Consider the following 115,343-nt stretch of genomic DNA (forward strand, 5'->3'; position numbering starts at 1 on the left):
TGGAATATGAGTTTTGAGCGTCCACGTAAAGTCTACAGTTTAACCAGTGACGGTCAAAGCATGCTAAACTTTACTGAGGAGTCGTTGAATTTGATTTGTAGAAAAATCAGCATCGCCACTCCCGAACCAGAAATCGGCATCATAACCCCCAAGAGCAAAACCCCATACATAGAATCCCATTAAATGGCAAGCTTTTTTGCACTTGCCAACCATTTCACTCAACATCCAAAAGCCAATTAGCGACGTAATAGAATTCTTTTTAAATATTCCTATGCGCCATTGCTATATCCAACAGGGTGCATAGCCATCAAACCTGCAAAAAACAGCCAAAACAGCGACTTTTCAAGCGAAGTTTCCGAGTTTTGCAGGCACATCGCTGGGCAACAAAAAATCGTGGCAACCGCACAGGTAGACTCCTACAACTTTAAACCCTCCAATGACCGTTCTATCTCTGAAATAATGGTCGTCATCCACAATTTTCAACCCCGCATCATGAGCTACCTAAAGCCCATCAAAAACAAAACAGTCTTTTTCTTCGCAGTAGACCAGTGGATTTTTGAACGCGACGTCGACAGGGGCATGTTGGGCGAAGCTCTAGCGAGTAAACTAATCTTCCCCTACATAGCTTTTAACGGCGAGTCGTACCTTCGTCAGATGGAAGTTGAGTTAAAGCAGCGCTTGATTTCAGAGTCTCTCGAGAACTTGGTCATCAACTTCCCAGAACTTGTCTCACGTATCCGAATATTGCCCCAATACTTCCTCTATGAAGTAATTTCTAGTCGTCTTAGAATTTTCCCGCTATTGGCTTATGACTTGTCTGACTTGACAAGCTGCCTGTTTCAAAACGAAGAACACGCACTTGAAAGCTACAAAGAGGCGCTAAATCACCTAAAAACACAGGGCTACCTAACAGAGCAAGACGGATACTACTACATAACCCAAAAGTTCATCGCTAAATCCCAAAACCCCAAACTACGCATAATCAACCTATCCAAAAACGCACCCCGAACACTATTCACCTCCCTCTTTGGCGTGTTACCGCAACTGATGAGCATCGTCACGCAGAATGCAGAAGCCTTTTTGCGGACCCAAAAAATAAATTGGCTCCGTCAACCTAACCAAACCTGTCGATTCATAGACCCACAACGATACCTGTTTTTCCCCACCGCCGAAGGATACGTATCCCTTTCCGAAAAAATCGACATCAAAGGGTTCACTCAGCGTCTACTGTTAAAAGACCAAACCATCAACGTAGAAGTGGAACATGTCGGCGGCATGCTAAACGACGTATACCTCATCAACGCTGGAGATCGAAAGGTGCTGGCTAAGCGGTTCAAGGATTGGTCAGGCTTCAAATGGTTCCCCTTAAGTCTTTGGTCGTTTGGCGCCCGGTCATTTGCGGTTTCTGGGCAAGCCCGCCTTGCCAAGGAATGCGCCATCAGCGAGCTTTTGTCAAATGCAGGTTTCAATGTTCCCAAAATTTTGCTCGTCAGCAACACTGAACGCCTAGTTTTTATGGAGTTCATAGAAGGCGCAAGCCTAAGCCAAGCTATCAAACAGTACGCATCTGATGAAGCAGGAGACGAGGTTTTAGCAACAGTAGCCAAAGTCGGAGAAACTCTTGCGAAAGTGCATGCAAAAGGCGTCTCGTTAGGAGACACTAAACCTGATAACGTTCTCGTAAAAGCAGATGGCACATTGTACCTGATTGATTTTGAGCAGGCTCAGCAGGGAGGCGACAAAGCTTGGGATATCGCGGTTTTCCTCTACTACTGCGGGCACTATCTGCAGCCCTTCGACGGCAACATCAAGGCATCTTCGCTGGCTGTTGCCTTCATCGAAGGATACCTCAAAGCAGGAGGAAACGTTTCTGACATCCACAAAGCCGCTCGTCCGAAATATACGCGGGTTTTCAGCATCTTCACCATGCCGTCTATTATGCTTGCGATTAGTAATGTATGCAAACAAGCTCAAAATCAAACAAGCTAATCGTTTGGGAAAACATATTTACTCATAGAGTCATAGATAATGGGTGTGGATTTTATGAGTGAACTCTACTTCTACAAAGGGTTACACAAAGTCAAAGTCATAACTAAAAGTGAAGGATACTGGATTGTTGAAGCGCTCGAAGACTTTGAGGACTACTCTGACGGATGTAAAGTCACCGTTAAAACTGGGGCCCAGCGAATAGTACCGCCTAAAACTTTGCATACAAAAAAGGTGCTTTCGCCACCGATACCCGAACACGTGTACGAACGGGAATTAGAAAAGAAAGTTAAACGTTTAGTTAAAAACTATGAGAAAACAAAAGAACGTACTGAAAAATAGTTGTTGTTTATTCTTTTTCTTCTTCTTTAATGGTGCATTGAAGTTTCTTTATGATTTCGTCAGCTCTCAACGTCTCGACTTTAAGCGTGTAAAGCTGGCGGGGAGTACGAAGCTTCAATTTTACGCCGTCTTTTAGCCTCTTAACTTGGCATTCCTTTGCTTTGGCGCTCATTGACACAAATTTTTCTACATCAGTGATTTCAGATGGCATTTTCAAAGTCCTCTATTGATTCGTTGTGATGGATAGCATGCCGAGTTTTTATCTGTTTTGGTTTCAACACACCTTATATGCAATCACACCCATCATATTACCAAGGCAAGGTTGCACAGGCATGTGCTAACCTGAAATGGAGAACCAAGCCGAAAATGAAGCGGACGCATATACTTTCAGTGGTTCTGGTTGTCATCATTTTTGCGGCGTCAGGTTCACTGCTGATCTCTTACACCCAAAGCAGCAACCAAACTGCATTATCCGTTTATGCAGGCGTGGCTTTCGGCGGCACAACCGTTGAACAGGCAAAGTTGCTAATTGACCGCACAAAAACATACACTAACCTATTCATCTTAGACTGCGGCATAAACCCCATAAGCGCGAACGAATCAGCAGTGAAAGAAATCTGCGACTACGCCACAAACGCCGGGTTACACATAATCGTTAACCTCGGAACCCGAACCCCCAACAACTGGGAGTGGCAGCTACGTTTTCTAAACGATTCTAAAGTGGTTTACGGCGATAAATACTTGGGTGCATACTATGACGATGAACCAATAGGGATACCTTTCGATTGGAACTGGACCGAGTATTGGCAAAATGACTTTTCAAAAACTAACTCAACCTACACGCGGTCAAGTTTGCTGCCTATTTACAATAAACTTCAAGAAGCCACCCAGACCGGGATACAGCCTCAAAGCTACGCAGAAGAAGCCCAATGGTACAATGCACTCGTATCAAGAAATCGCGGATTATTAAGCCTCAAACAAAACAACATAACCACTTACACTTCTGATTACCTACTATACTGGTACAACTACCAAGCAGGCTACAACACAATGTTCACCCAAGTAGGCTGGAACTTGAGCCTAACACAACAAATCGCCGAAATACGCGGCGCCGCAACCCTCCAAGACAAAGAGTGGGGCGCAATAATCACCTGGAAATACAATGAACCCCCATACCTCGACAGCGGAACCAACATCTACAACCAAATGGTAACCGCCTACAACGGGGGCGCAAAATACATAACCATATTCAACTATCCCTACAACAACACCGAAAACCCATACGGAACCCTAACCGATGAACATTTCAGAGCGCTGGAACGATTCTGGAAACAAATCGCAACCAAAGACCCGCCAACTCAAGCCGAAGCGGAAGCGGTTTTAGTTTTGCCCAAAGATTACGGGTTTGGAATGCGTAGAGTTGACGATAAGATATGGGGGTTTTGGGGACCAGATGATAAATCTGCACTTATCTGGAACAATACACAGACTTTGCTTGCCCGGTACGGATTGGGTTTGGATATAGTTTACGATCACCCACAATATCCACTAACAAAAGGTAACTACAGCAAAGTTTACTTCTGGAACCAAACAATCAACTAAAAATGCTGCTTGTGCTCAGGCTTTTTTGGATCGGATACCCAACTTAAGGTTCACTTCGACAGTGTACTCTTTATCAGCTTTCCCAACCGAGAAATTCCAGTTCTTAACTTCAACTTCCATATCCTTAAACTGCTTCATAATCGCCTCCTTATACTCCTGAGCGGTTTCCCCGATTTGCTGCAACCTTTCATTGATATTAATCGATGATTCTGGCAAAATTCCACCTCCTACCAGGGCAGTTATGCATGAATCATCTGACTAAGAACCGCTATTAACCCTATGTGACTGTACAAACACAACAGCAACCCCCCAATGACCACAGTTAAATTCAGAATGTTTGCTTCTTCCAACTGGAGAATTAGCCAAAAACAACCCCTACTAACCGCATTCTTGTGGCACTATTTGAAAGGGAGGGGAGGAGGCGACAGAGCAACAGCGTCTGCGGTTAAGGTTTCGTATGCGCCAAGCCCGTGTGGCCGAGACCAAAATACGGCAGTACCAAGACTACGCTTTGTAGTTCTTTGGATCTAGTACCGCAAAATTGTTGCCGCCTGCATGGTACAGGTGATGAGTACGTTTTAGGTCATAACCTGTTTCAGTGAAAGCTCCAGCATCAGCGTAAGCCTCAAGAATTTTGCCCACAAAAATCGTGTGATCACCCGTCTGCATTTGACCGTCCACTTCGCACTCCAAATGGGCCACACATTCACGAATAGCCGGTGCCTTAACTCTTCTACCCGGCAACGGAGTTAGAGCGCATTTTTTGAATTTATCAAAACTTCTTCCCGAAAGACTTCCACAAGTGTAAACCGCCTGCAAAATCTCCAACGTGGGAACGTTAACTATGAATTCTCCTGATTCTTCGATTAACGTGTGGCTGTAACGTCCAGGTGCCACGCTGACAGCAAGCAGAGGCGGATTAATGGATGTAGGCATCGCCCAAGCGAGAGTTGTGATGTTAGGTTTTGCACTGTTACCCACACAGGATAACAGAACCGTATGCATGGGGTGAAGGAGGCGGTATGCTTGGTTGATGTTTATCTGGGGTTTAACTGACATTTTAACACCCTGCTATGAAAGTGTATTGATAGTTATTTCTTTTTTGCCAGCCTTCTCTTTTTGCAGTTGGTTTGATGTTGCAGTATGGAATTTTATATTGATTTTTCTAGAATAAGGGTTAAATAAGACAATGAAGCCGCTAAGAGTGAGCGCACAATGCAGACCACAAGTGACTCCCCAAAAAACCCATCAGAACAATCAAGCCAAAGTAGAGTCCAAGCCCAAAAACAACTAGTAGAACAACTAAAAACCCAGTGGAAACTCTTGTGGGAAGAACGCTTCGACGACAAACTCAAAGCAGAAGGCATCTCAACAAACGACTACACCCCGCTGTTCATAGAGCAAGGCACCGTTATCCACGCAACCAAGGACTTCAAACCCTTGAGCTTTAAAGAAATTCTTGAGCAGCACATGGTGGAGAATCCAGAACGCTACATCCCGCCTCCCGTGGAAGAAGGCGGTTGGCACAAGTTCATAAAAACAGAAGTTACGGGTAAAAAGACCAAAAAAGCCAATCCCCGCCCCAAAATTGAGAAACCTAAAGGTCAGAACAAAAAGAAAGGCGGACGCGGCTGGCTACACTCAGTTTAGCAGCTAATGCTTTTTTAAACAACGGCATCTCTCTTCTGTCGAACCGCTTTTTTCTAGAACCTCACATTTAGTTAGACAGAATTAGATCGAACTTTTTCTAGATATATTCCGTCTTAAGAAATATCGTTTATAACCATTTTTTGATGATTTGTTGCTAGAGAACCAAATAGGAATCGGTAGCATGTCTGATTACACGCTGCCTCTTTCCTGTTTGCTCTCTGCTATCAGGAGACAATTGAATGTTCGCAAAAAACAGCGGTTGGAGACCAAACAGGCAAGCATCTGCATCTATAATCTTGCTTGAGAATAAAGAGTGTTTTGGCAAAACCCTTAAAAGAACATTCAATGAGAATGCTTGCAATAGGAGGGCTAGTTTAGTTAACGTTTAGTTAGGTGTACGCTTCTTATCCGCTTCCGTCAGGGAGGGATTTGGTAGTGATAGCTCCGATAGCACGTAGAAAACAAAATTGAAAGGTGAAACCATTGGGAAAAAACCGAAATCGACTAAGCATAATCGCCGCAGTCTTGGAAGCCTCACGTGCGGGCTCAAGCAAAACACACATAATGTTCAAGGCAAACCTAAGCTTCAAACTCTTAGAAAAATACCTAACTCTAGTAACCGAAGCAGGATTTGTTAATCGTACCGACGCAAATTACAAATTAACCACCAGCGGCGAAGAATTCCTCGGCCGCTACAAAACACTCCAAAATGAATTCACAAAACTAAAACAATCCCTTGAAGCCCTAGTCAATGAACAAAGCATCCTCGAAAGTCAATGTCTAAAAAGTACACTCTGCTCAACCCAGTCAGTGTCGGAGGGTGCCTGCTTATGATAGAATACTCGCAATTAAAAATAAATTATAAAGACTTAAAAGATGCCCCATCATCTGGATTATCGACTTCACAGCGGTTGTCAATTCGGAGAGGAAACAATTTTAGACCAACTATACAAGTCATAATAGCCGCATTAAATGAAGAAGACGGTATAGCCTTAACTATAAACGAATTAATGGAAACTCTCAATAACCCAAACATTTTAGTCGTCGACGGTAACAGTACCGACCGAACAGTTGAAGTCGCCAAAGACTTAGGCGCACAAGTCGTATTCCAAGATGGTCAAGGAAAAGGAGACGCATTAGCCAAAGGAATAAAGAACTTACAATCCGTTGATTATGTAGTAATCACAGATGCAGATTACACCTACCCCGCAGAATACATACATGAAATGATACAAATCCTAGACGAAAACCCTAAAGTCGGCATGGTCTGCGGCAACAGATTCACTGACAAAACTGACCCCAAAGCGATGCACAACATCTTCTACATCGGAAACCGCCTCATCGCATTCATGCATAACGCATTGAACGGTGTCGAATTAATCGATCCACTAACAGGTCTACGTGTAGTTCGAGCTGATATCCTAAAAGATTGGAAAGTACAATCCAAGGGATTCGACATCGAAGTTGAATTAAACCACTACATCGAACGCAAAGGCTACGGAATAGTAGAAATCCCCATATTATACCGCCAAAGAGTCGGAGAGAAAAAACTCAAAGTAAGACACGGCGTTGCCATCCTAAAACGCATCGTGCAAGAGACAACTTTCTAGGAGACAAACACTTTTGGTTTATGCCTGCAAAACAATTCTCGCAGTAGGATCACACCCAGACGACATCGAACTAGGCTGCGGCGGAACACTCTATCAAGCTGCAAAACAAGGTACAAAAATCATAGCCGTCTTCATGACAAAAGGCGAATTAAGCGCATCACCACAGATAAGAATGCAAGAAAGCAAAAACGCTCTATCAATCCTCGGCGTCTCGGAAGTACACTTCGGCGATTTCACCGATTCTGAAGTACCTCACTCAAGAAAAGCCGTTGATTTCCTCGAATCGTTTGCTATTAAACATAAACCTGGAATAGTACTCACACACTCCGTAAACGATGTCCATCAAGACCACAGACAAACAGGTTGGCTATCCATATCCGCATTCCGAAACATCCCGCGAATTTTGGCATACGAAACACCCCGAGTCACATCCACTTATGCCCCAAACTATTTCGTTGACATCTCAAAATCTACAGCGGCAAAATGGAAAGCGCTTCAATGCCACATCTCCCAGAAAACTAAACATTACATAGCATACGAATCAATGGTCAATTTAGCCTCATATAGAGGAAGCCAAGTAGGGCTTCATGCAGCCGAAGCGTACGAAGTAGTAAAATACGTAGAAACCATCGCTGGAACGGAGTTAGTGTAACCAAAGCATGATCTTGGCTGGTCATCAACCCAACTATCTGCCTTGGTTAGGCTTTTTTGACAAAATACAACAAAGCGACGTTTTCGTCATCGCAGACAACGTTCAATTCGAAAATCAAGGCTTCACCAACAGAAACAGAATTAAAATAGCGAATGCGGCTAAGTGGCTAACAGTACCCATAGAGCACACACGCGAACCACAATTAATTAACCAAGTAAAAATCTCCAAAGTGAATGACTGGACCAGAAAACACTGGCTTAGCATAAAACAGAATTACTCCAAAGCACCTTACTGGGATAAATACAGTGCGCTCCTTGAGCAAACTTACCTCAAGGATTGGCCTCTATTGATTGACCTTAACATGCACATAATAAGAGGTGTCATGGATTCTCTTGAAATAAGTACTCCTCTGATAATGGCTTCTTCATTAAGGGCTAAGGGCAAAAACAGCGACTTACTCTTGGCTTACTGCAAAGAACTAGGCGCCGATACCTATCTAGCTGGAAGGGGATCAAAAACTTATCTTGATGTTAAAAAATTCCATCAGAAAGGTGTAAAAGTAGTATTTCAAGACTTTGAATACCCCGTTTATCAGCAATGCAATGGTGGCGATTTTATCCCAAATCTCTCTATTGTAGACTACCTTTTCTGTACAGGAGGCGCACCATGGCAAACCAAAGAAGGTTCTTGTCTTCAAAATCAGACGCAAAATTTGCTCGCAATTAAAAGCTGATATAATTCCTTAGCGAAAATAAAGTTCTGGGAAAATTGTTGTCCATAAAACGAGTGACGACTGTATATGGACTCCGTTAATGTTTTAATCACTTGCTCAGGTGGTGTAATAAGTCCAAGCCACATCCATAGTTTACGCTTTAATCCAGACAACAGAGCACTAAAAATAATAGGCACAGACATAAACGCTCCCTGCATTGGGCAGTGCATAGCAGATAAATTCTATCAGGTACCGCCAGGCGATTCTCCTATTTATGTAGAAAAAATGATGGAGATATGCTCAAAAGAGTCAGTTGATGTACTTTTTCCCGCTTCACATGAAGAAGCATTAGTGCTGTCTAAAAACAGTGATTCCTTTAAGAAAAATGGTACCATAGTTGCCATATCCAAATATGATGTTCTGGAAAAAGCATTCAATAAAGGTCGAGCTTACCAAACTTTAAAGCAGCATAATTTACCCTGTCCCGAATTTCGGATCGTGAAAAGCTTAAAGGAATTTGAAGATGCTTCACATAGACTTGGAATCGGCGAAAAAAAAATCGTGATGAAACCAGTCTTATCACGGGGTGGCAGAGGCGCAAGAATATTAACTACAGAAAATCTTACACATCACCTCTTGAATGATAAACCCGGTTATCTCGATACTAGCTATGATGAGGCCCTAAAAGCGCTCAGTGTTATTGATGAAAAAATTTTTCCCGAACTTGTTTTAATGGAGTATCTTCCGGGGACAATTTATAGCGTGGATTTTTTGGCTATAAACGGTGAAGCTTTGATGATTGTTCCTAAAGTACGTGTCTATGGTAACGCAAGCCAAACAATCGTGGGCAAAGTGAAAAGAGACCCGTTAATTGAGGCTACAATTAGAAATATAAGCCATGCTTTCGGCTTTGATTACACAATAAACATTGAATTAGGCTGTAACTCTGCTGGTGAGCCTTTGCCTTTCGATTTTAACCCGCGCGTTGCGGCGTCAGTTGCATTTTGCAGTGCCGCCGGAGCTAATATTTTGTACTATGCACTAAAAATGGCGTTAAATGAAGAATTGCCAAAAGTAACTGTCAAAGACAACATTCTGATGCTTCGTTACTTCAAGGAGCAATACCTGAACTTGGGATAGCACATGTCGCTTATCGATACTGTGATATTTGATCTAGACGGAGTGCTATACGACGAACGACAGTATTTTTATGCTGCTTTTGCTGAAATTGCTGATTTTCTTTCCAAAAAATCGAAATTTTCACAGCATCAAATCCGCGATAAACTCTGGGCTGATTTTCAAAAGAAATCAAGCATTTACCCTCATCTTTTCAATGACTTATTAACTGACTACGACATTGATAAGAATTTGCTCACGAATATCTTAACTTTGTTTTCCACGGTGAAACCCAATCTAAAACTATATCATAGTGCAGAATTGCTGCTTAAAACATTGAGAAACGAAAATTTCAAGTTGGGTTTACTTACCAATGGAAACGTTGAAACCCAGCGTAATAAAGTAAGATTGCTGAAAATTGAAGATTACTTTAATGCAATTGTTTACGCACGTCAGTTAGGCGCTGCTTTTGAAAAGCCTAACACACAAGCTTTCGAAGCAGTGCTTTCCGCTTTATCTTCAAAACCTGAGAAAGCCATCTATCTCGGAGACAATCCATATACTGATTTTGTAGGTGCTAAACAACTCGGAATTAAAACAATTAGGCTATTGTCTGGAGAATTTAGAGGTGTTCATCTAGGTCTCGCTTATGAGGCAGACTTTGTTGCTGATAATCTCGATCATGCAAGCCGAATTATTCTAAAAATTCAAAAATCTGGGAAAGAAAGAGAACGTATCGTATAGGCGCTACATACCCAACTTTTTGTAAAGAAAGCAATAGAGGCTATACTATCTGAAATAAAGGCTACATTGAATAGTCACGTGCACACAAACGGATACATAGAAACAATAGGGGCTTTTAATTCAAACTAGAAAATCTTGATTGATACAAATTGCCGGAAGACACGATATATATGAGCAAAAAGCAAAACAAAAATTCTGAACTAGAAAAAAATCGAATACTTGTAACCGGCGGCGCTGGTTTTATAGGCTCGCATCTTGTGGATGAACTTCTTGCGCGAGGGCACTCTGTCACTGTGCTTGATAATCTATCGAGCGGTGTATTAGAAAATCTTAGAAGCCATAGTTCGTTAAAATTTATTAAAGGTGATATCTCCGACATAGACCTAGTTGACAGTATAGTCAAGCATTCTGATGTAGTTTTTCATTTAGCAGAGTATATCCCTATCACTAAAAATTTTGGTAGCGGCCATGTGGTCAAATTTTCAATCGATGCCCCTTTGCAGGATTTTGATACAAGCGCAAGAGGAACTCTAATTGTTCTCAATTCAGCTAAAAAATATAGTAAAAAATTCATCTTTACTTCAACTGCTGCAGTTTATGGCGAATCCGATCATCTTCTTAAAGAAAGCGATCAACCCTTGCCAATATCACCCTATGGCGCTTCAAAACTATGCGCCGAGGAATACGTTAGACTTTATTATCGAATTTATAAAATGCCTGTTTCCATAGTTCGATTTTTTAATGTCTATGGACCCCGGCAGTTGAAATATATAATGTACGATTTACTTTTGAAAGTAAAAGAAAACCCTAATCGTATTGAAATGCTTGGTACTGGAGAAGAAATGAGAGATTTCGTATATGTTGCAGATGCAATCAAAGCCTTGCTTTTGGTGTCGCAAGACGAATTTTCAGTAGGCGAAGTATACAACGTAGCTTCTGGCAGACAAACCACAATACGCGAAGTCGCCGCTGCCTTACTGAAAATCTATGGTGTTGACACACATATCGATTTTATAGGTTCAAGTTGGAAGGGCGATGTAAAGCATCTGGTAGCGGATACATCAAAGATTTCTACAATAGGCTATAAGCCTTCATACTGCTTAGAGGCTGGCCTGGAAAACTTTGTCAACTGGTTCAAATCGAGCTCATAGCTATATGAGCATAACCCACAGAAAAATTTCATTTTTGGTGAGAAATTGAAGATAGGTCTAATAGCTCCGGAGTTTTTGCCAAATTGGGGTGGAGTAGGTACATACTGTGTTGAACTAGTCAAAAATTTGTGCAAAGATCCTAATCTCGAAATCCATGTAATTACCCTGCTTAGGAATATTAAACGAATAGACGGCTCTGATAGTTCATACACAGAAACAGACATTCTTAACTATTTCAATAATAAAATCCATCTGCATATAATTTCAGGCGCTAGCGAGACTTTCCTTTATAACAGCCAATTTCAGTATCAACTATTTAGACAGTTGCCCGAAATCGTTAAAGAAAATGAAATCGAATTGCTTCATTCTCAGCATGCTCATATGTCTGACATTTTATCCAAGTTAAGGCTAAAAACTCCGACAGTAACGACAATCCATAGTACAGTAAAAAATCAAGTTGACGGAATCAAGATTACTAACCAGAAATGGTCTGAGATGGATTCATCTGAGCATTTTGAGCTTGCCTTGTATCCTATGTTGCGACTGGCCGAAAGGTTTTACCTGAGAAAGAGCGCTCGTCAGATGAATATTTTTGTCTCAAAATGGACTAAAACACATATTAAACAAAATTATCAGTATGCCTATGTTGATGGGCCTGTTATTCATAACGGTGTCGATGCCCAGCAGTTTTCGCCATCAAAACACTCCGATTCTAACATACTTAGTGATATCTCTGATCCAGTAATACTTTATGCGTCAAGGCTAACGGTTGCACGCGGAGCACATATTTTAGCCCAGGCTATACCTGAAATTTTGAAGGTTAACAAAAATGTTCATTTCGTTTTTGCGGGGTCTGGATACGTTAAATCTCTTCGCGATATTCTTGAGCAAAAAGGTGTTCCTAAAGATAAGGTAACCTTGTTGGGGTATGTGGATTACAAAGACTTGCCATCGCTTTATGCAAAATCTTATGCTTATGCCATGCCTACCTCTTGGGAAAATCTTCCCTTTAAGCTTCTGGAGGCAATGAGTTCTGGCAGACCAGTTATAACCACCGCCGTTGGTGGAATACCGGAAGTAGTCAAAAATGGTTATAACGGTCTGTTTACTTTCAGAACGCCGCATGCTATCGCTGAAACCGTTATTCAGCTTTTAGATGATCCCAAACTAGCAAATAGGTTAGGCGAGAACGCACGTAAAACCGTTGTGGATAATTTCACATGGACAGAAACAGCGAGAAAAACCAAGCAGGTGTATGAAAAAATCTTAATTGCTTAAATAGAAAACATATCAAATCGGTGAAAAAATGAAGATTTTGCTTGTCAACCCCCCCAGATTCAAGGGTATTCCTGTTATCCGAGAAGAAAGATGTGAAGTTACCGACAGATACTCGGTTCTTCCCCCTTATAGTCTTCTACAAATAGCCTCCTTACTAAAATCTAACTCTCATGAAGTATCCTTGATAGATGCAAACGGTTTGAACCTTTCTTGGGATCAAATCAAAAAAGGGATTGTGTGTTCAAATTATGACGCTTTGATTTTTAGGTTTACCCCAACCACTTTTGGTGAAGATATTAAAGTAGCCGCTATCTCAAAGACAAGTCATCGAAACGCATGGACTATTGGAATTTGTTGGACCCTTCAAACTCTTCCCGAAAGCGTGTTGCAAACCGCTAGCGAACTTGATATTTATATACGGCATGAATATGAAACAGTAACACCAAGCCTCGTATCAGCTTTAAGTCAAGGTAATGATCTATCTTCTGTTCGGGGCATAGCATACCGTGATGGGAGCAAAATTAACGTTAATGACCCTGCTGAGCCCTTATCAAATTGGGCAAATATGCCTTTACCCGATTATGATTTGCTTCCGTCACTCAAAAATTATTACATAAATACTCATCATGGTTCGCCATTTACGATTATGTATGCCGGTAAAGGTTGTCCTTTTTCCTGCATTTATTGCACAGAAAGACATACAAAATTAAAGAATCGATCTGCAGCGAGCATTATCGAGGAATTGCGTTTTCTTAAACAGAAATACAATGTAAAAACACTTTCTTTCTTTGATGAGACTTTCACAATCGACAAAGAAAGAACAATAACAATTGCAAATGCTATTAAAAAAGAAAAAATGAATATCGTCTGGTACTGCAATACACGTGTTAATCTTGTTGATGAATCTTTGTTGAAAATCATGTATGCTGGAGGTTGTAGAGGAATATCTTTTGGGATAGAATCAGGTAGTCAAAAGATTCTTGATAATGCCGAGAAAGGTATTACTGTTCAGCAAGCTGAATATGCTATAAGACTTGTGAAAAAGGTTGGAATAAAGGTCTACTGTAGTTTCATTTTTGGTTTGCCTGGTGAAAACTGGGACACAGTTAAGGAAACTATAAAATTCGTAAAACGGACATTGCCAACAGGTGCCCAATTTAATGTTGCTGTTCCATATCCTGGAACTGAACTTCAAAGAATCGCTACAGAAAAAGGTTGGATCGGCAAAGACATCAGTTGGCATGAATTATACCAGCATGAATCTGTAATGAGAACAGACGAATTGACCAGTTTTGATTTGGATAAAGCTAGAAAAATGGCTTATCAAGCACTATACTTTAACAACCGATGGTGGATGAATAATATTTGGTATACTTTTAGACATATAGAGGACTTACCTCTTGCCGCTAGATATGCGATCAAAATAGTAAACAACTATATTTTCCATAAAATGGAGCATGCACACTGAATTCTTGTTCTTTATGAAATTGTAGTAATCATTTTTAATTAGCGGATACCAAATGGAAACTCTGAAATTTTTGTTAACATCAACATTTTTCCCTCCTTATCATATTGGAGGCGATGCAATCCACGTTGGATGTTTAGCCCAAGAATTAACTAGACTCGGCCATAAAGTTAATGTTCTGCATAGTATAGATGCATATGAGCTCAAACGAAAAAGTATACCTAAAGAAAGCGGAGATACTGGAATTTATGTTTACTCAATTAAATCACCTTTACATTACACTTCTTATTTAGCCTATTTGTTTGGTGGATCCCCTTTAGTGGAGCGGAAATTCAAGTTTTTGGTAAATGAAATCAAACCTGACATAGTCCATCATCATAATATCTCTCTGCTAAGTTACAGACTTTTAGGCAAACGTAGTAACTATTTTAATTTGTATACTGCTCATGATTTTTGGTTGGTCTGCCAGCAAAATAACCTATTGAAAAATGGCGAATTTTCCTGTGATGATTATTCATGTTTATCATGCTCAATAAGGCGTAGAAGATTTCCTCAAGTTTGGCGCTCGTTTAAAGGATTTAAGGAAGTAGTGGATGAGATTGATTGCATGATCGCACCAAGCGATTATTTGCGCAATAAGATTAGCGCACAGATACCTGTAAGAATTGAAACCATCCCTAATTTTGTTCCGAGACCTCCACTAAATATTGGTAAATCTGGTTTTTCCAATTTCTTCCTTTATGCTGGCGTTTTAGAAAAACATAAAGGAATATTAAATTTGATTAACCTATTTGCAGATCCTCATATTGAGTCAAATCTCTTGATTGCTGGACAAGGTAGCCTGATGCCGAGTATAAAAGCTTCTATAAACAAACTCGGTCTAGAAAAAAAGATAATTTTACTTGGTTGGACGAATCACGATTTATTGTATCGTTTGTTAAATGACGCAAATGCACTCATAGTGCCCTCGATATGTCCTGAAAATAATCCTTTGATTATTTTGGAAGCTTTTTCTATGGGGTGTCCCGTTATAGCTTCTAGAATTGGTGGAATACCAGAAATAGTTCAAAAATTAAACAAGAATCTAGTTTATGAAGATTTGAATACCCTTAGACAGCTAGTAATGAGTTTTTCTAAAAAAGAGTTTTCACCAGAACACATAAAATCGATTTATAGCCAAAACTATTCTCCAGAAGCGTATGTAAAAAAATATTTTGAAAAATTAAATCGCTGTGGGTCTTAAAAGGATTGATATCCTTTTCACCAAATAAAAAAGAGTAGAAATCAAAATCGTTAACTACCTGTCAAATAGTAATCAATTCAAATGAGGCATTTTTTTGCGTATACTTTTTGTATCTTTCGAAAAATCATCGATGTCGAACGCCTATAACCACCGCATATTTAACCTTGAGCGTCATTGCAGGCAGGCAGGCGCCGAAACAAGTAAACTTTTCCTTGGGGATCTTTTCTTCGGTTCTCCCGTACTAATTCAGCCTTTGAATATTCCTTTTATCTTAAAATACTTACGTAAATTTGATGTTATCCATGCTGGAGGATCTGGTGCGGCTTTTTTCTTTGCTTTAGTATCGCCCTTACTTGGTAATAACACTAAAGTCGTGTATGATGTGCATAGCGATGTATTGACTGAGGTCCATTTGACTCATAAGGGCCTATTTGACTTTGCAGGTTACTTCGCAGAATTCGAGATGATATTCACTGAGTATGTCGCAATTCGCTTTGTCAACTATTATGTTGCGTCGTCGTCGGAATTAAAACGAAGATTACTTAAACGAAAAAGTCGAATTAAACCTGAAAACATTGAGATCATTGTAAACGGTGTTGATTTGCAACAATTCAGGCCTCAAGAAGAAACTGTCTCTTCAAGTAGTGATAGGCATTTTACTGTCACTTACGCTGGTTCATTTTACAAGGTTGAATCAGTTGATATTTTGGTGCGCGCTGCTGAAATTTTACGTGACGAGTGTATAACTTTCAAGTTTATTGGTTTTCGAACTGAAGATTCAAGTTATAAGTTGGAAATCCAAAAAAGGATAGGCGATAAAGCGGTATTGGTGGACTGGTTGTCAAGAAATGAACTTGTGGTTGAACTTCAAAAGTCTGATGTCTTGGTAATTCCAGGCGACTCTACTTGCAGCAAACAATCCAAAAATAGGTCCGCTGTTTTTGTTACAAAATTTGCTGAATTTTTAGCAGTTGGAAAACCAGTTATAATAACTACGCTGGATTTGCCTTCTAAAATTGTTAAAACGTTTGATTGCGGCTTTGTCTCTGAACCTAACGCTGAATCATTGGCACTTTCTATATTGGAAGCAAAGCAAGCTCCCCGCGAGGTTCTATTAAAAAAAGGCCAAAATGGGCGGCGCTATGCTGAAAGTGAGCTTGATGTCAATATATTATGTAAACGATATTTGAGATTTTTGAACAAATTGTTTGAAAACTAAAAAATTTTATTAATCTCGAAAATATTTGCAGAGTTGATTTGTTTTTGAAAATTTTAATGCTAGTAAATTGGCCTGTCCATAGAGTTCAGAAATTTAATAGTGCTATTTTAAATCCTGATCAAGTAGTTTCTGGTGAGAGCTATTGGTTTTTTAAATACTGGCCTAGTAGCGTAACTGTAGATGTCATGGGGATTCAAAAAAGCGGTTTTCTTTATACTTTGGAAAAGCCTTCAAAAGTACATCTGCAATTTTTAAAAACCTTTAATAGGATTAAAAATTACGATTTAATTTTGTCTTTCGACTCTCCAAGTGCTTTTCTTTTTTCTTTGCTCAGATCAAAGATTGGTTTTCAAAAAGCAATTCCGCATATTTTGATTGATGTGGGTATGCCTATAGCGGTTGAGCGTTTTCTTAAAGATATTCCTCCAAATTTAGTGTGCAGGCTTTTAAAGCAAGCTTTTAATCCGAATAGTGTTTCACATATTATTTTTCACTCATCTTGTCAAAGACCTTTTTATAGAGATGTTCTTGGTTTTTCCGATGATGCTCTTTCATTCGTTCCTTTTGGTGTCGAGACAGATTACTTTCGCCCTAAAAGAGTTAAAAATGAAGGTTACATATACACCGCTGGAGAATTTCGTGATTTTAATACTCTCATTGATGTTTATGAAAGATGGCATAAGGAGCTCCCAGAATTAAGGCTTCGAACTGCATTGCCTCCACCAAATTATTTACCGCCAAAAGTCCATTGGTTGCCTAGGGCTTCAATAGCGACCTTTGTAGAAGAAGCTTTAAAATCCAAATTCGTAGTTGTTCCGCTGCATAATACCATTAGGTCTGTGGGTCTTATGACTTGTCTTCAATCCATGGCTTTGGGGAAGGCTGTTCTTACGTCAAATGTCCCCCCAATAACTGATTATGTAATTAATGGGAAGACAGCTCTTTATTATGACCCTTATGACGTTGAAGACTTGTATAAGAAGATCATTACGCTTTTAAAAGATGCCGAGTTACTCCAAACTTTAGCTAGGACTGCAAGGGAAGAGGTAGTGGCTAATTTTACCATCGAGAAAATGGGGATTAATCTATGGGAATGTATTTCAGGTCTTTTAAAGAGGTTATAACTTTTCTCGGTCACTTGTTGAACAGTATTTGTGTCGAACATGTTGCTATGAATGTTTAATTAATACGCTATATCCAGAATATAATAATAGGCGCAAGTGCTAATATATAATGAGCCGTAATGTGGGGATGAGATCAAAATGAAAGAAACAATCTGTTATCTAATTGCTTCATTACTGGTTGTTTTCATTTTGGTTTCTACAATTTCCTCGTGTTCTATTATTTCCAATGTAATTATTTCAACGTCGGGATCAATTTACTGCGGGCCTTTGCATGGAAATCCTGCCTATGATTATACTATGGTTGCGAATTCAACTGCTTACTATATTGTAGCCAAAAACGGCTCTTTTATCTATAGCAACAATAGTCCAACAACTACGCTTTTACAGATAGCTACTAAAGCGAACAATGGCGGTTCCGTTTACATTAATTGTTCATTTACAATAACAAAAAACCAACCTTTAAGTGGTCTAAATAATGTCACTTTCGTTTTTGACCCAAATAGTACATTAACAATGGGTGATAATGTTGGCAACACGGTGGCTTATACAGCCGTTTTAGATTTCTGGAATAGCAATAACATCAAAGTTATTAATGCCACAATTAACGGAAATTCTGCCAATCAAGGCGGCAAGGGGTCTCATACTCAAGGGATTTCTTTCCATGATTGCAATAACTCGGTTGTTATTGGGGCTAAAATTACTGATGTGAGAATGTTCGGGTTTAATATCCACGACAGTTTAGCGCGTCATAATTCTAACAATGGAATTATTAACAGTACAATACTTCGAAGCGGCTGGAATGATATAAACTTGGGAGAAGATAATAATACAATAGGGGCTTACGCGATAAATAATACGGTTGGGTATTGTAGTGATGTTGGGATTGCAACGTATGGTTGGAATTGTGAAATCTCTAACAATATCGTTTTAGGTGTTAATAATACTATAGGTGGCGGTGGTTCCGCTCACTATGGAATAGCTGTTGAAGATGGTGGGAATAACCTAATCCAAAATAATACAGTAACTGGTTGTTCAGTTGGCATAATTCTCGGCACAGGCTCACCTACGCGATCAAACTTCGTGGTCTCCAATAATATTGCCAATTGTATTACCGGCATACACTCTTATCTTTCTTCTGGTGATGTTATTACTAAAAACAACATTGTAAACTGGGGAGCTGGCTACACTGGTTTAGCAATATACATATTAAACGAAGACAACGACATCATCTCCTTTAATACGATGGTTTTTAACAATGCAAATGCGGGTGGAGCATGCTCACTTTCAAACGTAGCTAACGTTGCCTTTTGCAATAATACAATTATTATGCCAGTTTCTGCGCCTGACAGTTTAGGTGTTGCATTGGATAACGCTTACTCATGTCTAATTCAAGGAAATTCTGTTCAGGCGTTGGCTGGAATTCTGGTTTCAAGCTCATGCAATAACAATAAAATTAACAATAATAGCGTTAATAGTACATATCCCTTGATCAATAATGGTGTTGCTACAATCATAAACCCCTTAACTTCTTCTACGTACAGGCTTATTTTTAATAATATCTACGATAGCAGCTCACGAGGAACTTATACATACTCTAAATCAATACAAATTACAATTAGTTCAACAACATTAGATGGTTCGCTGAATGTTAATGGTGTAAATGTAACATTAACAAGTGGCTCTTATACACTTTTGATGAATGCGGACTATTTTGTATATGCTTTATCCGGCACTGTAACAATTACACCTTAGGCAGTTGTTAATTTGTTCGGGTGTACTTATTAGTCCATGGGATTCATCTAACCTGGCTAAATTAATTATGGATTGGATTCAATGAGAAAAAAAAATCTGTTTATTATACCTGTCTTCTTGACATTTATATTTTTATTAGTTCTTTTCCTGAACGTTCCTTTATTGCGGGATATTCTTGTATTTTTCTATTTATCATTTGTACCTGGCTTTGTCATTGTAAAAACTTTTATCAAAAAGGAAATCGGTCTTATATATTTCTTTTTATTTTCTGTAGGGTTAAGTATATTTGCTTCCATGTTGCTCGGGCTTTTAGTCAATGCGATTTATGTTTTTGCCGGTATTTCTAAACCTTTATCCGTTCTTCCTTTATCTGTAGTCATTTCAGTTTTTACTTTAATCTTTTCCGTGATCGGTTATTACCGTGATTTTTCATCAGATATTGCTTTTTCAATTGATTTTAACGTAAAAAGGCACCTGCCTCTGGCTTTTGTCTTAACACTCATTCCTATACTTGGTATTGTTGGCGCATTATACATTAATGTTCTAATTATGATAACTTTATGCATAATAATTTTCTTTTTATGTATTCTCTGTTTTACTTCTAACAAACTTGTTCCTATCAAACTTTATCCGTTTATAATTTTTTCTATATCGATTTCAATTCTATTACTAAATTTACTCATGTCAAAATACGTTATAGGCGATGATGCGAATCTTGAGTTTTTTGTTTTCAGAATCAACCAGATTAGGGGTTATTGGGGTCCTATTGATACTGGAGTAAATTCTTGGACTGCCATTAGCTATAACTCTATGTTATCTGTAACTTTGTTGCCAACTTTTTATTCCGTTTTGATGACAATAAAAACTGAGGTTCTCTTTAAGATTTTATATTCTTTCATCTTTTCTTTAGTGCCAATAGCCCTTTACCAGCTTTTTAAAAGAGAGAGTAGTACCTCCATAGGATTATTGTCGGCACTATTTTTTGTTTTTACTTATAGTGCGTTTTTCGGAGAATTAATAAGTGTTAACAGACAGATTGTCTCTGAATTTTTTTTAGTTCTCTCTATTTTAATCTGGATTGATAAGGCATTGCCTATTAATGAAAAGAGACTTTTGCTCATCGTTTTTGGTGCTTGTATTGCAGTTTCGCACTATTCACTTGCTATTATTTATTTAGTTTTTATCACGCTTGTTGTAATCATTTCAAGTATTAAATCAAAATTCGATGACACATTCAACGCTCCTACTGTTCTGTCTATTTTCGGCATTACATTTCTATGGTACATGTTTAGTGCCGGTTCAACTACGTATTCTACCTTAAATTTGATTGTAGACACGATTCGGCGGGCTTTTGCTCAATTGACCAACTTCCAACTGGCATCTATGACTGCTGGTAATGTTAGCTCTATTTATGGTCTTCCAGAAGTTTTCACAACGGCAAGTTGGATTAATTTAGTTGTGACTGGTTTAGTTACACTTTCATTAGCAGTCGGCGTTATTATCGTTATATTGCTATCGAGAAAGCTCGGTATTTCTGATAAGTACAATTTAGTGTGTGTTTTTTTTGCAGTCATGTTTATTGTTTCCTATTTTTTTCCTTCAATTGCTGCGACCTTAAATTTCACAAGATTTTACGCTATTACTTTCTTATTCTTGTCTATATGCATCCCTATTGGCGCTCTAAGCTTAATAAAATTCGGTCAAACGATATTAACGGGAAGAGGTAAGAACCTTAAAAATAATCTCTCATCTCTTAGCAATCATGGCCGAATTTCCATGTTTCTTGTCGCTATACTCTTGGGTGCTTACTTCCTCTCTCAGACAGGATTTGTAAATTATGTTACAAATGGCGCAATTCATTCATCAACTTTTGATTATTATAAAATTAAAACATCGTCCCAGTCTTCGTATCAGATACAGTTCTACGAATCTTATACTCAAGACCAAGATGTTTCCAGTGCGATTTGGCTATCAAAATTTCTAAATTCTTCCTCTTCTCGCGTTTACTCTGATTCAATAGCAGGGCGACATGTATTAGTCAGCCAGGGCTTAATAAATTGGAATCGAATTTTATATTTGACCAATACCACGGAGCCAGATCAAGGTAGCTTGGTGTATTTGAGTGGTTTAAATATTGTTAATGGTCTTGTCCCTTCAGATGATGCTGTATATAATTACTCTGAAGTATCTTCCGCTTTCAAAGAAAGCCATTTAATCTATTCAAATGGTAACAGCGAAATATGGTGTCCTCCAAAAAAGAATTAAAACTATAGAACCATCTGATTTGTTAATTGAGTGTGATTCGATTTGGAGAAAAAAGTTACATTGGGTTTATGTGTTAAGAATGGGTCTAGAGTTGTAAAAACAGCTTTTGAGAGCATTTCAATTCAAGATTACCCTCACAACTTAATGAAGTTGGTAATTGTCGATAACGGTAGTACCGACGACACTTTATCGCTAATCTCTGATTTTGCGCAAAAGACCGATATACCAATATTAATCACTTCTAGCAAAGGAAAAGGACTTGCAGCTACAAGACAAATTGCGCTTGACTATGCCGAAGGTGATTATATTTTATGGGTTGATGATGATCTTGTGCTCAATAAAGATTATGTTAGAAATCAAATTTGTTTTATGGAAAAAAATGACAAAGTAGGCGCAGCCCGAGGGTTTTATAATAATTTTTCAAATGAATCTGTATTAGACATTCTTGATTTCTTGTTTTTATTACAGCCAAAAAAAATAAATTATATTGGCACCGGTGGCTCAATTTTCCGTTTAAAGGCTTTAAAAAAAGTCGGTGGTTTTGATACAAAGATTAGGGGTGCGGGCGAAGATATTGATATTTCTCTACGAATTATGAAATCAGGCTGGATATTGGCTACTAATACCTCTGCTAGATTGCATAATAGACAATTAAAAACATTGAAAGTATTATGGAAAAAAAATCTTGGATATGGCTACGCAAATCATTTTCTTTACCAGAAACACAAAGACTTGCAAATAATACTTAGATTCTTTCCGCCATTTACTCTTTTAAGTGGAACAAAAATGGCTGGCAAAGTGTATAAACTTGTGGGTATGCGCAAGGTCTTTGTTATCCCAGTTATTAACTTTTTTATTATTTCCGCACAAGGCTTAGGTTTTATACGTGCTCAAATGGATGGCTATGGACCTTCGTTTACCTGATGTCTAACTTTCGGCAGTGGTTTTTACCTTTTTTACGCTCTTATAATATAATGTTTAATTCGATTATTAACCGTAAATTTCTTTTAGAAAACGTTGATTCTTAAATTCATTTCGAAAAGAAAATATTGATGCTTTAATAACGGGTGAGTACTTTGATTAAATCAAAAGCTGATTACGACTTTTTTTTGGAAGCGGATAGAATCGCTCTTAGCAAGGATTCCTGTAAACGACCTGCAATTTTTGGCGATGAAATTTGGAAATTTCAACGTTTGCTAAGAAAAACAGAATATTATCAAAATTGTAAAAAAGATTTCTTATCACGAATTTATCTTGCTTATTTGATATTTAAACTTCACCGATTAAGTCTTACTCTGGGCTTTGACATTCCTAGAAATGTCTTCGGACCTGGTTTGTCTATTGCTCATCGTGGAACAATAATTGTCAGTGGCGCAGCTAAAGTAGGTGAAAACTGTCGAATAAGTGTCGGCGTTACTATTGGAACGAGTCCAACAAACGATGAACCTCTAGTTCCTAAAATTGGAAATAATGTATTCATTGGTCCAAATGCTGTGTTGGTAGGTGCAATTGAAATTGCAGATGGTATTGCAATTGGTGCAAATTCGTATGTTGATAAGTCTTTCACCGAAAAAGACATTACAATTGCTGGATGTCCCGCTAAAAAAATATCTAATAAAGGCCAAAAGGCAGCGTTTGGGCGCGCTACAGAGATTTTGCGGGAAAGAATGTGCAAGTCTAGAAAACCTTAAGAAGGAAACATTGAATGCAAACCGAATATCCAAAGGTTGCAATTGTAATACTTAATTGGAATGGTTTAGCTGATACTTTGGCATGTCTAGATTCTCTTCAAAAAATTGATTATCCCAATTATTCCGTTGTAGTCATTGACAATGGTTCAAGAAATAATGAAGCAAAGGTCATAAAAAACAAGTACAGTATATTTATTAAGTTGATAGAGGAAGAGACGAATCTTGGTTTCACTGGTGGATGCAATGAAGGGATTCGTTGGGCCCTTACCATTGGAGCTAAATACGTTCTCCTATTAAATAACGATACAATCGTAGATTCAGGCTTTTTAACAGAATTGGTTAAGGTTGCAGATAGTGATGAACGTGTAGGGATAGCGGGTCCTAAGATTTTGATTTATGAGAAACCTCATCTTATTTTTTCGACAGGTGGTCAAATAAATTTTAAAACAGGACTTACTCGCCTGAATGGAAAATATCAGATTGACGATGGCAAATTTGATGTGCTTAAAGAGGTTGATTTTGTCGCAGGGACTGCTCTTCTTATAAAGGTAGATCTTATTAGAAAAATTGGTCTCCTCAGCGACCTATATTTTGCTTATTACGAAGAAACTGAATGGTGCGTAAAAACAAAGAGAATAGGATTTAAAATTGTTTATGTACCGACAGCTAGAATTTGGCATAAACTTGATCCACACAAACGGGCAGAAAGTGAACTAGAGATGTATTACATGACTCGAAATCGAATTATTTTTGTGAGGCGTAATTCCAGCAGTTTTCAATTTCTTGTTTTTTCCCTTTTCTTTTTTGCTACTGACTTGATTATTCAAATGAAAAATAAACTTTTTTTAAAACCTTTTTTGTTTATTGCCTATCTTAAAGGTATTCGAAATGCTTTATTTTTACTTCCTTATGTAAAAGATGTTTAGGTTTGTTACTTTACCGATATGTAAAAGAGCCAGCTTTAGACTATTTAAATGAGAATAAATGAGTGGTTTGCTTTCAATTGTCTTTTCAAAAAATTGTTGTTCCTAAGATATTCGGTATATGGAGAGTCAAAAATGCGGATTGAATGGTACAGGCAAACGATATTACTATTAACTCTATGTTTCATTATAGTTCCTTCACTTGTCTCAGCATCAGTAATGGACGATGCAATATCAGCAATCTCAGTGGCCAAAATCCAACTTGTTAATGCCTACGAATTGACTCTGCAATTGGAACAAACTGGGGGAAACATTACTGAATTAACTTTAACTCTAAATGAGGCTGGTTTATTACTTTCTAACGCAGAGCACGCCTACTCAATCGGCGATTTAGATGCTGCAAAAAACTTGGCAATTCAAAGCCAAAATTTACTCGAAGGTTTTGCCGATAAAGCAGGTGCTCTTAAAGAAGAGGCTTCTCAACAAGCAGCTAACGATTTTTGGTTTAAAATTATCTATCCAATTTTTGGTTCTTTTGCAGTAATCGCTGTAGGGTTCGCTGTTTGGTATCTCTTAAAAAGGAAGTACGATGCTTCTGGAGTGATTGAAAATGAACCTTAAGAATTATAGAATTGTTTTTATCGTCGTTATTCTGTTAGCGGCGTTGTTTGTTGCTTCACCAGCGATACAAAAGGTCTTGGTTTACCCGCCTGCACAGTCTGCTTCTTTTAGTGAACTTTGGCTTTTGGGTCCAGAGAAAAAAGCAGAAAATTATACTTCTTCTATTTCTCGTAATGAAAATTATACGGTTTATTTAGGGGTCGCCAACCAATTGGGATCCTGCGCTTATTATCGTGTTGACGTAAAGTTATGTAACGCCACTCAGCAGCCCCCGAGCAGTTTTAATCGTACCGCAAGCACTCAGCCGTCTCTTTACAGCATGAACCTTATTGTTCCAGACAAAGGAATCTTAGAGATGCCTCTTTCTTTTTCATTTAACTATACTTTCGATGAGATGTTATATCAGATAAATTTTGTTGATTTGACTCTAAATGGTTTGCCTCTGAATCTCGAGGGGTATACCGTTGCTTGGACTCCACAAAGCGCTTTCTCAGTTGATCTTATCTTTGAACTCTGGATATACAATAGTGCAACCAACGTTTTCGATTATCACGAACGATATGTAGGTTTACACCTAAATATTGGCGAGTAGTAACAATACTTGTTTCAGAAGGAGAGGGCTTCGAAAATGAACAAAGATAGCTTTAGCTTTAAAGCTTTGCGCATAAAGTCCATCAGCCTAACGATAATACTCTTTACAGCTTTGTGTGCCGTCACAGCAATAGCTACTCCAACTATAACAAACAACAGCATCGCCCCTTTGGCTGATGTTTTGCCCCGATTCAACGTTTCCTTGTTCGAAGATACTTCCACACCGCTTATTGCAGGTGTATCTTTTAACCTAACCGTCAAAGCCATAGATGAATCCGGAGAAATAGACCCAAATTATAATGGTACCGTTAAATTTTCTTCAGATGACACCCTTGCCACCTTGCCTGAACCTACTAATCTCACAGACGGAGTTGGATTTTTTAATGTTACTTTGAGATCTATGGGTTACCGAACACTTAATGTTGTAGACATAGATGACGAATCTGTGTTTGGTTCTTTGATTGTGGAAGTTACTCCTTCTGAAGTTGTCAGTATTACAATAAGCCCGCAGAATGCTACTATTTTTGTCGGTGATTCTCAAGTTTTCACTGCTGTTGCACGTGATGAATTTGCGAACTATTGGGATGCAATCCCCGCTATATGGAGTATTGAAGATGGCGCTGGGGGATCTTGGAGCGGCGAACAGCTAAATAACTATACTTCAGCGTCTGTTGGTGAGTGGATAGTAAATTGTACCTATATGGATGTTTTTGGTCATGGGATTTCTAATACTACTACGTTGAATGTCGCTTTGAGGCCTCTTCACCATTTTGTTTTTGATTTTATTGGTTCTCAAAATGTAGGTCAACCTTTTAGTGTTACTATTACAGCCAAACACTCAAACAATGAAACGTTTTCAGCATATAACGGGGTAAACAATCTTAACGTTTCATCAGGAAACATAACTCCAATCCAAACTGGTCAATTCGAAAATGGAGTTTGGGTAGGTTCCGTAATACTTGACACACCAGGTTCAGATATAACAATAACAACATTTGACATCGATAACACAGCTATAGGTACAAGTAACCCATTCACAGTTCAAGAAGCTCTTCCTACTCCAACGCCTGAACCTTCAGTGACTCCTACACCCACGCCAACTCCCACTGTTACTCCAAGTCCCACTCCGACTGTAACTCCTACCTCGTCACCGACTCCGACACCTACACTGTCACCAACCCCTACACCAACTCCTACACAAAGCCCAACCCCCTCGCCAACAGCAACCCCCACGCCTTCACCGACCCCAACCCCATCACCAACGCCTACATCGACTCTTGTTCCAACTGTAACTCCAACACCTACACCCACTTCTACCCCTGTACCCACATCCGCTCCAACGGTAACTCCTACACCAAATCCAACAATCGCTCCCACGGAAACTCCCACATCCACACCTATTCCCACTTCCACCCCTGCTCCAACACAAACACCAACCACAACCGCCACACCATTGCCTACTCCTTCCCCATCACCTAAGCCGTCTGTATTGCCTTCAATAGGCCCCACCTCAACAACGATACCCGTAACCACATACACTGGGCAAATTGTGGACGTACTAGTCAGTGGAAACATTACTGCCTCTCAAATATCCCGCATCACAATAACTACAGAATCTGACTCCAAAACTGTTGTCTCCTTCACTCTTACAGGGGAAAGTGGAACTACAGGGTTTGCCAATTTTGTAATCCCAAAAACAGCTATACCATACGGGGCAAAACCTACCGTTTATATTGGTGGTCAACCTGCTCAGAATCAGGGTTACACCCAAGATGCACAGAATTTCTATGTATGGTTCACAACTCACTTTAGCACGAATCAAGTTGAAATATCTTTTTCTGATGAAGAAAATGTTTTTATGGTGTACTCTTTGTGGTATGTGTTAGTGTTTGTGTTGATTTTGTCGGTTATCTCTGTGAGTTTGTTTGTGATTTTTAGGTCGAAGGGGCAAGACAAAATCTAAAAAGGCAAGCAAGTTAAACATGTATTTTGTCAGGGTAAAATTATGCGGAAACGTGTTCTGGTTACGGGCGGAGCTGGCTTCATAGGTTCCCATTTGGTTCCTGAACTTCTAAAAAGGGGCTACGCCGTTGTTGCGCTGGATAATCTCTGTTCGGGCAATATGGAGAATCTTGGAGGTGTCTTGGATAGCCCTGATTTCACGTTTATTTTAGGAGATATTCGTGATTCTGAGGTACTCAAAAAAGCCTTTAGGGGCGTTAGCGGTGTTGTTCATTTAGCTGCACTGATAGATGTAGTTGCTTCGGTAACTGACCCAACCTCAACAAACGACGTTAACGTTGCTGGAACTTTAAATGTGTTGCAAGAGGCAGCTAACTGTAAGGTTGATCGGTTTGTTTTTGCTTCTTCTACAGCGGTTTATGGCGACGCTAAAGCTTTGCCAATTACTGAAGAGACAATGCTTGATCCGCTTTCACCTTATGCTGCGTCAAAAGCTGCTGGAGAAGCGTATTGCCGAGCTTTTATGCACAGCTATGGGTTGAGCACTGTGATTCTTCGCTTTTTTAATGTTTATGGTCCAAGGAACGAGAAAAGCCCCTACAGCGGAGTAATCACGAAGTTTTTGCGTCAAGCGATCAAGGGTGCGACGTTAAATATATTTGGCGATGGAGAACAAACACGGGATTTTATCCATGTCAGCGATATTGTAGAAGCCCTAATTTTAGCGCTTGAAACCCAAAAAGCAAGCGGGGAAACCTTCAATGTGTGCACCGGTATCCAGACAAGTATTAATGACCTTGCTGAAGCTATCTGCAATGTTACAGGGCGCACTTTAAAACTAATTCACGTGCCTGCGCGAGCTGGAGAAATCCGGTTTAGTCTCGGTGACCTTTCAAAAGCTGAGGAACAATTGCATTTTAAGCCTAAAGTGACTCTTCAAAAAGGGTTGGAATTGTTACTTAAAGCAGAAAAGAGCGAATAAAGATGCGGTTAGCTGTCACGGCTATCTCTGACCCTAAACAGCTTGATGCTTTAAGGGACAGTTTGGATGATTTTATGGAGAAGTGCTGTGAAAACCCGTTTTATTTGTCCTGTTTTCTCCAGCGGCAAATGAATCACCCTGCATTTGCCAATAATTCTACTCCGATGGTTTTGATTTCAAAGGTTGACGAGGTAATTGTTGGTGTTTTGCCACTGTTGCTTACTAAAAAAGCCGGTGTGCAATCTGCCGAGTTTCTTTTTAAATTCTATTTTTCTCCAGATTTCGTTTTCAACTCTAAACATCGCTCTGCTTCTTTGTCAGCTTTTCTTGATTACATATTCAATAAGTTGGGCTGCCGCCTTGTAACTTTTGACCTTCCCGCGGATTCACAGAACTTGGAAATTTTAACCCGAATATGTGACTTTTATTCGGTTCCTGTAAGTATAAAGAATGATACTTGCTTTGAGCATGCAGTACTTGAAGTTAGTTCCTCGTGGGATGAATTTCAAAAATCTAAAAGTTCCAATTTTAGACATAGGTTCAAAAGCATAGAAAAAAAGCTCTCCAAAGCCGGTCAGTGGAGTGTTTCTTGTTTTGAGGATGATGCTGATGAGTCAGCTGTGCTTTGCAGAATAATGAAAGTTGAGGAAGCCTGCTGGAAGCAAAATTGGCGACAAAACAATAATATGCACTTAGATGCGGATTTGTTGAACGTTTGGGGCGGTTCTAATACTGCAATCAAAACCTGTTCTGGTTTTAAGCGTTATGTCTGGTTTCTTGAATTAAATGGGCAACCTATAGCCTATAGTTTGGTTATTCAGTACAAGGGAACCGCCTACATCGCCAAGACTTCTTTCAATAATTCGTATAGACATTTGTACCCTGGGATTTATGTGGTCAATTCGGCGATCCGTGGCATATTCAATTCTGGTTCCGCGCAAACGATTGATTTTATGACTAATTTGCCTTTCTTAGAGATTTGGACTCATACCCGTTTGGTGCGAGTTAGACTTTTTTTATCAAAAGGGTTTGTGTTGAACTTGTTTAGGTCTGTTACACAGAATACCGCTCTAAGGAAGTCGATGGCTCGTTTGGTGCCTTCGCGTCTGCTCTTTTTGATTGTTTTATAAAATTAAGTTTATAGTTGGATGTTTTTCCAACTATGACTATTTTTTGCCGTTTTAGTTTTTCATAGCTTCCAGTGGGTTTCTTCTAACATTGCCTGACGTCATGGGGCGGAAGTGCACTGTTTTTGCGATTCGCCGCTTGTTTAGCCATCCCATGCGTGAGAGTTGATTTAGGTAGTTACTCTCTATGGCTCGGCATCTCCCCGTCTGGTTGGATACCGCTACGGCGTCGCATTCTCCTCTGGAGGCGACTACTACGTAGGTTTTTCTCAGGTGGTCTGGGAGGTTTATGAGTTCAGATTCTGCCACCTGTATTGGCTGTGGGGTCCAGTTGGCAAAGTTGTTCTCGATGTCATCGAGTCTTTTTCTCATGTACATCATTTCTTTGAATATCTGTTCAAGCACTGATCTTCTAACTATTTTTGTTCCTCTCCTTTCTCAGTTAAGCAAACAACGCCTAAATTGTCAGGATTTCTTTTAATGGTTTTTGAGAATTGGGTTTTAGTGTTTTGTTAAGTGTGCTTTGCACTATGCGAAGTGGAATTTGCCATTTTGCGAATGTAATTCTTTTGAGCGCTTGCTTGTCTGCTGGTTTTTTGGTTTTGGCTTTAGAGGTTTTTGTTGGCGGTTTGTGGGTCGTTTTCTGTTAGCAGTTAGGTTTGGTTGGGGTGTCTGTGCTTTTTTCTCTATAATCATTATTTTAGGGCTGTATACGCACTTTTGTATCTGCAATCGCGGGGGGCACACTGTTTGGGTATGTAGGTTGCTGCTGGTAGGTGCTGGCGAGTGTTGCATGTTGAACAAAATTTTAGCTCTAAAAGAATCTGAAAAAATTGGGTTTTTTTAGCCTGTTGCAACCAGAATTATCTGGAAGCCAAACGAGGTTATCCCCTGTATGTTTGAGACCGCCATCAGGACCAGTGTGGCCTGTGTGGATTGGCCTGGCATAAGCACAGCTGACTGTTTATCCCATGTCAGTACCAGTGATGCGGCTGCTTCGGTTGGGTTCCAGTTGGCTGTCGTCATCCCTAACGTGAGGGGTGCGTTTCCGGTGTTTTTGATGTATATGACTTGGTTTGCTGTTCCTCCTGGAGGAATGGCGCCCCAACTGATGGCTGACAACGGTGTGGTGCATGCGCTGTCGGAGTAGACTTTTAGGCCTAAATCTGCTGAGGTTTGTGCGTTTGTGTTGGATGATTTTACGATGGTTACGATTGTTCCTGAGGTGTTTAGGGCTAGGTTTTGTTGGGTTGCACCGTAGGTTGTGACGGCTAGTGTTAGGGAAACTAGGCATAGTGCGGTTACTAATGCGAATAGGCGTGTTTTTCGTTCTGCGCGTATTTTGCCTATTTTTGTTGTTTGCGTGATGGTGAATGTGATTGCGGTGATGATTAGTCTGCGGGTTTTTTCTAGAAGTGCTTTAGGTGTTTTTAGATCCATATTGATCGAATCAAAGATGACGGCTACAGACTAAGAGTTTTCATGTGTTTGTGGTTATCAAAAATACACTTGGCGCCCGTTTTGGGGCGTTGGGGTTTGCTTGGTGAAAGATGGTGGGGTTAGCGGCGTTTGCGTGATTTGTAGCCTAAGTAAATGACGGCGGAGATTAGGAAGGTGGCGTCGAGCATGTTTGGGAAGGAGGGGAAATAGACCCATTGGTTGAAGAATGTGATGAATTTTGCTGCGATGCCTATGGTGCCGCAGACAAAGATGACTAGGATGCAGTCGTGGGCGAGTTGGCTCCAGTTTTCGTGTATCTGTTTCATGTTGCTTCGGTGATTAGGTTGGGTTTTTGGGGATAATAGAATTATGAAGGGTAACTCTGGATTAGCAATTCAGTTTAGGATATTCTTGTGGCTGTTTCTATGATGAATCCTCTTCTGCCCAACGTATAGGTTAACCTGCGTGTGGGGATAATCGTTCCTGCCATCTTGCGGATAATCAACTGCCTACTCGTCGAGTCTGAGTTCCAGTTTAAGGCGAAGTTTATGGCGCCTTCGGCGAAGTGGTTGATGGTGGTTTCTTCCTGTGGGGTTTGCATGCCTTCGGTTAGGAGCAGGAGTTGGAAGGTTTGGCTTTTGCGGTTTTGATGGGTCATAGAGGTCAATAGGTTGACGATGTCTTGTATGTTGTGGCTGAGTAGCAGTTCTGAGACTGAGTCTATGGCTACTGCTCTTGATTGCCGCATTTCGGTTAAGATGGCTTCTGATAGGTCGCTTGTTTTGGTGTCTTTGAGGCTCTCGAAGCGCCATGCGCCGCTTTCTTCTGTGGGTGTGAGGTTCCAGCCGTATGCTGCCATGTCTTCTCGGACGCTTTCGGCTGTGGCGTTGACTGTGAAGTAGGTGACTGGGCAGGTTTTTACGCGGTAGAACAGGACTTGTCGTGCGAAGACTTCGTTGCCTGAGCCTGGCGCGCCTGAGAGGAGTATGATTTTGGGTGGTAGGCCTCCAAGTAGGAATTCGTCGAAGCCCGCGATGCCAGTCTTCACAGGTATCATAATAGTCAAACCATAAGATAACGGGTGGTATGTAATAACTTTTCTAAGTTTTCAATCCAGATTAGGCGTTCAGGAATCGAATATAAAACTTTTTAGCGTTAACCTGTTGCTGAAATATTATGGTTCCAGATAGAATATTAATCCATCATACTTATTAAGCGAGTTTTCGGTACATGAACAACAAATAACCAACCAGAAAGGGAGAAAAAACAAAAAATGAACTTCATGAAAAATGTAAGAAAGTTCCGTAAAAACGCGCGTGCAATCTCACCAGTAATCGCCACACTTTTAATGATCGCCATAGCAGTCGTAGCCTCACTCGTAACCTACGCATGGGTCATGGGATACATGAGCTTCCAGACCGAGAAAACAGGCAAAGCAATACTAATCCAAAGCGTAACCTATGATGGAAAGGCGACTGGCGGTGTTAATGATGTCTTTACTGTTTACCTCCAGAATGTAGGCGACTCAGATGTTCAAATGATAAGCCCCGCAGGAGTTAAGAGCACAATATACATCGAAGGGAAACCAGCAACCGTTGGCGAAATCAAAGTTGGTACAACTTCAAACCCAGCAGCATTAGCCACTGAAGCGACAGCCTCAATAAAACTCACAACAGATGGAGCATTACCCGCTGGTGTTCAATCAATCACAATCAAGGTTACAACTATTGACGGAACTCAAACCGAAATAACAAAACAATTCACAATTAATCCAACTCCAACTCCAACTTGAGAGTGAATTGTTTCTGTTCTATTTTCCTTTTTTTAAATTTTTATTAATGATTACTAAGACATAATATTGATAAGAGAGGGGAACCGTTCAGTTGAAAGCAGACAAAGAGGGCTTCAAGAAAGTGTTTTCGCGCAAAAAACCAGCCGAAACTCTACAACAACCAGTAACCATACCACCCATCGTTGTGGAAGAAAAAAAGAGTAAACCCCGCCTTTCTCTGCGTAAAAAACCCAAAACCGAAGCCCCCGCACCCGTAGCTGCCGCTGAAGAAGCGGAGCCCCAATCGGCTGAACCCTCTAACATCAAAGTCCTCGAATCTTACCCGCTCATTGAGCCGTTTGCTTATGCCAAATTGGTTAAAGACCTTGACCGAGGAACCATCCAGTACATAGTCGAGGAACCCACCCTGACCAGCAGCGACAAAGTTCACCTCAAGCGGCTCAAAGATATCCTTAACCAAGTCATAACCATGAAGCCCGCGGACTTAAAATCTAAAGAAACCGCGACAAGGTACTTGGTTGCCAAGAGTAAAGAAATCTTTGAAGATTACGACTTTAAAATCGACAAAGCTACCCAAGATAAACTCCTCTACTGCATTGTGCGGGACAATTTGGGTTTTGGCAAAATCGACGCTTTAATGCATGATCAACTCATCGAAGACCTCTCATGCGACGGCGTCAACGTCCCCTTGTTTGTTTGGCACCGCAAATCTGAATCCATCCCCACAAACGTCAAATTCGAAACTGCAGAAGAACTTGACTCTTTTGCGCTCCGATTGGCTTACATGTGCGGCGCCCACGTTTCCATCGCGCAGCCGTTGCTTGATGCGAGTTTACCTGACGGAAGCAGAATTAACCTGACTTTTGGCAGCGAAGTCACCCGCAAAGGCTCCACTTTCACCATACGCAAATTCAAAATTGACCCCTTCACAGTCACCGACTTGGTTACTTTTAACACGATTTCGGCGGAGATGGCAGCGTTCTTCTGGTACGCAGTCGAAAACCGAGTTTCGATTCTCGTGGCTGGAGGCATCGCAGCGGGCAAAACCACCTTGCTAAACTGCCTCAGCATGTTCATCAAACCCGACCTAAAAGTCGTCTCCATCGAAGACACCCCTGAAATCAATTTGCCCCATGAGAACTGGATTCCTGCAACCACCAGAAGCCACTTTGGCGTCGCCACAGATTCAGCCGACGTAACCCTCTTTGATTTGCTAAAGGCTTCGTTGCGGCAGAGACCTGACTACATCATCGTGGGCGAAATCAGGGGCGCAGAAGCCTACACGCTGTTCCAAGCGGTCAGCACAGGCCACCTCGGCATGTCCACCGTGCACGCAGAATCAGTCGAATCCGCAGTTTACCGCCTAGAATCCGCACCCATGAACATCCCAAGAACACTCATCGCGGGAATAGACCTCATTTTGGTGCAGAAACGCATCGAAATTAAGGGCAAACCCGCCAGAAAAACCGTTGCCGCCTCAGAAATCGTCGGCTTAGATCCCCGTTCAGGCGAAATCTTAACCAACGAGGTTTACCGCTGGAATTCTGGCAGCGAAACCTTCGATTACACTGGCAGAAGCTACATCCTCGAAAAAATCGCAGAGAAAACAGGCTTAAGCATCGAGCAAGCTGAGCAGGAACTGAAGAACCGCACCAAAATCATAAAATGGATGACTAAAAAAGGCATACGAAACTACAAAGACGTCTCAAACATCATCCGCTCCTACCTAGAGAACCCTGCCCGCGTACTCTCGGAGGCTTCAAAAGACGAATAAGACCCTGCTTTCCCTCTTTCTTAGAGTCTCAACGTACGTTCCCAAATCCTTAACTAACGAACTCAAAAGCCTACAGGACAACCTTGAGAAGGCTGGCGTGAAAATCACTTTTGACGCCTACATGGGCTTAACCGCGTTTGCCACGTTACTCGCCACGGTTTTGGGGTTTGTGATTTCACTGGCAGTATTAGCGGCAAGAGGCCCCATAGTTCCCGCATTAATCTTCTCCATAATCGCAGCCATGATGGCGGCACTCATCTCTTTCGGCGCCTGCTATGCTTACCCGATTCTGCAGATATCCTCCAAAGTCAGAAAAATCGAGGCCAACCTCCCCATGACCGCCAACTTTATGTCCGTCTTAGCCAGCTCAGGCATGCCCCCAGAACGCATATTCCGCTCCTTAGCCAACGTCGGAGACGAATTCGGCGTGGGCGACGAAGTACGCCGCGCAGTAGCCGACACCGAAATCATGGGCTTAGACTTAAACGATGCCTTGAGGCGGGCCTCGGTGCGGTCTGCTTCCCGCAAGTTCGGCGCGATGCTGGACGGTATCGTGGCGACTTCGCACATGGGCGGCGACTTGGCTTCGTATCTGCGTGACGAGGCGGATAAATTCAAGAAAGCCCGCACAACCGCCATGAAAAGTTTCCTTGATAGTTTAGCGGGTATGGCAGAGATGTATGTTAGCTTCATGATTGCACTGCCACTGGTGCTCGTAGTTATGCTCTCAGTTATGTCGTTTTTGGGGGGTAGCATCTCATTGTTCGGCGGCTTAGACCCCTCTGCCGTTATGATACTGATGACCTTCGTTGTTACCCCCGCGGGCGTAATGATTATGCTCCTGCTGGTCGATTCACTGACTCCACCGAGGTAGACTCCATGGGAAAAGTAACCGTACAAACAAAGCAACGCGTGCTCGCAGCATCATTGATCGCCGTCATGATACTGGTGGTTTCAGTCGCAGCCATATCCATGCGGGCCCTGGCAACCTACATAAACGAAATCTTCTTTGTCAGCTGCCTCATCGTCTTGGTGCCCTCTGCCATTCTGGACTTTAAACATCAAAGATGGATATCAGCCATCGAAGACCAAATGCCCCTGCTCGTTAGGGGTGTGGCTGAGTCGCAGGAGACAGGCATGACCTTGGTGCGTGCGTTTGAGAAAGTGGTGGATAACAACATGGTCAGCGGACCACTGGCTAAGGAGGTTAAGCAGATGGTTGTGCAGATGTCTTGGGGCACCTCCTTTGAAGACGCCTTAACAAACTTCAAGAATAACATAAACTCGCCGATAGTCAACCGATTCTGCGTCCTCGTCTTGGAGGCGAGCCACTCAGGCGGCACCATCAAAAAAGTTTTCACCGCCACCTCCGGTTTCATGGAGGAAATGAAGGAAATCGACCGCGACACCAGCGCCCAGATGAAGCCCTACATCATCGTCATCTACGCAGCGTTCGCCGTGTTCTTGGTTACTGCGATTTTGCTGGTCAGCAGCTTCTTTGCCCCCTTGGAGGGCTCAAAAGATGTGCTTAGCAGTTTAACCAGCGGCGGCGGCACGAGCAACTTCAAAGAATTCTTCTACCAGAACATGATGGTTTCGGCGTTGACTGGCGGTTTGATGGCTGGCAAAATCGGGGAACGCCGAGTGGCAGGCGGCTTGAAACACAGCATCTTGTTGCTGGTTGCGGGGTACGCGATTTTCTTGGCTGCTATACCGCCAAGTTGGATGTGAAACATGAAATGAAGCGACTACTAAAATCCAAAAGTGGGGTTTCACCCGTCATCGCAACGGTACTGATGATTCTGGTTACGATGGTTGGGATGACGCTGCTGTTCGGTTTTGTCACGTACTACGCAGATACCTACCAATCGGGCATAGGCAGCCAAGTCAGAGAATTGCTAGTCGTAGAAGACATATGGATAAACCCCCCAGGTTCAGATTTAAACCATGTCCCTGTCAAGATATCCATCTATAACGCTGGCAAAATAGATTCAATTATCACATCGGTTTATGTGAATGGCTTGTCTTTGACAGAAAAATCTCCAGATGATGATTCCTATAACAACTTTAATTTAAACATAAAAGTACCCCAAGGAGGTCACATAAGCGTTACACTCTACAGAAATGTAGGGGTTTGGTCTCCAGGTGAATACACTTTCACAGTTGGAACTAAAACGGGTTCAACCTTCGACACAAACTATAGAATACCATAGTGAGGAAAAATGATGTTCAAAAGACTGTTGAACGACAAAAAAGGCGCGGCGGAAGTAGTTGGCACAGTGATGTTCATAGTCATCTTGATGTTCTTCTTCACAAACGTGTACCTCTGGCATGATGCGGCAGTCAAAGAAATGAACGACCTATACGCAGAAAAACTAAATTCACAAATATCAATAGAAGACAAAAACACCGACGGATTCGTACATGGCTACAACCCCACCACTCATGTTCTATTGGTGAAAAACAATGGTGGGGTGGATGCAATAATAGAATGTTACTGGATAAACCACGATATGACTGAAATCCCTGACGATGCACCCGATAGCGTTAAGTTGGTTCGTGCAGGCACTGGCGCGATGGAACTCCGTTTGGAAAACGTTCCTGCCAATATTGAGGTTATCAAAGTTATTACCACTACAGGCAACATCGCTAAGTGGGTACCCTAAGAATCAACTGACTGAAGACTCAAAAAGAAGGAAGAAAATTTTTTGTTTTAGTTTGTCCAGTCTAGCGTTGGTTGACTATACGCGGTGAGCGCTTCGCCCGTGTAGCTAAACGTCAAATTCACCGTCTGCGTTTGGCCTGCCGCGATGTCTGGCAGCAACTTGCTGGTGTCGATGGCGGTGGCGTTGCCGCTTTGCAAGGCATAAACGTGCAGAGTCACGCTTTTGGCGGTGCCGTTGCCGACGTTTTCGATTGTGCCTTTTACTTGGAGGTAGGGGTTGTGGCTGTTGGTGCGGTTGTCCACCACTTGCAGGTTGGCTTCGAGTTTGGGCACGAAGGTGTCTTGGGGTGGAGGGGTTTGGCTGCCGGGGAACATTACAATCGCTACGTAAGTAACTGCTGCGATGACTAAAACGGCGACTACGCCTAGGACTATTAGTTTTCTTTTCTTGGCTGTTTGAGCCATAAATATTCGCCTGTTATGCTCTACGGTTGTTTTGGGATAAGTATCTTTCGCCTGTTTGGTTGTTGAGGAGGCGGTTTATGGGAGGGGTTTTTGGAGGAGGCGTTCTATGGCTTTTTTGCGTGCCCGTGTGATTGTTTCCATCATGTTCACCTTTCTGGTTTTGTGTTGGATAACTGCATAGTTTAATATAAAGATTATTATGAAATGTTCACATAAAGCGGAAAACACTAAATAGATGTAAGCCCAAAACTAATAATCCCTGAACAAACAAACCTTCACCGACCACAAAACACCAAAAAAGCCAACAACAATTCCCCCTCAAACAAAGACCAACCAAAAACTAGCTGGCATTTCTACTGCTACGCAACATTCACTTTCAAGGCGCGCGACAAGTTAACTCCACTAAGCACCCACTCCCCCGCCGACAACCCCGCCGCCGCCTCCGGAAGCACCTCCAAATCCACATTCTGACTGGTTTTGCCTGCGAGTTGCGTGGCGACTTGGCTGAGGATTTCGCTGCCCAACGCGGACGGTGACGATGTGATCATGCAGAGCGCTAAGCCGACTTTGCGTCCTTTCGAGAGTGCCTCGGCGAGCTCAAACCCAACGAGGTTCTCCGCCTCCTCCACCACGACAAGCGTGGGGCCAATTTTGTCTTCTAAGCGCAACTTCAAAAGCCTCACTAAAGCTTCCGAATAGGCTGCCTGCTTCTCAGTAAGCGACAACTTTACCGCAGAAACCCCGACCACACGCGGCTTACCCAACTCTTTCTGCAACCCCTCCACAGCCCCAACATCCAGATTCACCTGCACCACATCCCCATACTCGCCGTATGGGTCGAAGATGACGATGCGTGTGGCTGCGGCGGCTTGGGTGGCGCGGATGAGTTTTTTGGCTGTGACGGTTTTGCCTGCGCCTGCATCCGCGGAGATGAGGCTGTGTTGGCCGGTGAAGTCCTCGGCGTCTATGAATGCTTTGACGGGTCCGCTGCTGGCTTCCTCTAAGGCTGCGCCTTCGTAGGTGCCGATTTCGATGGGCGCTTTGAAGGGTTGCCCTTTCTGGTTACGGTTCAAAATATCCTGCAAGAAGCCCTTAAGCGGGATGTAGACGCGGCTGCCCGGCGTCGGCGGCACCAACACCCTCCGCAAAGGCTTGGCTTCAGCGGATAGGTCGATGCAGCCCAAAACGTGCGCGATGGCCAGCATCTTGCCTTTGCGTTCGTTTATGGTGGAGCCCGCGATCTCTTCGTAGCTGGAGATGTCTTTGATGACTGCCAAAATCTGGGTTTGGTCGCCCAGCAAGGGGTGGTCGACGATTACGTAGTCGCCCTTCTGCACGCCCACGCGGCTCTTAGGGGGACTGACTAGAAACGTGAATTGTTCGATGTGGCTGTCGTTTGAGATGAGTCCAAAATGTTCTCTGACGCGGACGGAAGTGTGGTCCAAATCTGTTGCCTCTTGGTTGCTTGTCTATTGGGGGGTTGGGCTTTTGAATTTATCGTATTTTGGATTCATGTAGCGGCTGGTTTGGGCAATATTTTAAATAATAAATGTACCCCCACCATTTACGCGGAGTAATCTCACAGAGGATTGGGTATGGTCAAAAACGTAGAACCCCCACTTAGACCCGAATTCGTAAAAGCAGTGAAGCGCGCCGCTAAATGTGGCAGGTTTGTTGTGGTGGAAGATTTCGCGGCTGAGTATGGTTTGAAATAGGGGGTTCGGTTTCCGAATAAAAAGCGCCAAAGCGGGGTTTTAGCAGCCATTTTTCCTGTATTTTATGGGCGTAAATAGAGGATTATTACATGACTTTTTATATACGCCCAACCGAGTAACTACCGCTAACTAAAAACTAGTTATAATACGTGAGAAGGGAAAAAACAATTGAAAAGAGCAATTAACGTAAGAAACATCACCAAACTCAAACGAAACGTAAAAGCAATCTCACCCGTAATCGCAACCCTACTGATGATAGCCATAGCCGTCGTAGCCTCACTAGTAGTCTACGCATGGATAAACGGCTACATGAACTTCCAAACAGAAAAAGCAGGACAAGCCATAGCCATACCAAGCTTCGCCGTAGCTGACGATAAAAGAATGGTCATCTACGTCCAAAACGTTGGACAAGGAACCGTCGAAGTCGGCTCAGTCTACATAGACGGCGAACTGAAAAATTTTGAAACTGATAACAGTGTAATTCCTGAAGGCGGCACAATCGCACTAATCGTAAGCGGAGAATACAATTCAAACACACGCTACGACATCAAAGTAACCACCACCGGCGGCACATCCATGACCGCCACAGGCAAACCAGGCACAGGCACCAGCGGACCCGTAACTCCAGGTAACAATGCACCCACTGCACAGTTCACTTACACAGCAAACTACCTCACCGTCCAATTCACCGATACCTCAACCGACAGCGACGGTACAATAGCCTCCCGCACATGGGACTTCGGCGACACCCAAACAAGCACAGACACCAACCCGTCCCACACTTACGCTTCAGAGGGAACTTATACCGTAACTTTAACCGTCACCGACAACGGCGGCAAAACAGACACTTACTCACAAGATATTCAAGTCTCCGACTCGCTATCCGTAAGCATCAGCCCAGTGGGTCCATTAACTATGACTGCTGGCAATAAACAGACCTTCACTGCCTCCGTTACTGGCGGTGTCGGCGCAAAGTCCTATCAATGGTACTTGGATGGCACCATAGTTTCTGGTCAGACCAGCTCCACCTACGAATATACTGCTTCAGTTACCGGTTCACCCCATACCGTTTACGTAAAAGTAACCGACAGTGCAACCCCACCAGTTTCACTTGACTCAAACTCAGTAACTATAACTGTGAATGCTGCGACAGTTGCCATACAATTTAGACAAAACGGAGCAGGCAGCGATGCAACCCAAGCCATAGTTACCATCGACTCAGTAACATACACTTACGCACAACTACAAACATTATCCTTCAACTGGGTACCCGGAACCACCCACTCAATCAGCGCATCCACAACAGTAGCGGCAGGAACAGGAAAACAATATGCATGGACAAGCTGGAGCATCGGCGGCTCAGCCTCCCAAACATACACAACCCCCAACTCAGCAGCAACCGTGACAGCCAACTACAAGACCCAATATCAATGTTCTTTCGGTGCAGGTAACATAGGCACAGGTTATACAGGCACAGTGCTCACAGTAGGCTCAACAACTTACACAAGCCTTCCACAAAACAACCTCTGGGTTGACAGCGGCACCACATATTCCTACACAGGCACAGTTCCAGCAGGCACTGGCAAACAATACGTCTTAACAGGCACAACAGGTTTAGCTACCCCAATAATAACCTCAGGTACAGCCACACCAACATACAAAACACAATACTATGTTACTTTCGAAGTTAGTCCATCTGGTTCAGGTACCACTACCGCATCTGGTTGGTTTGACGGTGGTGTATCAGGCCAAGCAATATCTGCAAGCCCAAATAGCGGATATACTTTCTCAGCGTGGTCTAACCCATCTGGTTCAGTAACATTCGCTAGCTCAGGTTCAGCATCAACAACTATGACCGTCAATTCTGCAAGCACCGTTAGAGCAACTTTCACAGTTCAAGACCATTATATTGATACATCCACTCAAGGCCTTCATAATACAGCGCAACGCGGAACGATAACTAATTTCAACAACATGCAAGATGGCGATAGTGACTTTGGTACAATTACCGAAAGTAGCAGTACCGATGGTAGACGTGCTGACATCCAAATGCAATTTACCAGCGTAAGTAACTATGCATCATATACTGCTTTAGAAATAAAAACTGGCACCGGTTCATATGGTTCTCCAGGTGAAAACTTAAACGTTTACTACTGGAGCGGCTCGCAATGGGTCTCATTGGGTACAATGTCTCAATCTAGCTATACATACACTTTTACAGTTGCTCTAAGCAGTTCATCGTTCGACATTAGATTCGTTGACTCAAATACTGGCTCTGATAGCAATACCAGCAGTTGGAATATCGAATTCGTTAGACTATCTGCATAAGAAAAATATTTTCTTCTTTTTTCTTTTGTTATTTTTTCGATTTAGAAAAACTTCAATGTTAGTTTGAGCTTTCAAATTGTTAGACCTTGGTGATTCTTTGCTCTAAGTACAGGTAGGGCGGCGGTTGAGAGATGGCGTGGTTCTCAACATAGAAAAACAGTTATTTTAGAATTTTATTTGTTCTATTTTCTGTTTGTTTTTTTTTACTTTTCGGATTGGGTGGCGTGGCTTCGGGTTGTTATTGTGTTGTTTTGGTGTTTGGGGTTGTGTTGGTCTCTTTTTTGTTCTTTTGTTGTTTGGTAGGGTTTGCCTGTTTTGTCTTTGGGTGGGTGTGTGGGTTGGTGGTGGCGGTGTGCTTCGGCTACTTCGAGCGCCTCTGGACAGCCTTGAAATAACTGGGGTTTAGCTGCTTTAAATAAGGGAGGGGGCCTCTGCTTTGAGACGTCGCGTGGTTCCCTACATGGCAACAAGGGTTTAGAACTTTTTATTGATTGTTTTATTTTGAAGCACATTAATTTTATATACGTAAGTAGTATTACATTTTTGTATGACAGAAATCGTTACCGTCAGAGTCAAAAAAACCCTCAAAGAAAAAACACGAAAATACAAAATAGACATAAGCAAAACCGTCAGGGCAGCTCTTGAAGCAGAAATCAAAAAACACGAACAAGAAGAACTATCACAAGCCCTCAGCGACATAAAAATTATCTTGCAAAAAATTCCTGACGAAGAAATCGCGAAAGCCATAAGGGAATCAAGAGACCAAAGATGAAGCGCTACCTCCTAGATGCCAGCTCCTTTATGCTTTTAATGAAAACAGCAGACCCACAAACAACACTGACTTATCTAGAAGCATCCTGCATACTTGACTTAACATTTTACGAAGTTGGAAACGCAATCTTCAAAGAAACCTACATAACCAACTTTTTAACAAAACAAGAATCAGAAACCCTAAAAAACAGAATGCAAAAAATATTCTCAGCAACCCAAAAACTATCCCCAACACCAGACCAATTCCAACAGATACTCGACATTTCAGAAAGCGAAAAACTCACCTTCTACGATGCAAGCTACCTTTTTGCAGCAAAAGAAAACGGACTAATTTTAGTCACAGAAGACAAACAATTAAAAAATAAAGCCCAAAAACACATCCAAACAACAAATGCGGTAACCCTAAACGCTACAAAACCAAAAGAAGAATAACAACCCCCAAAAATAATTGAAGCGTGTTAGGTAGGGTGGGGAAGGGTCCACTGAGGTAGGTCCTAAATGCACACTTTACTGCGCGTGTTGAAGGGTGGGCTGGAACCTATGCGGTATTGTCGGCATAGGGCACGTTATATGTCTATGACGCTCTTTCGCTAAAGCCTATTATTACCCGAAAATTAATTAAGTAAGAATTTTAATACTGTAATACCTGGAATTAAAGTTGGAAATTGAATTCGAAGTAGCAGAAAAAGAGGTTGTAGTGACAAAGAAGGGTCAAACAACCATTCCCGTGAGCCTGCGCAAGAAGTACAAAATCCAAGAGGGAACAAAACTTGCGGTGCTCGATACAGAGGACGGCATTTTGCTTAAGCCTAAAAAGTCAATTTGGGACAGCGTAGGCGCATACTCGCAGTATGGGTCTCCCGAGGAAATGAAGAAACTACTCGATAAACTCAGGGAAGAAGATGAATAAAGCAGTTTATGATACCCGTTTTTTTATGGAGTTATACTATTCAAGCGATAGTGAAGTAATAAAAAAGATTAAGCAGGAGCAAAATCGGAAAGAGCGATTCATTTCAGCAGCTGTTATTTATGAAGTTTACAAGTTGGCGATAGTTAGGGAAGGACGGGAAATAGCGAAAATAAAAGTCACTGAAATACGAAACAGTTTTCAAATAATCCCCGTTAGTGACCAAATTGCAGAGTTTGCCGCCCAACTAAGCCATAAATACCAACTCTCAATGGGTGACAGTATAATTGCGGCGACAGCAGCCCTGTTAGATGCTGTTTGTTTCTCCGACGATGTGCACTTTGGGAAAATCAGAGAAATCAAAACCGCATGGATATAAAGCAATCATCTTCTTTTTTAATCAAAGACGTGACAGCACTTGCTTACTCTTTAGGCGCATTTTTGTATGGTTGCTTGTACTTCTTGGGATATGTCTTTGGATAGGGGTTGTATGGCGTTTGTGGATGCTTTCCAGATTTCTATGCCTACAAAGTTTTGGTCTTTATCTATATCGGCGTAGACATCTTCGCTTAGCATGCGGGTGTCGTTGATTTTGGCGTCTTTGAGTTTGATGTATAGTATGTCGGCTTTGCGGTCGTATTCTATCTTCATTTGATTTTCTCCCATACGTTGGCTTTCAGCTTGGTATCGATTATGTCTTGGGCGGATGATGAAATAAAAGTTGTTATAACCTTTACCTATCGCCTTCGGATGCGTAAACAACCAGGCGCTGTTGCCCCGTCGAGTTTTTTGAAGGCAACGTAGGCTGCAGATGAGAGATCATAGAAGACGCTGGTGGGTTCGAGGATTGCTTGCATGATGGCTTTTTCGGTTATGCCTCGTTCTTTGGCACGGTATTTTCCATGAGAGGTAAACTTCATGTTAGCTGGTGTCTGTGGAGTGCGATTATTAATTTTTCCATCTGAGAATAACAGGGACCTTAAAATGCGAACCCCATCCTACTACATCCGTACCCACACATGCGGGCATCATTGTGTCAAAGGAATAATCAATGCATACATTTTGATAAAAGGGGCAGTTCAGTTGCTCGCACAAGTAGCTTGCCGATGACTTGGGCTCAGTCTTTAGCCTTTAAATAAGGGAGGGGAGGTCACGCAAGAGAGATGGCGTGATTTTAAAAGGAGCCTGTTTTGATGCGCTTCTTCTGTTCGTAAGCTTCTTTTTGCTTGATGTAGTCTTGATGCTTTGAGATTAAGTTGCGGATTTGGTGATTGATGAAGTCATCTACGCTTAGGAACTCGGTGTCTAGGTCTTGGAGGGCTTGCTGGGTTTTTTCGTATTCGTCTTTGGTGATTTCTATGCATACGTATTGGTCTTTTTGGGCGCGGAGTTGTTTTCGGATGGCGTCGCGGATGAATTCTTCGCGGCTGGTGTAGCCGAGGTTGCGGTTGGTTTCGATGAAGGTTTGGGTTTCGTTTAGGAGTTCGGGGGGGAGTGAGATGCTGGTGGAGAGGAGGTTTTCGATGGCGTCGGTGTAGGTTTGCATTTTCATGGTTTGGGCGGTGATTTCGCCTAGCATGGCGGTTAGTTTTTGGTGGGCGTCGTCGGATATGCGGAGGGTTTTCATGTACTTTGCCTGTTAATATTTGGTATAGGAAAGCTAATAAAGCTTTTCAGTATACACAGTATACACAGTGTAAGGAGACTACAAAGTTGAGGCACAACATAAGCATAACCATGGACCAAAAACTCTTCCGACAACTCGAAACCATACGCGGAAGAGAAAAAAGAAGCACATTCATCGAACACCTAATAGTTCTAGGCTTACAAGATTATGCTAACAAAAAAGAAAAGAAAAACGGGGACAACCTCTTCCCCGCATACATAGCAGATTTTAAACCTAAATCCGCTTAACCCTACTCAATCTTCCATTTCTTAGCAACTTTCACCACAATAAACGCAATGAAAGCCACGATAATGAAAGTAATCAACGCAGATATGAAGGCACCATAGGCGAATATTTGGTTGTTGACTTCGAAAGTTGCATCAGCTAGATTGCCAAGGCCCGGCAAAGCTAAGCCGATTAGAGGCATAATGAAGCCTGTGACAAGCGACTGAACCAACGTGCCCAAGTACAAACCTAACACGAAAGCAATGGCTAAGCCAAGAATTTTATATTTTGATAGGAAGTCTTTGAATTCATTCCAAAGCCCCTTTGGTGGAGCGGGTGCGGGTGCTTTTTCTACTGCTTCACGGATTTTCTTTAATTCTGCTAACATTTCATCCTCTTTAGTCAAGTTATTCAGCCTCTGAATACTATTCGGAGTGTTAGCTTTAAATAACTATTGCCCGTCTGCTCAAACACAAACACACCCCACCATGCTCACCCGACCAAAACCCATATAGCCCCGCTTAAAGCTCAAACCATCAACCTAAGTCATCATTCTAAAGGGCACCCCATGAACCGACAAGAAGTATACCGAATGTTCAAAACCGCATTCACCGCTTGGCTACACCACAACTCCACCCTCCACGCGGCCGCACTCACTTTCTTCATAATCCTGCCCCTGCCGACACTGCTACTGATCGTGACAGCGATTTTTGAGCAGTTCTTAGGCCAAACCCAAGCCATCCAACTCCTAGTCCAACAAATAACCGCCGTCGTTGGCCCTGCCGTGGCGGAACTGTTCAGTCAACTAATCGTGAGCACTGGTTCACCCTTTACTTCGGTTTGGACCACTGTGGTGGTTGTTGGTTTCTCAGTCGGTGGCGCCATCGGCGCGTTTTCTGTGTTGCGGGATACGATGGATATCATTTGGGAGGTTAAGGTGCCAAAGGGTCAGCCGCTTTGGAAGCGGATTCGGCAAAAGATTGTGCCGTTTGCGTTGGTTTCGGCGTTGGGTTTGATTGTGATTGCTTGGACGGGTATAGCGGGCAGGTTGTTTAGTGTCATTGTTTTTCTTTCAGTTGATGAAGGGTTAACTTTGGTTGCTCTTCAAGCGGCGCAGGTTCTGCTTTCGTTTGCGGTGGCAACGTTGCTGTTGGCGATTGTGTACAAGATGATTCCCCAAACCAAAGTACACTGGCAAGACGTAGCGTTAGCCTCAACCGTGACAGGCATAGTTTTCACGGCAACCAACTACCTATTCGGAGCCTACATCCAAACCTTCCCAGTCACCACCGTTGCAGGCGCAGCGGGAGCTTTGCTTATTATTTTGCTGTGGATTTTTGTGCTCAACCAAATCGTGCTCTTCGGCGCGGAACTCTCAAAAACCTACGCCACAACCGTGGGCACCCATGCCAAGCAGCATCTGCCCCCGTCGATTCAAAAGTTCATTGAACCCCTGCAGAAGGTTGGCGAAAAGATTGAGGATGCACTAAAAGAAAACTCCGCTCAACCGCCTAAAGAAGCAGAGGCCCCTGCACAGAAAGAGCCGTGAAAACATAGAGTTATTGGGATGGTGGGCCGAGGCGGATTTGAACTGCCGACCTTTCGATTATCAGTCGAACGCTCCAGCCGTGCTGAGCTACCGGCCCCCAATTGACGTGTCAGAAGTAAATACTAGCGTGGGTTTATAAGAATAACGGATAAGGGCGCCATCACAAGCCATAACATCTCACGATAGCACTTTTGTTAGATTGGATGTTGCAGAAAAACGCCTAAACAAAACAACAAGCTGTGGGCGTGGCTTTGGCGTCTGATTTGGTTTCCGCTGGAGTTGGCGGCTGTAGGTTGGTTGTGGCTTTTTTCACAAGCAGTTCCGCTTAGAGAGACGGCTTGAGCGGAGGTCAACTGCCCTTTTTTATAGGCCTCTTATTTAGGGGCGCATACGAAACCGTATCCAAAAAGGTTGGAACCACGCGACGTCTCAAAGCAGAGGCCCCCTCCCTTATATAAAGGCGCAACAGCAAGGCTTTGCTGACAAGTTGCTGCTTCAAGCAACTCCCGTACCTTCTCTATGTGTGCCCCGCAAGGTGGGTTTAAAAGGGTTTGCCATAAATCTTTATGTGCATCTCCTTTATTGTTTTGTGAGAAGCGTGGGCTCGTAGCCTAGCACGGATTAAGGTGTCGGCCTTCGGAGCCGGAGATCGTGGGTTCAAATCCCACCGGGCCCGCTTCCTTTACAATTCAGAACCCTAAAAAATGGTTGGGATGTGGCAGAAGTTTTTTAGGTTCGGTTTTGTCCTTCGCTTTTTGCGAAGTCTTCTTTGAATTTCTTGATTCCAATATCAGTCAGGGGGTGATTCCACATCTTTGCTAAAACATCAGCCGGTATGGTTGCTATGTGCGCCCCTGCTTTTGCTGCCTCCAAAACGTGAATAGGATGGCGGATGCTGGCAACGATAATCTTTGTTTTAAACCCGTAGTTTTTGTAAATCTGGATAATATCCCTAATCAAGTTCATGCCGTCTTCGGAAATATCATCTAGTCTTCCAATAAACGGCGACACATAGCTTGCCCCCGCCTTCGCCGCAATCAACGCTTGACCTGCACTAAAGACTAAGGTGATGTTTGTTTTAATTCCTCTGCTTTCAAGAATCTTGGCGGCTTTGATTCCTTCCTGAGTAAACGCAATCTTAACAACTATGTTTTTTGCCCATTTTGAATATGCTTCGCCCTCGCGAACAATCTCATCGCAGGTATCTGCGTTGCCTTCAACGGATATTGGTCCGTTTACTACTTTTGCAATCTCGGCAATTATCGCTTGTTGGCTTTTGCCGCCTTCTTTTGCGATAAGTGTGGGGTTAGTTGTTACTCCGTCGACCACTCCGAGAGCAACTGCTTTTTTTATCTGTTCAACATTTGCGGTATCTAGGAAGAATTCCATATTTTTCATCTCAGATTATTAGACATTATAATGGGAGTCAATTAAAACTTGCCCCATTACTCGGTTGTAGCTCGGTAGTTTTCTCGAACGAATTCTGCAATGCCCTCGCAGTCAAGTTTATATTTCTTCAAAAGTTCAAGAGGCTCTCCCGATTCACAGAACATGTTCTTGATGCCGTGCCGCCTTAACACACAAGGGGTCGACTTTCCTGATTCACTTAAAACCTCTGCGATTGCGCCGCCGAGTCCCCCTGTTATTTGGTGATCTTCAACACTGACGATGAAGCCTGTTCTTTTCGCCCAAAACCTGATTGCTTCGGTGTCTATTGGTTTAATTGTGTGGCAGTCGATTACGGCACACGAGATTCCTTCGGATTCAAGTTTCTCTGCTGCAAGTATTGATTCATACACTTGTGGTCCACACGCAAAGATCGCTACATCTTTTCCATCGCGGTAAGTGTTTGCCTTTCCAATTACGAAGGGTGTTAGATGTGTGGTGAATACGGGCATTTTTTCTCGGCAGGATCTGATGTAGACAGGATTTTTTGTTTTACTTGCTTCGATGGTTGCTTTTCTTGCTTCTTCAACATCTGCTGGAACGATAACGGTCATGTTGGGGAGAACTCGGGTGATTGCGATGTCTTCTAGGGCTTGGTGGGATGCGCCGTCGGGTCCAACTGTAACTCCAGTGTGGGAACCGTGCAATTTTACTGGTAGATTATTGTAACAGATTGAAACACGGACCTGATCCCAGTTGCGTCCAGGTGAAAAAACTCCGTACGCTGAGATGAAGACTGTTTTTCCACAAGAAGCAATACCTGCGGCTACACCTGCCAGGTTCTGTTCAGATACTCCAACTTGGACAAATCTGTCAGGATATTTTTCTGCGAACCAGTGTGTTCGGGTGCTTTCAGAGACGTCAGCAGTCATTACCCAAAGGTTGGGGTTTTCGGCTCCGATTTCAACTAATGCTTTTCCAAATCCGTCTCGACTTGGTTTTTTGCTTTGCGGCGTGTCAATGTTATCTATTAGGCCCATTTGTTTGTTGATTTTTGATGAATTCGTCATGTTAACACCACAGTCATTTCAGGTAAACCTGGACTACTCCTTTTGTTGATTGCGATAGAATTTTCGCTCCTGTTCAAGATCTTCTAAGGCTGTTGTTGCTTCTTTGTCACCTGGAGATTTGCCGTGCCACTCGGTGATAAATTCCATAAATGAGATATCTTTTCCAGGTATAGTGTGTGCGATTATCATCGTTGGTTTATCGATTATGGTTTTGGCTTCGTTGCAAGCGGAAATTATTTGTTGAATGTTGTGGCCGTCGATGTTGATTACGTGCCATCCGAAGGCTTTGTATTTTTCTTCGAGTGATTCGAGTGGAAGGACATCTTCAGTAAACCCGTCGATTTGGATGTTGTTGCGGTCCATTATTGCAACTAAATTGCCCAGTTTAAATTTGTTCGCTAAGAGGACTGCTTCCCATATTTGTCCCTCATTATGTTCCCCGTCTGAGCAAACACAGTAAACGCTCCAGCTCTTTTTTTCTCGTTTTGCAACAAGTGCCATTCCAACTGCAATCGAGAGTCCCTGACCGAGAGGACCTGAACTGTTCTCTATTCCAGGTAATGTTTCTCTGTGAGGATGCCCCTGTAATCTTGAACCCAGTTTTCTTAGGGTCATTAACTCTTCTTTGGGGAAGTATCCCGCTTCTGCCATTGTAGCGTATAATCCCGGACAGACGTGACCGTTAGATAAGACAAATCGGTCTCTGCCTTCCCAATTTGGGTTCTTGGGATCGTGGTTTAGAACATTGAAGTAAAGTGCTGTAAATATATCAGCTAAACCCATCGAGCCTGCAGGGTGACCCGATTTTGCTGCATGAAGCATCTTTACAATGCTTTGTCTAATGTTGTTCGATAACAGATAGAGTTTCTGTATATCCGTAACTTTGGTTGCGCCAATCGATGAATTGAGTTCAAGAAGCGTTTGCTTTGGACGTTCAGTGATCAATTTTGGAGGATTTACGTCTTCTGTCATTGGTTCCCACACACAGGTCTGCGATTTATCTCTACCTCGAATGCCTGAGTCGTAGATATTCTTAACTGCTTCAGGGATGTTTTTTGCCATAAAAATTGAGCTGGATGCGGCGAGGACATTGGCTCCTGCGGCACTTGCTCTCTCGGAGGTTTCGGGGTTTATTCCGCCGTCAACTTCGATTTCGAGTTCGGAGAATTTTGCTCGAAGAACCCTCATTTTAGATTCGACTTCAGCGATGTACTTTTGTCCACTGAAACCAGGATTGACTGTCATTAAGAGAACTTTTTTGACCTCTTTGTCGTTGAGGTAGGGATAAAGTTTTTCGACGGGGGTCGGTGGATTGATGGCGAGGCCTATTTTTCCGCCACCATTGAGTGCTTTCTCTATTTCGCTCCAATCAGAAATAGTTTCAACATGAACTAGATGCATGTGGTTGCCAGGGACTTTTGAAATCCAGTTGTGTGGGTCTTTTACCATCCAGTGGAATTCATACGAGATTCCCGAGGGAAGATCTGTTAAACTCTCAAGTCCAATCGTCTTGTTGGGGACAAAAATGTTGTCCATAATGTCGATATGGACGGCTGTAACGCTTGTTTTAACTTTGTCGATGTGGGCAAGCAAGTCTTCTCGACTTTTCACCAAGATTGCAGGGATTACTTCAACTTCCATCTGAATCAACTGTCAAGCGGTTTCTGATGTTTGTTTGTTTAACTCTCTGATTATTTTTAAATCTGTCTCGACAGAATCTCGAGAATATATAAACATTATCACTTACTTGCCATATAAGGACAGCCGCTACCTTAACCAGTATTATTCAGATTATTAACAATTCTATCTCAATTTGGGAGTATATTATAATAAAATTTTGTTCAAAATTATCGATGAATGAATATGTTTGGTAAGAACTGATCTTTTTAAAGCCAAGGTAATTTGAATCGAACAACCTTGCATTTTGGGCAAATTGCCAAAACTGCTTCGCCTTTAACGATTATTTCAGGCTCGTCTTTACTGCTACAATTTGGACAACCCTCTACTGTTGGCTCCATATTTTTCCCTGTTCCTCTTTTCTCAGATGGATAACTTTTTTTCTTTATGTAACGACTGCGTCCAAGTTAATACCCAAAGTATATTAAATTTTGTTGATAACCGCTAAAAATTCTCTGCTGAGCAGGTTAGCGCCTGCTCGATTATCCGTCGGGGATTCTTGGCAGACAAGGGTATGTGCTGTTAATCATTATAGAAAGTCTTTTAGCTGCTTCTTTATGCTTACAACCGCTGCAGGGCTTGGCACACTATCACTAACTACGATTTCTTTTGCACCCGCAGCCCTAATCCTATCAAACGCACAACCCACCAATAACCCATGAACTGAAGCGCAAACGATTCTTTTAGCTCCACCCTTTTTGCATACCTGCACAGCCTTAATCATCGTCTCTCCGCTAATGATCATGTCATCGATCAAAATAACGTCTCTACCTGCAATGTCTGCATCGAGTTTTTCAGAGGTTATTTGTCTAAAGGCAATTGGTCCATGGATGTAAGCGCCCATGGTTTTTTCCATGCTAATCCCGCCTAGTTTTTCAACAAAATGTGCGGAACCTTGATCGGGTGCAATAAAAACTGGGTTTGTTACTCGAGGACTAACATAATTTAGTAAGTCTGTCGCAATTGATCTGTTCTCTATAGATAATCCCGCGACATCCTTTTTGGCTTCACCTGATTCTATAAAGTGGCAATTAAAAGTTACGAGTTCATCAAGCCCCGCGCTGGCGAGTAATTTGATAATCATTCTTGCAGAATCAGTTTCGCCAGGTCTAGAAATCTCGTCTTGCCTAGAGTAGGGCAGATAGGGGATGATTGCAGTTACTTTTGCTGCAACGGGTTTTACTGCGCTTAAAATTTGGAAAAACTGTAGAAGACGTGAGTCTTGGTCTGGGTAACATCTGTGTAGGATTGTAACGTGTTTGCCTGTTAGTTTTTCAATCTGTGGAATGTATATGTAATTCTCGCAGTCATGGAATTTCTTTATCTGGATGTTTGGTTCTGCGAGGTCGGAACAGTTCGGACCAACTAATAGAAATTTTTCCATACCCCTAAATCGCCAGAACAGTATAAAAAGCCTACCTTATTTGATTAGCAAAAATAATCGTTTCCGAGGTTTATTTTCCCAAGAGCCTTGCTATGTAGCCAAACAGGCGTTTATGGGCAAGCTTAAGTCTAAGAAAATTTTGGGAGGGACGTTTATTCCCATACCGGATCTGTGGTGGTAAAAGTGACCTGTATTGAATCGCTTGGGAATTCAATGTGGCGGTTGATGTTTTTTGTGCTCTCTGCTGCAATGTCACCAAGAGAGATGGTTTGTGTCTTTAATTCCTGTTGAGTATCGGCGTTAAAGAAGCTAATGTCTACAGTGACGTTTTTTGCGTCTTTTTGTCCAAGGTTCTGAGCTGTGCCTTCCAGTATGTATGCTCCTACGTCTAGGTCGTATCCTCCCCCAAAGCTTGTGGCAATTGAGGCTTCTTGGATTTGAGGAGGTTCTGCAAAGATTGACCCTAGCATGCCTGAAAATAGCGTGACGCCAACAACGGAAACAGCAATGACTACAGTGAGAAGCGCCAATAGAATTATCTTAGATTTTTTCATGTTTGACTAACTCTTTAAAATCTAATAAAAGTTACCAAACGAAAACGATTGTTTCTTCATGCAATTTTGTTTTGTCTTTTTTCTGTTAACTCTAAATATCACTGGGTGATATGGGGGATAACGGAAATGATTCCGGTTATAACAAATTGTACTGCAATCGCAAGCACGATTATTGCCATCAGCGCGGTTACCACGCGTATACCGTCTTTCCCTAAAAGCTTGAACAATCTGTGCGCATGCACCATTCCCAAGTAGGATAACAGAACCCCAACGGCTATTCCTACAAATACGAAAACTGCCTCAAAAACACTGATTGCCTGCGAAAACAACAAGATGACTGTAGTTATGGTTCCTGGACCTGCGGTAAGAGGAAAAGTCAATGGAATAATTGAAATTTCTTCATGATTTTCTTCAGTTGAAAACCCGTTTTTTTCAGAAAGCATCCTCAACGCGATTGAAACCAGAAGAATACCGCCTGCTATCTGGAATGCGTATACTTCAAGGCTAAATATTTGAAAAAGAAGTGTGCCTGTAAGAGCGAAAAAAGCCAAAATAACGAAGCCTAATTTTGTGGCTTTAGCAGCTATTTTGCGGTTTTTCTCAGGGTTATTTCCCTTCGTGAGCGCGATGAATACAGCGGTGGTGCTGAGGGGATTCATCACTGCCACGATAGATGAAATTGCTACTATCGCAAAGTCAACTGTTGAGAAAGCTGCGCACCTCTTTAGGTGCAGAAAGTAGCTGTTGGATATAAATATTTCATGAGGGTTTCATTTCGTATTCATCGTTTTTTTCTGCGATGGTATGTTGTTGTAATAACAAATTTTAAATCTCTGCTACGACGCAATAACAAAAGAACAAAAAGAGAGGGAGAACGTAATGGTTGACATTATTCAAATTTTAGCGATAGTTGTACCGATAATTTTTATCGTGTACGTTTTGCTCTCGTCACTTCGTATTGTTAGACCCATAGAGCGAGGGCTAGTTGAACGTCTGGGCAAGTATCACCGATTTGTGCAGCCAGGCATCACGCTGCTTGTGCCCTTCGTTGACCGCATCATAAAAGTCAACATCACCGAACGCATGACCCCCGTGCAACGTCAAGACGTCATCACAAGAGACAAAGTATTCATGGGTGTAGACGCAGTCGTCTTCTACAAAGTGAAGACCGACGAAACCTCAGTCAAAGCATCCCAGTACTTTGTAAACAACTACGAATCCCAAATCGACACCCTAGCACGAACAGTGCTTCGCGACATCATCGGCGGCATGGACATGACCGTAGCAAACACCAGCCGCCCCACCATCAACGCAAAACTCAAAGAAGCACTCGACGAACAAACCAAAGACTGGGGTATAGAAATCGTCCGGGCAGAAATCAAAGACCTCGAACCCCCACGCGGCTTAATGAGCAGCATGGAATCCGTGCTTAAAGCCGACAACGAACGCCAAGCCGCAGAAAAAACCGCCATCGCACAGGCCACATTGGCAAGTGGTGAAAAGAACGCGGCGATTCAACGGGCGGAAGGTATGAAGCAAGCAGCCATATTGCAGGCGGAAGGTCAAAAAACAGCCACCATCGCCATCGCAGAGGGTGACGCGCAAGCTACGAAACTGCGCAACGAAGCCTTAACCACCTACTTCAAGGACTCCGCCATAACCTTCAAGCAGCTTGAAACAATCATGATGTCGCTGCAGAATAATACAAAAATCATAGTGCCAGAAGGCAAAGCCATCTCGCTGATACTAAACGAGCAGGAAAACCTAAACAAAGCCACGATTCTGCCGATACCCCCGCCGCCAGCACAGAAGAAAACCACCCAATAACAAAGTTAGGGTTTCACGCCGTTTTTTAGGTGTGAAACATAATCCTCTATCATTTTTTCGTGCTCAAACGCCAAAGGCAAAGGCAACGCGTCTAAGCTGAAAAGTTGCATCTGCTGGATTTCGCTGTCTTGCTTTTTTAGCTCTCCACCCACAGGCTTAACCACAAAGCAGGTGGGGTAGTACTCGTATTCTACGTCATCTTTGACGCCTACTTCAACATATTCGCCCAATACCTCTACTATCGCTACGTCGAGCCCTGTTTCCTCTTTGACTTCCCGAACCACAGTTTGCTCTATGGTTTCCCCAGGGTCCATTCTGCCGCCAGGCAGCGCCCAGTAACCCACAAACGGGCGCGTGTTGCGTTTTATAAGCAAAATCTTACCATCAGGGTAAGGGATTATCGCGGTCGATGTTTTGCCAGTGTATTTTTTCATATTGTTGCCTCAGGTTGTGTACTTCTTTCGCCAGTTAATAAGCACAGTGACCGCAAAGATGGTTATTCCAGTGAAAACCACCACGGGACCAGGATGCTGCCCAAAATAGTTCGCCAAAAGCACACCCGAAACGGCCGCAACTAACCCGAAAACCGCGCTAAACATCACGTACCTGTGCATGTTAGTGCTCAAGTTTCTGGCCGCAATCGCAGGCACTATTACGAGAAAACCAACTAGCAGGGTGCCGACGATTTGGATGCCGATAGCTACAACCAACGAAACCAAAAGCAGATACATCAGGTTTGTCCTAGCCACGTTGATGCCTTTTGAAACAGCTAGATCCTCGGAGATCATTGCTAAGACGACTTTTTTGTAGAGCACCCGTGTGAGGAGGATGGCGCCGATTGAGATTATAACTGCAGCTCCAACATGCATGGCGGTGATTTTGGTTATGTCTCCAAAAAGTGCTTCTTCTAACGCTTCTAAATCGTCCCCCATTAACAGGATACCTGCTGCTAACGCAAAAGTAAACATTGCACCAACGAGTGCCTCAAAAGAAATCTTGGTTACCCGCTGCAGATGCCAAATTATGACGGCTGAAATAAACAGGAAAGCAAACGCACCGACCAAGGGATCAAAATTGAAAAGGATCCCAATCGCCAAGCCGGGTAATGCAACGTGGGAGAGAGCATCGCCGACGAGCGCCATCTTTTCCAAAACCATCAAGGAACCAAGGTAACCTGCAGATATACCGACGAAGACGGCAGTTATGACGCTGTAGAGCAGGGCCTCTGACATTATGGTTCTCCTTTTTGGGTTTCAACACAGACTGTTTCGCCGTAGATCTGCTTTTGGATGTTTGGTTTGCCTATTTCGCTTGAGGGACCGCAGTATGTTACGCATTTGTTTAGGGCAAGTAAGTCGTCAGCGTATTCTTGGACGATATGTATGTTGTGGGTGATTAGGAGAATGGTTATTTTCTGAGTTTTTTTGATTTCGTTTAGCATCAAATAAATGGGTTCCTCGCTGTCCATATCCACACCTGTAGTGGGTTCATCGAGGAGCAGCACGTTTGGGTGGTCGATTAATGCCCAAGCAATAAGCACCCGCCGCAACTGTCCACCCGAGAGGACTCCGAGACGCTTGTTTAGGATGCTTTTGTCGGTTAACCGTACACTCTCTAGCGCCTCTATGTAGTTTCCTTTTCCGATGGAGAGAAACTCCTTCACAGACATCGGCACATCGGAGACAGTTACGTACTGGGGAACATAGCCAATCTTGACCTTTTCAGTCCACTCAATTGACCCAGTATAAGGTAGAAGGTTTAGAAGAGTGCGCAGCAAAACCGTTTTGCCTGCCCCGTTAGGTCCCAATATGGCTAAGGTTTTGCCTTTTTTAACGTTGAAGCTGACATGGTTTAGTAAGGTTTGGTTTTGCAGTTTAACTCCAAGGTTTGAAACCTTCAATATGTAACCGTTAGCATCCGCCATAATTCTCGTCTACCATAAACAGCACATTAGTAACTGTATGACGAGTACAATAAGTTTTTTGAAGCCAAAGAGGGCTAACTCTTAACTAAACTACTTAAGTCAGTCTCTTCCCGCTCAGACAACCAACCAGCACCTTTAAGATAACTCAAACCCACGTTTATCCTGTTGACGAAGTCACTGTTTTTTAAAAGATTTTTTCCCTTTCCTGACCCCCAGAGTTCTCTCTCGAAAACGCTGTTATGCCACGTCAACGCTTCCACGTTGTCCATAAGTGTTGCCACTGTTTTGTAGCGGGGCGTTAGGAGATTTTTGGTTTTGGAGAAGCCTAATGCGCCTTTGAGCTTCGAAGAAAGGTCAACTTCATTAATCGTTGAAGGAGGGATACATAGGTAGCGTCTTGCTGAATTATACTCGTAGCAAGCAACGTAGAATGGAACATAAACCAAAGTTGGGGTTTTTATTTGTAAGTCACTGATACCTAAATCGTCAAAGCCCGAGGTGAGGGTTTCTTCAAGTTTTAGGTTTTGTTCAATGCCCTCAACGATGGGTTTCTCTAACGCGAGTAGCCTGTTACTTTCTTGTTTGAGCGCAAACGTTTTTGCGTCCCGAGCTTCTTCCAACCTAATCAGAGGTTGCCTCGCCGCTTTTATTTGGCTCTCCAATTCGAAGTTGAGGTTTGACAGCATATCTGATTTCGATTTGACAATTCGTTTTATTGAATCTTCAGTATTTTTTAGCTCTTTTTTCAGTGCAGAGAGTTCTTTTTGGGCTTTCTTGCTTTTGTCTTTCCAACGTTTCTCATAAATTTTGTGACCCTGTTTACCATGCAGTTTAGCTTCCCTTTCGTATTGTCGAATCTTGATTTCAAGACGTTTTATGAGCCGCTCAATTTTAACACTATACTTCTGCTGCTCACTAAACTCTTTATCGAAACTGGTGGTTACTTGTTTGATTTTTTTAGAAAAAGCCTTTTTTATTGCCGCCACTTGTGGGTTTATGAATTCTGCTTGAGCTTTGATTTTCGCGTTAGCTTCTTCTGTGGCAGCAACGATTTCATATTCGATTTCAGTTATGTATTGGCTACTGGTTTTTCTAAGCAAGCTGAGGCATTCGGCGAGTTTAGCTTGATTTTCTCTCAGCTGTGATTGCAGGTTATCTATCTCTGTTAAGGGTGCTGAAATTCTTGTTTCATCAAGAACAGGCGAAAGCAAAATCGCAGACTCACCTGTTTCGTTTGCTTCTTTTAGGTAACTTTTGAATTCGTTTTTGAAGTCGGGGTTCGTGATTAACCCTCTAAGTGTAAATGTTTTCTCATCGGGAACCTGCTTGAAGTATCCGCCATGCGCGGCGAGAAAAGAGAGGTAGTTTTCTCTGGGACGCTGATTTGCCTCTAAGGCAGCTAAAAATTCTTTTGCGGAAAGCGCTTCCGTAAACTGCAAATTGTGTGCAAAGCCGCCTAAACCATCAAACAACAAGACCATTTTGTCTTTTGGAAACAACCACACGGGATACCCAGCTTTGGCGAGGAAGGCCAATTTCTCTTGGGGTTGCCTTGAAAGCAAACCGCCCCCCTTATTTCGCGCCATCTCTGCAACTGCAAAAACCGCTGCCGCCTCAGCCTCTGGTCGGCTACCTTTTTGACCTGAAAAGGAGAGAATAGAGGGGGTTGTTTGGGTGGTAACCATTAGGGTCTGTGATGGTATAGAGGGCTTGGTTTTTTTAAAAGTTGCCTCATTTATGGGGAGGTTGAGGGGTGAGTTCTTTTTCCATGGCTTTAGCTAAACGTTTCCAGAGGTCACAATCCGCTTTACACAAGCGGTCAGTCAGAACTTTTTGCTCCTGAGATGTCAGGTTTTCTTTTTGTTCAATGTGGTGAGCAGTAAACTCTAGACACGAGCCACCATCGCCTTCGGGTTTAATTTCGTAGATGAATTGTGAATGCTTGTTTGGACCTGAAATGTGTGTGGAAACCCACATTAACTGGTCGGGGTAGAGATGCACGAGCTTTTGTTTCTCGATAACTCCGCTTTTTGTGTGGAAAGTTTCTTTCAAGAGAACTACGGTTTTGGCTATCCACGTGACTTCTTGTTTAGCGTTGTCTTCACCCATCAATGATGGATCATCTGGCGAATAATCGACACACCAATGGTATGCCGCTTGGGCTTGAACTTTGAAAGACTGGCTGAAATGATAACAGAGTCTATGAGGCATATTGATAGCGCAAACGGAAATGTGTTCGCATGATTTATATTACGCTTACGTCAAAGCTCCAAGAAAAAATTTATGGAGGTGATTCTAAAGAATCAGAAAGTAGAGATCGCCATTGCGTTCGATGCGTGCACAGAAATATAGTTCAATTTGATGTGTCCGATTCGCTTCTTGATTCAACAACTCAAAAAGCTGGAATACCAAGTAATAATCTATATTGTTGACCAGAAAAATTTATCTCTTGCAGGACAAAATAGCTGGCAAGCAAGATATCTCTAAAAGAAAAGTAGGGAACGCAGTTTGGAATGTATTTTTAGAATTCGCCGGGTCATTACGGAAAGCTATACTTGTTACGATCGCTGTGTTCCTTTGGAGAAACTCTTTTTATCTGCAGGATGCGAATTTCAAGAGGCAGTGGCTTGTTCTAAAAAAGTACGTAGAGCATTTACCCTTATTAATTTAGAAGACGAATTTAGGGACGAAAAATTTAGAAAAAAAAAATAATTGCAAAAGTCTGGAGCATTCCATACCTGTTAAGCATCCCCCGCGATTTTAGAAGTAAACTCCGAAAAATCAACAACGAAGTAGCCAAAATGGAAAACTCGGGCGCTGATCTTAGTACCTATGTTCACCGCTTATCTATGTTAGGCGGTTCATTATTTGAAACTAAAAGTGGTTTAGAACAAACACAACAAAAGGTAAACTCGATTAGTTCGCTTTTAATAGAGACTACTTTACTTCAAGACATCATATTGGATCTTGATTCAGATATTAAAAATAGAAAATACAACCCATTGAAAGGATATACCTCTGTTCAAATTGCAAAGGTTTCAGAACAACTGGAAACAAAATTTAACAAACTAACCGAACCGCTCATCAACATCAAGAACACAACGCAAGTTCCACCCAAGAAAAGAAATTTCTGGGAAGATTTCTTGAACATTTCCCTCCCTAAAATGAAAAGATTACTTGGCTGAAAAGAAATCGCTTATGCGTCGCTGGAACAGCGCCTTCTGAAGCAGTTGACTCTGCAGTATCCAACGTTGCATTGGGATTTCAAACCTGCCCCCGATGAACTGCAGTGACTCCGCGAGGCTTTTGAACATGTAGGGCTTCTGGCGCATGGCGTTACGTACATTTTCGCGGACTTGCCACACGCCTATGGGCATGATGTAGCCTGGGCGGGCTTCTCGCAGCACGATGGCGGTTGCTTGGCGGCGTTCTTTTAGGAGCAACTCGCACACTGCGAGGCGGGCGCTGTAGTAGCAGCCGCCGATTGCGGCGTAGGTGCTGCGTCCACTGTTGCCTTCCCAATCAGAGTAGATAGCCACTGATGAGCCGCCGGGGTTCCAGACTGTGCCAGGGTACCATGCCTCCATGGATTCGTAGCTCCACTGTTGGGGAATCATCAAAATCTCAAACACGTTATCCAAATAGATGGATTCATACACGCGGTACTCGTTGATTTCTGGGAAAGTCTTCACTTTCTCAACCAAACTTTTAGAGATGATGTCATCGACTGCAGTGATGCTCCAGCGTGTGGGCACAAGCCGCCGCTTCTTTTCAATACCAAAAGCGCCGACGCTAAACGCCTTCTGAATCTTAGTAACCATGACACCGCGATTGTAGAGTTCCACCACCGCATTGGTAGCCCGAAGGTCTGTGTCGTAGTAGGCTTTCTCAATTTTGTCGTTATAGCGGGCGCTGCCAACATGGAGGTCACGGATGGGGGCTGAGGGCCCAAACGGCTGCACGTCATCGTCGAGGTGTATGGAACCGCGGGGTTTTTTGGTTAGGTTAAGTTCAATGTCTACGCTGTTGTCGGCAAGGGCCAAATCGCGTGTCTGATCCAAAATCTTGTTTGAGTCGGTGGTTTTTTGCACGTTAACGCGATGTTTCCCCCTCACGAGGAGACTGCGGAAACCGACGATTTCATCCATGGATTTGCCGAACCACTGCTCAGGCAAGTCATAGATGCTTGTGTCCTCATGCACAGGCGGCACCAGCGGCCCAATGTAGACGTTGGGGTAGCCGATTCTGCCTATGAAAACGCTGGGCGGCGACATGCCGTCGATGTCTTGGGTTTCCATCAAAGGGACGCTTTTGAGGAAGGTGTTGACTTTAACCATGATTGGGCAGCGGGTTTTGCCGCAGAGAAACCGTGCGCCTTTGCACAGGACGCAGAGGCTGCTGTTGCTGTGGGTGATGACTTGCTGGTCGAGGGCGTTTTTATTGACTTTTCGTATAACATCCACTAGCCAGTTGTTAGGGTTCTGCGTTGGTGCGGGTGGTTTTTGGGTTAAAGTCATGTCTGTTTATAGTGGGCAAATGTTGGTTCATATCTTTTCTGCACAGGTTCATTTAAAAAAGCTCGAGCACTAAGCGATTTGTTAATCCTTTGAATTTTTTGGATTATTTTATCAGCTTTAGTTCTTTCTTTAAGATGTTTAAGAAGCGTGTTGTAGATAGGTAGTGATCGGCAAATATTTTTCCATCGTTGATTAGCGTAAAGGTTCCGTAAATTGAAGGCGCGTTTTGGGCTTCTTTGGCGGTTTTTAATTCAGTCACTTTGAGATCCAAACCCTTTTCGTTAGCCATTGCAGTTAAGTCTCGGATGGAACGAGCGACCCATGGGCACTGGTTGGAATAAACAACGTTAAGCCCCTTGTATTGCAGGAGCTGTTTTCTCCAATCCTTAAACTTGGGCAAAGCCGCTTTGCGCAGAGGTTTAACGAGCAATTCAAAACGGTCATCTTGGGCAACTAATTCAAAGCCATTCTTGAGGAATAGGTTTTTAGCTGCCATGTGGGGTCCATCGCTTGTCACAACCGCAACACCTGCCTTATTCTGCTGCTCTGCGTCTTTGATTGCTTCTTGGAGTAGAAGTGAACCGTAGCCTTTTTGTTTGTACTTGTTGGGGTTCATCCAGATGCAGTGGATAAACAAGTAGTCTGCTGCATCCACAGCTCGCCATGCATACTCGCCAGGGGTGTATTCGATGAAGCCGTTGGGTTTCTTTTCGTTTTGAAGTAACAGGTGCTTTATGGTTAAGCCCTCGGATAATCGGTCTTTGAGCCATTCCAGCTTGATTTGGTGTCCTTCCTGTTTTGGGTTGAGAAAGCAGGGGCAACATAGTTCTGTATAGTTTTCGGGGGTTAAGGTGACTACTTTGGGGGTGATGCTCATCTTTGGGACCACTAAAAAATAAGTGATGCTGTGTTTAAATGATTTTTTGACAGAAAAATGTAGTGACGACCAATGTGATTATACTACGTATTGGATTGCGATTTCTGGAACATGCGCTTGCATCTGGACGTTTCCCTTGTAGAGTTGGGGTGCATGCTTAAACAGCCATGCCGTGAGTTGTTTACAGCCATCTGGGTTGCAGGAAAACTTTTTCTGCTCTCTTTTCCATGACTGACAAGTCGCGCAGGGTATTTCGTCTTTTTGCATGACAATCACCATATCGTTAATCTTGCGATACTATTATTGCTTGTGAAAACCCAATCTTTAGCGGCTATTTATATTCAAAATCACACAAACCGCCTGAAATGTGGAGAAGTGGCGCCCAGGCCGGGATTTGGACCCGGGTCCTGCGGGCGACAGCCGCATATACTGGGCCGAACTATACTACCTGGGCAAACTAATGCGCCGCAACAATACACATTATTTTAGCTAATTAACCTTTCTCGGATTTGACGGTTAACGCTTTGTCTAAACATAACAAAGCATGCATCTATATCTATGGCGACTGTTTAGCGAGGGCTTTAATAGTGCATAGAAGCATTTACCTGTTCAACACAGTGACCGAAATTGACAAGGGTCAAAGCAAACACGGCTCAAGGGGCGGTTTTACAGAAATATTGGCTCTCGACAGTGCTGTTGCTCTTGGCTGCCGTCTCTTTTGTTCAAAGCTATGTAGCCGTTTTGTCGGCGTTGATTTTCACTTTTCTGGTTCCAGGCTTAATTGCCTACCGCTTCTTCCACTTGAAATCACATGAAGTCTGGGCTTTCATCCCCATCTTTAGCGTTTTAGTTTCGGTGCAACTGATCTATTATTTGTCGTTGGTTTTAGGATACTCCAACCTGACAATCGGGTTGTGCTTTTTTGTTTTAGCCGCAATTTACCTTTTGGTTGTTTACAAAAAAGGCGAACCCCTTAAACCTCAAAGTCTGCTGAGAATTGGTCAACTCAAAAAAAGCAACCTGCTGCTTTTCACAATAATCTTTCTAATTTCGCTCTCAGTGCTCTGCCTAAGTGTCTGGCGGGGCAACCAATACGGCATTATCATTACAGGCTCTAACTGGCAAGACACCCCTTTCCACTACGACATAATAGAAAGCCTAAACAACGGCAACTTCCCACCCCAAACCCCTAACTACATCGGTACACCCCTAACATACCACTACTTCGTCGATTTTCACACCGCCATAGTTGAGAAAGTCTACGGTTACTTGCCCACGGCATTACCCGTTTTGAACGCGTTGTTTATCGTCGTGTTCGCAGTTGCCATCTATGCTTTGGCGCGGCATTATGGGCGGCGCGCTGCGTTTGTCGCTACGGTTTTGGGGATTTTCGGTTGGGGTTTCAGCTATACTGGGCTCTTCTCAGCCTTATTCGACGGAACGTTTAGTCCATACCAGAATTACATCTACCAGTTTGGGCAGATGTTTGGGCTGCCTTCGATTTTCGATAACTTACTGCAGCAGCGACCCTTGCTGATGGGGTTGCCTGTGTTTGCACTGGTTCTCGCGTTGATGCGGGATATGAGCGACAAAAACCGCCTCTTGCTCGCAGGTATACTCACAGGATTGGTTTTTCCTTTCCACAACGTAGCCTTCTTCTGTTGCTACGTTGCCTACGCTTCGGCGGTCATTTTTAGCATGCGAAAAATCCACAGAGGCTACTTGTACTTCCTTCTGCCAAGCGTTTTTGCTTTGCCGTTTATCTTTTCAGGTGGCCCCCCGCTTTCAATCAGCCTCAGCACCGCCTTTATTTCGCAGTTCGCTCAGAATCCCTTCCTCTACTACTTCCTAAACCTCGGCGTACCCTTCATCTTAGCCATTGTCTCATTCATCAAACCGGGTCATGAATACCTCAAATTGACGTTTCTGTTCCTGTTTTTGATCCCCAATATTTTGTTGATGACGCCTTGGGTTTGGGACATGTACAAGTTTTTCATCTTCGCCTGGGTGCCCATCGCTGTGCTGAGCGGAATTATGCTGGCGAAAACCAAAAAAATCGTTGTGATAACTTTGGTGTTGCTATCCGTGATTACCTCGGCTAGCGTCATAATCTACAATGTAGGCACCGACTACACGGGGGTCAGTTGGGGCGAATACCAAGTCGGCATCTGGATCAAGGAGAACACACCTGAGGGTTCGGTGTTTTTGACTTATTATAGCATTCAGTGTCCACCGTCGATGATTGCGGGGCGGCTTAGGGTTTCATCGTATGTTTATTGGCCTTATGGACACGGCGAACCGCTAAGTGAAGTTAACGCACGAGAGAAAGCAATCGATGGCGCTTACAACGGCACCGAGAGCCAACTATCCACAGTAATCCAAACATACAATGTTAGCTACGTTTATGTGGGTAACGACGAGTTGCGCAACTATCCCGGATGCATTGCGCATTTAAACGAAATAAATTGGTTGGTACAGGTTTACGCCAAAGACGGCCTATACGTGTACCAGGTAGATTGGGCAAAACTTGGCGGTTAGGGCTGCGTTTTGGGTGGCGCTTGGTGCTTCTTACCCGACATGTAGGTGAGGTCTATTCTACACATTGTGGTTTTGGCGAGTTTTTCAGGCTTCACTCGCGCCAGTTTCTCTTCAGGGGTGTTGGAGCTTTGGCGTACAAGGGTTTCAAGCGCATGCCTCTTTTCCTCTAAATCCGTGATAAGACTTAGTTTGCCGCTGAAATGCACTGAAGTGTAGGCGTAGTCGCATTCGTCGGTGACTCCATAATCCAGAACGGCTTGTCCCCAAACCTGCGGGTTAACCTGCGCGTAGACCAGTTTTTTGCCTTCCGGTGCACAATGGAAGTAGAGGCAGTTTTTAGCTTGGTCGTAGCCGTGGCTTAACGAAACAAGGTAGGGCTCGTTGTTCATACATAAGGCTATGGTGACGTATTTTGTGGCTTTAAGAACCTGCTGCATCTCGGAGGTGTTGGTGATTTCTCGGTCTTTGCGTCTAACGTGGAATGACGACATGGGGAAAGGTTAGGTAAATGTGTTACTTAACTTTTAAGCGGTTCTGTGGCAGGCTTTTTTCAGTTTGTCCACAACGAAACCGATTACCGTTGGCGTGAAAATCGAAAGTGAAGCCAGTAGGAAGTTCAGCGGGTACACCATGGGGTACTCGAAGAGGTTGCCGCCGTATGAGCCCCAGATGTTTTGCAGATTTCCCCAGAGTTGGAAAAGCGACCACGCCGTCGTCCACAGCAACGCACCCGCAAGACGATGCAGATACTTCCGTCGTTTGCTGATGGCTTGGCCTTTTTTGGCGTAGGAAAAGTAGATTTCGCCTGCAACTGCTCCTGCTCCGCCTGGGAAAAACGCGTTAACCAAAATCTTTTCAACCAAATTGCCTGGTACATAGTGGTCGATCCAGGGGGTTTCAAGCAGCCCAAGTATGGGCAAAACGACGTTGCCTGTGGCAAGCCGAATCACTACGGGCACAGCGTATATGGCGGCGCCGCTGATTTGCCAAATCCAGAACCGCTTGGCGCGCAATGTGTACGTGAGCGCTTGAAAAGACATAAACTTAAACTGTCACATGTTTTTAAAAAGCCTTCTAAAGATAGAGATACGGTTCGTCGGCGATTTCATGTTTCACTCTTTATGCTTGGGTGGTTGCTACATTATGGGCGATTAGCTATAAGGGTATAGAAATGTTTCATATTGTAGATGGTCTAAGGTATTGTGTTGTCTGGAATTGTTTGCTACTTCTGGAAAAGGTTTATTTCGTTGCATGACGTTTTGATGTGAAATTGCAGGCGGACAACCTTGTCCGTTGGGATGTGGCCGAAAGGCTGAACCGCAAACAATAGATACAAAAGTGATTGAAACATGGCATACAAATACATAGCTGAAGAATGGGCGAAACCCGAAGACAGTTTCGTCGATGAACTCATGCGCCAACGCCTCGTAGAATGGCGAAAACAGCCTTCGACTGTGCGCATAGAGAACCCAACCAGACTTGATAAAGCAAGAAAACTCGGCTACAAAGCCAAACAGGGCTTCGTAGTTGCAAGAACCAAAGTCCGCAGAGGTGGACTTAGAAAATTACGGCCAAAAGCAGGCAGACGCCCCAAACGTATGGGTGTCAACAAATTCAAGCCCGCAAAAAACCTACGCTTAATCGCAGAAGAAAGAACTGCAAAACACTTCCCGAACCTAGAAGTACTTAACAGCTACTGGGTTGGCGAAGACGGCAGACACAAATGGTTCGAAGTGATCCTTGTGGACCCCAACGCACCGACCATAAAAACTGACAAAGACATCAGTTGGATCACCGAGAAACAGCACACAAGCCGTGTCTTCCGCAGCATGACCAGCGCAGGCAAAAACGTTAGAGGCTTACATCACCGCGGTGCAGGCGCAGAAAAAGTGCGACCAAGCCACCGAAAAGGCGCAAAGAAACACCACGGCGTAAAACGTCAACGCAAAGGAGACGGCCAATAAATGCACCACATAAAACCCACCATTGTTAGCCAGAAGGGCAAACAAAAACAGGGCAAAGGCTTCAGCATAAACGAGCTAAAAGCTGCAGGCATCAGCAAGCAGCAAGCTCAGCGGGCTGGCTTACCTGTTGATGTGCGCCGAAAGAGCGAACATGAGGAAAACGTGGCTGCGATTAAGGCACACGCCAAGAAATCAAAAGCCTAAAACCGCAAATTACTATGCACTCTTTTTTTGAGTGCCCTTCAAATTTTTGTCGCTTTTGTTTTGCGTTTTTTCTTTTTATGTTTGTGTAATCAAAACTTCTAAATCTCACCAGATCGAATACAACCAGCAGGAAAAGAGGCACCGCCATGGAGAAAAACAGAGACCTGACCAAATCTGTAGGATACATCGACGTACGAGTTTTTGCTCATGCAACAGAGAATCAAGCAAAGGTAGAAACAGCAACAAAAAACCTCTTCACTGAAGCACTTACCGAATCATTAGTTTTCGAAAAAGCCGCTCTTTCAGGTCACCACTCAAACCCCATTATCCTCCTAACCGCTAAACTAACAGACCGCAAACTCCTCCCGTCTGCACTTGAGAAAATAGGCGCAAACCTTAGCTCTTTAGACAAGGCTCAGCTAAACGACGAAATCAAATTGCACCTAGAGAAGGGGAACTTGTACTTGCGTTTTGATAAGCAGGCGGCTTTTTTGGGGCAGACAAAGTTTACGCAGAATGATCCTATTCATTTGAAGGTTCATTTTAGGGATAAAACCAGCGACGAAGTTGTAGAGTTGGCTAAGCAGTTTGGGTTGCTGCCATGAAGCGTACGTTTGTGGATTTGCATTTACGGGTGAACCCTAAAGATACACAGTCAACTCGGCGTGTGATCGAGAAGGCAGCAAAACTGGGCTACACAGCTATCAGCATTCCTTTTTGCGGGCAACTTGAAGAAGACCAAACCCTTGCACTCAAAGCAACTTGTGTTGAGGTCGGGTTGGATTTTGTTGTTAGGGCGGACTTTAAACCTCGGAACCAAGAAGACCTCATGCGTTTCCTACGTAAAGCTCGTCGCAAGGTCGAAGTTATCTGCATTTTCTGCGACAACAAAGAAATCGCTCGCCAAGCAGCCAAAGACCACCGCGTCGACCTCATAAACTTCCAAAGCATAGACTACCGTAAACGGTTTTTTGACGGCGCCGAAGCAGAACTTGCAAGCTGCAGCCAAACCGCCTTAGAAGTAAACATAAAACCTCTTCTGATGCTTGAGGGTCCGCCACGTGTGAGGTTGCTTTCAAGTTTGCGGCGCGAAGTTGTTCTTGCCCGCGAATTCCGAGTTCCAGTTGTCCTCTCAAGCGGTGTCTGCGAGACTTCCCTTATGCGTATGCCTCGGGACATGGCAAGTTTAGCTTACCTGTTCGGGTTAAACGAAGCCGAGGCTTTGGACGCTGTTTCTTCTAATCCGATGGCTATTGTTCAGCGTAACCGCGAAAAACTCGATGCATCGTTTGTTGCTCCAGGCATTCGTTTAGTCAAGGAGGGTAAACAGGATTGAAGCGGGTTAAACGTAGATATTTAGCAGTTCAACTTGATTGTGACGGTGTTCCAGCGGAGCGGGATTTTTTGGATGCTGTTTGGGCGTCTTTTACGCGTTTGTATGGTGAGGTGGGGGCAAGTCAGTCTGGGTTGGCTTTGGTTTCGTTCGACGTGGAGCGTAAGGTTGCGGTGGTTAGGGTTTCACTTGTGTGTTTGCCTTTTCTGCGTGCTTCTTTGGCGGCTGTGACTTCAGTGGCTGGTTTGTCTGTGGCGTTGCATGTTTTGGCGGTTTCGGGTACGCTTAAGGCGCTTTTTTCCAACTTTTAGTTTGTCGCTATGTAAAGGTTTTGTTGACATTCTGACAAGACAAACAAAAGTTAAGTCACATATTCTATTGGACAAACTTACAAACATTATACAGAAATGTTTATCAACAGCAGATAACGGGATAATATCCATTACAAAAATGCGTTGGGAGAAACGCAAAAAATAGACTGAGAAGAGCGAAAAATGGACATAAAAGATTACTTCTTCAAAATGAAGCCCCTAAAAACCGAAGCAATAATAGATGATACCACCCTCCGAGACGGCCTCCAAATGCCAGGATTAGCCGCTGGACCAAAAGACGCCGCCAAAGTAGCGCAACTACTCTCAGAAGTCGGCGTTGAACGCATAGAAATGTTCCACTACCAAGAACCGGACAAAAAAGCAGCTAAACTCATCCAAAACCTAAACCTCGACATGCGTATCGCTGGGTGGTGCCGCGCAGTTAAAGACGACATCGACAGCGCAGTAAAATGTGGCTTCAAAGAAGTAGGAATATCCCACCCCGTCTCATTCATACACTTCAAAGCCAAATGGCCAGAAAAAACCACCGAACAAATCCTAGCCAACGTAGTCGAAGTTACAGAATACGCAGCCAAAACCTGCGGATTACGCACATTCGTACACGGCGAAGACAGCACACGCGCAGATTGGACGTTTGAAAAGAAATTCATCAACGCCGTTGCAGACGCAGGTGCAGAATGCTACCGCATATGCGACACCGTGGGCATCGGGTTGCCCGACGAAGAAGCGCCTCTACCCATCGGTATCCCCGCAAAAGTGAAGGCAATCAAGAAGGAAACCAAAATCCCCGCCATAGAAATCCACGCTCACGATGACTTTGGTAACGCAGTCGGCAACACTATGGCCGCAATAAAAGCTGCCTCAGGCTTATACGACAAAGTGTATGCAAGCACCACATACTTGGGCATAGGTGAACGTGCAGGAAACGCAGAAACCGAGAAAATCATCCTTAACCTCTACCTACACAGGGGCTTCAAAAAGTTTGAGGGCAAAACACAGAAACTCAAGCAAGTCGCAGACTTCATCGGCAAAGCCACAGGTTTCGTTGTGCCGCCTAACAAAGCAATTGTAGGTGACTATGGATTTGCACATGAGTCAGGCATCCACACACACGGCGTTCTCAATGATCCCTGGACCTACGAGCCTTATCCCCCAGAGTTGGTTGGCAACACGCGACGATTAACTATCGGCAAACAGTCAGGTAAAGGCATCATAAAACACAAAATCACCGAATTAACTGGAACTGTCCCCGACGACGGTACAGTCGCCATGGTGGTTGAAACCGTCAAAGACATCTACGCTAACGGTCGCCGCGCATCGCTTAAAGAGGAAGAATTCAAAAAAATCCTCCGTGTCCTGAAAATCCTGCCTGAAAACGGCAACGGGCACTGCTGAGCATAAACCAAAAATAACCCCTCTTTCCCTTCTATTTTAAAAGGGCACCGCTATGGTTGACGTGGATATTTCACTGCTGGTAATTGTAACAAACACGATGGTTGTTTTAGCCACATTTATCGCGACACTCTACCGCATAAAAATAGAGCGCGACCAAATCCGAACCTACAAACAAAACACACACGCCATTCAATGCCTGGATGCCTTCCGAAAATACGTCAAAGCGGAACGCAAATCCATCGTGCATATGGATAAGGCTGAACTTGAAAAATTTGTCACTTACCTAGAAAAACTGGGCGAATGTTAGTATCAAGGTTTGAGGTTAACACTTGGCTCAGCATTGTTGGATCACGTTATTATCCCCGCTATATTCTGTCATGTGTTGTGCCGTAAAATGAAGCGCTAAATTTTGGGTTTAAAGCAGTGGAATTTGGGGAACATATATCGGCGAAATTGGTTATAGGTATGCTTCTGTAACGTATCTGCGCATCATTCTGTGACTGTTAAAGTAGTAGGCAATTTTACCTATCGAGTTCTTCATCAAGGAAATCCATTGGTCCCGGCGGTCATAGAATGTGGGCATGATGACGTATTCGAGTTTGTTGTAGAGGTCTTCGTTTTCTTTCGCAAAGCAAACAGGGTCATCAACATTTTCGTTCGGGTGCGGTCCAATCGCCCAGCCTGTTAGGTTTTCTATCCAACCCTCAATCCACCAGCCGTCCAAGACGCTGAAGTTCATGACGCCGTTGTGTGCTGCTTTCATACCGCTGGTTCCTGACGCCTCCATCGGACGAAGCGGAGTGTTGAGCCAAACATCTACGCCGCCAACTATCTTTGCAGCTATATCCATATCATAGTTTTCTAAGTAAACAACTTCAATGTCGCCCTTTAGCTGACGCGCGAAACTGTAGATTTGCTCGATGAGTCGTTTGCCGCCTTCATCTCTGGGGTGTGCCTTGCCTGCAAAAATCGCTTGCAATTTGCGTATGTGGCTGATTGAACGTAATCGTTCAAGGTTTGAAAACAGCAGGGTTGCGCGTTTGTATTCGGTTGCTCTGCGTGCGAAACCTAACGTGAAAACCTCGGGTTCCAAGTGGCTGCCTGTAGCTTGGTTTGCGTAATCAATCAGGTGTTGTTTTTGTTGATGATGGGCTAGCCAGATTTCTTCGTCTGGGATAAGGTCTACTTTTGCCAGGAGTTCAGGTTCGATTGCCCAACCTGGCAGGTACTTGTCAAAGAGTTTACGGTATGCCTCACCCGTCCAAGTGTAGGAGTGCACACCGTTTGTTATTGCGTGAATCTCGTAGCCTGTGAACATTTTGCTGGAGATTTCTTGATGCCGCTTAGCGACACCGTTGACGTAGTTGCTTAAGTTGAGTGCTAAGCAGGTCATGTTGAGGCGTTCTTCTCCGCCGTATTCGGTAAGGATTGATAGGTCAACTGTATCGAGCACATCACGAATTAAGTCGTAGGTAAATTTGTCGTGCCCCGCTTCAACTGGGGTGTGGGTAGTGAAGACGCAGAGTTCACGAACTTTTTCCTCATCCATCGCGTATTTCCGTAAAAGTTCAACCGCTAAAAGACTTGAATGCCCCTCGTTCATGTGGTACTTGCGTACCTTAAACCCTAATGCGTCAAGCATTCGCACACCGCCGAATCCAAGGATGGCTTCTTGTTTGAGGCGGTAGCGTTCATTTCCGCCGTAGAGGTAGAAGGATATTTCGCGGTCTTGTTGAGTGTTTGAATCAAAATCTGTGTCTAAGAAAAGAACCGGAACTACTCCGCCTGTGATGCTTTGATACTTGTAAAGCCAAGCTTTGACTTTAACAGTGCGGCCCTCAATTTGGACATTAACTTCGTTTGGCAAAAGAGTCATGAACTTTTCGGGTTCCCATTCATTGGGCAACTCTGACTGGCGACCGTTTGCGTCGAGTTTTTGCCTAAAATAATTCTTTTTACTGATTAAGGTGACTGCAACCAAGGGTATTTTGAGGTCGGCACAGGAACGGATGGCGTCGCCTGCAAGGGTGCCCAACCCCCCTGCATAGGTTGGAATCGCATTGGTTAGTCCTACTTCCATGGAGAAGTAGGCGATTTTTTGTCCTTTTAGTACACCCTGTAAGTCGTCGGTCTGCATGTTTCCCCTCTATTAACTGAACTTAAAGTGGAGCCCAGTCCAATCTAAGCTCAATTATAGTGTTGCTGTGGAACCCGTAAAATATCTACCTTTCCATACTGCTTATCGCTTCTTTAGGTGTTGAACAGGCCTTTACGCATACAGCGCATAACATTTTCTTCTGAAATTGTGAGCGAGACTTTAAAAGAACAACATATTATCTTAATGCTATCTTAGGTGTACAGTAAAATGCCTTCCACTTTCCAGCCTGTGCGCGGAATGCGCGACCTCATCGGCGAAGAAGCAAAGACCTTCACAAACATCATAGCTACCGCCAGACAAACAGCCGATCTCTATGGCTTCAAAGAAGTCATAACCCCCCACGTCGAACCTCTCGAGCTACTCAGCGCCAAATCAGGCGACGAAATCCGCCAACGCATGTTCATCTTCAAAGATTTGGGTGAGCGTCAAGTGGCGCTACGCCCAGAATTCACAGCCTCAGTCGCACGCCTAGTAACCACTGCGCTGAAAAATGAACCTAAACCGCTTCGCTTATTTTCTGTAGGCACAGTTTACCGTTACGATGAACCTCAAAAAGGCAGGTACCGAGAGTTTTGGCAATCAAACTTTGAGTTGATGGGTTCCTCTAAGCCTGAAGCAGACGCTGAAATCGTGCTGTTAACAAACAGTATGGTTGCATCTTTAGGTTTGCAGGGGTTTGCTTTCAAAATAGGTCACATAGGGGTAATCCGCGGAATCCTAAATCAAGAGGGCATCGACGAGAAAACCCAAAACGCAGTTTTCCAACGTATGGATAAAAAAGAGTACGGTGAAGCACTCAGTCTTGTTGCTTCCGAGAAATGCCGTGAAATGCTCAGAGGCTTACTTGAAATCAAAGGCGCAACCTGGAAAGAGACCGTTGAACAGATAAAGAACCACGTTAGTGGATACGAGAAGGCCCAAGCAGCAGCAGAAAACCTCTACGAAATCCTAGCATTAATCACCCAAAGTGCAGGCCTAAAAGTTACTGTTGACCCAGGATTTGCGCGTGGCTTAGAATACTACACCGGTATGATCTTTGAAATCTACATCCCCGAATTAGAGATAGCTTTAGGCGGCGGCGGAAGATACGACCGCCTCATCGAAGTTTTCGGCGGCGAACCCACACCCGCAGTCGGCTGCGCACACGGCATAGACCGCATTGCCATTGCTTTGCAGGAACAAAAAGCCGTGTTCACCGCAAAAACAGCTAAAAAAGTTGCAGTTATGGCGATCAATGATTCGTTGAAAGCTGAGGCGCTCAAGATTGCACAGCATCTTCGTGCAGCAGGAATCGCGGTTGAGTTTGAGGTTATGGGCCGCAAGATGGCTAAAGCCCTCGAAGACGCAGACAAACGAAAAGATGATTACGCCGTCATCTTAGGTGAACGGGAACTCAAAGAAGGTGCGGTTATGCTTAAAGAGCTAGCAACCCGCCAACAGTGTCTGGTTCCGTTGTCGCTGTTGGTTGAAAAAATTAAAAGTTAAAAAAGAAAATTTTGGGGTAAGCCAAAAGGCTTACTTTTTTGTTGTTTAGAGTCGTTTGATGTAGCGGTTGACTTCCCACTCAGTGACTTGTAAGCGGTAGAGGTCCCATTCGTGACGTTTCTCTTTAAGGAAGTTCTCAAACGTTACTGGACCGAGGGTTTCACGCATCAAGTCGCTGGTTTCAAGTTCGTCGAGTGCTTCTTTTAGGTTTTCTGGTAATGAAACGATTCCGCGTTGTTTGCGTTCTTCATAGCTCATGTGGTAAACGTTTAACTCTACTGCGTCGCCTGGGTCAATCTTGTTCTTTATGCCGTCAAGACCAGTGGCAAGTAGCACAGCGAACTGTAAGTATGGGTTGCCTGCACCGTCTGGGCATCGAATTTCGCATCTGGCCGCGCTCTTTCTTCCGCCGAAGTTGGGGACACGGATAAGTGGGCTGCGGTTTTTGTGTGCCCATGCGAGGTAGACTGGGGCTTCGTATCCTGGGACGAGACGTTTGTAGCTGTTTGGCCAACTGTTTAGGACTGCCGCCATTTTGCGTCCATGTGCGAGTTGTCCGCCGATGTAGTTGCGTGCGAGTTCTGAGAGGTAACCGTTTTTGGCGTCGTCGGCGTAGAAGAGGTTTTGTGTCATTTCTTTGTTCCAGAGGCTTTGGTGAGTGTGCATGCCGCTTCCGTTGATGCCTTGGAAGGGTTTAGGCATGTATGTGGTGATGTAGCCGTTGCGTGCTGCGACGACTTTACCGCACATCTTCATAGTTATTGCGCGGTCAGCGGTTTCGAGAGCTTCACCGTATTTGAAGTCGATTTCGTTCTGTCCCAAAGCAACCTCGTGGTGGCTGATTTCTATGTCGATGCCGAAGGCTTCAGCTGTGTCTGCAATTTCTCGTCTGAGGTCATCAGTTAAATCGCCTGGGTGGAAGTCGAAGTAGCCTGCTAAGTCGATGGGGGTTGGTAAGCCGCCGTTTTCGCTTTCTTTAACGATGAAGAACTCCAGTTCTGGAGCGCAGATGAATGTGTAACCTGCTTTTGCTGCTTTTTCAACTGCTCTTTCGAGGATGTATCTTGGGTCGCCTTCAAAGCGTTGGTTTTGTGGGGTGTAGACGTCGCAGATTAGTCTTGCTGAGGCTTTTTCTTTTGGTCTCCAAGGCAAGACTGCGAAGGTTGATGGGTCTGGGTAGAGAACCATGTCTGATTCTTCGATGGGTCTGTATCCTGTGATTGATGACCCGTCGAAGGATTGCCCGTTCTCGAATATACTTTCGATGTTTTTGGCGCTTACGGCTAGGTTTTTGAGGAAGCCGTTTATGTCGGTGAACTGCAGTCTCACAAATTTTACGTCGTTTTCCTGGATTTTTTGAACTACTGTTGTTACTTGTTCTTTCCATGCCGCGTTTTTAAAATTCTTCATTTTTCAAATACCTCTTGTGACTGTTTGGCTTGCTCTCCATGTGTTATGGAATTCACATTAAACGTAAACATATATAAGTTTATCGCTCAAACACCGTTGATAATTGTCCAATAACTCATCAAATAATTGAAATAATGTACTGCAGCCAAAAGTGTTTCGCGCTGAAAAAAACCGCTTAAAAACAAACATTAACTAGTCAAATAACCAAAAAAACCCAATTATCTTTCCCTGCGCAAGAAATCTCCCACATCAGAAACATTACGCACTGCAACTTCATCCATACCACCCTTTACGTTCAGGTTTCCAACAATTCTGCCAAAACCTAAACATTCGCCGAACTCATTTAACACTAAAACATGTATATTTTTCTTGCCTGAACCAAAAACCTGCAGAACGCTTTGCGCAAGAATCGGCCTGCCACAGATAAAAAGCCACGCAGCCTTGCGTTCAACAACGATTCGGTGAGCACCCCTCTGTGCAAGCATAGAGAGCAGGTTAAAACTGGGGAAAAACTTGCCTTCCTTGGCTTTGCCCAAGAAAACACCTGCATAGAAAAAGTCTTTGCGGACTAGCAGAGGCTTCAACGCTTCATTAACGAAATAGAAACGCCCGTTCTTTTCCACAACTAACTCAGGATTTAAGGATAGGTTTACACCGAACTGTGACGCAAAGTTAGTTACTGCTCTGGCTTTCACTGTTTTCGTCTCCGTTTTAGTTTGCACACAAAAAAGCCCTGCGTGTCTCCGGGCCACAACCGCCTACACCGCGCAACGGAAGCGTCCAGCTCTCTGCCAAAAACATTTGTTAAGCCCCTTGTTCCGTGACAGTCGATTTCTTGAATTTCGAGGTTTAGGTTTTTTATCGCCCAATCCATGTTTAGTTCGTCTTCTTCAGGTTCAAGCGAACAAGTAGAATAAACAAGTTCACCACGATCCGTTAAGCACTCAGAGGCGACAGTTAGGATTTGTCTTTGAGTAGCCGCGTTACGCTCCACATCTTTTATGGTGCGGTTTTTGAACCAGTCCCTATCTGAGGCGTAGTTACCTGAGCAAGGCGCATCAACTAACACGCGATCAAATTTTAATCCCAGAGTAGTCGCCTGCCTTGCATCGAGCAAATAGACAACCGTGTTCGCAACGTGGCAACGCTCCAAGTGGTTGCTCAAAGCAGCTAAACGCCGCTTATCCACATCCAACGCCACGATGCCACCAGTGTTTGCCATGGCATCAGCCAACTGCACAGTTTTTCCTCCCGGAGCAGCGGCGCAATCCAGAACTCTTTTTCCCTTTAAATCTGAAAAGAGCGACACTGGGATTTGAGCGGCTGCTTCTTGAATTGAGTACAAACCCAAAAGATACTCCGCGGTTGCGCCCGCTGAAACTTTGGATTCAGCCACCCAATACCCCGACTGCAAAAAAGGAATTTTCTCCAGTTGTACGCCTAACCCTGATAGGCGTTCGATTAGGTTTTTGTCTTTAGCGTTTGCGTTGTTGATTCGGATGGCTTGACGTAGCTTAACCTCTTTTAATGTAAAACCGAGTTGTTGGTAGCGGTTTTGGAAGAATTCTTTTCCCGACATCAAGCAGAAAGTGATTGGCGGCGGATAAAAGCTTTTCAAAACCAGAAAGCCACGCAAGCCTTAAAATCATAGATGAACACTGCATTGCAAGATGAACCAGCGCATACTCGCCAACCTTGGCTTCCTCCTCCAAACCGCAGGACTACTTACCATTCTGCCAATCGGTGTAGGCTTTGTCTTTAACGAAACCGCGCAGTTGATTCCGCTTTTCTTAACGTGCATCGCGTTTTTAGGCGGCGGATTCTTGCTCAACGCGTTGTGCGCACGCAAAGACTTAGACGTAAAATCCGCAAGCATACTGCTGCTTTTAGCGTTTCTCATCTTGCCCTTAATCGGCGCCATCCCCTACATCTACACCGACCCCTTCAACAGCCCAAACCCCCTTGACCGCTTCACCAACAGTTACTTCGAAAGCGTCTCAGGATTCACAACCACCGGGTTTAGCTTCATAGAAAACACCGCATCCCTACCCAGATGCATACTTGTTTTTAGAAGTTTAACTGAGTTGATGGGGGGTGTGGGTGTGGTGTTTTTGGTGTTGGCGTTTTTTCAGTCTAAACGTGCGATGCCCCGACTGGGCGGCATGTTGGGTATTGATAATCTGATTAAGAATTTTAAGAAAATGTTTTTCCTAGTTTTTGCCATTTACGCCCTGATTATTCTGGTTTTCACAGGGGTATTTCTGCTTTCAGGATACAGCGATTCAGTAGCTACAGCCACCTTTGTGATCGACACGGTTTCAGGAGGTTTTGCACCCAGTGCACAGCAGTTCCCCCAGTACCTATCGTTTGTTCCCCAAAGTCTTATGGTTATTATGATGTTTCTGGGTTCCGTTAACTTTGCATTTAACTATCACTTGTTTACAGGGAAAATCAAAAAGCTACTCTCAGTGGAAATCGTAGTGTTCCTTGCGATAATGGTTACTGCTAGTGTTGCTTTGGTTTTTGTTGGAAATGTCGGTTTTGGTGAGTCACTGTTTCATGTCGTTAGTTTGTCCTCAACAGCAGGTGGGACATATCTTGATTTATCGTCTTTGAATACTAACGCCGTCTTGCTATTGGTTACGGTTATGGTTATCGGAGGCTGTGCTTTCTCGATGGCTGGAGGCATCAAAATATCAAGGTTTCTAACTGTGGGCCAAGCAGCCAGCCAACAAATAAAAACTGTTTTCCACAGAAACACAAAACCCAAGAAAGAGCAAAACTCCGAAGTATTACCCGCAGTTGCCACGATTCTATTGTTCATCTTGGTACTGCTTGTGTTTGCGGCGCTGTTCTCAACGATCGGAATCTCGTTTACTGATGCACTATTTGAGGTGGGGTCAGCTCTCTCCACCACAGGTGCTTCTCTGGGCACAGTCACAATCGCGATGCCTCTGGCTTACAAGTGGCTGATTATTGCGGCGATGACAATTGGAAAAGTTGAGGTCTTAACCGTTGCGGCGGTGATTGTTCCCTTCGCCTTAAAGGAACTTAAGCGGAAGACTATCGCTTGATTTTTCCAAAAGCTTTTAGGGAGAACAAACAATCATACAGAGTGATTAGTCATGTCAAAAATTGTCCGTGTAGGCGTAACCTTCCCACCTGACCTTCTCAAAGACTTTGACCAAATCATAGAAAAAATGGGTTATGAAAGCCGAAGCAAAGCCGTCCAAGATGCAGTGCGACTCTACGTTTCAGAACGCAAATGGCTCCAAGAAGAAAACGCTAACCAAACAGGTGTAATACTGATGGTTTACGACCATGAGACACGCAATTTAGAAAGCGACTTAACAGACTCACAGCATCACCACCAAGACCTTATCTCTTCAACGATGCATATTCACCTTGGTGAACACGACTGTCTTGAAGTCATAGCTGTAAAAGGTAAAGGTTCAGAAATACGGCACTTAAGCGATGACTTGGCCACAAGAAGAGGCGTAAAAATCCTCAAGTCAATGATTGTTTCAGTTTAGCTTTTTACTTCAAACATCCGTTCCAGTGAAGCTCGCGCTTTCTTTGCTACTGCTTCAGGAACTGTAACTAAATGTTTTTCTTCTTTTAGTGAAACGTAGATTCTGTCCAGCGTAGTTAGTTTCATGTTGGGGCAGATGGCTCCTTCATATGCAGGGTAGAATTTTTTGGTCGGGTTCTCTTTTCGAAGCCTGTGCAGTATGCCTTCTTCTGTGCCGACGATGAATTCTTTAGCGGTTGATGCTTTGGCGAATTTACAAATCTTTGAAGTGCTACCGATAAAGTCCGCAACAGCCCGCATTTCTTTGGTGCATTCAGGATGAACCAAAACTACCGCTTTTGGGTGAGCGATCTTTTGGACTTGTACATCTTCAGGTTGGAAAAGCAGATGTGTCGGGCAGAACCCATGTGAAGGAATAGGAATTATAGTTTTACCTGTCTTCTCCGCAACGTAATCCGCCAGATTCATGTCGGGCCCAAACAACACTGTGTCCGCCTTCAGTGACTGTACTACTTCCACAGCGTTGGCGCTTGTACAGCAAATATCCGCTTCCGCTTTGCAGGCACCCAAGGTGTTAACGTAGAGAACCACAGGTGCATCTGGGTGTTTGGCTTTAGCGCGCTTTATCTCGTCAACCGTGAGCATCTGAGCCATTGGGCAACGTGCACCTAAGCTGGGCAGGAGCACCTTCTTGTTTGGGTTGAGAATCGCAGCAGATTCCGCCATGAAATCCACTGCAGAAAAAACGATCAGCTCGGCGTCTTTTTCATTCATGGCTTTTAGGCTTAACTCGATGCTGTCGCCTGTGTAGTCAGCTATATCTTGGACTTCTGGACGCTGATAGTTGTGAGCCAAGATGATGGCTTTTTTCTCTTTTTTGAGTTGCTGGATTTTCTGTGTTAAATCCATAGTTCCGCCGATTCCAAGTTGGGTGAAAAGAAACAGGAATAGTTAACAGATATATGTTTTTGGCTTCGACAAAAACGCTTTAACCTTAAAAAAGCCCAGAACAAATGTAGACGTCAACAGCAGGGATGACTGCGGGTTCCTTATCGGACGAAGTTCAGCTTTATGCTTGGAACATTTACAACAAAGGCTTAGCCAGCATCTGAATAAAAATATCTAAAGAACACTCAATCCGAGTTTATATAAGGGAGGGGAGGTCAGCTTTGAGACGTCGTGTGATTTTTTATGCTGTTGCTTCCAGTTTCTCAGTAGCCAAAATTTTGGTAACTAGTTCTTGTCCCATGTTTTTTGAGGCGTCTAAAACTTCTATGCCTATGATGCGCCCGTTTTTGTCTAGGTCGATTATGACGTTTTCGGCTAGTTCTTCGCTTATGTCGTATTTTGCTTTTCTTACCCAGATGTAGAGGGCGTCGGCCTTTTGGTCGTACTCAACCTTTACCATAAGCTTTAGGGTCTCCTTGTCCAGTAAACTGTGACCACGGTTATTTTATCGTTGCCCTTTTCGCAGATGACTTTTAGGTATTTGTCGCCGTACTTTTTTACAGCTATGATTCTGTCGAGGCGTGAGGGAACGGTGAAGTAGGGATGGCGAATTGTCTCTTCAACTTCGGCTTTGGTTATTGCCCTGTTTTTCATTCGTTCTTTAGCGTGCTCTGTGTAGGTGAGGACCATTTCTTTTCAAAGCTTGTTTGTTGACTGCAAATAAAACATTTGCTATCCTTCAGTCCTGGGGTTTGTTGCGCTATTTTGAGCGGCTCCGGGCATCCTTGAAATAACTGGGTTTTTAGCTACTATATATAAAATAGGGGAAGAGGGGGCAGAGCAGCAGCGTGGCTTCTGGCTTCAGCGACTGTGGAAACAGAAGCGTATGCGCTCCATAAATAAAGGGACACAAATCAATCGAAGCATCAGTCGCAATAGCTCATTTGCAGCGGGTTTTGTTGCTGTTTATACTTTATATAGTCTTTTTGCATATTTTGCGTGACGGTAATGGATTTGACCTCCCAAAACGCTGAGCAAAACAAAAACACACTTCCACCAAATTATACGCCGCTTGAATTGGAAAAAGAAATCCGTGAATTCTGGACAAAAAACCAGATACGAGAAAAACTCGAAGCCCTACAAAACTCGCCCGCAATAAAGGGCAACCTCGGATACGTCGAGGGACCACCTACACTAAACGGTATCCCACACATCGGTCATGCACGTGGAAGAATAATGAAGGACATCCGTTACCGATGGAAAACCATGGAAGGCTACTACATGCCGTTTTGGGCAGGATGGGACTGCCAAGGTTTACCCGTCGAACTAGAAGTAGAGAAACTCCTCGGAGTGCGCAACAAGCGGGAATCCATCGAAAAGTACGGCATGGAACGCTTCATCGAAGAATGCAAAAAAGCAATCATGCGTTACCACGCGATGTGGCTTGAAGCCGACAGCCGCCTCGGCATAGCGATTAATCAAGATAAAGCGTACTGGACATACAAAGACAGCTACATCGAGCGGGAATGGCAAATCCTCAAAGCCGCTTGGGATCAAGGTCTCCTCGAAGAAGGACACTACGTCGTTGCTTACTGCCCCGGTTGTCAAACCAGCCTCAGCAGCGCCGAAGTCGGTTACGAGGGCAGCTACAAAGAAGTCGAAGATCCCTCATTCTACTTTAAATTCAAAGTCGCAGGCACTCCAAACGAGTATTTCCTTGTTTGGACAACCATGCCCTTCACAGTCATAACAGACACGATGCTTGCGGTGCAGCCAGAAGCCGAATACGTCAAAGTCCAAGTCGGCGACGAAATCTGGATAATGGTTAAGCAACGTGTCGAACCCGTCATGGCGGAGCTTGAAATCAAAAACTACCAAATCACAGAAACCATCCAAGGCAAGAGCCTTGAAGGAAAAGGTTACGATTACCCACTTAAAGACATAATCCCCAAACAGGCAGAACTAGAAACCAAACACCCCCTTGTTCACCACGTGGTGGGTGAAGACTTCGTAGACGTAAACACAGCCACAGGCGTTGTGCATCTTTCACCGGGCAACGGTGAAGACGACTTTTGGGCAGCAAAGCGCCGTGAAGTCCCGATTTTTGCGCCCTACGACGACGAAGTAAAATTCACAAAAGACGCAGGACAATTCGCAGGCGTCTTTGCAAGAGACGCAGACATGCTGGTTGTGGAGGAGATGCGTAACCACAACGCGTTTGTAGCGCTCAAAAAAACCAGGCACGAGTACCCAACCTGTTGGCGCAGTCACCACAAACTTGTCTGGCTTGCACGAAAAGAATACTTTTTGCGCACCGACAAAATTAATCAGAAAGTTCTCGAAGCTGCAGACAAAGTCGAATACTTCTATGAAGAACCCAAAAACCGTTTCCTCGGTTTTCTCAAAGAAGGCAAACCCTGGTGTATCAGTCGCGAACGCATCTGGGGTACACCGCTGCCGATGTGGACCTGCGAAAAATGCGGCGAACACCGTTTAGTCGGAAGCAAAAAAGAACTTCTCGAAGCCGCACAACAAGAAATCCCATCTGACTTCGAGCTGCACAAGCCGTGGGTTGACAGAATCACAATCAAATGCAGCAAATGCGGCGGCACAATGCGCCGTGAAGATTTTGTGCTGGATACTTGGCATAACAGCGGCGCTTCACCCCATGCACGCTTCAGTGACGAGGAAGAAGCAAAATACGTCCCCACAACTTTTCTCACCGAAGGAATTGACCAGACACGTGGCTGGGCAAACTCGCTGTTGCTCGAACGTGTTATCTTAACTGGAAAAGCAGAAGCACCCTACAAGGCGTTTTTGTTTCAGGGCTTAACACAGGACGCTAAAGGGCGCAAGATGAGTAAAAGCCTCGGCAACGTAGTCCAAACAAACGAGTTACTCGCAAAAACAAGCGCTGATCTCTGCCGCTTCTACATGACCCGTAAATGTTCACCCACCGATTTCATGAGCTTTGATATGCAGGAACTTACCCGCAGAAGCTATCAAGTCCTCTCCACACTCTACCACCTCAGCCGCTTCTTCATGGAAAACGCATCCTTCGACGAATTCAACCCCAAAAAGTACTCGTTCGATTGGGCACTAAAAACTGGAAAACTACAAGCAGCTGATGTCTGGATGCTTTCAGTTTTGCAGCAACGCATCACAGATTACACTGTAAAGTTGGAGCGCTGCGAATTCAACGCCGCATTGGCGGTGCTTGACGACTTCGTTATTGAAACACTGAGTCGCCTATATGTGCCGATGATTAGAAAGGAACTTTGGACAGACGACCCAGAAACCACCGAGCGCCGCCAAACCATCTACGCACTACTTCACAACACATTAAAGACTGTGACTTTGCTGTTTAACCCGATTACGCCGTTTCTAGCAGAAGCACTCTATCAAAAAATCTACCGAAAACTCGAACCCGACTTACCCGAAACAGTAAACTTGGCAGCTTGGCCAAAACCAAACACTGCTGCAGTAAACAAAACTGTGGAGGAACAGTTCGAGGTTTTGCTTAAAGTGGTTTCGATTTCTTTTGCAGCACGGCAACAGGGTAAACTTAAACGTCGTTGGCCACTTGCCAAAGCAATTGTGGTGGCTCCAGAAAAAACCTTAGCTGCACTGAAAACTCTTGAAAGCTTATTCCTAGAACAGATCAACGTAAAATCCGCAGAATACGCAACCGCAGTTCCCGACTACGTTGGCGGAGAAAGTTGGGTCAGCAGCCAAGAAGACGACATCACAGTCTTTGTAAGCGGACAACGCGACGACAAACTCCTCGGTGAAGGCATAATGCGTGACTTGGCAAGACGTGTGCAGGCGCTTCGTAAAGAGTTAGGGTTTGTACCCACCGAAGTTCTGGATGCGATTCACATCGCAGAGTTAGACACTGAAAGTATAGGACTGCTTGAGTCGTATTTGGAAGAGATGGCAGGTTTAGTGCGCGCCAGAAAAGTTTACTTACACGCAAGCCGCAGCGAAGTCACAGCGGATTGGCATGAGTCAGAATTGGACGGCAAAAAAATCTACATAAACATTCACTAGGCGAAATTGATGGCGCAGAAAAACCAGAACCACACCTACAAATGCCCGCACTGTGCTTGCATATTTTTCACCGAGGCAGACCTAAAAAAACACACCGAAACTTTCGGCGTCAACAAAGAGCAGCACGATTATCTGTACAAGAAGACGCATGGCCGAATGGAACACGGTTACAGCGACGAATAACAAAAACAATTTTTCCAAATAGTTAATTTTTTTGTCTCTTACAAAAACGAAAACACGCTCGCTCTCTTGGGTGATCTCTAAGCCTATTAGTGTGGCTTGATTGTGTTTTTTATTTGCGCCGTTATGTGGCGACTGTTTTTTTGTGCAATAGAACAAACAGAGCGACAGTGAACTAAAATTAAAAAACTAATTTAGAGACTAAAAAAGAGGAAAAGATTTTACTCAAGGATAATTCTTGCGTCGACTGTTTTTGCACCCTTTGGATAAGCCATGACAGGGTTCAAGTCCAACTCTTTGATGCTTGGCTCATCCATAACCAACTTGGAGACGTTAGCGATTATTGTTGCGAGCGCGTCTATGTCTGCAGGTTTGGAGCCGCGGTAACCGTTGAGCAACGGGAACGCTTTGAGCTGAGTAATCATCTCTTTTGCGTCTGCTTTAGTTATGGGTGCAACTCGGAAGTTTACGTCTTTTAGTAATTCAACGAAAATACCGCCGAGCCCAAACATCACGGTTTGCCCAAACTGTGGATCTTTAACTGCGCCCACGATAACCTCTGTGCCCTGCGGAGCCATCTCCAACACCAGCACCCCGACGATTTCAGCGTCTGCTTTGTAGTTCTTGGCGTTTTCGATTATTTTTGTGTAACCAGCGGCGACCTCTTCTGCGGTTTTTAGGTTAACAAGGACCCCTCCCGCGTCGGATTTGTGGATGATGTCGGGGGAGACAATTTTTAGGACGATTGGGTAGCCGATTTCATCTGCAAATTTGGCGGCTTCTTTGGCGTTTTTTGCCAGCTTGAATTTGTTTGTGGATATGCCGTATTCGGTACAGATGGCTTTTGCTTCTGGTTCTAAGAGGGCTTTTCTGCCTTCTTTTTTGGCTTGGTTGATGATTTTTGAGGTTTGGTTCATTGTTTATTCCACTGTTAGCGTGTGATGTGGTAGTGGTTGGTGGGGTGTTTTAAATATTGTTTGGTTGTTGTGGGCGGTTTTTGTTTGTTTTTGGTTTTTTCTGTTTATGTGTTAAACAGATTTACAGTAGTGTTTAGTGAGACGCAATACTTAATAGCATTCAGCCTCCGAACAATATTGACGTGTCCAGATGTCCCCCTCAAACGAAAAAACCCCAAGTTTACTTGCCAGAATAAAGGCAAAACTCCAAAACACAGGAAGCAAAATCAAACAAAGCTTCCAAACTTCAAAGAAAACATCAACCACAGAAAAGAAAGAAAAAATAAGCATCTCAACAAAAATAAAAAACATCAAACTACCAAAAATCAAACTTACCCCGAAAAAGAAAGAAACCAAACCCCATGTGAAACAAGAAAAAGTCAGCTTTTCAACAAAAATAAAACTCGCATTTAGCAGCAAAAAGAAAACAGAACCCGTCCAGACGACAGAAAAAGTCGGCTTTTTCACAAAAATAAAAGGCATCAAACTATCTTTGGGCACTAAAAAGAAGAAACCAGAAATAGAAACTACACTCTCAGCCACACCAAAAAGTCTGCCTAAAGGCGTAAAAATCGTAGAAAGATATCCACTCTACGAACCCTTCAGCCAAGTCGTCATCGTACAAGACCCCACCACAGGCGAACACAAATACATCCTCGACGAACTCCAACTTGACCCCATGGAACGCGGCATATACAACAGGGTCCTAGAAATCCTGCTCGCCGAGATCGTTTCACCTAAAGAGGAAATTACTGATCCACGCAAATTCTTCGCAGAAGAAGCAAAAAAAATCGTGGACAAATACCGCATCAGCCTCGGTTGGCTTCCAGATGTTTCGTGGTACAAGATTCTCTATCACGCTGAACGCGATTTGGTTGGTTTCGGAAAAATCGATCCGTTGATGCGTGACCCTAACATAGAAGACATTTCCTGCGACGGTGTCAACAAACCCGTCTACATCTGGCACCGCGTGTTTGAAAGCATCGAGACAAACTTGCAGTTTGAAAGCGATGCGGACCTCGATAACTTGGTCGTTAAATTCGTGCACATGGCAGGCAAACACGTCAGCAGCGCTTTCCCAATCGTTGACGCTTCGCTTCCAGGTAAGCATCGTCTCGCAGTCGCATACAGAAGAGAAATCACTCCGTTTGGCACAGCGTTCACTATAAGAAAATTCCGCGACGACCCATACTCAATTATCGACTTGATTAACATCGGCACTTTCACTGAGGAAATGGCGGCTTACCTCTGGATTTGTCTTGAGAACCGCGCATCAGTCATGGTGCTCGGTGGAACAGCCGCAGGCAAAACCACAGCACTCAACGCGTTAGGTTGCTTAATCAAGCCAGGCAGCAAAATTATGACTATCGAAGAAACTGCAGAGTTAAACCTCTCGCACGAGAACTGGGTTTCTTTGATTGCGCGTCAAAGCTACGGGTTAGGCGGCAACAACGTCGGTGAAGTCGCTCTATTCGACCTCGTTAAAACTTGTATGCGTCACAGACCTGACTTGATGATTGTAGGCGAAGTCCGAGGTCAAGAAGCTTATGTGCTGTTTCAGGCGCTTGCCACAGGCCACGGTGGTATGTGTACGATGCACGCTGAAAACGTTCAGTCAGCTGTTAAAAGATTAACACAGAAACCGATGGACATATCTCCAGCTTACATTCCGCTGATGAACATTGTTATGTCTGTGCAGCGAGTTCACTTGATTAAGAACGGCGAGAAACGCGCTTTCCGCCGAGTGCTCTCAGTGAACGAAATAGTTGAGTTCGAAAAATACGTCAACCCCTTCAAATGGGATCCAGTTAAAGACGAGCAAATCATGGATTTAGACTCAAGTTTCCTACTGACTCATATCTCCGAACGCCTCGGCTTAGAACGCGACCAACTCATTGCAGAGATGAAACGACGCAGCGACGTGCTACGTTGGATGCGGCAGAAAAACATCCGCAGCTACAAAGAAGTCGCAGCTATAATTGCAGAGTACTACGCGCGACCCAAAGAATTCTACGACAAAATCATGAATGGCGAGGAGGTCAAGGCGGTTGCCGCTCCTAGAAAAGTTTGAGGCACTGTCTTTCCGCCTGTTTGGGCGGTTTTCTCCTTACTTCCTCAAAAAAGTTTTTCCCACACTACCAAGCACGCTGGAACGTGGACGCGTAAAGATTTACCCTGAAACCTACATTGCACTGATGCTCTTCTGCGTAGTCATAACGATTCCTATCTCAGTTGTAGCGGCAGTGCTTGCGATAACATTCGGAGTTTTACCGCTTTTAATATTGACTTTTCTTCCCCTCTTCATCATGGCAGGCTTCGTAGTCGTTCCACTCAACAACGCCAGCGACCGCTCAACAAGCCTTGAGCGAGAATTACCCTTCGCTGCAGCATACATCAGCGTCATGTCCTCAGGTGGCATAGCACCATACGACAGTTTCAGAAGACTAACCGAAGTCAACTTGATGCCATCCATGAGCAAAGAAGCCCGAGACATCGTTAAAGATGTGGAAATCTTTGGTGTAGACCCACTTACCGCACTTGAAAGTGCAGCCAAGAAAACACCCCTTGACCTCTTCAAAGACTTCTTGGGCGGTTACTCTTCAACTGTCATCATAGGTGGAGACATTGGTCACTTCTTGGAACGCAAAGCAGAAGACATCTTCAAGGCGCGTGGACTCCGAGTTAAAGCCGCCGCAGACCGATTAGGCATGCTACTGGAAACTTTCATCATAGTCGAAGTCATGATGTCATTGTGCTTCTACATTCTGTTCGCAGTTAACAACCTTCAAACAAGCACAGTCACCACAACTGTATCAAACGCAAACAGTGACCTCTCAGCTTACTCAGGCATGTTGATGTATACTTTCATCTTCACACCCATGCTTTCGATGATGTTCATCTACCTGGCGCACAGCATGCAGACAAAAACGCCGCTAACCGAGATGCGACCCTACAAAGTCTTAGGCATCTCAAGCGTTCTGGGTATAGTGTTTTTCCTGCTTCTAACAAACTTCATGGGCATGGTCGAGTTGCCGCTGTTCACTCAGCTCCAAGCCATCGGCGTAGACTTACCCGTTGCATTAGCTGTTTCACTGTTCATCGTTGCAGCACCGCCAGCGGTAGTACATATGAAGTTGTCCAAGACCAAAAGCAGCATGGAACATGGCGTCGCAAGCTTTCTACGCGACTTAACCGAAGTCAGAAAAACAGGTCTCTCGCCAGAAAAATGCATCGAAAGCCTCTCAAAACGAGACTACGGCGCGTTCAGTAAAGAACTACGAAAAATCAGTTCCGACATTTCGTGGGGCATACCTATAAAGAAAGTCATGACTGACTTCCTAAATCGCACCCGCAGCTGGATGGTCCAGATCGTAATGTTCCTCCTAGTCGAAACCATCGACGTCGGCGGAGGCACCATCGCGATGATTGATTCACTGGCACGCTTCAACAACATGACCCAAGAAGTCGAGAAAGAAAAGAAGATGAGCGTACGCCCCTACATCATGATGCCATATTTAGCGTCAATTCTACTGGTGGCAACCACCGTTATGATGATGGGCTTAACCACAGGCATAACCGTGCCTGGTCAACCAGCTCCACCACCCAACACCTTGATGGAAACCATATTCATCTCGTCAGTGATTTTCCACAGCTTCCTAATCGGCATGGTTGCGGGAAAAATCAGCGACGACTCCATAGCGTCTGGACTAAAACACTCAGCCATACTAGTCATAATAGCTGTTGTATGTGCAAAGTTGATTCCGCAATTCATTAAACTGGTATAGGAGACACGCCAAAATGAAAACAGCAATCCCACGCTTTTACAGGAACAGAAAAGCCGTCAGCCCAGCGTTCTCCACCATGATCCTCACAGCAGGCGTAATCGTCTTAATTTTGGTGGCGATGGGTTACGCCAGCAACATCATGAACCTAAAACTGGCACAAAACGAATTCAGCAGCAATAAGCAGTTGATGCAGACGGCGGGGGAACAGTTAGACGACATAGCATGGACGATTGGGCGTACGCAGACTGTGAATTTTGCAGGTCGATTCGGCAGCTTAAACTTCACGGAACAAGTCGTCAACTACAAAATTGATGTCCACACTATCTCTGGTTGGGAAAACTTGACCTTCCAAGGAGAAACAGGCGCAGTTCTATTCAACATGCCCGTCAGCGCCTACTCGATGGGAGACGACTACTTTGAAAGAGTTCCCTTCTCCGCTAACAGCTCCTTTTTGCTCAGCGGTTCTTCATCACCTGTCAGTCAAGTGTTCTGTATAGAAAAATTTGGCATGACTGACGGCGGTTACCTTCGTGTAGCGATGGTTCCAACGATTCGCGTATTAAGCTCCACAGTCGGATCAAATTACCTAAAGTTCTACTTACCAACGATGCATAGCGGTGACAACCCCTACAGAAGCCAATCATTAACCATGACTGGCGAAGGCATAATAAAAATAATTAAACCAAACGTTGACCAAGTTGTCATCACCGCCACATACCCCAAAGCCGCCGATGGATTTGACGCCTCATTTTTCAATTTCAGAAACGCAACAATCACCCTCAACAGCACTTCAACACCCAAGTTGCAAGCTGGGTCTACTGTGGAGTTCTACTTTGGCAAGGTTCAGGTTTCCATAGGAGCAACATAGGAGGCGGCTATTTGGGGCAAATAACTATCGAGTACATGATTATGATTCCGGTGTTGATTCTGCAGATTTTCCTCTTTCCCCTAACCGCCACCATAATCATCGATAACTGGGCTGATTCGCGGCAGACCCTGCAGTTAGAGCAAGTGGCGGGGCATCTTGGCAGCACCATTCAGCAATTGTACTACACAGTTTCGCATGCCTCGATGGCTAACGGTTCCATGTGGATTAAACTTGACGTACCTGAAACAATCGAGCAACACGCCTACAGCGTCACACTTGGCAACGTGACCCATCAAGATGGGTCTTACCGAATAATGAACATAACCTTGCGTTCACTGAGTCGCGACATTTCCTGCTCAACACTTGTAACGTTGGGAGACAACGTAAACTGGCAAAACAATGTTTTCTTCAACAGCACCGCACGTAACCTCAGCTTAACCGCCACCAAAACCCAAAACAACATCCAGTTAACTTTGGGAGGCAGCTAAATGGCAAGTGCAAGCGTAGACCACATGCTCTCGCTCACCATCTTCATCGCCGCGCTGCTACTTTTCATCGCAATGTTTAGCAACACCATACAAACAGGCCTCAGCTACCAACAGCACACTGCCATGTCAACCAAAACAAGCGACCTGCTCGACACCTTGCTTTTGAGTTCAGGGTTACCGATTAATTGGAGCCGAAGCGACCTTGTCCCCGTCGGTTTAGGATTACAGGATCCCGAGTTTGGGCAGTATAAAATCAATTCGTTGGCTTCGATGCGGCTAGCTAATGACCAGAATCAAACCTATTACCCACGCACAGACGGGTACTACAGTAATTTTTCCGCTGGTTACGGCGGCTACCTACTTACACCCAACACCAAAACCCTCAACTACACAACGGCGGCAAAGCAACTTGGCGTGAATGGCACCTACGGTTTCCAGTTAACCTTAACCCCAACCGTCTCGGTGTCTATCCAAAAAATCTCCACTGGTTCACCTTTGCAGTTCTCGATAAGTGCCTCGGGAACTGGGTTTGTGCTCTCCAACGCAAACATAACCTACAGCCTAATAGTCGTCAACCAAGACAGCAACGAGTACCCATCCTACAACATCATATCTGGAGAAACAGCCACCAACGCAGCAGGCACAGCCACAACAAAAGTCTTCTCGGGAATAAACGGAGAAAACCGAGCATACGCGTTGATTGTTTATGCGCGGATTTATGGGCTCAAAGGCGTCGGCTACTACGTTCACGTACCCGACCAATCGGCCAAGTCCGTTGTGCCGCTGGTGGAGAGCTTCCAAAACCAAAACATAACCCTCGCCCACAGTGACTCAGTCGGTTCAGTGCCTCAGTCGCCAGCGTACTCTCAGCTAAGTTACAATACCTCTTACGCGATAGTAACTGAAGAGTACACTCTTCGCCAAGTATCCTTACAGCAATCCACAGGAAAAGTCACCTACAACTCCGCCGAATCACCCTACGCATCGGTAGCGATTCCAGACAACGCGGGCATTCTCGTCGTCACTTACAAAAACGCTGCTTCAAGCCAGTACGGCGTAGTTTTAATGCCTTGGGGTTTGGGCTCTTTGGGTTTCCCGCTTACCTTTGGCGGTAACTCTGCGGGTTACAGTTGGGTGACAACAGACATCCGCCAAGTCACCATCGACGGCGTCGCCTACCAAGCGACGCTTTCACTGTGGAGCCTACAAGGAGGTAGCTAATTGCTTAGAACCATCGAAGTCCTCTTTGTAATCATCATCCTTTCAGGCGCGTTTATCGCAACTTCTTACCTTGCGGTTTTACCCTCGCCTAAAGAGGTGTCGCCTATAAACCTCAGACGCCTCTCTTTCACTACGCTTCAGATGTTGGATTCTGATTACGATTTAGGCAGAGTTGCCTTCGAAACCGACAACGCATATGCATGGAGCAGGCTGCAGATAGCGCTCTCCGCCGCGTTGCCAGCCAACGTGGTTTATAACATGACCGTTTACAACGTGACCGATACAGGTGGGCAACTCTACACCAAAGTGGCTTCGTTCTCAAACGCAGACGGCTTAATTGGAACAAGTGACGTCGCCACCTACACAGTTGCATCATCGAACGTGACGTTTAACTATAAAGCTGAAAAAATCGGGGAAAACAGCGGCGGCGGAACCCTCTACATCTTAAACTGCAGCGACGCAAACGGCTGGTGGATCACAGGCTACACAGCACACAGCTTAGCGCAGGAGCTATACAATTTGCTTTCTCCGTATTTCGTTAACACCATAATGATTCAGAACACTGCTCAACTCGGGCAGATTCTGGGTGGTTCACCGTTGAATGGAGAAATCCTCCAAAACGCAGTCATCATCAACACTTGCGGAGAAGCCGTCCCCATACCCACAGCTTATTGCACTTCACCTTATTCCGATAATAACTATGCCCGCTACAGCTATTTTATTGGCCAAAAAGTTAATCAGTATAATTGGACGTGGGCAAGCATCGTTGGATACCCCTTCTACTACGTCACCAACACCGCGGTCTTCTCAAGCACACAAAACAATTGGGGGATCTACGGAATGCAACAAACCTCAGGAACAGGTTTGGTAGCGTTTCTAAGAGGTCTAGACAATCAAGCTTATGGCACCAGCGGAACCGTAGTTGACAGTACCGCTCGGCAAGCCACTCTAAGTCAAGTAGCTTTAGAGGCCTGCAACTACTACGGCATATATCCATCGTCAAGTCAAACTGCTACAAGAACGGTTCTGGAGTCAGTACTTGCTACTTATCATCTTTCAGTAGGCATAAACGTACTCAATCCAATCTCGGTCTCTGGTTCAACTTACTATCCAGGAACCCTCTACAACCATGGATCCACAAACGTTTCAGGGTCTTTTTTGGCTTTAGGTTTAACCCGTACCCCAGACGTACGTATCACTGCCTTGAGTTTGCTTTCATATTACGAACCAAGAGTTTATGCTTCAGAGTACACTGCGACTGGTACTTCACGGATGGTTGTTCTGCAACTTGGTTTAGTGGGAGGTAGCTAAATGAACAATAAAGGTCAGTTCTCGATTATCGCTGCTTTGCTTGTGGCCGTTGTGCTGGTTGCTGCTGTTGCCACAACTTACTCGGCAATTAGGTACAGTGGCAGTGAAGATCATCCCCAAATCTTGAGCGCAATAGACGAAACCAACTTGGGTCTTAAAGAAATCCTCGGTTTCACAGTTGGCTACTATGGGTCAATCCTAAAAGTAACAGGCAACCAAACATACGCCCAAAACTTGACCATAAGCTACCTCCGAAGCGGTGTAGAACACATTGGCGGGGTTCACCCTGAATGGAACATGAACTTCAACATTACAAATTTGGCGCTGGATGCTTGTTGGTTTGCTAATCAAAGCTACAGCAGGGGCAACATGACGGTTAACTATGACCTAGTTGGGCTTGGCATCTACGGCATCAGTTATTCAACAACAGTCCGTTTAGACGTCAAAATCTTAGATACCGCTTCGTCTAATCATACGCAACTGGTAATTCTACGAGATGAACAAGAACCACTTATTAATCTGGGGAAAAACAACCTCAAAATTTACCAATATGACTATCAAGCGTCAACTTGGAACCTTGCTGAACCAGCTAACATCGCCTCATACCTCAACGGCACATACGTACTCGATTTACCTCAAGGCGTAAGTAGCAACGCATACACCATTGAAGTCAGCGACACAAGAGGCTTAATGGTACTGGCATCATCTTTTACACAATTTACCACAAGTTTAGCGTGGAACTCTACAGGATTCCGTGAAGGCGTTGTAGACTATGTGGACGAAGCCATTGATGTATTGGGAACACATTCAAATTTTGCTGCACAGCAATCTGGACCAGACGGAATATATGACACCTTAACCGAACAAACCACAGGAACAGTCGCGGTAGATAATTATCCAAGCACATGGACACCTATAGGCTCGACAAGCATCGTTTCTGGTTCTACTGCAGATTTACAGAGCGACAACGGGGCCTACATGAAGCTCCGAAGTTACCCAGCTGCATATAACACCATTGTTTTTGACAGACAAAATAGCGCTATCTTAACTTCCGCTGCAACTTCAATGTCTTGGCAGCACACCACTGGCAGTGGAAACGATAGAATTTTGCTCGTATCCATTGATATTGATAGAAGTGGTTCTTCATCAGCACCGACAACAGTTACAAGTGTAACCTATGGCGGTGTCTCATTAACTCAAATAGCCACTGCTGCATACACAAGCACATCTAACCCCCAAGTTCGCAGTTATGTTTTTATGCTTACTAACCCCGCTTCAGGAACGTACACAATTAACGTTAACTTCGCAGCATCAACTCTTGCAGTAGCCGGATCAATTTCGTACGTAAATGTAAATCAAGCAACGCCTTACCTCGCCTCGAACAGTAGTACCGGTTATAGCCAAAGCCAATCTGTTAGTGTTACGGCGTCAGGCGGCTATTCTAAGGTACTGTTTGGCCACGTCGGAACATACAGAACATCCAACACTTACGACCTAACTGATGACACAGCGCAAACACGCAGATGGGCCCAAACTGGAGAATACAATAAGGGTGTTGGAAGTGACAAAACAATAACAAACGGAACAATATCCGCTTCCTGGACAACAACTAGATCAGCAAGTTGGGTCGCTATAGCTTTACTCTTGGAACCAACACCTGTAGCGGGAACCACATATATTTGTGGCGCAGAATTTTCTGGTTCTTCGAACCTTGAAACATGGAATAACGTTGCTTGGACCATTGACGCTTCAGCTTCAACCAATAATGTTGGCGTAACGTATCAACTGTATAATTATAGAACTGGAAAATACATGACAAGCGGAGACGGTTACCTAACAGACATACTGGGAAATACAAGCGATAGTACCAGAACACAAACGATAGAGGCCAACCTCAGTGATTACAGAGACGCTTTAGGCAACTGGAAAATTAAAGTTAATGCCACAACAGTTTCTACACAATTTGATTTGAAGCTTGACTTAATGAAATACAGCATTAACCAAACAAATTATGTTCTGAACCTCGAAGCGCAATGGCTCACTGTTAATGCTTCTAATGTGCGTCAAGATTTATGCATAAAAACAGGCAGCAAAACAACCTCTGAAAACTTGACTGTACAGGTTTGGCAGGGGGGTTCATGGAAATATCTCATGACGCTGCTTCCTAATTACTTCAACAACGCATCTCTTGTTCCATACATCGATTCATCGACATTAAAAATTCGCTTCGTAGGAGACAACGAAGACGTTGACTCCACTTGTAGCACTTGGGAAATTGACTGCGTCTATATAAAAGACCAACCAGACATAAAATTCCTAATCGGCCGTCAACAATCCACCTTCACAGTCGAGTTGCTACAGAATGGTACGATGCGATGGCTGGGACAAAACCTTGAGGTAACAACTCAAACAATTCCAATTCCGCCAATCTCAGTAAAATCAATCCGTGTAAACCAGACAATCAACGGCGTCAACCAAGAAGTCCCCTTCCAAATTGAAGACTGGGCATCCAATTACCAAATCCCACTAGGCTTAACCAGTAACGCCACCGTCTTTAGCAACCGCCAAATGATCGTTATCCTCCTCAATAGTGCAGTTACGGACTTCACAGTTTGGTGGGATGGCAGCGACGCCGCAAATCAAACGTCAATGGCGTTTACAAACCGTTTCTTTACAGCTGATAATACTGCCGCGAACAAATACAGCAACGGCAACATAACCCTCGTCTTCTCAAACGGAATGGTAGGGGCAACTGTTGTTGGAACCAGCACCTACAGCAACGCTACCTTTATGCGAGTGAATCTAGAAGGCAGTACCTATGGTTCAGGTACATCTTTGGTCATCCACCATGGCGTAGTACGTGACATTGCTATGATGGAACCTGAATGGGGAACATCTGGAAGCGGCGGTGGAGCAGAGAATTGCCCAAACATGTACGCCAACATAATAATTCTGCTACCCGCCAATGCAACTTACTATCAATACCAACTAAGGTTTATGTTCCTCAACTCAACCCAATCAAGAACCATAACTGACCTTTGTCCATTAAAACTTGCAACCTCAGCGACTTCAACCACTTTGCAGGCTGAAAATGGAACAATCGCCAAATTCCCCGTAGTAGTCAACGGAACCGCAACCTACATTAACTTTACAAGCGGCGGTTACACGGATCACCATTTCATGCAATTCATTGCAAACAGCGGAAAAGGCGCAGGTATAATGTTCAATGATGTTCATAATCTGAGGTTATATGCATTTGATAACTTTGCAAGCAGTACATCCAAAGGCGCAATTAAAACAAGCGACACTGGACTTGAGTTGTTGCCTGTTAGTTCTGGTCAAGTATCTTTCCGTACACCTTACGACATCACTTGGCAGGGCGCCGTAGTAACATTCGATAACAACACGCCTGTCTGCAACTTCTATGATGGTACGACTCCTATGGGGCTTTGGATTTTAGCCGAGTACCCACCGACGTTGACGGTGACCCCTAAAAGATAGGGCAGTTTGTCGTATTTTGTTTTTACCGACAAAATCTTATATCCCCTGCAACCCCAAACTACCCATTAACACACAGAGGTAACGCCCATCCAAACCCTACAGTTCACGCTCATAGCCGCAAACATCGCAGTAACCTTAGCCATACTAGTCTATGCTTCATGGCGAGACTACGTATGCCGAGAAGTCAGCAACAAAGTCTGGGCAATCTACGCACCCATAGCGCTTGCCTTAACCCTGCCAGAGCTTCTCCTCTTTGAGTCATCTCAGCTACCTTGGTTTGGCTTAAGCGTCGGCGTAACCGTCTTCATCGCATTCCTGCTCTTCTACGCAGGCGGGTTTGGCGGCGCAGACTCAAAAGCGCTGATGTGCATCGCCATCGCATTACCATTTGCCCCCATCGGCGTCATTACCCCCCTGATCGCTTCTGGGGTTTCGCCGATTTCGCAGCTAATTTACCCCATAACCATCTTCGGCAACGGCGTGCTTTTCGCGGCGGCAAGCGGCGTCTACATGATAGTGCGCAACCTCGTCTGGCATAAAAAAACCAAAACCGCGCTGTTCCCAGGAACCCTCGCCAAAGAATCCTTCGGCAAAAAACTGCTGGTGCTCGTAACAGGATACAAAATGAACATCAGCAGACTTAAGGAGAAATGGCATATATTCCCCATGGAAGACGTGGACGAAGAAAACGGGGATTTGAAACGTAAACTCGTCGTTGTTCCCAAAGATGAGGGACGCGACAAAATCCTTCAACGCCTCTCAGATGCGATTGAAACACAGAAAATTGACCGCTACGTTTGGGCGACGCCTGGTTTGCCTATGCTGATTTTTGTCACGTTAGGTTTAATCGTGGCTTTAGTGTTTGGCGACGTCGTTTGGTTACTTGTGCGTTTAGTGTTAGGCGCGGCCTAAACTTGTTGACGAAGAAGCTCTTTTGTCTTTTTAGAATAAGAAATCGACGCAGTAACCATGGAAAGCGAGCCTACACCGAGGAAAAACAAAGCGACTCCCCTGTATGGGTAAGCGAGGTTTTGTGTGCTCAGCGTCATGGTTTCGCTGGTTGTGGATGAGTAAGAGTAGAAGAATGAAGCTACACTGAAAAGTGCGATGGCTAATACTAACAGGCTTACTTCTGTTTTGAATTTCATACTCCCCTGCTCCTCTTCCAAGTTACCCATCATAATCGAAAAGGTATTTTAGGTTTTTGGAAAATACTCTACTGGAGCCACCTGATGAACACTAAAGAATGTCAAAGGGAACTGCAGGATTTCCTTGCAAAACCCGCAGAAAAGGACTGCAGGGTGGTGGTTATGCCTGACTTTTTCCTCGACCGCATCGTCAACCTGCCTTGGAATCTATCAGAATTCACCAGCTCGGTCGGCGAAGTAGCGAAACGCAAAGGCGGTAGCATAGACGGCATCCCCCAAATTGACATGAAGGGTGGAAACGCCGTTAACACCGCATCCGCGCTGACCAACTTGGGCGCCTTAGTTACGCCCATTCTCTGCACAAGCGAGTATGGGTTGCAACTGATAAAGTACCACTTCAAAGATACAGCGATGGATTACTCGCACATAAAGGTCAAAGGGAAAGCCTCGATAACTACGGCGCTGGAGTTTAGAGGTGAAAACGAAAAAATCAACGTCATGCTAAGAGATGTGGGCGCTTTAGAAGAATTTGGCCCCAGCGACCTCGACGAAAGCGACTACACTTTGTTTGAAAACTCGGATTATGTTTGCCTCTTTAACTGGGCAGGCACCAAGCGGCATGGCACAGCACTTGCAGAAGCTGTTTTTGATCGGACAAAACATGGTGGCAGAGCCAAAACCTACTATGATACCGCTGACCCAAACCCCAACGCAGCAGAAATCCCACGTCTTGTTGAAAAAGTGCTCAAAACCTCCCAAGTGGACATTTTAAGCCTCAACGAAAACGAAGCCATAACATACGCCAACATTTTAGACGCAGACTTTGGGGCGAAAAAGGGGCAGTTGAGCTTCCCAGATTACGCATTAGAAGCTGCACGGGTTTTAGTATCAGTTTGCAAAGCGCGCATAGACCTGCACACCACGTTGTTCTCTGCAAGCCTAAAGGGGAAACGAGAAGTTGTTGTGCCTACTTTTAAGATAGAGGTTTATCGTGCGACGGGCGCTGGAGACGCATGGAACGCAGGCAACATCATAGCCGACTACTATGGGCTTTCAGATGAATGCCGCCTCATGCTTGCCAACGCAGTCTCTGCCTGTTACCTTTCTGGCGCTGACGGCATGCATCCAACCAAGAGCAAGATAGCAAACTTTCTAAAAACAAACAGTTAACACTGCCCTTTGGTGTTGAGGCAAATTCTTAAAGCCTCCAGCAACCATACAGGTGACTGATTGTTATGGTTCAATTAATGAGAGTCGGTGCAGTTGCGGGTTTTTTGGCGCCCATAGTCGCGTCACTGTTTATTGCCTCTGCCATCCTGTTCTATCCACCGTTCAGTTGGACTAACAACGCGTTAAGCGACCTCGGTGTAGTTGAAGGCGCAACCAGCATCCTGTTCACGGTTGGCTTAATCGGGGCGGGCGTGTTGGGTTTCGTTTTCGCTGTTTTGGGCTTATACAAATTCGCTGGAGAAAACCGGTTGGGCAAAACTGGTTCGGCTGTGTTTGCTGCCGCGACGGTGGCACTGGTCTGCATCGGGGTGTTCAACGAGCACGCGGTTCCCACACACTACTTGGTTTCAGTGGCGTTCTTCACTTTGACGCCCATCGCATTATTCATCTTAACCTGTGCATTCTTCCAAAGCCGCCAACGTGATTTAGCTGCCTTCACGGTAGCCATCGCGTTTGCAGCTGCCGTGCCGTGGATTCTGCAATTCACCATTCACTACGTTCCAAACGTCGCCATACCAGAAGCGGTGTCTGCTGCAGCGGTTTCAGTTTGGGCGTTTATGCTGGCTGCAAAAATGCATAAACCCAAAAAAATGCGGGTTTAGAGGAAATCAAGATACATCTGGGCGCAGCAGTAAGACGAAAAAAACGTTCTAAACCCCCTCTTCTGCGCGTATTGGATTGCCGCCTCGCTTGGAAACGCAACCGCGTCTACACCAGCCTTAAGCGCCAGGACATCTGTCTCGTCTCGCAACTTGCCTTTGGGACGCATACAGCCCAACGCAAGAGGTGTAGTTGAGAACAGGGCGCGTGCAGCGGCGGCAACTTTGGCTATGTCCATCGGTTTGGGCGGTGAGGTTTTGTGCATTTGTGTGCCGTGGATGGGCATGAACGCGATGATGACAACTGCGACGGGCTTGACGGTTTGAGCGATGGTTTGTAACGCAGCGAGTTCGCCGTCGAGTTTACCTTCGTTTAAGCCGACGATGACGTGGGGCACGACGTTTAGGTCTGCGTTTGCGAGGGCTCGGAGCGATTGGGCGTAGGTTTGAGTGGACACGTTTAGGTTTAGAACTTGTTGGATGGTTTGGTCTGAGCCGACTACGTCAATCAATGTGGCGTCGACTTCTGCTTTTTTAAGTGCCGAAGCGGTTTGCGGCGAGGTGGCTGCGGTGTGGACAAAAACCGTTAACTCCAACTCTTGCTTAAACCGAAATAGCACATCCGCAAAGCCCTCAATTGGAATAGAGCCATCGGGCAAGCATCCGCCACTAACCAGCACACCCTTGGCGCCTTTTGCCTTGAGATCCACTCCGACTTGCCAAAGCTGCTCCGGCGTCAAGGCGGCATGCATTGTTTGAAGAACTTTGCCGCCGCAATGTTTACAGTTCAATGTGCAGCTGTTGCCTGTTATTGAAATTGTTGGGAACTCTGCGGTTTTGGCGTGGTAGTGTTTGGTTTTGTAGTAGGTGAAGCTTGGGGCATAGAAGCGGATGGTGCTGCTTTGAGGTTTTAGTTTACCTGATTCGAGCAGCGTTCTGAGTTGGGTGGTGTTTAGGTTCCAGATGGCTTCAGCGGTTGGGATTGGCATGTTTTTTCTGTCTAATTCATCACGGATGCCATATTTATTTGATGCACAAAAAGCTGCTGGTCTGACGCCTCCTCCCTCCCTCATATATAGAACAAAAGTCTGTACTGCGGCCTCGGGGTAAATACTCACGAATTAATTCTAAACTGCAAATTCAACACAACTAACACGACAGTAGCAGCCATTAAAATTTTGCCTCAGAAAATTCGCTAAAGGATTACTCTTTTAATCCCTTAAAAACATTACAATTAAGCTGAAAAATAAAGAAAATAAATATTGGATTTATGTGGGAACAGGTGCCGCAGGAGGCAGGGGAGTTGGCTTTTGGCTAAAGAGGTTTTCTTCGCTCCATAGCCAGTTGGTTTTTCTAAGCACGCGTAACAGAGGTACAGCTATTAGCATCGCAATGAGTGCTTGTATTATTCTGATTACAGGGTAGAGGAATGGGCTTGCTAAGAGGCTTGTTTGGACGAATTCAAGGGAGAAACCAAAGATGCCTTGGTAGACTGTTGGAGTTGCATACATCAAGGTGCCGAACATATTGTCTGCTTCGTTGCCGATGAATCCTAAGATGAAGAAGAAAGCGCTGCCATAGGCAAGGGATAATTTCTTTCCGAAGAACGCTAAGGGCAGAATCAGCAGTAAAGCGATGACTTTGTCAAATACTGTGGCGGCTGCTATGAACCAGTTATCGACTACTACGCCTCCAAGGTTGGTTTGTGCAGTAATCGGAAAAACGGGTGGTGTGAATAGGAATGCGACGATCATAACTGCAAATGTTACAAATGCGTATTTCCATTTTTTATAGAAGACTAAACCGACTATCAGTGCGTTGAACATTGGTGCCAAAATGAATGGTGCTCCGTAGGGGGACATTCCCGTGAGTGCCCATGTTACTGAGGAACCCAATAGGGCTGCGGCAGCGCCTAAGTAGGGTCCGAGGATTAATCCGAATACGGTTGCGATCATGGCTGCAAAGTTGATTTCTATCATTCCTATGCCTGTTGGGATTTTTATTGGTGCGATTAGTGATAGTACGTAGAATAGGGCTGCGAATATGGCCATTAGGGCGACTTGTTGGGTTGTGATTTTCATTTTCTCAATGGACTCCTGTATTTATCTTCAACGTTATGTAATTTTTTACATAGCGTCATCCTATAAAAGACTTCCCCCACCAAATTCCTACACAAGCAACCGCTAAATACACCCACAATAACCAAATAAACACCGACAAACAATCAAAACCGAAGGCAAAACAATGAAAACCCTCCTAATTACCGGAACCCTCGCAGAAAACACCGTAAAACAATACGCCAAACAAAGCCAAACCCCAACTGAAGTCCTCACCCTAAACGTTCAAGTCGCTGCATTCCTCACTCCAGAAATCATCAGCCAAGCCCTCAAAAAACACAAACTCCACGACATCGACATCATTTTAACCCCTGGCCAAGCCTTAGGCGACACCAAAATCATAACCGACGCCACCAAAATTCCCGCTTTCAAAGGCCCACGGTACGCTGCCGACCTCCCTGTAGTTTTAGACAGTTTAGGCGAAGTGAAGCTTTCATCGGTTGTACCTGCAGATGATTTGCTCAGAGCGAAGCTTGAGGCGAAGGCTCTTGAAGAACTGGAAAAAGTTGAGCAAAACCGAGAGGAGTTATTCAAAAAACAGGGCAACTTGATGATTGGGGACTTGACTGTTGGTAAAGAGTTGCCGATGCGTGTTTTGGCGGAAATCGTTGATGCACCGCTTCTGGATACAGCAGAGATTGCACGTTTGGCTAAGCATTACGTTGCTTCAGGCGCACACATAATCGACATCGGCATGGTCGCAGGGCAAACCCGCCCTCAAGACGCAAAACGGGCGGTAACCGCAGTTAAAGCCGCCGTAGACGTGCCTGTCAGCATCGATACACTAAACCCCCTTGAAATTGAGGCGGCAGTGGCTGCGGGGGCAGATTTGGTTTTGAGCGCGGACGCAGGTAACCTAGAAGAGATCGCGCCGTTTGCAAAGGATGTTGCTGTGGTGGTTATTCCCACTAATCATCGTAAGGGATTTTTCCCAAAGAAATCTGCTGAACGGGTGAGGCTACTTGAGCGTTTAATTAAGCAAGCTAAGCAGTTGGGCTTCAAAAAAATCGTCGGCGACCTAATTCTTGAACCCACAAACATAATGGATTCTTACGTTGCGTTTCAAGAGTTCAGCCGCAGAAACCCTGAGGTGCCTCTTTTGATTGGCATCGCTAATGTGGTGGAGCTTTTTGATGCTGATTCAGTCGGGCTTAATGCGTTACTTGCGAGGCTTGCTTCTGAGGTGTCGGCGGATATTTTGTTGACAACCGAGGAGACCCCAAAAGCGCGAGGTTGTGTGCGTGAGGTTTCTGTTGCGGCAAAGATGATGTTTCTTGCCAAGAGGCGCAATTCTGTGCCACGTGATTTGGGTTTAGATTTACTTGTGTTAAAGAACAAAACAGAAAAAGAAGCACCACTCAAATTAGGTAAAACAAAAATTATCACCGCAAAACGTCAGAAAAACAAGTCTGTCACAGTTGACTCTTGCGGAGTTTTCCGCGTGATGGTTGACCGAGAAAACAAAAAACTTGTAGCGCTACATTACAAGTCTGCTGAGGCACCTGCGCCTAATTGTGCTGTTCGTGGGGTAGATGCTGAAACCGTGATGGCGGAGGTTTTGAGGTTGGGGTTGGTTTCTCGGTTGGAGCATGCTGCGTATTTGGGTGGTGAGTTGGCGAAGGCGGAGGTGGCGTTGCGTGTGGGGCGGGATTATGTTCAGGATGCGGTTTTGTTTGAAAAATGAGTGCTGTACATTTTTGACATGTAAATGTATAAATTGTCGCGTCTTTTTTATATGGAGAAAAATGCCTGTTTTGTAGTTTGTTTTTGAGCTTATTTTTGTATTAGGAGCCATTTTTGCGTTTATTGATAAATCGGGGTAGCGCAATTAACGTTTCGTAAATTTTAAATATAAAACGGGTTCTACAATACTTTTGAGGTCAATATCGTGGCGAAGGCTCCAAAAAAAGAAGATAAAAAGGCGAAAAAGAAGAAATAAGCCGCTTCAAAGCAGGCTATTTCCTCACTTTTTCTTTTTACTCCACACCAAAAGTCTACGCCCTCAAAATTGCTTAAAATCAATCATAAACGTCTAAAACCTCAAAAAAATCGCTAAACGAAGATTTATCTTACTAAATGCAGTAACCTAGATTGAAGGGTGAAATTTAATTTGAACACTAACGCATTAAGCATAGACTTTGCTGGATTACAACTAGAAAACCCCACGATGCTCGCCTCAGGCGTCATGGGGTACTCCGCAGAGTCCTTCCACCGCATCGCCAAAAGCGGCGCAGGCGCAGTCGTCACCAAATCAGTCGGCATACAACCTAGAGTTGGCTACGTTAACCCGACAGTGGTGCAGGCAGAGGGCGGTTTGATTAATGCAATGGGTCTGCCCAATCCAGGGATTGAAGTTTTTTGTGAAGAAATTAAATTCTCCAAAACCATCTTGCGTGTGCCGCTTATCGTTAGCGTTTTTGGTTACTCTGCAGAAGAATACGCCACTGTCGCCAAGAAAGCAGTCGACGCAGGTGCTGATGCAATTGAGTTAAACGTTTCCTGTCCGCACGTAAAGCAGACTGGTGCAGAGATCGGGCAGAACCCAAAAATCTTATCCGAAGTCGTGCAGCAAGTCAAAGCCGCAATCAACAAGCCCCTCATCGTTAAGCTGTCGCCTAACGTTGCAGACATAACAGTCCTTGCTGAGGCAGCAGTCAAAGCAGGCGCAGATGCACTAACTGCCGTGAACACGCTTAAAGCCCTGGCGATAGATGCAGAAACCATGATGCCGATTCTCGCCAACGTCCGGGGTGGATTGTCGGGTGCAGCGGTGAAACCTGTGGCGCTTCGTTGCGTCTACGACATCGCAGAAAAGTTTAAGGTGCCCATAATTGGATGCGGCGGAGTCACCAACTGGCGTGATGCCGTAGAATTCTTCTTAGCAGGCGCCTCAGCCGTGCAGATAGGTACAGCAGTCGCCGATGACATTGAAGTTTTTCGTTCAGTTGCTAAGGGAGTGGAGACTTACTTGAGAAAGAAACATTATCAAAACATAAAGGAGATAGTCGGACTTGCCCACCACAAATAACACCCTGCGAACCACGCAGATAGTGCAAATACGCACCGAGAGTCCAACAGTAAAAACATTCGTGCTACCTGACCGCCTCTGCTGCAAAGCAAAACCAGGGCAATTTTTGATGCTGTGGATTCCAGGCATAGACGAAATCCCACTAAGCATTATGGATGCCTCAAACGGGTTGGTTTCAGTTTCAGTCAAAGCCGTCGGCGACGCAACCCGCCACCTCCATGCCATGCAAGCTGGCGCAACCGTGGGCATCCGTGGTCCCTATGGCAACAGCTTCACAGAAAGCCGAGGCAAAGTGCTTCTTGTCGGCGGCGGAACAGGAACGGCGCCCCTGTTGTTTTTGGCAAAACAGTTAGCCACAAAAACCGAACGACTCTCATTCGTGGAAGGCGCCAAAACTAAGGATGAGTTGCTCTTTGTGCACGAAATCGGTGGAGTTTGCCAAGAAAAAAACATAATCACTACAACCGAGGACGGCACCGCAGGCCTCCAATGCCTTGTCACACAGCCGCTGTCCAGCCTCCTCGAAAAGGAACGTTTTGACATGATATATACCTGTGGACCAGAGATTATGGTTAAGAAGATTTTTGAGATGACTGAGAAACGCAAGTTGCCCCTTGAGGCGAGTCTGGAGCGGTTAATGCGCTGCGGCATCGGTTTGTGTGGAAGCTGCGTTATCGGCAAGTACCGCGTCTGCCGTGATGGTCCCGTGTTTAACGCGGCGCAGTTGCGGGAGATAAAAGACGAGTTGGGTGTTTCAAAGATCGGTTTTGACGGCTCAAGAATCCCAATATAACCCTATTTCCCACGGTTTTATTCAACATTTTTTGCGCCTTTGTTTATATAAGGGAGGGGAGGTAGCGGCAGAGAGGTCGCGTGGTTCCATCTTTTGCGAAAAGAAAAACAATCGACATCATTGAGGTTTGCATGCTTAAAACTGCTTTTTCATCAGGGAAATACTATAAATCTTTGATTGTATTAGCTTACAAAGTTCAAATTATCAGGACTACACGGTAAGGTCGCATGGCTCAAAAACGAGACTACTACGAGGTACTTGGCGTACAGAAAGGCGCAACAAAAGACCAAATCAAAGACGCCTATCGGAAACTGGCTTTGCAGTACCATCCAGACCGCAACAAGGAACCTGGTGCAGAAGAAAAATTCAAAGAAATTAGCGAAGCATACGCAGTCCTAAGCGACGACCAAAAACGGGCACAGTACGACAACCTTGGCCACGCAGGCTTTGACCAACGCTACACCAGTGAGGACATTTTCCGTGGTGCAGACTTTGACTCAGTCTTCCGCGACATGGGCTTCGGCGACCTCTTCCGCACCATATTCGGCGGCGCAGGCGGATTCGGCGGTGGATACGAAGAACGTAACCGAGGACAAGACGTTGGATTCGACCTGGAAGTGACCTTAGAGGAAGCCGCCAAAGGCACCGAACGCGAAATCGAGATTCCCCGAACTGAACGATGCGACACCTGCAATGGCTCAGGAGCCCAACCGGGTACACAAGCCAAAACCTGCCCCAGATGTGGTGGCGCAGGCAGAGTCCAGAACATGCATAAAGTCGGCTTCGCAACTTACATGCAAGTCAGCGCCTGCCCAACATGCAAAGGTAAAGGTAAAATCATCGAAACCCCATGTAGCAGCTGCCGCGGCTCAGGTTTAGTCCGCAAAAGAAGAAAAATCACTGTCAAAGTCCCACCAGGCATAGACGAAGGCACCCAGCTGAGGCTGCGCGGTGAAGGTGAAATGACAAGTAGCGACGGAGAGCCAGGTGACCTATATGTCATTGTACATGTTCGGCAGCATCCACAGTTTGCCCGCGAAGGCGACGACCTCTGGCATGTAGCCATAATCTCTTTTCCCGAAGCGGCGCTCGGCGCAGACATCGTGGTGCCTACACTCGAAGGGCCCACGACCGTAAAGGTTCATCCAGGCACACAAGTCGGTGAAGTCATTACTCTGCGCGGTAAAGGTATGCCGAGGTTTAGGGGGTATGGCAGAGGGGATTTGCTTGTACGTATCGGTATCCGAGTGCCTGAGAAGCTTACCTCCACGCAGAGGGCGCTGTTGGAGCAACTTGCTAAAGAGTTCGGCTCAGAGCAGACTAAAAGCCGAAAATTCCGCCTATAAACGTAGGGTATTTCGAATTTCTGCTAATTTCTCGTTGAAGCGCACTACATCAAGCGGCACGGTTACTGCTTTTTATGAGCTGTACCGAACCCATGTTTGGCTCTAAAAAAGGGTTTTTCAAAGAAACGGAAAAGAGTTGTATTTTATGCATTTTTTATGGTCCTGGGGTTGGTGTAGCTGCGGCTGTGGCTTGGACTAGGGTTTCGGTGAAGTATGCTCCTTGTGTGGTTGTGATGACTATGGCGATGGGGCGTCCCACATCGTTTACGGTTATTAGGTCAGGTGTTAGGGTGACGGTTAGGGTTGTGCTGTTGCCTTTAGCGAGACCTGTGCCGATTTCTGGGTTACTCGTGTAGTTGCTGAATCTTTCACCTTTGATGGTGATTTGCGAGACTCGAATGGAGGTGGGGCCTGTGTTGACGAGGCTGATTTGGGCTTTTTCTGTGTCCAGTGTTGCGCCTGCTATGAAGAGGCTTTCTTTCTGAATCTGGTTCGAGGTCAAGTTAACCGCAAACAGCACCACAGTGGTTGAGAGCACGACGGCTGCCATGAGGATGATGAGGTTGCCGACTGGGGCGCCCAGAGCTTTTTTGCTCCAGAGCAGACGTCTAAGCGTGAAATGCCCCATGCTACGTCGCCTCTTGAGAAGCTAACTCATCAGGGTAAGCTATAACTTCCCTGATTTTGGGAGCGTCCTCTCGGGATATTCTAAGATATGTCAGGGATTTACATTGATAGATGATCTGGGAACCGTTGCGGTTGTTGATGTACTTTAAAAGGTTAACGTATTCTTTTTCAGTTCCCTTTAGCACTAAACCTATGTAGAAGTAGGGTTCGGCTGAGTTGGTTTTTGGCTTTGCCCTAGTTTTAGGTTTAGGGTCTAGTGTAGTTTGGTTTTTTTTCATCTGTCGATTCCTTCGTTCAATCCATACGCACTAGGCGTAAGTATCATGTATTACGTCTTGCTATATAATAAATATTTCTGCTCTTAACCCCAAATCAACATCCAAAATCACAAGAAAAAAGAAGAGTAACCCGTCAATCAGTTAAGCAAAATTTGTAGATTAATGGAGAGATTTGGGGGTTACCGAGGAGTTTTTATGTGAGAAGATTAGGCTAGTTGATTTGACGACCTGTGGTACACCGATTAAGTCTTCGATTATGAGCATGCCGCGTGCGATGATGGCAAACGCTGCTGCAGGAGCTGCTGCTACACCGAGGAGTCCAAGTATACCTATGATGCCGAATTCTTGTACGCCTGCACCTGCAGGGGTTATGGGGACAAACGCCAACGCCGTCGCTAAGGGATGGATCAAGAAGTAGGCGATCCATGGTACATTGGTTATGCCTAGTGCGAGGCCTAAAAAGTACCACTCAAGACCTTTGAGAATCCAGCAGACCAAGGTTAAACCTAAAATTTCTGGGATAGCCTTTTGTGTGCTGTGGGAGCTTTCTTTGTATTCTTCGAGTTTTCCCATGATGCCGCCTGTGACTCTTTTGAGAAACCGCCAGTTAGCGATGCGGTCAAATACGCCTATGGCGCGCCGTGACCATGTGAAGGCTGCTAGCACAATTGCGCCTGTAAGCATCAAGCTAATGCCCAACGCCGCCACGATGATGCCTATGTTTATGCCCAGCAGGGTTCCGGGGAAAAGCTCATTCCATGTTGTAGCGGGAACCATGTTAACGAGGTAAATCACTGCGCCAACGCCGCCTGCAACTTTGATGAGAAACTCTATGGTTTGTATTCCCAAGATGCTTGAGAGGGCCTTAGATGAGGGGACATTTTGGTCTCGTAGATAGATGGGTGTGAGGATGTATCCTGATCTACCTGGAGTTACGTCGCTTGTAAGCATACCTGCATATTGAGCAAGGAGGGTTCTGCCAAAGGTTGTTTTTACGCCGCTTTTGGCCAAAACCCGTTGCAGTCGAATAGTAAAAAACAGGTTAATTCCAAAATACATCAGAAATGCAAGCGCCAAATACTCAACCTTAATGTTGAGTAGTGCATTGTAGAGCGAATCAACCCCGATGTACCAAAACAGTGCTGCAAAAATAGCCACCATCACGACGATTTGAACAGCGATCTTTAGGATACGCTTCGATGAACTTTGCGGCTTTGCAGGGTTTGGGGACTCGGAGGCGGACATGTTGGTTAGGAATTCGTTTGGGAAGTTAAATGGATTGTGGAAAAACCAACAAAAACAGCAACACAATTCTTTCTTTTTATGGGAATGCGAGATTTTGGGGCAACAATGGGAGGGGGTTGTTTGGGTTTGCACGGTGTGCGGAGTTTCATTAGTGTTTAAGTATCATGTAATCTTGGGGTTTATTGCCAAGAATCATGCGATAGTGTGTTTTGCCGTTTTTCTTTTCAGTGACTAATTCGGTTTTGCCCTGAACTTCAATCCGCTCTCCCACGTTGGCCTGCATACAGAATCTGCCTCGGAAGGATACAACCTCAGAAATGGGTGCGAGTTTAGGGCCTTCAAGAACTTCTACGTTGCCGATTTGGTAGCTACAGGGAGTAAAAAGTGCATCCGTGTTGTCTTGCACAGTTGCTGTGATTTTGCAGTAGCCTGCGTTCTTGAAGTATACATCGCCATATTTTTCAGGGGTTTCGTTCCAGTCTTTTAGAAATCGAATAAAGTAGTCTGTGCCCATGAACATGCCCTGAAATGCCTTCCGATTCTCAACAGCCTGAAAATCCTGGAAGCTCATGTGTGTGTCTTTATTACGGAAGTCATAGAGTGTTTTCAGTTCCGTTTCTGTGTATGCTTTGAATCTCGAGTTTTCTGTGTTGCGGAGTTGCTGTAAGGCTTTGTAGGCTTTTTGGCTGTTTTCTATGCCGTAAACCAAGGGGTCGATGTCTGAAGTGGTTGTTGTTAATCCCGCCATTATGGAGCCAGATATGCCGATCGCATTCCAGGGTATGTCGGCTTTTTCTTTGAGCCTTAATGCTAATTGGTATGCTTTTTCTTCCAGCGGACTACGATTGCTTTCCCGTAGTTGGGCAAGCTTTTCGGTAGGTTGATAGAGCTGGGCGATTTGGTCTGTTGGGACTTCGCAGAGGGTTTCGCCGAAAACTGGGTCGTAAACTATGAGGTCTGGGTGGTGCTCTTTTAGGTAGGCGAATCTTTCGTCTAAACTGTAGACTTTACCGTAAGTGATGTTGTTACCTCTGCGTGTACCTGTGGGTGAGGGAATGAATCTGGGAAACGCCACTATCCTATCTTTTGGGTGAACTGTGCCTTTAACGTCGAAAACAACGTTGCTTTTGGTTCTGATTAGGTCTCCTTCGCGGGCTTTCATCACTAACTGTTCGCCTTTAGTATCTGGCTTCATTTGTTTGTATTTTTTTACATAACGTTAATAAGGCTTTTTTGGAACCCTAATAGAACGGTGCAACAAAACGAGCAGCAACCAAAAAAAAGCCCAACACATCAGCCGCTGCCTACAACTCGCCATAGTGCTTGAAGTCAGCGCCGACAAACCCGGCAACGTCAACTTAGTCGTCGATTTTGAAGGCACCAGATGCGAACATTTCTTGGCCTCTTCTATCGCTGCTGGCCCATCTTTCCAAGAAGCTGCATCACGCGGTATCGAGATTGCGGATAAAAAACGTAGCCTTGCAGATGCAGGTTTAGGCGACCTCATCAAATGGGGCATTGCCGACATAGACCAATGGCAACATGGGGGAAACACGTTGCTGGGAACAATCATGTTGTTTGCCCCTTTGGCAGTTGCTGCTGGAATGACTCCTACAGACAGCAAATTTAACTTCGATTTTTCGGTTCTTCGCAGGAATATGGATTTGGTGATTAAGGCGTCCACTGCACAGGATGCGGTTGAAGTCTATGAAGCCATAGACATCGCTAAACCCAGCGGACTCAACGGGGCACCTGACTTAAACGTTAAAGACAAAAATAGCAAAACCCGCTTAATCAACGAAAACATTACGCTCTATGAGGTTTTCAAGATTGCCTCAAGCTACGACGACATATGCAGCGAATGGATAAACAATTTCCCAATAACTTTCGATTTAGCCTATCCATACCTGATAAACGAACTAGAACATAAAGACCTAAACAGCGCAATCGTAAACACATTCCTAAAAGTTCTCTCTGAACATCCCGACACTTTCATCTCGCGCAAGGTAGGTTTAGAAAAAGCCAAAGACGTCTCGGTTGGGGCGAAAGAAATTTTGGATTTAGGCGGTGTAGAAAACCCCCAAGGCAAAGAAAAACTGATTGCTTTCGATGAAAAGTTGCGTAAAGCGGGTAACGACTACAATCCAGGTACAACTGCAGACATCACAGCGGCTGCTTTAGCATTAACTACTCTAAGCGGTTACCGCCCATAAAAAGTAGGCTTGTTTTAATTTGCTACAAGCACACTATCAAGCCTATTTTATGGTTCAGTGGACTTAGAGTGGAACCGTTCCTCTGGCGGTATGCGCTGACACCGCACCTTTTTTTATGGCAGCTAAAACTGAATCGACACTAAAAGCGGAATCTATCTGCGTATAAACACTGAACAACTCCGACACCTGATGCGCGTCTGTGCCAGCTGTGCCGGGTAATTTCAATGCTTTAGCGAATTCTTTAGCCTGAGCATTAGCTTCTTTGCTTGAACCACCATTGAGCACTTCGATGGCATCCACTTTGAAGTTTTTCGCCTGTTCACCCATACCGTACATCCGAAAGGGATGGGCAACTATTGTTACGGCGTCAATGGCTTTAGCGTAGTCCACAACCGCTTGCGGGGTCCAGGGTTTTGGGGGTAATTCGTCGGTGCCCAAAACCAGCATGTCACCTTGGACTGTGCTTATTTCCACGCCTGGGATGATGAGTACATCTGGGTATGCGGAGGCCAACTCTATTGCTGCTTTGCAGCCTCTTGTGCTGTCGTGATCGGTGATTGCTGCGACTTTAATGTAGCTATGTGCAGCGAGCATGTCGACTAGGGTCTTTGGTTGAACTAGGGAATCTGGTGAATAAACGGTGTGTAGGTGGAGGTCAGCGCATAAAGTTGGGATTGTTTCATCTCCATAATTGGCTGAGGTGAATGGTATATGCTATGGGGTGTAAAATAGTTATTTGAAAACAATTGGATAGCGGTTTTTGTGGGTTATTTTGAGAATATGCGCTGGGCTGCGGTGTTTTTTTCTAGTTTTTCTAGGTTTTCGGTTTCTGTTTTTAGTTTGTAGATTGCTTTTTCTAGTCCGTCGCTGCGGTTTTGGAATGTGAAGTCGTCGACTTTTTTGTCTATCCAACTGACTAATGATGCGTCGAGTGAAACGCTGATTTTGACTTTGCGGGAGCGCATGTTGTACATATCTACAGTTCAGCTGTTATAAGTATTAATCCCACTTTGGAGCATTCTTAAAGCTTATATATATCATAGTGTGAAAAGTGCATATATTATCACACTTAACTAAAGAGGCGAAGCTATGTTAGAACAAGACTTAGAAAACAACTTTCAACCCGTAAAAATCGACCTAAAAGAATACGCCCTCGCACTAGAACACATCGAAAACCTCTACACACGCCTATGCTGCCAAAAAAAACTCGGCGACCAATGCAAAGACTGCGCCCTAATAACCGCCGTAACTGCACTCAAAGACTTCGCGCAAACCGAACAAGTAAAAGCAGTCGAAAAAAACTTGGGCTTCAACTTACCCAGATAACCTAATTTCCCCTTTTTCCTTTTTTACACCAACTGTTTGCGGATTGCGCTTGCCAAATGATCTAACATTTTTTTGGTACTTTCCATATTGGTCTCAACAAAATCAAATACCACTAACTGCTCTTCGCATGCTTGCTGAGAGGCTTTCTTAACGGTGTCATTCCAGAGTTTTTTGTCATTCAGCAAAACAACTCCACGGTAATTGCTGCGCTTAATGTATTCTGCCGCTTGCACAGCAACGTACTTGACGGTTTCTAAGTTCAGCGGAAGCGCAGTTTCGTGTTGAGACAGCGGATAAATTTCATCCAGTTCTAAGGGGATAACGCCGAATGGCGCAGCATAAACACAAACATGCACTTGTGATGCGAGTTCTTCGCCCAAATTTCTGAAGAGCTGACGAATTTTTTTGAATTCAGGCGCTTTGTGAAAGGGCTTGTTGCGTGTTTGAGGCACAAGAAAAAGCACCTTGGCGTTTTTTGGTGGTGTGTAGTTTTCTCTTAGGTGTTTGCGGTAATGTGTGATTTCTGGTCTTGCAAGCCCAACCGAGTTGAAGTAAAAGAAGCCACTGCTTTTTGTAGTTGGACTATATCTTTGCAGAAAATCTTCATGATGCCGAACACGTTTCAAGGCAGAGAGCAATGCGGGGTGCGCGTGGAGCCTCATCTCGGTGTGTTCCCAGAGCCTGCCATCACGGATAGCTTGTTTTATGCGGCGGAGCTCAGCGAGGCAAACATGCAAGTTGTGTTCCGCTAAGAAAACTTCGCGCTCTTTAGCTGGTTTTTTGCGTAAGCTCTCAGGTGTTTCGCTTATGCATCTTGGGCAGCTACATGGGAAGTAATCCATTTGGTCAAGCCGCCAAGTACCGTTTTCAGTCATGTACCGACCTTCACGGGCATAAAGCGCATAAGCTGCAGAGTCGAAGAGGTCACAGCCCAACGAAACTGCTAACGCAAACATGGATGGGTGTCCTGCGCCAAAGAGGTGTAGCGGTCGCTCGATGGGTATGCCTTTTCTGCAAGTCAAAATCATATCCGCGAGTACATCGTAGCGGTAGTTTTCCATGACTTCTGTTGGGCTGCCCAAGGCGTGGATTGGGAAGGGCAGTTTACCCATTTCTACTGCGGATGATGCGACAAGGTCGAGGTGTCTTCCGCCTTGTACAGGTCCAACCCAGAGTATGTCATCTCTAGTTTTTAGTTTAAAGAAGTCTTTTGCTCTGCGCAGTGTTTCGGCTACAGTGACTTCGGCTTGTTCTTTGGTAACTTTCCACCCGGTGGGGATATCTAAGATTGTGGCGATGTCGCTTCCGATGCCCTCCTGATAGGCCACGATTTCTTTTTGGGTAACTTCAACTTCGCCGTAGACGAGGATCTGGTACGCTCCCGAATCGGTCATGATTGCGCCGTCGTAGTCGAGGAATTTATGCAGCCCCTGCTCGACGGGCACATTGTTGTAGCGTTTTTTTATGATGTAGCTGTTAGTGATTAATGCTTGGCAGCCGAAGGTTTCCTTGAGCCGTTTGCAAGGTATGGGTTGATTGCTGGGGTTGATGACTGGAAAGAGGAGGGGCGTTTCCACTGTGGCGGTTTTGGTTTTTAGTTTACCGATTCTGCCAAGCAGGTCTTTTTCTTTTATTTCAAAGATGCTCAAGGACTTGAAACCTACAATTGAAGCGTATCTCGCTTATAAAAAAGGTTAGCTCCAGAAAATCCGAAGGGTTGTTGACTAGTATTTTGAATTCAGAGCTCAAAGTTGCAAGTGTTATAAACAAAGTGCTGCATAGTAGAGCTTGGCTAACTACGCATTGGTTGGCTGTTTGAGGGGTTCACGTTAATGCAATTGGGCTACATCCTGGTGCTGTTGAGCATCTGTTTCTTCGCGGGCATGTCAGTTTGGGTTATTTATCGGTCTCGGCAGGAAGCAAAAAAACTTGAAAACCCAAACCCAACCTTGATGGCTAACAAGACAAGAAAGTGCCGTGATTAGTCATCCTTATATCGCAATGTTTCTCTAATACCCTCAGAAGTGCACTTTCATGGTCTGCTCAATCGACATCATAGAGAAACCAAAACTCAACGACCCAATCTTAATCGAAGGCTTACCCGGCATCGGCTTCGTCGCAAACATCGCCGCATTACACTTAATTAAAGAATTGAAAGCCAAAAAATTTGCACAGGTCTTTTCCTCATCATTCCAAGATTTCGCCATAACAACCGAAGACGGCGGAGCACTCTCACCCATAAACGAACTCTACTACGCAAAACGCGAAGACGGCGGACGCGACCTCATAATCTGGTACGGCAACACTCAAGCACTCACAACGGTTGGCCAATACGAGTTAGTGGGGAAAGTCTTAGACATAGCAATTGAGGTGGGATGCCGCTTTGTGATCTCTATCGGCGGCTTCAAAAAAGAAGAAGTGCAACCAATCCCCGCGATCTACAGCACCGCAACAGATTTGGAGACGATGCAGCAGGCACTGGATTTAGGAACAAAAGTTATGGTGGGTCACGTTTTCGGTATCGCAGGATTGACAGTTGGGTTGGCGCGCCTGCGCGACCTCAAAGGTTTCTCACTGCTTGTCGACACATTGGGTTTGAATCCTGACGTGAACGCTGCACGCTACGCCCTGATTACTCTGGGAAAATACTTGAACCTAAACGTCGACTTAACGGGGCTTGAAGCAAGTGGAGAAGAAATAAAAAAGATGCTAGAATCGTTTGGCATAATTCGAAGTATTACAGAAGAAAAGAAAAAGGAAGAGCAGCAACTGCGCTGGTTTATTTAGGCTTTGACTTCACTCATAAATTGAGCGTAGACTTTGCCCACTCTGTCCGCGGCTGGTCCTGAGCCTTCCACGATGCCTTTCTCGGTCAGTTTCACTTTATCCATAACCCAGATGAAGCCTTGATCCTCGTAGAGTTTAACCATAGTTGGGAAAACTTTTTCCAACCTGCCTGCTAAAGCTTTGAGGTCGAAGGGTTTTTCTGCGCTGCTGATTTGTGCAACTACTGCGCCGTTTAGGCATATGCGGTGACACAGTTTTCCTTGATCGTCTTTGGCGTCTGCTAAGCAGAGGCTCATGTTGTCGGGGTTAATGCCGATGAGTGTGCCGTTGAAGACTTTTCCGTTTGTGGTGACAACTGCAACAGTTTTATCTGCTAACGCTGCCACTTCTGTAAAATATTTTCTTTGCGCTACAGACAACTTTTATTTCTCCTGACTTGTATGTGAAGTTACTATTCAACTATTTATCTTTGATTTAAATAGTTTACACAAAACTTGCGGCAAACAATTTTTCGGACAGACAAATCTATTCACTCAGAAGCATATACGGTTCCGTCCGAAGGCGCTGGAGGCACGCGACGTCTCAGCGTCTACCTCCCCTCCCTTATATAAGGAAAAGTTGTTTTG

122 protein-coding genes, 3 tRNA genes and 3 pseudogenes are annotated in these 115,343 nt (G+C 44.4%); 74 read left to right on the plus strand and 54 right to left on the minus strand.

The genetic code is table 11. The annotated features are described in order from the left end of the window. The 3 genes from NWE96_11110 to NWE96_11120 all read left to right on the plus strand — a co-directional run. Positions 1 to 183: hypothetical protein (locus NWE96_11110; GenBank protein ID MCW3984521.1), on the plus strand; the 183-nt coding region annotated here is incomplete at its 5' end. A 96-nt stretch (positions 184 to 279) separates the two neighbouring features. Next, complete coding sequence (locus NWE96_11115; GenBank protein MCW3984522.1) at positions 280 to 1,989, plus strand: phosphotransferase; 1,710 nt, start codon at positions 280 to 282, stop codon at positions 1,987 to 1,989. Between the two features lie 54 nt (positions 1,990 to 2,043). Next, on the plus strand, positions 2,044 to 2,328 hold the full coding sequence (locus NWE96_11120; GenBank protein ID MCW3984523.1) for a hypothetical protein: 285 nt from the start codon (positions 2,044 to 2,046) through the stop codon (positions 2,326 to 2,328). Positions 2,329 to 2,335: 7 nt separating this feature from the next. Here the strand turns inward: NWE96_11120 and NWE96_11125 are convergent, their stop codons facing one another. After that, the gene (locus NWE96_11125; protein MCW3984524.1) at positions 2,336 to 2,539 is read right to left on the minus strand and encodes a hypothetical protein; all 204 of its coding nucleotides are present in this window, start codon (positions 2,537 to 2,539) and stop codon (positions 2,336 to 2,338) included. A gap of 155 nt (positions 2,540 to 2,694) precedes the next feature. Between NWE96_11125 and NWE96_11130 the strand changes: the two genes are divergently transcribed. Next, positions 2,695 to 3,930 (plus strand): hypothetical protein, encoded by a 1,236-nt coding sequence (locus NWE96_11130; GenBank protein ID MCW3984525.1) that lies wholly within the window; start codon positions 2,695 to 2,697, stop codon positions 3,928 to 3,930. Between the two features lie 15 nt (positions 3,931 to 3,945). On the opposite strand, the gene NWE96_11135 is transcribed toward NWE96_11130, so the two are convergent. Together NWE96_11135 and NWE96_11140 are read right to left on the minus strand one after the other, a co-directional pair. Next, the gene (locus NWE96_11135; protein ID MCW3984526.1) at positions 3,946 to 4,146 is read right to left on the minus strand and encodes a hypothetical protein; all 201 of its coding nucleotides are present in this window, start codon (positions 4,144 to 4,146) and stop codon (positions 3,946 to 3,948) included. A 288-nt stretch (positions 4,147 to 4,434) separates the two neighbouring features. Continuing rightward, positions 4,435 to 4,989: a flavin reductase family protein gene (locus tag NWE96_11140; protein MCW3984527.1), complete on the minus strand. Its 555-nt coding sequence runs from the start codon at positions 4,987 to 4,989 to the stop codon at positions 4,435 to 4,437. A gap of 156 nt (positions 4,990 to 5,145) precedes the next feature. Here NWE96_11140 and NWE96_11145 point away from each other — a divergent pair, with 156 nt between their 5' ends. From NWE96_11145 to NWE96_11255, 23 genes are all read left to right on the plus strand, one after another. Further along, positions 5,146 to 5,580 (plus strand): hypothetical protein, encoded by a 435-nt coding sequence (locus tag NWE96_11145; protein MCW3984528.1) that lies wholly within the window; start codon positions 5,146 to 5,148, stop codon positions 5,578 to 5,580. A 483-nt stretch (positions 5,581 to 6,063) separates the two neighbouring features. Then, positions 6,064 to 6,414, plus strand: coding sequence for a winged helix-turn-helix domain-containing protein (locus NWE96_11150; GenBank protein ID MCW3984529.1), 351 nt, complete (start codon positions 6,064 to 6,066; stop codon positions 6,412 to 6,414). Continuing rightward, a complete protein-coding gene (locus NWE96_11155) occupies positions 6,411 to 7,190 on the plus strand; it encodes a glycosyltransferase family 2 protein (GenBank protein ID MCW3984530.1) in 780 nt (259 codons plus the stop codon). Before NWE96_11150 ends, NWE96_11155 begins: the two co-directional genes overlap by 4 nt. A gap of 13 nt (positions 7,191 to 7,203) precedes the next feature. Beyond that, positions 7,204 to 7,842: a PIG-L family deacetylase gene (locus NWE96_11160; protein ID MCW3984531.1), complete on the plus strand. Its 639-nt coding sequence runs from the start codon at positions 7,204 to 7,206 to the stop codon at positions 7,840 to 7,842. 7 nt (positions 7,843 to 7,849) lie between these two features. After that, positions 7,850 to 8,575 (plus strand): WbqC family protein, encoded by a 726-nt coding sequence (locus tag NWE96_11165; protein MCW3984532.1) that lies wholly within the window; start codon positions 7,850 to 7,852, stop codon positions 8,573 to 8,575. A 66-nt stretch (positions 8,576 to 8,641) separates the two neighbouring features. Continuing rightward, positions 8,642 to 9,694 carry an ATP-grasp domain-containing protein gene (locus NWE96_11170; protein ID MCW3984533.1) on the plus strand — a complete coding sequence of 351 codons (1,053 nt, stop codon included), beginning with the start codon at positions 8,642 to 8,644 and terminating at the stop codon, positions 9,692 to 9,694. Between the two features lie 3 nt (positions 9,695 to 9,697). Beyond that, on the plus strand, positions 9,698 to 10,414 hold the full coding sequence (locus NWE96_11175) for an HAD-IA family hydrolase (protein MCW3984534.1): 717 nt from the start codon (positions 9,698 to 9,700) through the stop codon (positions 10,412 to 10,414). A 170-nt stretch (positions 10,415 to 10,584) separates the two neighbouring features. Further along, positions 10,585 to 11,565 carry a GDP-mannose 4,6-dehydratase gene (locus NWE96_11180; protein ID MCW3984535.1) on the plus strand — a complete coding sequence of 327 codons (981 nt, stop codon included), beginning with the start codon at positions 10,585 to 10,587 and terminating at the stop codon, positions 11,563 to 11,565. A gap of 45 nt (positions 11,566 to 11,610) precedes the next feature. Continuing rightward, a complete protein-coding gene (locus NWE96_11185) occupies positions 11,611 to 12,843 on the plus strand; it encodes a glycosyltransferase family 4 protein (protein MCW3984536.1) in 1,233 nt (410 codons plus the stop codon). A 28-nt stretch (positions 12,844 to 12,871) separates the two neighbouring features. Then, on the plus strand, positions 12,872 to 14,311 hold the full coding sequence (locus NWE96_11190) for a B12-binding domain-containing radical SAM protein (GenBank protein ID MCW3984537.1): 1,440 nt from the start codon (positions 12,872 to 12,874) through the stop codon (positions 14,309 to 14,311). 52 nt (positions 14,312 to 14,363) lie between these two features. After that, complete coding sequence (locus NWE96_11195) at positions 14,364 to 15,551, plus strand: glycosyltransferase (protein MCW3984538.1); 1,188 nt, start codon at positions 14,364 to 14,366, stop codon at positions 15,549 to 15,551. A 130-nt stretch (positions 15,552 to 15,681) separates the two neighbouring features. Next, a complete protein-coding gene (locus tag NWE96_11200; GenBank protein ID MCW3984539.1) occupies positions 15,682 to 16,770 on the plus strand; it encodes a glycosyltransferase in 1,089 nt (362 codons plus the stop codon). Positions 16,771 to 16,814: 44 nt separating this feature from the next. Continuing rightward, positions 16,815 to 17,894, plus strand: coding sequence for a glycosyltransferase family 4 protein (locus NWE96_11205; GenBank protein ID MCW3984540.1), 1,080 nt, complete (start codon positions 16,815 to 16,817; stop codon positions 17,892 to 17,894). 138 nt (positions 17,895 to 18,032) lie between these two features. After that, positions 18,033 to 19,646 carry a right-handed parallel beta-helix repeat-containing protein gene (locus tag NWE96_11210; protein MCW3984541.1) on the plus strand — a complete coding sequence of 538 codons (1,614 nt, stop codon included), beginning with the start codon at positions 18,033 to 18,035 and terminating at the stop codon, positions 19,644 to 19,646. Between the two features lie 81 nt (positions 19,647 to 19,727). Continuing rightward, positions 19,728 to 21,911, plus strand: coding sequence for a DUF2206 domain-containing protein (locus NWE96_11215; protein MCW3984542.1), 2,184 nt, complete (start codon positions 19,728 to 19,730; stop codon positions 21,909 to 21,911). A gap of 42 nt (positions 21,912 to 21,953) precedes the next feature. Next, complete coding sequence (locus NWE96_11220) at positions 21,954 to 22,835, plus strand: glycosyltransferase family 2 protein (protein ID MCW3984543.1); 882 nt, start codon at positions 21,954 to 21,956, stop codon at positions 22,833 to 22,835. 152 nt (positions 22,836 to 22,987) lie between these two features. Continuing rightward, positions 22,988 to 23,602, plus strand: coding sequence for a serine acetyltransferase (locus tag NWE96_11225; protein MCW3984544.1), 615 nt, complete (start codon positions 22,988 to 22,990; stop codon positions 23,600 to 23,602). 14 nt (positions 23,603 to 23,616) lie between these two features. Beyond that, positions 23,617 to 24,528: a glycosyltransferase family 2 protein gene (locus NWE96_11230; protein ID MCW3984545.1), complete on the plus strand. Its 912-nt coding sequence runs from the start codon at positions 23,617 to 23,619 to the stop codon at positions 24,526 to 24,528. 216 nt (positions 24,529 to 24,744) lie between these two features. Continuing rightward, positions 24,745 to 25,146, plus strand: a complete 402-nt coding sequence (locus NWE96_11235; protein ID MCW3984546.1) for a hypothetical protein — start codon at positions 24,745 to 24,747, stop codon at positions 25,144 to 25,146. Beyond that, on the plus strand, positions 25,136 to 25,738 hold the full coding sequence (locus NWE96_11240) for a DUF1616 domain-containing protein (GenBank protein ID MCW3984547.1): 603 nt from the start codon (positions 25,136 to 25,138) through the stop codon (positions 25,736 to 25,738). Before NWE96_11235 ends, NWE96_11240 begins: the two co-directional genes overlap by 11 nt. A 36-nt stretch (positions 25,739 to 25,774) precedes the next feature. Continuing rightward, entirely contained in the window at positions 25,775 to 27,700 is a 1,926-nt protein-coding gene (locus NWE96_11245; GenBank protein MCW3984548.1) for a hypothetical protein, read from the plus strand. Between the two features lie 42 nt (positions 27,701 to 27,742). After that, a complete protein-coding gene (locus NWE96_11250) occupies positions 27,743 to 28,681 on the plus strand; it encodes an SDR family NAD(P)-dependent oxidoreductase (GenBank protein ID MCW3984549.1) in 939 nt (312 codons plus the stop codon). A 2-nt stretch (positions 28,682 to 28,683) separates the two neighbouring features. After that, the gene (locus tag NWE96_11255) at positions 28,684 to 29,811 is read left to right on the plus strand and encodes a GNAT family N-acetyltransferase (GenBank protein ID MCW3984550.1); all 1,128 of its coding nucleotides are present in this window, start codon (positions 28,684 to 28,686) and stop codon (positions 29,809 to 29,811) included. Positions 29,812 to 29,862: 51 nt separating this feature from the next. Here the strand turns inward: NWE96_11255 and NWE96_11260 are convergent, their stop codons facing one another. The 4 genes from NWE96_11260 to NWE96_11275 form a co-directional block, all read right to left on the minus strand. After that, positions 29,863 to 30,180, minus strand: coding sequence for a hypothetical protein (locus NWE96_11260; protein MCW3984551.1), 318 nt, complete (start codon positions 30,178 to 30,180; stop codon positions 29,863 to 29,865). Between the two features lie 471 nt (positions 30,181 to 30,651). Continuing rightward, the gene (locus tag NWE96_11265; protein ID MCW3984552.1) at positions 30,652 to 31,248 is read right to left on the minus strand and encodes a hypothetical protein; all 597 of its coding nucleotides are present in this window, start codon (positions 31,246 to 31,248) and stop codon (positions 30,652 to 30,654) included. A gap of 119 nt (positions 31,249 to 31,367) precedes the next feature. Next, positions 31,368 to 31,574: a hypothetical protein gene (locus tag NWE96_11270; protein MCW3984553.1), complete on the minus strand. Its 207-nt coding sequence runs from the start codon at positions 31,572 to 31,574 to the stop codon at positions 31,368 to 31,370. A gap of 74 nt (positions 31,575 to 31,648) precedes the next feature. Then, complete coding sequence (locus tag NWE96_11275) at positions 31,649 to 32,305, minus strand: RAD55 family ATPase (GenBank protein MCW3984554.1); 657 nt, start codon at positions 32,303 to 32,305, stop codon at positions 31,649 to 31,651. 225 nt (positions 32,306 to 32,530) lie between these two features. On the opposite strand from NWE96_11275, the gene NWE96_11280 reads away from it, so the two are divergent. From NWE96_11280 to NWE96_11305, 6 genes are all read left to right on the plus strand, one after another. Then, on the plus strand, positions 32,531 to 33,040 hold the full coding sequence (locus NWE96_11280; protein ID MCW3984555.1) for a hypothetical protein: 510 nt from the start codon (positions 32,531 to 32,533) through the stop codon (positions 33,038 to 33,040). A gap of 91 nt (positions 33,041 to 33,131) precedes the next feature. Further along, the gene (locus tag NWE96_11285) at positions 33,132 to 34,814 is read left to right on the plus strand and encodes a type II/IV secretion system ATPase subunit (protein MCW3984556.1); all 1,683 of its coding nucleotides are present in this window, start codon (positions 33,132 to 33,134) and stop codon (positions 34,812 to 34,814) included. A 97-nt stretch (positions 34,815 to 34,911) separates the two neighbouring features. Next, positions 34,912 to 35,688: a type II secretion system F family protein gene (locus tag NWE96_11290; protein ID MCW3984557.1), complete on the plus strand. Its 777-nt coding sequence runs from the start codon at positions 34,912 to 34,914 to the stop codon at positions 35,686 to 35,688. A 5-nt stretch (positions 35,689 to 35,693) separates the two neighbouring features. Beyond that, positions 35,694 to 36,545 (plus strand): type II secretion system F family protein, encoded by an 852-nt coding sequence (locus NWE96_11295; protein MCW3984558.1) that lies wholly within the window; start codon positions 35,694 to 35,696, stop codon positions 36,543 to 36,545. Positions 36,546 to 36,553: 8 nt separating this feature from the next. After that, complete coding sequence (locus NWE96_11300) at positions 36,554 to 37,027, plus strand: type IV pilin N-terminal domain-containing protein (GenBank protein ID MCW3984559.1); 474 nt, start codon at positions 36,554 to 36,556, stop codon at positions 37,025 to 37,027. 9 nt (positions 37,028 to 37,036) lie between these two features. Then, entirely contained in the window at positions 37,037 to 37,480 is a 444-nt protein-coding gene (locus tag NWE96_11305; protein MCW3984560.1) for a hypothetical protein, read from the plus strand. Positions 37,481 to 37,527: 47 nt separating this feature from the next. Here the strand turns inward: NWE96_11305 and NWE96_11310 are convergent, their stop codons facing one another. Then, entirely contained in the window at positions 37,528 to 37,944 is a 417-nt protein-coding gene (locus NWE96_11310) for a hypothetical protein (GenBank protein ID MCW3984561.1), read from the minus strand. A gap of 359 nt (positions 37,945 to 38,303) precedes the next feature. Further along, the gene (locus NWE96_11315) at positions 38,304 to 39,389 is read right to left on the minus strand and encodes a DUF87 domain-containing protein (GenBank protein ID MCW3984562.1); all 1,086 of its coding nucleotides are present in this window, start codon (positions 39,387 to 39,389) and stop codon (positions 38,304 to 38,306) included. Between the two features lie 438 nt (positions 39,390 to 39,827). Here NWE96_11315 and NWE96_11320 point away from each other — a divergent pair. The 3 genes and pseudogenes from NWE96_11320 to NWE96_11330 all read left to right on the plus strand — a co-directional run bounded on the left by NWE96_11320 (position 39,828) and on the right by NWE96_11330 (position 41,987). Beyond that, positions 39,828 to 39,935, plus strand: a pseudogene (locus NWE96_11320) (hypothetical protein). Between the two features lie 354 nt (positions 39,936 to 40,289). Next, positions 40,290 to 40,532, plus strand: a pseudogene (locus NWE96_11325) (PKD domain-containing protein). 42 nt (positions 40,533 to 40,574) lie between these two features. After that, a complete protein-coding gene (locus NWE96_11330) occupies positions 40,575 to 41,987 on the plus strand; it encodes a hypothetical protein (GenBank protein MCW3984563.1) in 1,413 nt (470 codons plus the stop codon). 203 nt (positions 41,988 to 42,190) lie between these two features. Here the strand turns inward: NWE96_11330 and NWE96_11335 are convergent, their stop codons facing one another. After that, entirely contained in the window at positions 42,191 to 42,457 is a 267-nt protein-coding gene (locus tag NWE96_11335) for a hypothetical protein (protein MCW3984564.1), read from the minus strand. Between the two features lie 77 nt (positions 42,458 to 42,534). Here NWE96_11335 and NWE96_11340 point away from each other — a divergent pair, with 77 nt between their 5' ends. From NWE96_11340 to NWE96_11355, 4 genes are all read left to right on the plus strand, one after another. Then, entirely contained in the window at positions 42,535 to 42,759 is a 225-nt protein-coding gene (locus NWE96_11340) for a type II toxin-antitoxin system CcdA family antitoxin (GenBank protein MCW3984565.1), read from the plus strand. Then, on the plus strand, positions 42,756 to 43,190 hold the full coding sequence (locus NWE96_11345) for a type II toxin-antitoxin system VapC family toxin (protein MCW3984566.1): 435 nt from the start codon (positions 42,756 to 42,758) through the stop codon (positions 43,188 to 43,190). Before NWE96_11340 ends, NWE96_11345 begins: the two co-directional genes overlap by 4 nt. Before the next feature lie 226 nt (positions 43,191 to 43,416). Further along, positions 43,417 to 43,668, plus strand: a complete 252-nt coding sequence (locus NWE96_11350) for an AbrB/MazE/SpoVT family DNA-binding domain-containing protein (protein ID MCW3984567.1) — start codon at positions 43,417 to 43,419, stop codon at positions 43,666 to 43,668. Continuing rightward, on the plus strand, positions 43,661 to 44,044 hold the full coding sequence (locus NWE96_11355) for a PIN domain-containing protein (protein MCW3984568.1): 384 nt from the start codon (positions 43,661 to 43,663) through the stop codon (positions 44,042 to 44,044). Before NWE96_11350 ends, NWE96_11355 begins: the two co-directional genes overlap by 8 nt. Before the next feature lie 50 nt (positions 44,045 to 44,094). Here the strand turns inward: NWE96_11355 and NWE96_11360 are convergent, their stop codons facing one another. The 3 genes from NWE96_11360 to NWE96_11370 form a co-directional block, all read right to left on the minus strand. Next, positions 44,095 to 44,316, minus strand: a complete 222-nt coding sequence (locus NWE96_11360; GenBank protein ID MCW3984569.1) for a DUF2283 domain-containing protein — start codon at positions 44,314 to 44,316, stop codon at positions 44,095 to 44,097. An 86-nt stretch (positions 44,317 to 44,402) separates the two neighbouring features. Further along, the gene (locus NWE96_11365) at positions 44,403 to 44,585 is read right to left on the minus strand and encodes a DUF4258 domain-containing protein (GenBank protein ID MCW3984570.1); all 183 of its coding nucleotides are present in this window, start codon (positions 44,583 to 44,585) and stop codon (positions 44,403 to 44,405) included. 254 nt (positions 44,586 to 44,839) lie between these two features. Further along, positions 44,840 to 45,292 (minus strand): hypothetical protein, encoded by a 453-nt coding sequence (locus NWE96_11370; GenBank protein MCW3984571.1) that lies wholly within the window; start codon positions 45,290 to 45,292, stop codon positions 44,840 to 44,842. Between the two features lie 86 nt (positions 45,293 to 45,378). On the opposite strand from NWE96_11370, the gene NWE96_11375 reads away from it, so the two are divergent. Further along, positions 45,379 to 45,579 carry a hypothetical protein gene (locus tag NWE96_11375; GenBank protein ID MCW3984572.1) on the plus strand — a complete coding sequence of 67 codons (201 nt, stop codon included), beginning with the start codon at positions 45,379 to 45,381 and terminating at the stop codon, positions 45,577 to 45,579. Positions 45,580 to 45,581: 2 nt separating this feature from the next. Here NWE96_11375 and NWE96_11380 read toward each other — a convergent pair whose 3' ends face one another. Further along, positions 45,582 to 45,962: an MscL family protein gene (locus NWE96_11380; GenBank protein MCW3984573.1), complete on the minus strand. Its 381-nt coding sequence runs from the start codon at positions 45,960 to 45,962 to the stop codon at positions 45,582 to 45,584. A 162-nt stretch (positions 45,963 to 46,124) separates the two neighbouring features. Here NWE96_11380 and NWE96_11385 point away from each other — a divergent pair, with 162 nt between their 5' ends. Continuing rightward, a complete protein-coding gene (locus NWE96_11385; GenBank protein ID MCW3984574.1) occupies positions 46,125 to 47,105 on the plus strand; it encodes a YihY/virulence factor BrkB family protein in 981 nt (326 codons plus the stop codon). A gap of 19 nt (positions 47,106 to 47,124) precedes the next feature. Here the strand turns inward: NWE96_11385 and NWE96_11390 are convergent. Together NWE96_11390 and NWE96_11395 are read right to left on the minus strand one after the other, a co-directional pair. After that, positions 47,125 to 47,202 (minus strand) — tRNA-Ile (locus NWE96_11390). Between the two features lie 97 nt (positions 47,203 to 47,299). Continuing rightward, complete coding sequence (locus NWE96_11395) at positions 47,300 to 47,458, minus strand: hypothetical protein (protein MCW3984575.1); 159 nt, start codon at positions 47,456 to 47,458, stop codon at positions 47,300 to 47,302. A gap of 247 nt (positions 47,459 to 47,705) precedes the next feature. On the opposite strand from NWE96_11395, the gene NWE96_11400 reads away from it, so the two are divergent. Next, positions 47,706 to 47,781, plus strand: a tRNA-Arg gene (locus NWE96_11400). Positions 47,782 to 47,834: 53 nt separating this feature from the next. Here NWE96_11400 and fsa read toward each other — a convergent pair. The 7 genes and pseudogenes from fsa to NWE96_11435 all read right to left on the minus strand — a co-directional run bounded on the left by fsa (position 47,835) and on the right by NWE96_11435 (position 53,910). Next, on the minus strand, positions 47,835 to 48,494 hold the full coding sequence (fsa, locus tag NWE96_11405) for a fructose-6-phosphate aldolase (protein ID MCW3984576.1): 660 nt from the start codon (positions 48,492 to 48,494) through the stop codon (positions 47,835 to 47,837). Positions 48,495 to 48,550: 56 nt separating this feature from the next. Next, positions 48,551 to 49,561 (minus strand): transketolase family protein, encoded by a 1,011-nt coding sequence (locus NWE96_11410; GenBank protein MCW3984577.1) that lies wholly within the window; start codon positions 49,559 to 49,561, stop codon positions 48,551 to 48,553. Positions 49,562 to 49,594: 33 nt separating this feature from the next. Then, positions 49,595 to 50,458, minus strand: coding sequence for a transketolase (locus NWE96_11415; GenBank protein ID MCW3984578.1), 864 nt, complete (start codon positions 50,456 to 50,458; stop codon positions 49,595 to 49,597). Positions 50,459 to 50,635: 177 nt separating this feature from the next. After that, positions 50,636 to 51,202, minus strand: a pseudogene (locus NWE96_11420) (ribulose-phosphate 3-epimerase). Positions 51,203 to 51,767: 565 nt separating this feature from the next. After that, complete coding sequence (prs, locus tag NWE96_11425) at positions 51,768 to 52,622, minus strand: ribose-phosphate diphosphokinase (protein ID MCW3984579.1); 855 nt, start codon at positions 52,620 to 52,622, stop codon at positions 51,768 to 51,770. Positions 52,623 to 52,774: 152 nt separating this feature from the next. Continuing rightward, positions 52,775 to 53,176 (minus strand): hypothetical protein, encoded by a 402-nt coding sequence (locus tag NWE96_11430; protein MCW3984580.1) that lies wholly within the window; start codon positions 53,174 to 53,176, stop codon positions 52,775 to 52,777. Between the two features lie 98 nt (positions 53,177 to 53,274). Beyond that, on the minus strand, positions 53,275 to 53,910 hold the full coding sequence (locus NWE96_11435; protein MCW3984581.1) for a MarC family protein: 636 nt from the start codon (positions 53,908 to 53,910) through the stop codon (positions 53,275 to 53,277). 145 nt (positions 53,911 to 54,055) lie between these two features. Between NWE96_11435 and NWE96_11440 the strand changes: the two genes are divergently transcribed. After that, on the plus strand, positions 54,056 to 55,003 hold the full coding sequence (locus NWE96_11440; protein ID MCW3984582.1) for an SPFH/Band 7/PHB domain protein: 948 nt from the start codon (positions 54,056 to 54,058) through the stop codon (positions 55,001 to 55,003). A 5-nt stretch (positions 55,004 to 55,008) separates the two neighbouring features. On the opposite strand, the gene NWE96_11445 is transcribed toward NWE96_11440, so the two are convergent. From NWE96_11445 to NWE96_11465, 5 genes are all read right to left on the minus strand, one after another. Continuing rightward, positions 55,009 to 55,437 carry an NUDIX hydrolase gene (locus tag NWE96_11445; GenBank protein MCW3984583.1) on the minus strand — a complete coding sequence of 143 codons (429 nt, stop codon included), beginning with the start codon at positions 55,435 to 55,437 and terminating at the stop codon, positions 55,009 to 55,011. Positions 55,438 to 55,446: 9 nt separating this feature from the next. Beyond that, on the minus strand, positions 55,447 to 56,235 hold the full coding sequence (locus tag NWE96_11450) for a metal ABC transporter permease (protein MCW3984584.1): 789 nt from the start codon (positions 56,233 to 56,235) through the stop codon (positions 55,447 to 55,449). Further along, the gene (locus NWE96_11455; protein MCW3984585.1) at positions 56,235 to 56,927 is read right to left on the minus strand and encodes a metal ABC transporter ATP-binding protein; all 693 of its coding nucleotides are present in this window, start codon (positions 56,925 to 56,927) and stop codon (positions 56,235 to 56,237) included. The genes NWE96_11450 and NWE96_11455 overlap by 1 nt, the downstream gene beginning before the upstream one ends. A gap of 74 nt (positions 56,928 to 57,001) precedes the next feature. Further along, on the minus strand, positions 57,002 to 58,612 hold the full coding sequence (locus NWE96_11460) for a hypothetical protein (protein MCW3984586.1): 1,611 nt from the start codon (positions 58,610 to 58,612) through the stop codon (positions 57,002 to 57,004). 46 nt (positions 58,613 to 58,658) lie between these two features. Continuing rightward, positions 58,659 to 59,138: a hypothetical protein gene (locus NWE96_11465; protein ID MCW3984587.1), complete on the minus strand. Its 480-nt coding sequence runs from the start codon at positions 59,136 to 59,138 to the stop codon at positions 58,659 to 58,661. A gap of 590 nt (positions 59,139 to 59,728) precedes the next feature. Between NWE96_11465 and NWE96_11470 the strand changes: the two genes are divergently transcribed. Then, positions 59,729 to 60,112: a hypothetical protein gene (locus NWE96_11470; protein MCW3984588.1), complete on the plus strand. Its 384-nt coding sequence runs from the start codon at positions 59,729 to 59,731 to the stop codon at positions 60,110 to 60,112. On the opposite strand, the gene NWE96_11475 is transcribed toward NWE96_11470, so the two are convergent. From NWE96_11475 to NWE96_11490, 4 genes are all read right to left on the minus strand, one after another. Then, positions 60,101 to 61,444, minus strand: a complete 1,344-nt coding sequence (locus NWE96_11475) for an Nre family DNA repair protein (protein MCW3984589.1) — start codon at positions 61,442 to 61,444, stop codon at positions 60,101 to 60,103. The genes NWE96_11470 and NWE96_11475 overlap by 12 nt on opposite strands. Before the next feature lie 103 nt (positions 61,445 to 61,547). After that, the gene (locus NWE96_11480) at positions 61,548 to 62,321 is read right to left on the minus strand and encodes a GNAT family N-acetyltransferase (GenBank protein MCW3984590.1); all 774 of its coding nucleotides are present in this window, start codon (positions 62,319 to 62,321) and stop codon (positions 61,548 to 61,550) included. Between the two features lie 78 nt (positions 62,322 to 62,399). After that, positions 62,400 to 62,588, minus strand: a complete 189-nt coding sequence (locus NWE96_11485; GenBank protein MCW3984591.1) for a hypothetical protein — start codon at positions 62,586 to 62,588, stop codon at positions 62,400 to 62,402. A 109-nt stretch (positions 62,589 to 62,697) separates the two neighbouring features. Beyond that, positions 62,698 to 62,775: transfer RNA gene (locus NWE96_11490), tRNA-Asp, on the minus strand. 173 nt (positions 62,776 to 62,948) lie between these two features. Between NWE96_11490 and NWE96_11495 the strand changes: the two genes are divergently transcribed. Further along, a complete protein-coding gene (locus tag NWE96_11495) occupies positions 62,949 to 64,859 on the plus strand; it encodes a hypothetical protein (GenBank protein ID MCW3984592.1) in 1,911 nt (636 codons plus the stop codon). Here NWE96_11495 and NWE96_11500 read toward each other — a convergent pair. Further along, on the minus strand, positions 64,856 to 65,350 hold the full coding sequence (locus tag NWE96_11500) for a pyridoxamine 5'-phosphate oxidase family protein (GenBank protein ID MCW3984593.1): 495 nt from the start codon (positions 65,348 to 65,350) through the stop codon (positions 64,856 to 64,858). The two genes, NWE96_11495 and NWE96_11500, sit on opposite strands and share 4 nt — an antisense overlap. Positions 65,351 to 65,383: 33 nt before the next feature. Continuing rightward, positions 65,384 to 65,899 carry a hypothetical protein gene (locus NWE96_11505; protein ID MCW3984594.1) on the minus strand — a complete coding sequence of 172 codons (516 nt, stop codon included), beginning with the start codon at positions 65,897 to 65,899 and terminating at the stop codon, positions 65,384 to 65,386. A gap of 309 nt (positions 65,900 to 66,208) precedes the next feature. On the opposite strand from NWE96_11505, the gene NWE96_11510 reads away from it, so the two are divergent. The 4 genes from NWE96_11510 to NWE96_11525 all read left to right on the plus strand — a co-directional run bounded on the left by NWE96_11510 (position 66,209) and on the right by NWE96_11525 (position 68,363). Continuing rightward, positions 66,209 to 66,823, plus strand: coding sequence for a 50S ribosomal protein L15e (locus NWE96_11510; protein MCW3984595.1), 615 nt, complete (start codon positions 66,209 to 66,211; stop codon positions 66,821 to 66,823). Beyond that, positions 66,824 to 67,027: a ribosomal protein L13e gene (locus tag NWE96_11515; GenBank protein MCW3984596.1), complete on the plus strand. Its 204-nt coding sequence runs from the start codon at positions 66,824 to 66,826 to the stop codon at positions 67,025 to 67,027. Between the two features lie 146 nt (positions 67,028 to 67,173). Further along, positions 67,174 to 67,632, plus strand: coding sequence for a hypothetical protein (locus NWE96_11520; protein ID MCW3984597.1), 459 nt, complete (start codon positions 67,174 to 67,176; stop codon positions 67,630 to 67,632). Continuing rightward, complete coding sequence (locus NWE96_11525; GenBank protein ID MCW3984598.1) at positions 67,629 to 68,363, plus strand: hypothetical protein; 735 nt, start codon at positions 67,629 to 67,631, stop codon at positions 68,361 to 68,363. Before NWE96_11520 ends, NWE96_11525 begins: the two co-directional genes overlap by 4 nt. 121 nt (positions 68,364 to 68,484) lie before the next feature. On the opposite strand, the gene NWE96_11530 is transcribed toward NWE96_11525, so the two are convergent. Further along, positions 68,485 to 68,664 carry a hypothetical protein gene (locus NWE96_11530; protein MCW3984599.1) on the minus strand — a complete coding sequence of 60 codons (180 nt, stop codon included), beginning with the start codon at positions 68,662 to 68,664 and terminating at the stop codon, positions 68,485 to 68,487. A gap of 190 nt (positions 68,665 to 68,854) precedes the next feature. Here NWE96_11530 and NWE96_11535 point away from each other — a divergent pair, with 190 nt between their 5' ends. Both NWE96_11535 and NWE96_11540 read left to right on the plus strand, forming a co-directional pair. Next, positions 68,855 to 70,087 (plus strand): isopropylmalate synthase, encoded by a 1,233-nt coding sequence (locus NWE96_11535; GenBank protein MCW3984600.1) that lies wholly within the window; start codon positions 68,855 to 68,857, stop codon positions 70,085 to 70,087. Positions 70,088 to 70,139: 52 nt separating this feature from the next. Continuing rightward, a complete protein-coding gene (locus tag NWE96_11540; protein ID MCW3984601.1) occupies positions 70,140 to 70,394 on the plus strand; it encodes a hypothetical protein in 255 nt (84 codons plus the stop codon). A gap of 150 nt (positions 70,395 to 70,544) precedes the next feature. Here NWE96_11540 and glgP read toward each other — a convergent pair whose 3' ends face one another. Further along, complete coding sequence (glgP, locus tag NWE96_11545; GenBank protein MCW3984602.1) at positions 70,545 to 72,224, minus strand: alpha-glucan family phosphorylase; 1,680 nt, start codon at positions 72,222 to 72,224, stop codon at positions 70,545 to 70,547. A 228-nt stretch (positions 72,225 to 72,452) separates the two neighbouring features. Between glgP and hisS the strand changes: the two genes are divergently transcribed. Further along, on the plus strand, positions 72,453 to 73,730 hold the full coding sequence (gene hisS / locus NWE96_11550; GenBank protein MCW3984603.1) for a histidine--tRNA ligase: 1,278 nt from the start codon (positions 72,453 to 72,455) through the stop codon (positions 73,728 to 73,730). A gap of 45 nt (positions 73,731 to 73,775) precedes the next feature. On the opposite strand, the gene glnA is transcribed toward hisS, so the two are convergent. The 3 genes from glnA to NWE96_11565 all read right to left on the minus strand — a co-directional run bounded on the left by glnA (position 73,776) and on the right by NWE96_11565 (position 76,758). Next, positions 73,776 to 75,140: a type I glutamate--ammonia ligase gene (gene glnA, locus NWE96_11555; GenBank protein ID MCW3984604.1), complete on the minus strand. Its 1,365-nt coding sequence runs from the start codon at positions 75,138 to 75,140 to the stop codon at positions 73,776 to 73,778. A 218-nt stretch (positions 75,141 to 75,358) separates the two neighbouring features. Then, positions 75,359 to 75,835, minus strand: a complete 477-nt coding sequence (locus NWE96_11560) for a hypothetical protein (GenBank protein ID MCW3984605.1) — start codon at positions 75,833 to 75,835, stop codon at positions 75,359 to 75,361. After that, the gene (locus NWE96_11565; protein ID MCW3984606.1) at positions 75,832 to 76,758 is read right to left on the minus strand and encodes an RsmB/NOP family class I SAM-dependent RNA methyltransferase; all 927 of its coding nucleotides are present in this window, start codon (positions 76,756 to 76,758) and stop codon (positions 75,832 to 75,834) included. The genes NWE96_11560 and NWE96_11565 overlap by 4 nt, the downstream gene beginning before the upstream one ends. Before the next feature lie 52 nt (positions 76,759 to 76,810). Here NWE96_11565 and NWE96_11570 point away from each other — a divergent pair, with 52 nt between their 5' ends. Both NWE96_11570 and nikR read left to right on the plus strand, forming a co-directional pair. After that, positions 76,811 to 78,214, plus strand: coding sequence for a hypothetical protein (locus tag NWE96_11570; GenBank protein MCW3984607.1), 1,404 nt, complete (start codon positions 76,811 to 76,813; stop codon positions 78,212 to 78,214). Between the two features lie 51 nt (positions 78,215 to 78,265). Beyond that, positions 78,266 to 78,673, plus strand: a complete 408-nt coding sequence (nikR, locus tag NWE96_11575) for a nickel-responsive transcriptional regulator NikR (GenBank protein MCW3984608.1) — start codon at positions 78,266 to 78,268, stop codon at positions 78,671 to 78,673. Here the strand turns inward: nikR and nadA are convergent. The 3 genes from nadA to NWE96_11590 form a co-directional block, all read right to left on the minus strand. After that, on the minus strand, positions 78,670 to 79,581 hold the full coding sequence (gene nadA / locus NWE96_11580; GenBank protein MCW3984609.1) for a quinolinate synthase NadA: 912 nt from the start codon (positions 79,579 to 79,581) through the stop codon (positions 78,670 to 78,672). The two genes, nikR and nadA, sit on opposite strands and share 4 nt — an antisense overlap. Before the next feature lie 280 nt (positions 79,582 to 79,861). Beyond that, on the minus strand, positions 79,862 to 80,080 hold the full coding sequence (locus tag NWE96_11585; GenBank protein MCW3984610.1) for a DUF2283 domain-containing protein: 219 nt from the start codon (positions 80,078 to 80,080) through the stop codon (positions 79,862 to 79,864). A 5-nt stretch (positions 80,081 to 80,085) separates the two neighbouring features. Continuing rightward, positions 80,086 to 80,310, minus strand: coding sequence for a DUF4258 domain-containing protein (locus tag NWE96_11590; GenBank protein ID MCW3984611.1), 225 nt, complete (start codon positions 80,308 to 80,310; stop codon positions 80,086 to 80,088). Between the two features lie 324 nt (positions 80,311 to 80,634). Here NWE96_11590 and ileS point away from each other — a divergent pair, with 324 nt between their 5' ends. Then, positions 80,635 to 83,670, plus strand: coding sequence for an isoleucine--tRNA ligase (ileS, locus tag NWE96_11595; GenBank protein MCW3984612.1), 3,036 nt, complete (start codon positions 80,635 to 80,637; stop codon positions 83,668 to 83,670). Positions 83,671 to 83,679: 9 nt separating this feature from the next. Continuing rightward, entirely contained in the window at positions 83,680 to 83,853 is a 174-nt protein-coding gene (locus tag NWE96_11600; protein MCW3984613.1) for a hypothetical protein, read from the plus strand. A 218-nt stretch (positions 83,854 to 84,071) separates the two neighbouring features. Here NWE96_11600 and NWE96_11605 read toward each other — a convergent pair whose 3' ends face one another. Beyond that, positions 84,072 to 84,767, minus strand: a complete 696-nt coding sequence (locus tag NWE96_11605; protein MCW3984614.1) for an acetate--CoA ligase family protein — start codon at positions 84,765 to 84,767, stop codon at positions 84,072 to 84,074. A 190-nt stretch (positions 84,768 to 84,957) separates the two neighbouring features. On the opposite strand from NWE96_11605, the gene NWE96_11610 reads away from it, so the two are divergent. From NWE96_11610 to NWE96_11645, 8 genes are all read left to right on the plus strand, one after another. After that, positions 84,958 to 86,877, plus strand: a complete 1,920-nt coding sequence (locus tag NWE96_11610) for a type II/IV secretion system ATPase subunit (GenBank protein MCW3984615.1) — start codon at positions 84,958 to 84,960, stop codon at positions 86,875 to 86,877. After that, positions 86,855 to 88,591 carry a type II secretion system F family protein gene (locus NWE96_11615; protein ID MCW3984616.1) on the plus strand — a complete coding sequence of 579 codons (1,737 nt, stop codon included), beginning with the start codon at positions 86,855 to 86,857 and terminating at the stop codon, positions 88,589 to 88,591. Before NWE96_11610 ends, NWE96_11615 begins: the two co-directional genes overlap by 23 nt. Positions 88,592 to 88,604: 13 nt before the next feature. Then, positions 88,605 to 89,459 carry a hypothetical protein gene (locus NWE96_11620; GenBank protein MCW3984617.1) on the plus strand — a complete coding sequence of 285 codons (855 nt, stop codon included), beginning with the start codon at positions 88,605 to 88,607 and terminating at the stop codon, positions 89,457 to 89,459. A gap of 11 nt (positions 89,460 to 89,470) precedes the next feature. Beyond that, positions 89,471 to 89,947 (plus strand): hypothetical protein, encoded by a 477-nt coding sequence (locus NWE96_11625; protein MCW3984618.1) that lies wholly within the window; start codon positions 89,471 to 89,473, stop codon positions 89,945 to 89,947. Further along, positions 89,948 to 91,168 carry a hypothetical protein gene (locus NWE96_11630; GenBank protein ID MCW3984619.1) on the plus strand — a complete coding sequence of 407 codons (1,221 nt, stop codon included), beginning with the start codon at positions 89,948 to 89,950 and terminating at the stop codon, positions 91,166 to 91,168. Continuing rightward, complete coding sequence (locus tag NWE96_11635; protein ID MCW3984620.1) at positions 91,169 to 92,479, plus strand: hypothetical protein; 1,311 nt, start codon at positions 91,169 to 91,171, stop codon at positions 92,477 to 92,479. It begins immediately after the preceding gene. After that, positions 92,480 to 95,980 (plus strand): hypothetical protein, encoded by a 3,501-nt coding sequence (locus tag NWE96_11640; protein ID MCW3984621.1) that lies wholly within the window; start codon positions 92,480 to 92,482, stop codon positions 95,978 to 95,980. A 141-nt stretch (positions 95,981 to 96,121) separates the two neighbouring features. Next, the gene (locus NWE96_11645; GenBank protein MCW3984622.1) at positions 96,122 to 96,892 is read left to right on the plus strand and encodes a prepilin peptidase; all 771 of its coding nucleotides are present in this window, start codon (positions 96,122 to 96,124) and stop codon (positions 96,890 to 96,892) included. On the opposite strand, the gene NWE96_11650 is transcribed toward NWE96_11645, so the two are convergent. Then, positions 96,889 to 97,128, minus strand: a complete 240-nt coding sequence (locus NWE96_11650; protein MCW3984623.1) for a hypothetical protein — start codon at positions 97,126 to 97,128, stop codon at positions 96,889 to 96,891. The two genes, NWE96_11645 and NWE96_11650, sit on opposite strands and share 4 nt — an antisense overlap. 84 nt (positions 97,129 to 97,212) lie before the next feature. Between NWE96_11650 and NWE96_11655 the strand changes: the two genes are divergently transcribed. Next, positions 97,213 to 98,298: a carbohydrate kinase family protein gene (locus NWE96_11655; protein ID MCW3984624.1), complete on the plus strand. Its 1,086-nt coding sequence runs from the start codon at positions 97,213 to 97,215 to the stop codon at positions 98,296 to 98,298. A gap of 65 nt (positions 98,299 to 98,363) precedes the next feature. Beyond that, positions 98,364 to 98,960: a DUF998 domain-containing protein gene (locus tag NWE96_11660; protein ID MCW3984625.1), complete on the plus strand. Its 597-nt coding sequence runs from the start codon at positions 98,364 to 98,366 to the stop codon at positions 98,958 to 98,960. On the opposite strand, the gene NWE96_11665 is transcribed toward NWE96_11660, so the two are convergent. Both NWE96_11665 and NWE96_11670 read right to left on the minus strand, forming a co-directional pair. After that, entirely contained in the window at positions 98,957 to 99,946 is a 990-nt protein-coding gene (locus NWE96_11665; protein MCW3984626.1) for a radical SAM protein, read from the minus strand. The genes NWE96_11660 and NWE96_11665 overlap by 4 nt on opposite strands. Before the next feature lie 279 nt (positions 99,947 to 100,225). Then, complete coding sequence (locus NWE96_11670) at positions 100,226 to 101,038, minus strand: ECF transporter S component (protein MCW3984627.1); 813 nt, start codon at positions 101,036 to 101,038, stop codon at positions 100,226 to 100,228. A 163-nt stretch (positions 101,039 to 101,201) separates the two neighbouring features. On the opposite strand from NWE96_11670, the gene NWE96_11675 reads away from it, so the two are divergent. The 4 genes from NWE96_11675 to dnaJ all read left to right on the plus strand — a co-directional run bounded on the left by NWE96_11675 (position 101,202) and on the right by dnaJ (position 106,241). Beyond that, positions 101,202 to 102,758 carry a dihydropteroate synthase-like protein gene (locus NWE96_11675; GenBank protein MCW3984628.1) on the plus strand — a complete coding sequence of 519 codons (1,557 nt, stop codon included), beginning with the start codon at positions 101,202 to 101,204 and terminating at the stop codon, positions 102,756 to 102,758. A gap of 426 nt (positions 102,759 to 103,184) precedes the next feature. After that, positions 103,185 to 104,102 carry a dihydroorotate dehydrogenase gene (locus tag NWE96_11680; protein MCW3984629.1) on the plus strand — a complete coding sequence of 306 codons (918 nt, stop codon included), beginning with the start codon at positions 103,185 to 103,187 and terminating at the stop codon, positions 104,100 to 104,102. Continuing rightward, positions 104,086 to 104,895 carry a dihydroorotate dehydrogenase electron transfer subunit gene (locus NWE96_11685; protein MCW3984630.1) on the plus strand — a complete coding sequence of 270 codons (810 nt, stop codon included), beginning with the start codon at positions 104,086 to 104,088 and terminating at the stop codon, positions 104,893 to 104,895. The genes NWE96_11680 and NWE96_11685 overlap by 17 nt, the downstream gene beginning before the upstream one ends. A gap of 227 nt (positions 104,896 to 105,122) precedes the next feature. After that, positions 105,123 to 106,241 carry a molecular chaperone DnaJ gene (gene dnaJ / locus NWE96_11690; GenBank protein MCW3984631.1) on the plus strand — a complete coding sequence of 373 codons (1,119 nt, stop codon included), beginning with the start codon at positions 105,123 to 105,125 and terminating at the stop codon, positions 106,239 to 106,241. Positions 106,242 to 106,395: 154 nt separating this feature from the next. Here dnaJ and NWE96_11695 read toward each other — a convergent pair whose 3' ends face one another. The 4 genes from NWE96_11695 to NWE96_11710 form a co-directional block, all read right to left on the minus strand. Continuing rightward, positions 106,396 to 106,869 (minus strand): hypothetical protein, encoded by a 474-nt coding sequence (locus NWE96_11695; protein ID MCW3984632.1) that lies wholly within the window; start codon positions 106,867 to 106,869, stop codon positions 106,396 to 106,398. A 1-nt stretch (position 106,870) separates the two neighbouring features. After that, complete coding sequence (locus NWE96_11700) at positions 106,871 to 107,146, minus strand: hypothetical protein (protein ID MCW3984633.1); 276 nt, start codon at positions 107,144 to 107,146, stop codon at positions 106,871 to 106,873. A 159-nt stretch (positions 107,147 to 107,305) separates the two neighbouring features. Continuing rightward, complete coding sequence (locus NWE96_11705; GenBank protein ID MCW3984634.1) at positions 107,306 to 108,391, minus strand: flippase-like domain-containing protein; 1,086 nt, start codon at positions 108,389 to 108,391, stop codon at positions 107,306 to 107,308. 148 nt (positions 108,392 to 108,539) lie between these two features. Then, positions 108,540 to 109,586 (minus strand): hypothetical protein, encoded by a 1,047-nt coding sequence (locus tag NWE96_11710; GenBank protein MCW3984635.1) that lies wholly within the window; start codon positions 109,584 to 109,586, stop codon positions 108,540 to 108,542. Between the two features lie 97 nt (positions 109,587 to 109,683). Here NWE96_11710 and NWE96_11715 point away from each other — a divergent pair, with 97 nt between their 5' ends. Further along, positions 109,684 to 110,604, plus strand: a complete 921-nt coding sequence (locus NWE96_11715) for a triphosphoribosyl-dephospho-CoA synthase (protein ID MCW3984636.1) — start codon at positions 109,684 to 109,686, stop codon at positions 110,602 to 110,604. A gap of 63 nt (positions 110,605 to 110,667) precedes the next feature. Here NWE96_11715 and NWE96_11720 read toward each other — a convergent pair whose 3' ends face one another. Beyond that, positions 110,668 to 111,279 carry a CehA/McbA family metallohydrolase gene (locus NWE96_11720; GenBank protein MCW3984637.1) on the minus strand — a complete coding sequence of 204 codons (612 nt, stop codon included), beginning with the start codon at positions 111,277 to 111,279 and terminating at the stop codon, positions 110,668 to 110,670. A 92-nt stretch (positions 111,280 to 111,371) separates the two neighbouring features. After that, a complete protein-coding gene (locus NWE96_11725; GenBank protein MCW3984638.1) occupies positions 111,372 to 111,578 on the minus strand; it encodes a ribbon-helix-helix domain-containing protein in 207 nt (68 codons plus the stop codon). 115 nt (positions 111,579 to 111,693) lie between these two features. Between NWE96_11725 and NWE96_11730 the strand changes: the two genes are divergently transcribed. Then, entirely contained in the window at positions 111,694 to 111,930 is a 237-nt protein-coding gene (locus NWE96_11730) for a hypothetical protein (GenBank protein ID MCW3984639.1), read from the plus strand. 23 nt (positions 111,931 to 111,953) lie between these two features. On the opposite strand, the gene tgtA is transcribed toward NWE96_11730, so the two are convergent. Further along, entirely contained in the window at positions 111,954 to 113,579 is a 1,626-nt protein-coding gene (gene tgtA, locus NWE96_11735; protein ID MCW3984640.1) for a tRNA guanosine(15) transglycosylase TgtA, read from the minus strand. 385 nt (positions 113,580 to 113,964) lie between these two features. Here tgtA and NWE96_11740 point away from each other — a divergent pair, with 385 nt between their 5' ends. Then, positions 113,965 to 114,717: a PAC2 family protein gene (locus NWE96_11740; protein ID MCW3984641.1), complete on the plus strand. Its 753-nt coding sequence runs from the start codon at positions 113,965 to 113,967 to the stop codon at positions 114,715 to 114,717. On the opposite strand, the gene NWE96_11745 is transcribed toward NWE96_11740, so the two are convergent. Next, positions 114,714 to 115,136, minus strand: a complete 423-nt coding sequence (locus NWE96_11745) for an Lsm family RNA-binding protein (GenBank protein ID MCW3984642.1) — start codon at positions 115,134 to 115,136, stop codon at positions 114,714 to 114,716. The genes NWE96_11740 and NWE96_11745 overlap by 4 nt on opposite strands. Between the last annotated feature and the right edge of the window lie 207 nt (positions 115,137 to 115,343).

This window comes from Candidatus Bathyarchaeota archaeon (genome assembly GCA_026014685.1).
In the GTDB taxonomy this organism is placed as follows: domain Archaea; phylum Thermoproteota; class Bathyarchaeia; order Bathyarchaeales; family Bathycorpusculaceae; genus Bathycorpusculum.

Bases quoted from the DNA above. Each gene is read 5' to 3' on its own strand.
- NWE96_11195 (MCW3984538.1), top strand. From the start codon at position 14,364: ATGGAAACTCTGAAATTTTTGTTAACATCAACATTTTTCCCTCCTTAT.
- NWE96_11190 (MCW3984537.1), top strand. From the start codon at position 12,872: ATGAAGATTTTGCTTGTCAACCCCCCCAGATTCAAGGGTATTCCTGTT.
- NWE96_11125 (MCW3984524.1), bottom strand. From the start codon at position 2,539: ATGCCATCTGAAATCACTGATGTAGAAAAATTTGTGTCAATGAGCGCC.
- NWE96_11710 (MCW3984635.1), bottom strand. From the start codon at position 109,586: ATGAAGCCAGATACTAAAGGCGAACAGTTAGTGATGAAAGCCCGCGAA.
- NWE96_11260 (MCW3984551.1), bottom strand. From the start codon at position 30,180: ATGAGAAAAAGACTCGATGACATCGAGAACAACTTTGCCAACTGGACC.
- NWE96_11410 (MCW3984577.1), bottom strand. From the start codon at position 49,561: ATGACGAATTCATCAAAAATCAACAAACAAATGGGCCTAATAGATAAC.
- NWE96_11505 (MCW3984594.1), bottom strand. From the start codon at position 65,899: ATGTCTTTTCAAGCGCTCACGTACACATTGCGCGCCAAGCGGTTCTGG.
- NWE96_11510 (MCW3984595.1), top strand. From the start codon at position 66,209: ATGGCATACAAATACATAGCTGAAGAATGGGCGAAACCCGAAGACAGT.
- NWE96_11675 (MCW3984628.1), top strand. From the start codon at position 101,202: ATGAAAACCCTCCTAATTACCGGAACCCTCGCAGAAAACACCGTAAAA.
- nadA (MCW3984609.1), bottom strand. From the start codon at position 79,581: ATGGATTTAACACAGAAAATCCAGCAACTCAAAAAAGAGAAAAAAGCC.
- NWE96_11275 (MCW3984554.1), bottom strand. From the start codon at position 32,305: ATGATACCTGTGAAGACTGGCATCGCGGGCTTCGACGAATTCCTACTT.
- NWE96_11310 (MCW3984561.1), bottom strand. From the start codon at position 37,944: ATGGCTCAAACAGCCAAGAAAAGAAAACTAATAGTCCTAGGCGTAGTC.
- NWE96_11330 (MCW3984563.1), top strand. From the start codon at position 40,575: ATGACTGCTGGCAATAAACAGACCTTCACTGCCTCCGTTACTGGCGGT.
- NWE96_11725 (MCW3984638.1), bottom strand. From the start codon at position 111,578: ATGTACAACATGCGCTCCCGCAAAGTCAAAATCAGCGTTTCACTCGAC.
- NWE96_11630 (MCW3984619.1), top strand. From the start codon at position 89,948: ATGGCAAGTGCAAGCGTAGACCACATGCTCTCGCTCACCATCTTCATC.
- NWE96_11370 (MCW3984571.1), bottom strand. From the start codon at position 45,292: ATGAAAACCCTCCGCATATCCGACGACGCCCACCAAAAACTAACCGCC.
- NWE96_11660 (MCW3984625.1), top strand. From the start codon at position 98,364: ATGGTTCAATTAATGAGAGTCGGTGCAGTTGCGGGTTTTTTGGCGCCC.
- NWE96_11460 (MCW3984586.1), bottom strand. From the start codon at position 58,612: ATGGTTACCACCCAAACAACCCCCTCTATTCTCTCCTTTTCAGGTCAA.
- NWE96_11245 (MCW3984548.1), top strand. From the start codon at position 25,775: ATGAACAAAGATAGCTTTAGCTTTAAAGCTTTGCGCATAAAGTCCATC.
- fsa (MCW3984576.1), bottom strand. From the start codon at position 48,494: ATGGAATTCTTCCTAGATACCGCAAATGTTGAACAGATAAAAAAAGCA.
- NWE96_11305 (MCW3984560.1), top strand. From the start codon at position 37,037: ATGATGTTCAAAAGACTGTTGAACGACAAAAAAGGCGCGGCGGAAGTA.
- NWE96_11210 (MCW3984541.1), top strand. From the start codon at position 18,033: ATGAAAGAAACAATCTGTTATCTAATTGCTTCATTACTGGTTGTTTTC.
- NWE96_11535 (MCW3984600.1), top strand. From the start codon at position 68,855: ATGGACATAAAAGATTACTTCTTCAAAATGAAGCCCCTAAAAACCGAA.
- NWE96_11670 (MCW3984627.1), bottom strand. From the start codon at position 101,038: ATGAAAATCACAACCCAACAAGTCGCCCTAATGGCCATATTCGCAGCC.
- NWE96_11240 (MCW3984547.1), top strand. From the start codon at position 25,136: ATGAACCTTAAGAATTATAGAATTGTTTTTATCGTCGTTATTCTGTTA.
- NWE96_11265 (MCW3984552.1), bottom strand. From the start codon at position 31,248: ATGGATCTAAAAACACCTAAAGCACTTCTAGAAAAAACCCGCAGACTA.
- dnaJ (MCW3984631.1), top strand. From the start codon at position 105,123: ATGGCTCAAAAACGAGACTACTACGAGGTACTTGGCGTACAGAAAGGC.
- NWE96_11155 (MCW3984530.1), top strand. From the start codon at position 6,411: ATGATAGAATACTCGCAATTAAAAATAAATTATAAAGACTTAAAAGAT.
- glgP (MCW3984602.1), bottom strand. From the start codon at position 72,224: ATGCAGACCGACGACTTACAGGGTGTACTAAAAGGACAAAAAATCGCC.
- NWE96_11165 (MCW3984532.1), top strand. From the start codon at position 7,850: ATGATCTTGGCTGGTCATCAACCCAACTATCTGCCTTGGTTAGGCTTT.
- NWE96_11175 (MCW3984534.1), top strand. From the start codon at position 9,698: ATGTCGCTTATCGATACTGTGATATTTGATCTAGACGGAGTGCTATAC.
- NWE96_11280 (MCW3984555.1), top strand. From the start codon at position 32,531: ATGAAAAATGTAAGAAAGTTCCGTAAAAACGCGCGTGCAATCTCACCA.
- NWE96_11640 (MCW3984621.1), top strand. From the start codon at position 92,480: ATGAACAATAAAGGTCAGTTCTCGATTATCGCTGCTTTGCTTGTGGCC.
- hisS (MCW3984603.1), top strand. From the start codon at position 72,453: ATGCCTTCCACTTTCCAGCCTGTGCGCGGAATGCGCGACCTCATCGGC.
- NWE96_11465 (MCW3984587.1), bottom strand. From the start codon at position 59,138: ATGCCTCATAGACTCTGTTATCATTTCAGCCAGTCTTTCAAAGTTCAA.
- NWE96_11450 (MCW3984584.1), bottom strand. From the start codon at position 56,235: ATGTCAGAGGCCCTGCTCTACAGCGTCATAACTGCCGTCTTCGTCGGT.
- NWE96_11365 (MCW3984570.1), bottom strand. From the start codon at position 44,585: ATGAAGTTTACCTCTCATGGAAAATACCGTGCCAAAGAACGAGGCATA.
- NWE96_11345 (MCW3984566.1), top strand. From the start codon at position 42,756: ATGAAGCGCTACCTCCTAGATGCCAGCTCCTTTATGCTTTTAATGAAA.
- nikR (MCW3984608.1), top strand. From the start codon at position 78,266: ATGTCAAAAATTGTCCGTGTAGGCGTAACCTTCCCACCTGACCTTCTC.
- NWE96_11695 (MCW3984632.1), bottom strand. From the start codon at position 106,869: ATGGGGCATTTCACGCTTAGACGTCTGCTCTGGAGCAAAAAAGCTCTG.
- NWE96_11170 (MCW3984533.1), top strand. From the start codon at position 8,642: ATGGACTCCGTTAATGTTTTAATCACTTGCTCAGGTGGTGTAATAAGT.
- NWE96_11250 (MCW3984549.1), top strand. From the start codon at position 27,743: ATGCGGAAACGTGTTCTGGTTACGGGCGGAGCTGGCTTCATAGGTTCC.
- NWE96_11470 (MCW3984588.1), top strand. From the start codon at position 59,729: ATGGAAAACTCGGGCGCTGATCTTAGTACCTATGTTCACCGCTTATCT.
- NWE96_11620 (MCW3984617.1), top strand. From the start codon at position 88,605: ATGAAAACAGCAATCCCACGCTTTTACAGGAACAGAAAAGCCGTCAGC.
- NWE96_11145 (MCW3984528.1), top strand. From the start codon at position 5,146: ATGCAGACCACAAGTGACTCCCCAAAAAACCCATCAGAACAATCAAGC.
- NWE96_11385 (MCW3984574.1), top strand. From the start codon at position 46,125: ATGAACCGACAAGAAGTATACCGAATGTTCAAAACCGCATTCACCGCT.
- NWE96_11455 (MCW3984585.1), bottom strand. From the start codon at position 56,927: ATGGCGGATGCTAACGGTTACATATTGAAGGTTTCAAACCTTGGAGTT.
- NWE96_11230 (MCW3984545.1), top strand. From the start codon at position 23,617: ATGCAAACCGAATATCCAAAGGTTGCAATTGTAATACTTAATTGGAAT.
- NWE96_11590 (MCW3984611.1), bottom strand. From the start codon at position 80,310: ATGGTCCTCACCTACACAGAGCACGCTAAAGAACGAATGAAAAACAGG.
- NWE96_11480 (MCW3984590.1), bottom strand. From the start codon at position 62,321: ATGAGCATCACCCCCAAAGTAGTCACCTTAACCCCCGAAAACTATACA.
- NWE96_11180 (MCW3984535.1), top strand. From the start codon at position 10,585: ATGAGCAAAAAGCAAAACAAAAATTCTGAACTAGAAAAAAATCGAATA.
- NWE96_11475 (MCW3984589.1), bottom strand. From the start codon at position 61,444: ATGACTTTAACCCAAAAACCACCCGCACCAACGCAGAACCCTAACAAC.
- NWE96_11705 (MCW3984634.1), bottom strand. From the start codon at position 108,391: ATGTCCGCCTCCGAGTCCCCAAACCCTGCAAAGCCGCAAAGTTCATCG.
- NWE96_11120 (MCW3984523.1), top strand. From the start codon at position 2,044: ATGAGTGAACTCTACTTCTACAAAGGGTTACACAAAGTCAAAGTCATA.
- NWE96_11520 (MCW3984597.1), top strand. From the start codon at position 67,174: ATGGAGAAAAACAGAGACCTGACCAAATCTGTAGGATACATCGACGTA.
- prs (MCW3984579.1), bottom strand. From the start codon at position 52,622: ATGGAAAAATTTCTATTAGTTGGTCCGAACTGTTCCGACCTCGCAGAA.
- NWE96_11360 (MCW3984569.1), bottom strand. From the start codon at position 44,316: ATGAAGATAGAATACGACCGCAAAGCCGACATACTATACATCAAACTC.
- NWE96_11610 (MCW3984615.1), top strand. From the start codon at position 84,958: ATGTCCCCCTCAAACGAAAAAACCCCAAGTTTACTTGCCAGAATAAAG.
- NWE96_11300 (MCW3984559.1), top strand. From the start codon at position 36,554: ATGAAGCGACTACTAAAATCCAAAAGTGGGGTTTCACCCGTCATCGCA.
- NWE96_11200 (MCW3984539.1), top strand. From the start codon at position 15,682: ATGTCGAACGCCTATAACCACCGCATATTTAACCTTGAGCGTCATTGC.
- NWE96_11270 (MCW3984553.1), bottom strand. From the start codon at position 31,574: ATGAAACAGATACACGAAAACTGGAGCCAACTCGCCCACGACTGCATC.
- NWE96_11655 (MCW3984624.1), top strand. From the start codon at position 97,213: ATGAACACTAAAGAATGTCAAAGGGAACTGCAGGATTTCCTTGCAAAA.
- NWE96_11605 (MCW3984614.1), bottom strand. From the start codon at position 84,767: ATGAACCAAACCTCAAAAATCATCAACCAAGCCAAAAAAGAAGGCAGA.
- NWE96_11600 (MCW3984613.1), top strand. From the start codon at position 83,680: ATGGCGCAGAAAAACCAGAACCACACCTACAAATGCCCGCACTGTGCT.
- NWE96_11430 (MCW3984580.1), bottom strand. From the start codon at position 53,176: ATGAAAAAATCTAAGATAATTCTATTGGCGCTTCTCACTGTAGTCATT.
- NWE96_11445 (MCW3984583.1), bottom strand. From the start codon at position 55,437: ATGAAAAAATACACTGGCAAAACATCGACCGCGATAATCCCTTACCCT.
- NWE96_11570 (MCW3984607.1), top strand. From the start codon at position 76,811: ATGAACCAGCGCATACTCGCCAACCTTGGCTTCCTCCTCCAAACCGCA.
- NWE96_11665 (MCW3984626.1), bottom strand. From the start codon at position 99,946: ATGCCAATCCCAACCGCTGAAGCCATCTGGAACCTAAACACCACCCAA.
- NWE96_11295 (MCW3984558.1), top strand. From the start codon at position 35,694: ATGGGAAAAGTAACCGTACAAACAAAGCAACGCGTGCTCGCAGCATCA.
- NWE96_11540 (MCW3984601.1), top strand. From the start codon at position 70,140: ATGGTTGACGTGGATATTTCACTGCTGGTAATTGTAACAAACACGATG.
- NWE96_11130 (MCW3984525.1), top strand. From the start codon at position 2,695: ATGAAGCGGACGCATATACTTTCAGTGGTTCTGGTTGTCATCATTTTT.
- NWE96_11515 (MCW3984596.1), top strand. From the start codon at position 66,824: ATGCACCACATAAAACCCACCATTGTTAGCCAGAAGGGCAAACAAAAA.
- NWE96_11730 (MCW3984639.1), top strand. From the start codon at position 111,694: ATGTTAGAACAAGACTTAGAAAACAACTTTCAACCCGTAAAAATCGAC.
- NWE96_11215 (MCW3984542.1), top strand. From the start codon at position 19,728: ATGAGAAAAAAAAATCTGTTTATTATACCTGTCTTCTTGACATTTATA.
- NWE96_11355 (MCW3984568.1), top strand. From the start codon at position 43,661: ATGAATAAAGCAGTTTATGATACCCGTTTTTTTATGGAGTTATACTAT.
- NWE96_11255 (MCW3984550.1), top strand. From the start codon at position 28,684: ATGCGGTTAGCTGTCACGGCTATCTCTGACCCTAAACAGCTTGATGCT.
- NWE96_11140 (MCW3984527.1), bottom strand. From the start codon at position 4,989: ATGTCAGTTAAACCCCAGATAAACATCAACCAAGCATACCGCCTCCTT.
- NWE96_11700 (MCW3984633.1), bottom strand. From the start codon at position 107,146: ATGAAAAAAAACCAAACTACACTAGACCCTAAACCTAAAACTAGGGCA.
- glnA (MCW3984604.1), bottom strand. From the start codon at position 75,140: ATGAAGAATTTTAAAAACGCGGCATGGAAAGAACAAGTAACAACAGTA.
- NWE96_11485 (MCW3984591.1), bottom strand. From the start codon at position 62,588: ATGCAAAAAGACGAAATACCCTGCGCGACTTGTCAGTCATGGAAAAGA.
- NWE96_11740 (MCW3984641.1), top strand. From the start codon at position 113,965: ATGGTCTGCTCAATCGACATCATAGAGAAACCAAAACTCAACGACCCA.
- NWE96_11585 (MCW3984610.1), bottom strand. From the start codon at position 80,080: ATGGTAAAGGTTGAGTACGACCAAAAGGCCGACGCCCTCTACATCTGG.
- NWE96_11650 (MCW3984623.1), bottom strand. From the start codon at position 97,128: ATGAAATTCAAAACAGAAGTAAGCCTGTTAGTATTAGCCATCGCACTT.
- NWE96_11235 (MCW3984546.1), top strand. From the start codon at position 24,745: ATGGACGATGCAATATCAGCAATCTCAGTGGCCAAAATCCAACTTGTT.
- NWE96_11525 (MCW3984598.1), top strand. From the start codon at position 67,629: ATGAAGCGTACGTTTGTGGATTTGCATTTACGGGTGAACCCTAAAGAT.
- NWE96_11340 (MCW3984565.1), top strand. From the start codon at position 42,535: ATGACAGAAATCGTTACCGTCAGAGTCAAAAAAACCCTCAAAGAAAAA.
- NWE96_11440 (MCW3984582.1), top strand. From the start codon at position 54,056: ATGGTTGACATTATTCAAATTTTAGCGATAGTTGTACCGATAATTTTT.
- NWE96_11500 (MCW3984593.1), bottom strand. From the start codon at position 65,350: ATGTCGTCATTCCACGTTAGACGCAAAGACCGAGAAATCACCAACACC.